The sequence below is a fragment of the Enterococcus haemoperoxidus ATCC BAA-382 genome, assembly GCF_000407165.1.
GTDB lineage: Bacteria > Bacillota > Bacilli > Lactobacillales > Enterococcaceae > Enterococcus_L > Enterococcus_L haemoperoxidus.
The window spans coordinates 2,215,834-2,331,176 of sequence record NZ_KE136479.1; the positions used below are offsets into that span (position 1 = coordinate 2,215,834).

At 35.5% G+C, this 115,343-nt stretch carries 105 protein-coding genes, 1 pseudogene and 1 riboswitch (2 of these 107 only partly in view); of the genes and pseudogenes, 14 read left to right on the top strand and 92 right to left on the bottom strand.

The features are described 5' to 3' along the window. Nucleotides 1–224, bottom strand: the 5' end (the start) of a protein-coding gene (locus I583_RS10210) for a chloride channel protein (protein ID WP_034683306.1). The gene continues 1,012 nt to the left of window position 1, outside the view; only the first 224 of its 1,236 coding nucleotides appear in the window; it begins with the start codon at nucleotides 222–224; the stop codon falls past the left edge of the window. 222 nt (nucleotides 225–446) lie between these two features. Between I583_RS10210 and I583_RS10215 the strand changes: the two genes are divergently transcribed. Further along, complete coding sequence (locus I583_RS10215; RefSeq protein WP_010760558.1) at nucleotides 447–1,205, top strand: exodeoxyribonuclease III; 759 nt, start codon at nucleotides 447–449, stop codon at nucleotides 1,203–1,205. Nucleotides 1,206–1,331: 126 nt separating this feature from the next. After that, nucleotides 1,332–1,865: a 3'-5' exonuclease gene (locus tag I583_RS10220; protein WP_010760557.1), complete on the top strand. Its 534-nt coding sequence runs from the start codon at nucleotides 1,332–1,334 to the stop codon at nucleotides 1,863–1,865. A 13-nt stretch (nucleotides 1,866–1,878) separates the two neighbouring features. Here I583_RS10220 and I583_RS10225 read toward each other — a convergent pair. The 22 genes and pseudogenes from I583_RS10225 to I583_RS10335 form a co-directional block, all read right to left on the bottom strand. Continuing rightward, nucleotides 1,879–3,229 (bottom strand): annotated as a pseudogene (locus tag I583_RS10225) (ISL3 family transposase). Nucleotides 3,230–3,419: 190 nt separating this feature from the next. Next, nucleotides 3,420–4,445 carry an acyltransferase family protein gene (locus I583_RS10235; protein WP_010760554.1) on the bottom strand — a complete coding sequence of 342 codons (1,026 nt, stop codon included), beginning with the start codon at nucleotides 4,443–4,445 and terminating at the stop codon, nucleotides 3,420–3,422. Nucleotides 4,446–4,659: 214 nt separating this feature from the next. Further along, entirely contained in the window at nucleotides 4,660–6,348 is a 1,689-nt protein-coding gene (locus I583_RS10240; protein ID WP_010760553.1) for an FAD-dependent oxidoreductase, read from the bottom strand. Nucleotides 6,349–6,443: 95 nt separating this feature from the next. Beyond that, complete coding sequence (gene ahpC, locus I583_RS10245) at nucleotides 6,444–7,007, bottom strand: alkyl hydroperoxide reductase subunit C (RefSeq protein ID WP_010760552.1); 564 nt, start codon at nucleotides 7,005–7,007, stop codon at nucleotides 6,444–6,446. 365 nt (nucleotides 7,008–7,372) lie between these two features. Next, nucleotides 7,373–8,218, bottom strand: a complete 846-nt coding sequence (locus tag I583_RS10250) for an alpha/beta hydrolase (RefSeq protein ID WP_010760551.1) — start codon at nucleotides 8,216–8,218, stop codon at nucleotides 7,373–7,375. An 83-nt stretch (nucleotides 8,219–8,301) separates the two neighbouring features. After that, complete coding sequence (locus I583_RS10255) at nucleotides 8,302–8,928, bottom strand: endonuclease III domain-containing protein (protein ID WP_010760550.1); 627 nt, start codon at nucleotides 8,926–8,928, stop codon at nucleotides 8,302–8,304. Between the two features lie 76 nt (nucleotides 8,929–9,004). Continuing rightward, nucleotides 9,005–9,685, bottom strand: coding sequence for an O-methyltransferase (locus tag I583_RS10260; RefSeq protein ID WP_010760549.1), 681 nt, complete (start codon nucleotides 9,683–9,685; stop codon nucleotides 9,005–9,007). An 86-nt stretch (nucleotides 9,686–9,771) separates the two neighbouring features. Continuing rightward, nucleotides 9,772–10,134 (bottom strand): DUF1048 domain-containing protein, encoded by a 363-nt coding sequence (locus tag I583_RS10265; RefSeq protein WP_010760548.1) that lies wholly within the window; start codon nucleotides 10,132–10,134, stop codon nucleotides 9,772–9,774. Continuing rightward, a complete protein-coding gene (locus I583_RS10270) occupies nucleotides 10,124–10,459 on the bottom strand; it encodes a PadR family transcriptional regulator (protein WP_010760547.1) in 336 nt (111 codons plus the stop codon). The genes I583_RS10265 and I583_RS10270 overlap by 11 nt, the downstream gene beginning before the upstream one ends. A gap of 206 nt (nucleotides 10,460–10,665) precedes the next feature. Beyond that, nucleotides 10,666–11,670, bottom strand: coding sequence for a lipoate--protein ligase (gene lplA, locus I583_RS10275; protein ID WP_010760546.1), 1,005 nt, complete (start codon nucleotides 11,668–11,670; stop codon nucleotides 10,666–10,668). A 13-nt stretch (nucleotides 11,671–11,683) separates the two neighbouring features. Continuing rightward, nucleotides 11,684–12,424, bottom strand: coding sequence for an MBL fold metallo-hydrolase (locus tag I583_RS10280; protein ID WP_034683318.1), 741 nt, complete (start codon nucleotides 12,422–12,424; stop codon nucleotides 11,684–11,686). A 162-nt stretch (nucleotides 12,425–12,586) separates the two neighbouring features. Beyond that, entirely contained in the window at nucleotides 12,587–15,226 is a 2,640-nt protein-coding gene (locus tag I583_RS10285; protein WP_016249901.1) for a MucBP domain-containing protein, read from the bottom strand. Between the two features lie 219 nt (nucleotides 15,227–15,445). After that, nucleotides 15,446–16,258 (bottom strand): DUF975 family protein, encoded by an 813-nt coding sequence (locus tag I583_RS10290; RefSeq protein WP_010760542.1) that lies wholly within the window; start codon nucleotides 16,256–16,258, stop codon nucleotides 15,446–15,448. Nucleotides 16,259–16,278: 20 nt separating this feature from the next. Next, the gene (locus tag I583_RS10295; protein ID WP_010760541.1) at nucleotides 16,279–17,361 is read right to left on the bottom strand and encodes a M42 family metallopeptidase; all 1,083 of its coding nucleotides are present in this window, start codon (nucleotides 17,359–17,361) and stop codon (nucleotides 16,279–16,281) included. A 330-nt stretch (nucleotides 17,362–17,691) separates the two neighbouring features. Further along, entirely contained in the window at nucleotides 17,692–21,753 is a 4,062-nt protein-coding gene (locus tag I583_RS10300) for a SpaA isopeptide-forming pilin-related protein (RefSeq protein ID WP_010760540.1), read from the bottom strand. A gap of 295 nt (nucleotides 21,754–22,048) precedes the next feature. Then, nucleotides 22,049–23,320: a D-alanyl-lipoteichoic acid biosynthesis protein DltD gene (gene dltD, locus I583_RS10305; protein ID WP_010760539.1), complete on the bottom strand. Its 1,272-nt coding sequence runs from the start codon at nucleotides 23,318–23,320 to the stop codon at nucleotides 22,049–22,051. After that, nucleotides 23,320–23,556: a D-alanine--poly(phosphoribitol) ligase subunit DltC gene (dltC, locus tag I583_RS10310; RefSeq protein ID WP_010760538.1), complete on the bottom strand. Its 237-nt coding sequence runs from the start codon at nucleotides 23,554–23,556 to the stop codon at nucleotides 23,320–23,322. Before dltC ends, dltD begins: the two co-directional genes overlap by 1 nt. A gap of 48 nt (nucleotides 23,557–23,604) precedes the next feature. Then, the gene (dltB, locus tag I583_RS10315) at nucleotides 23,605–24,810 is read right to left on the bottom strand and encodes a D-alanyl-lipoteichoic acid biosynthesis protein DltB (RefSeq protein WP_010760537.1); all 1,206 of its coding nucleotides are present in this window, start codon (nucleotides 24,808–24,810) and stop codon (nucleotides 23,605–23,607) included. Beyond that, nucleotides 24,807–26,324, bottom strand: a complete 1,518-nt coding sequence (dltA, locus tag I583_RS10320) for a D-alanine--poly(phosphoribitol) ligase subunit DltA (protein WP_010760536.1) — start codon at nucleotides 26,322–26,324, stop codon at nucleotides 24,807–24,809. Before dltA ends, dltB begins: the two co-directional genes overlap by 4 nt. A 14-nt stretch (nucleotides 26,325–26,338) precedes the next feature. After that, complete coding sequence (locus I583_RS10325; RefSeq protein WP_010760535.1) at nucleotides 26,339–26,488, bottom strand: teichoic acid D-Ala incorporation-associated protein DltX; 150 nt, start codon at nucleotides 26,486–26,488, stop codon at nucleotides 26,339–26,341. Between the two features lie 258 nt (nucleotides 26,489–26,746). Next, a complete protein-coding gene (locus I583_RS10330) occupies nucleotides 26,747–28,831 on the bottom strand; it encodes an ABC transporter permease (RefSeq protein ID WP_010760534.1) in 2,085 nt (694 codons plus the stop codon). Continuing rightward, nucleotides 28,821–29,588, bottom strand: coding sequence for an ABC transporter ATP-binding protein (locus tag I583_RS10335; protein ID WP_010760533.1), 768 nt, complete (start codon nucleotides 29,586–29,588; stop codon nucleotides 28,821–28,823). The genes I583_RS10330 and I583_RS10335 overlap by 11 nt, the downstream gene beginning before the upstream one ends. Nucleotides 29,589–29,898: 310 nt before the next feature. Between I583_RS10335 and nrdD the strand changes: the two genes are divergently transcribed. From nrdD to I583_RS10350, 3 genes are all read left to right on the top strand, one after another. Beyond that, nucleotides 29,899–32,091 (top strand): anaerobic ribonucleoside-triphosphate reductase, encoded by a 2,193-nt coding sequence (gene nrdD / locus I583_RS10340; protein WP_010760532.1) that lies wholly within the window; start codon nucleotides 29,899–29,901, stop codon nucleotides 32,089–32,091. A gap of 694 nt (nucleotides 32,092–32,785) precedes the next feature. Next, the gene (nrdG, locus tag I583_RS10345; RefSeq protein ID WP_010760531.1) at nucleotides 32,786–33,388 is read left to right on the top strand and encodes an anaerobic ribonucleoside-triphosphate reductase activating protein; all 603 of its coding nucleotides are present in this window, start codon (nucleotides 32,786–32,788) and stop codon (nucleotides 33,386–33,388) included. 180 nt (nucleotides 33,389–33,568) lie between these two features. Continuing rightward, nucleotides 33,569–34,357 (top strand): SDR family oxidoreductase, encoded by a 789-nt coding sequence (locus I583_RS10350; protein ID WP_010760530.1) that lies wholly within the window; start codon nucleotides 33,569–33,571, stop codon nucleotides 34,355–34,357. A gap of 120 nt (nucleotides 34,358–34,477) precedes the next feature. Here the strand turns inward: I583_RS10350 and I583_RS10355 are convergent, their stop codons facing one another. The 12 genes from I583_RS10355 to I583_RS10410 form a co-directional block, all read right to left on the bottom strand. After that, nucleotides 34,478–35,896, bottom strand: a complete 1,419-nt coding sequence (locus tag I583_RS10355) for a cryptochrome/photolyase family protein (RefSeq protein ID WP_010760529.1) — start codon at nucleotides 35,894–35,896, stop codon at nucleotides 34,478–34,480. A gap of 108 nt (nucleotides 35,897–36,004) precedes the next feature. Beyond that, entirely contained in the window at nucleotides 36,005–37,141 is a 1,137-nt protein-coding gene (dinB, locus tag I583_RS10360) for a DNA polymerase IV (protein WP_010760528.1), read from the bottom strand. Between the two features lie 43 nt (nucleotides 37,142–37,184). Next, entirely contained in the window at nucleotides 37,185–38,162 is a 978-nt protein-coding gene (locus I583_RS10365) for an HD domain-containing protein (RefSeq protein ID WP_010760527.1), read from the bottom strand. A 131-nt stretch (nucleotides 38,163–38,293) separates the two neighbouring features. Next, nucleotides 38,294–38,635: a P-II family nitrogen regulator gene (locus tag I583_RS10370; protein ID WP_010760526.1), complete on the bottom strand. Its 342-nt coding sequence runs from the start codon at nucleotides 38,633–38,635 to the stop codon at nucleotides 38,294–38,296. Between the two features lie 11 nt (nucleotides 38,636–38,646). Then, a complete protein-coding gene (locus I583_RS10375) occupies nucleotides 38,647–39,864 on the bottom strand; it encodes an ammonium transporter (RefSeq protein ID WP_010760525.1) in 1,218 nt (405 codons plus the stop codon). A 261-nt stretch (nucleotides 39,865–40,125) separates the two neighbouring features. After that, entirely contained in the window at nucleotides 40,126–40,992 is an 867-nt protein-coding gene (gene rsmI / locus I583_RS10380; protein ID WP_010760524.1) for a 16S rRNA (cytidine(1402)-2'-O)-methyltransferase, read from the bottom strand. A gap of 86 nt (nucleotides 40,993–41,078) precedes the next feature. Further along, entirely contained in the window at nucleotides 41,079–41,426 is a 348-nt protein-coding gene (locus I583_RS10385; RefSeq protein ID WP_010760523.1) for a DNA replication initiation control protein YabA, read from the bottom strand. Beyond that, nucleotides 41,419–42,258 (bottom strand): PSP1 domain-containing protein, encoded by an 840-nt coding sequence (locus I583_RS10390; RefSeq protein ID WP_010760522.1) that lies wholly within the window; start codon nucleotides 42,256–42,258, stop codon nucleotides 41,419–41,421. Before I583_RS10390 ends, I583_RS10385 begins: the two co-directional genes overlap by 8 nt. A 14-nt stretch (nucleotides 42,259–42,272) precedes the next feature. Then, nucleotides 42,273–43,223, bottom strand: coding sequence for a DNA polymerase III subunit delta' (holB, locus tag I583_RS10395; protein WP_010760521.1), 951 nt, complete (start codon nucleotides 43,221–43,223; stop codon nucleotides 42,273–42,275). A gap of 1 nt (nucleotide 43,224) precedes the next feature. Continuing rightward, nucleotides 43,225–43,554 (bottom strand): cyclic-di-AMP receptor, encoded by a 330-nt coding sequence (locus I583_RS10400; RefSeq protein ID WP_010760520.1) that lies wholly within the window; start codon nucleotides 43,552–43,554, stop codon nucleotides 43,225–43,227. Nucleotides 43,555–43,568: 14 nt separating this feature from the next. Further along, the gene (tmk, locus tag I583_RS10405) at nucleotides 43,569–44,213 is read right to left on the bottom strand and encodes a dTMP kinase (protein WP_010760519.1); all 645 of its coding nucleotides are present in this window, start codon (nucleotides 44,211–44,213) and stop codon (nucleotides 43,569–43,571) included. A 165-nt stretch (nucleotides 44,214–44,378) separates the two neighbouring features. After that, nucleotides 44,379–46,121, bottom strand: a complete 1,743-nt coding sequence (locus tag I583_RS10410) for an LPXTG cell wall anchor domain-containing protein (protein ID WP_010760518.1) — start codon at nucleotides 46,119–46,121, stop codon at nucleotides 44,379–44,381. A 263-nt stretch (nucleotides 46,122–46,384) separates the two neighbouring features. Here I583_RS10410 and I583_RS10415 point away from each other — a divergent pair, with 263 nt between their 5' ends. Further along, nucleotides 46,385–47,059 carry an O-methyltransferase gene (locus I583_RS10415; protein WP_244264869.1) on the top strand — a complete coding sequence of 225 codons (675 nt, stop codon included), beginning with the start codon at nucleotides 46,385–46,387 and terminating at the stop codon, nucleotides 47,057–47,059. 61 nt (nucleotides 47,060–47,120) lie between these two features. Here I583_RS10415 and recR read toward each other — a convergent pair whose 3' ends face one another. From recR to I583_RS10445, 5 genes are all read right to left on the bottom strand, one after another. Further along, nucleotides 47,121–47,717, bottom strand: a complete 597-nt coding sequence (gene recR / locus I583_RS10420) for a recombination mediator RecR (RefSeq protein ID WP_010760516.1) — start codon at nucleotides 47,715–47,717, stop codon at nucleotides 47,121–47,123. Nucleotides 47,718–49,111: 1,394 nt separating this feature from the next. Continuing rightward, the gene (locus tag I583_RS10430) at nucleotides 49,112–49,426 is read right to left on the bottom strand and encodes a YbaB/EbfC family nucleoid-associated protein (protein WP_010760514.1); all 315 of its coding nucleotides are present in this window, start codon (nucleotides 49,424–49,426) and stop codon (nucleotides 49,112–49,114) included. Between the two features lie 15 nt (nucleotides 49,427–49,441). Then, complete coding sequence (dnaX, locus tag I583_RS10435) at nucleotides 49,442–51,196, bottom strand: DNA polymerase III subunit gamma/tau (RefSeq protein WP_010760513.1); 1,755 nt, start codon at nucleotides 51,194–51,196, stop codon at nucleotides 49,442–49,444. A 134-nt stretch (nucleotides 51,197–51,330) separates the two neighbouring features. Further along, entirely contained in the window at nucleotides 51,331–51,609 is a 279-nt protein-coding gene (locus I583_RS10440) for a YiaA/YiaB family inner membrane protein (RefSeq protein ID WP_010760512.1), read from the bottom strand. 119 nt (nucleotides 51,610–51,728) lie between these two features. Beyond that, on the bottom strand, nucleotides 51,729–53,222 hold the full coding sequence (locus I583_RS10445; protein WP_010760511.1) for an AcpB/EbpR/MafR family transcriptional regulator: 1,494 nt from the start codon (nucleotides 53,220–53,222) through the stop codon (nucleotides 51,729–51,731). Nucleotides 53,223–53,462: 240 nt separating this feature from the next. Here I583_RS10445 and I583_RS10450 point away from each other — a divergent pair, with 240 nt between their 5' ends. After that, the gene (locus I583_RS10450) at nucleotides 53,463–54,488 is read left to right on the top strand and encodes an immunoglobulin-like domain-containing protein (RefSeq protein WP_010760510.1); all 1,026 of its coding nucleotides are present in this window, start codon (nucleotides 53,463–53,465) and stop codon (nucleotides 54,486–54,488) included. A gap of 23 nt (nucleotides 54,489–54,511) precedes the next feature. Here I583_RS10450 and I583_RS10455 read toward each other — a convergent pair whose 3' ends face one another. The 4 genes from I583_RS10455 to I583_RS10470 all read right to left on the bottom strand — a co-directional run bounded on the left by I583_RS10455 (nucleotide 54,512) and on the right by I583_RS10470 (nucleotide 59,448). Further along, the gene (locus tag I583_RS10455; protein ID WP_010760509.1) at nucleotides 54,512–55,498 is read right to left on the bottom strand and encodes a LacI family DNA-binding transcriptional regulator; all 987 of its coding nucleotides are present in this window, start codon (nucleotides 55,496–55,498) and stop codon (nucleotides 54,512–54,514) included. A gap of 18 nt (nucleotides 55,499–55,516) precedes the next feature. Further along, complete coding sequence (gene galT / locus I583_RS10460) at nucleotides 55,517–56,998, bottom strand: UDP-glucose--hexose-1-phosphate uridylyltransferase (protein WP_010760508.1); 1,482 nt, start codon at nucleotides 56,996–56,998, stop codon at nucleotides 55,517–55,519. Nucleotides 56,999–57,236: 238 nt separating this feature from the next. After that, the gene (gene galE / locus I583_RS10465) at nucleotides 57,237–58,223 is read right to left on the bottom strand and encodes a UDP-glucose 4-epimerase GalE (RefSeq protein ID WP_010760507.1); all 987 of its coding nucleotides are present in this window, start codon (nucleotides 58,221–58,223) and stop codon (nucleotides 57,237–57,239) included. Nucleotides 58,224–58,287: 64 nt separating this feature from the next. Then, entirely contained in the window at nucleotides 58,288–59,448 is a 1,161-nt protein-coding gene (locus I583_RS10470; protein ID WP_010760506.1) for a galactokinase, read from the bottom strand. A gap of 244 nt (nucleotides 59,449–59,692) precedes the next feature. Between I583_RS10470 and I583_RS16515 the strand changes: the two genes are divergently transcribed. Then, a complete protein-coding gene (locus I583_RS16515; RefSeq protein WP_010760505.1) occupies nucleotides 59,693–59,860 on the top strand; it encodes a DUF3042 family protein in 168 nt (55 codons plus the stop codon). Nucleotides 59,861–60,403: 543 nt separating this feature from the next. On the opposite strand, the gene I583_RS10475 is transcribed toward I583_RS16515, so the two are convergent. The 8 genes from I583_RS10475 to I583_RS10510 all read right to left on the bottom strand — a co-directional run bounded on the left by I583_RS10475 (nucleotide 60,404) and on the right by I583_RS10510 (nucleotide 66,881). Then, nucleotides 60,404–62,266: an FAD/NAD(P)-binding protein gene (locus tag I583_RS10475; protein ID WP_010760504.1), complete on the bottom strand. Its 1,863-nt coding sequence runs from the start codon at nucleotides 62,264–62,266 to the stop codon at nucleotides 60,404–60,406. Nucleotides 62,267–62,303: 37 nt separating this feature from the next. Continuing rightward, nucleotides 62,304–62,660, bottom strand: coding sequence for a DUF488 domain-containing protein (locus tag I583_RS10480; RefSeq protein WP_010760503.1), 357 nt, complete (start codon nucleotides 62,658–62,660; stop codon nucleotides 62,304–62,306). 136 nt (nucleotides 62,661–62,796) lie between these two features. After that, entirely contained in the window at nucleotides 62,797–63,195 is a 399-nt protein-coding gene (locus I583_RS10485) for a rhodanese-like domain-containing protein (protein WP_010760502.1), read from the bottom strand. A gap of 15 nt (nucleotides 63,196–63,210) precedes the next feature. After that, nucleotides 63,211–64,182, bottom strand: a complete 972-nt coding sequence (locus I583_RS10490; protein WP_010760501.1) for an ROK family glucokinase — start codon at nucleotides 64,180–64,182, stop codon at nucleotides 63,211–63,213. Further along, nucleotides 64,183–64,401, bottom strand: coding sequence for a YqgQ family protein (locus tag I583_RS10495; protein WP_010760500.1), 219 nt, complete (start codon nucleotides 64,399–64,401; stop codon nucleotides 64,183–64,185). A gap of 185 nt (nucleotides 64,402–64,586) precedes the next feature. Next, nucleotides 64,587–65,297, bottom strand: a complete 711-nt coding sequence (locus I583_RS10500; RefSeq protein WP_010760499.1) for a rhomboid family intramembrane serine protease — start codon at nucleotides 65,295–65,297, stop codon at nucleotides 64,587–64,589. Between the two features lie 9 nt (nucleotides 65,298–65,306). Next, entirely contained in the window at nucleotides 65,307–65,846 is a 540-nt protein-coding gene (locus tag I583_RS10505; protein ID WP_010760498.1) for a 5-formyltetrahydrofolate cyclo-ligase, read from the bottom strand. 102 nt (nucleotides 65,847–65,948) lie between these two features. Continuing rightward, the gene (locus I583_RS10510) at nucleotides 65,949–66,881 is read right to left on the bottom strand and encodes an alpha/beta fold hydrolase (protein ID WP_010760497.1); all 933 of its coding nucleotides are present in this window, start codon (nucleotides 66,879–66,881) and stop codon (nucleotides 65,949–65,951) included. Nucleotides 66,882–66,997: 116 nt separating this feature from the next. Between I583_RS10510 and I583_RS10515 the strand changes: the two genes are divergently transcribed. Further along, nucleotides 66,998–67,534, top strand: a complete 537-nt coding sequence (locus I583_RS10515) for an AAA family ATPase (protein WP_010760496.1) — start codon at nucleotides 66,998–67,000, stop codon at nucleotides 67,532–67,534. Nucleotides 67,535–67,588: 54 nt separating this feature from the next. Here I583_RS10515 and I583_RS10520 read toward each other — a convergent pair whose 3' ends face one another. From I583_RS10520 to I583_RS10550, 7 genes are all read right to left on the bottom strand, one after another. Then, nucleotides 67,589–69,322, bottom strand: coding sequence for a Na/Pi cotransporter family protein (locus I583_RS10520; RefSeq protein ID WP_010760495.1), 1,734 nt, complete (start codon nucleotides 69,320–69,322; stop codon nucleotides 67,589–67,591). A gap of 426 nt (nucleotides 69,323–69,748) precedes the next feature. Then, nucleotides 69,749–70,468, bottom strand: a complete 720-nt coding sequence (locus I583_RS10525) for an MIP/aquaporin family protein (protein WP_010760494.1) — start codon at nucleotides 70,466–70,468, stop codon at nucleotides 69,749–69,751. A 1-nt stretch (nucleotide 70,469) separates the two neighbouring features. Beyond that, entirely contained in the window at nucleotides 70,470–72,305 is a 1,836-nt protein-coding gene (glpO, locus tag I583_RS10530; protein WP_010760493.1) for a type 1 glycerol-3-phosphate oxidase, read from the bottom strand. Between the two features lie 17 nt (nucleotides 72,306–72,322). Further along, on the bottom strand, nucleotides 72,323–73,831 hold the full coding sequence (gene glpK / locus I583_RS10535) for a glycerol kinase GlpK (RefSeq protein WP_010760492.1): 1,509 nt from the start codon (nucleotides 73,829–73,831) through the stop codon (nucleotides 72,323–72,325). 194 nt (nucleotides 73,832–74,025) lie between these two features. Continuing rightward, the gene (locus tag I583_RS10540) at nucleotides 74,026–75,498 is read right to left on the bottom strand and encodes a helix-turn-helix domain-containing protein (RefSeq protein ID WP_010760491.1); all 1,473 of its coding nucleotides are present in this window, start codon (nucleotides 75,496–75,498) and stop codon (nucleotides 74,026–74,028) included. After that, nucleotides 75,488–76,822 (bottom strand): FAD-dependent oxidoreductase, encoded by a 1,335-nt coding sequence (locus I583_RS10545; RefSeq protein ID WP_010760490.1) that lies wholly within the window; start codon nucleotides 76,820–76,822, stop codon nucleotides 75,488–75,490. The genes I583_RS10540 and I583_RS10545 overlap by 11 nt, the downstream gene beginning before the upstream one ends. 165 nt (nucleotides 76,823–76,987) lie before the next feature. Next, the gene (locus tag I583_RS10550) at nucleotides 76,988–77,902 is read right to left on the bottom strand and encodes an LCP family protein (RefSeq protein WP_010760489.1); all 915 of its coding nucleotides are present in this window, start codon (nucleotides 77,900–77,902) and stop codon (nucleotides 76,988–76,990) included. Between the two features lie 176 nt (nucleotides 77,903–78,078). Beyond that, nucleotides 78,079–78,247: riboswitch (M-box (ykoK) riboswitch) on the bottom strand. Between the two features lie 265 nt (nucleotides 78,248–78,512). Between I583_RS10550 and I583_RS10555 the strand changes: the two genes are divergently transcribed. Continuing rightward, entirely contained in the window at nucleotides 78,513–79,010 is a 498-nt protein-coding gene (locus I583_RS10555; RefSeq protein WP_010760488.1) for a DUF4303 domain-containing protein, read from the top strand. A gap of 89 nt (nucleotides 79,011–79,099) precedes the next feature. On the opposite strand, the gene I583_RS10560 is transcribed toward I583_RS10555, so the two are convergent. From I583_RS10560 to I583_RS10575, 4 genes are all read right to left on the bottom strand, one after another. Further along, on the bottom strand, nucleotides 79,100–79,492 hold the full coding sequence (locus I583_RS10560) for a DUF4809 family protein (RefSeq protein ID WP_010760487.1): 393 nt from the start codon (nucleotides 79,490–79,492) through the stop codon (nucleotides 79,100–79,102). A 200-nt stretch (nucleotides 79,493–79,692) separates the two neighbouring features. Further along, nucleotides 79,693–80,742: a WxLIP family cell surface protein gene (locus tag I583_RS10565; RefSeq protein ID WP_010760486.1), complete on the bottom strand. Its 1,050-nt coding sequence runs from the start codon at nucleotides 80,740–80,742 to the stop codon at nucleotides 79,693–79,695. A gap of 80 nt (nucleotides 80,743–80,822) precedes the next feature. Next, on the bottom strand, nucleotides 80,823–81,425 hold the full coding sequence (locus tag I583_RS10570) for a WxL domain-containing protein (protein WP_010760485.1): 603 nt from the start codon (nucleotides 81,423–81,425) through the stop codon (nucleotides 80,823–80,825). Nucleotides 81,426–81,460: 35 nt separating this feature from the next. After that, the gene (locus tag I583_RS10575) at nucleotides 81,461–83,959 is read right to left on the bottom strand and encodes an adhesive domain-containing protein (protein ID WP_010760484.1); all 2,499 of its coding nucleotides are present in this window, start codon (nucleotides 83,957–83,959) and stop codon (nucleotides 81,461–81,463) included. A gap of 461 nt (nucleotides 83,960–84,420) precedes the next feature. Between I583_RS10575 and I583_RS10580 the strand changes: the two genes are divergently transcribed. Further along, nucleotides 84,421–84,960 carry a DUF924 family protein gene (locus I583_RS10580; protein WP_010760483.1) on the top strand — a complete coding sequence of 180 codons (540 nt, stop codon included), beginning with the start codon at nucleotides 84,421–84,423 and terminating at the stop codon, nucleotides 84,958–84,960. A 229-nt stretch (nucleotides 84,961–85,189) separates the two neighbouring features. On the opposite strand, the gene I583_RS10585 is transcribed toward I583_RS10580, so the two are convergent. The 5 genes from I583_RS10585 to I583_RS10605 all read right to left on the bottom strand — a co-directional run bounded on the left by I583_RS10585 (nucleotide 85,190) and on the right by I583_RS10605 (nucleotide 88,628). Further along, on the bottom strand, nucleotides 85,190–85,951 hold the full coding sequence (locus tag I583_RS10585; protein WP_010760481.1) for an alpha/beta fold hydrolase: 762 nt from the start codon (nucleotides 85,949–85,951) through the stop codon (nucleotides 85,190–85,192). Between the two features lie 109 nt (nucleotides 85,952–86,060). Further along, nucleotides 86,061–86,984, bottom strand: a complete 924-nt coding sequence (locus I583_RS10590; protein WP_010760480.1) for a hypothetical protein — start codon at nucleotides 86,982–86,984, stop codon at nucleotides 86,061–86,063. Nucleotides 86,985–87,454: 470 nt separating this feature from the next. Then, nucleotides 87,455–87,799 carry an arsenic metallochaperone ArsD family protein gene (locus tag I583_RS10595; RefSeq protein ID WP_010760479.1) on the bottom strand — a complete coding sequence of 115 codons (345 nt, stop codon included), beginning with the start codon at nucleotides 87,797–87,799 and terminating at the stop codon, nucleotides 87,455–87,457. Beyond that, the gene (locus I583_RS10600) at nucleotides 87,796–88,341 is read right to left on the bottom strand and encodes a hypothetical protein (RefSeq protein WP_010760478.1); all 546 of its coding nucleotides are present in this window, start codon (nucleotides 88,339–88,341) and stop codon (nucleotides 87,796–87,798) included. Before I583_RS10600 ends, I583_RS10595 begins: the two co-directional genes overlap by 4 nt. Nucleotides 88,342–88,445: 104 nt before the next feature. After that, a complete protein-coding gene (locus tag I583_RS10605; protein WP_010760477.1) occupies nucleotides 88,446–88,628 on the bottom strand; it encodes a hypothetical protein in 183 nt (60 codons plus the stop codon). Between the two features lie 162 nt (nucleotides 88,629–88,790). Here I583_RS10605 and I583_RS16985 point away from each other — a divergent pair, with 162 nt between their 5' ends. Beyond that, nucleotides 88,791–89,066, top strand: coding sequence for a tyrosine-type recombinase/integrase (locus I583_RS16985; protein WP_279625130.1), 276 nt, complete (start codon nucleotides 88,791–88,793; stop codon nucleotides 89,064–89,066). Between the two features lie 105 nt (nucleotides 89,067–89,171). On the opposite strand, the gene rpmG is transcribed toward I583_RS16985, so the two are convergent. From rpmG to I583_RS10645, 7 genes are all read right to left on the bottom strand, one after another. Then, on the bottom strand, nucleotides 89,172–89,321 hold the full coding sequence (gene rpmG / locus I583_RS10615) for a 50S ribosomal protein L33 (protein ID WP_002296119.1): 150 nt from the start codon (nucleotides 89,319–89,321) through the stop codon (nucleotides 89,172–89,174). Between the two features lie 128 nt (nucleotides 89,322–89,449). Further along, on the bottom strand, nucleotides 89,450–91,570 hold the full coding sequence (locus tag I583_RS10620) for a penicillin-binding transpeptidase domain-containing protein (RefSeq protein WP_010760475.1): 2,121 nt from the start codon (nucleotides 91,568–91,570) through the stop codon (nucleotides 89,450–89,452). A gap of 305 nt (nucleotides 91,571–91,875) precedes the next feature. After that, entirely contained in the window at nucleotides 91,876–93,816 is a 1,941-nt protein-coding gene (gene thrS, locus I583_RS10625) for a threonine--tRNA ligase (RefSeq protein WP_010760474.1), read from the bottom strand. A gap of 379 nt (nucleotides 93,817–94,195) precedes the next feature. Then, complete coding sequence (locus tag I583_RS10630) at nucleotides 94,196–94,375, bottom strand: 2-hydroxymuconate tautomerase (RefSeq protein ID WP_010760473.1); 180 nt, start codon at nucleotides 94,373–94,375, stop codon at nucleotides 94,196–94,198. Between the two features lie 65 nt (nucleotides 94,376–94,440). Further along, nucleotides 94,441–95,034, bottom strand: a complete 594-nt coding sequence (locus I583_RS10635) for a class I SAM-dependent methyltransferase (protein ID WP_010760472.1) — start codon at nucleotides 95,032–95,034, stop codon at nucleotides 94,441–94,443. 72 nt (nucleotides 95,035–95,106) lie between these two features. Then, the gene (locus I583_RS10640; RefSeq protein ID WP_010760471.1) at nucleotides 95,107–96,579 is read right to left on the bottom strand and encodes a L,D-transpeptidase family protein; all 1,473 of its coding nucleotides are present in this window, start codon (nucleotides 96,577–96,579) and stop codon (nucleotides 95,107–95,109) included. Nucleotides 96,580–97,075: 496 nt separating this feature from the next. Beyond that, a complete protein-coding gene (locus I583_RS10645; protein WP_010760470.1) occupies nucleotides 97,076–97,927 on the bottom strand; it encodes an aminoglycoside 6-adenylyltransferase in 852 nt (283 codons plus the stop codon). Between the two features lie 158 nt (nucleotides 97,928–98,085). On the opposite strand from I583_RS10645, the gene I583_RS10650 reads away from it, so the two are divergent. After that, nucleotides 98,086–98,667, top strand: a complete 582-nt coding sequence (locus I583_RS10650; RefSeq protein WP_010760469.1) for a YdcF family protein — start codon at nucleotides 98,086–98,088, stop codon at nucleotides 98,665–98,667. A 348-nt stretch (nucleotides 98,668–99,015) separates the two neighbouring features. Here the strand turns inward: I583_RS10650 and I583_RS10655 are convergent, their stop codons facing one another. The 14 genes from I583_RS10655 to I583_RS10715 all read right to left on the bottom strand — a co-directional run bounded on the left by I583_RS10655 (nucleotide 99,016) and on the right by I583_RS10715 (nucleotide 110,973). Then, nucleotides 99,016–100,083 (bottom strand): WxLIP family cell surface protein, encoded by a 1,068-nt coding sequence (locus I583_RS10655; protein WP_010760468.1) that lies wholly within the window; start codon nucleotides 100,081–100,083, stop codon nucleotides 99,016–99,018. Between the two features lie 128 nt (nucleotides 100,084–100,211). Next, nucleotides 100,212–100,355 carry a WxL domain-containing protein gene (locus I583_RS17160; RefSeq protein WP_244264871.1) on the bottom strand — a complete coding sequence of 48 codons (144 nt, stop codon included), beginning with the start codon at nucleotides 100,353–100,355 and terminating at the stop codon, nucleotides 100,212–100,214. A gap of 197 nt (nucleotides 100,356–100,552) precedes the next feature. Beyond that, on the bottom strand, nucleotides 100,553–100,816 hold the full coding sequence (locus I583_RS17165; RefSeq protein ID WP_010760467.1) for a WxL domain-containing protein: 264 nt from the start codon (nucleotides 100,814–100,816) through the stop codon (nucleotides 100,553–100,555). A gap of 84 nt (nucleotides 100,817–100,900) precedes the next feature. Then, nucleotides 100,901–103,084 (bottom strand): hypothetical protein, encoded by a 2,184-nt coding sequence (locus I583_RS10665; protein WP_010760466.1) that lies wholly within the window; start codon nucleotides 103,082–103,084, stop codon nucleotides 100,901–100,903. Nucleotides 103,085–103,538: 454 nt separating this feature from the next. Beyond that, nucleotides 103,539–104,258: a YebC/PmpR family DNA-binding transcriptional regulator gene (locus I583_RS10670; RefSeq protein WP_010760465.1), complete on the bottom strand. Its 720-nt coding sequence runs from the start codon at nucleotides 104,256–104,258 to the stop codon at nucleotides 103,539–103,541. Between the two features lie 93 nt (nucleotides 104,259–104,351). Continuing rightward, nucleotides 104,352–105,521 carry a nucleotidyltransferase gene (locus tag I583_RS10675; protein WP_010760464.1) on the bottom strand — a complete coding sequence of 390 codons (1,170 nt, stop codon included), beginning with the start codon at nucleotides 105,519–105,521 and terminating at the stop codon, nucleotides 104,352–104,354. A gap of 126 nt (nucleotides 105,522–105,647) precedes the next feature. Further along, nucleotides 105,648–106,385 (bottom strand): class I SAM-dependent DNA methyltransferase, encoded by a 738-nt coding sequence (locus I583_RS10680; protein WP_034682967.1) that lies wholly within the window; start codon nucleotides 106,383–106,385, stop codon nucleotides 105,648–105,650. A gap of 1 nt (nucleotide 106,386) precedes the next feature. Next, the gene (gene rsfS / locus I583_RS10685; RefSeq protein WP_034682970.1) at nucleotides 106,387–106,725 is read right to left on the bottom strand and encodes a ribosome silencing factor; all 339 of its coding nucleotides are present in this window, start codon (nucleotides 106,723–106,725) and stop codon (nucleotides 106,387–106,389) included. Between the two features lie 201 nt (nucleotides 106,726–106,926). After that, on the bottom strand, nucleotides 106,927–107,520 hold the full coding sequence (gene yqeK, locus I583_RS10690) for a bis(5'-nucleosyl)-tetraphosphatase (symmetrical) YqeK (RefSeq protein ID WP_010760461.1): 594 nt from the start codon (nucleotides 107,518–107,520) through the stop codon (nucleotides 106,927–106,929). Next, nucleotides 107,510–108,154, bottom strand: a complete 645-nt coding sequence (locus I583_RS10695; protein ID WP_010760460.1) for a nicotinate-nucleotide adenylyltransferase — start codon at nucleotides 108,152–108,154, stop codon at nucleotides 107,510–107,512. Before I583_RS10695 ends, yqeK begins: the two co-directional genes overlap by 11 nt. Before the next feature lie 18 nt (nucleotides 108,155–108,172). Further along, nucleotides 108,173–108,484 carry a ribosome assembly RNA-binding protein YhbY gene (gene yhbY / locus I583_RS10700; protein ID WP_010760459.1) on the bottom strand — a complete coding sequence of 104 codons (312 nt, stop codon included), beginning with the start codon at nucleotides 108,482–108,484 and terminating at the stop codon, nucleotides 108,173–108,175. Nucleotides 108,485–108,515: 31 nt separating this feature from the next. Beyond that, nucleotides 108,516–109,631: a ribosome biogenesis GTPase YqeH gene (gene yqeH / locus I583_RS10705; RefSeq protein ID WP_010760458.1), complete on the bottom strand. Its 1,116-nt coding sequence runs from the start codon at nucleotides 109,629–109,631 to the stop codon at nucleotides 108,516–108,518. Continuing rightward, nucleotides 109,628–110,155: a YqeG family HAD IIIA-type phosphatase gene (locus tag I583_RS10710; RefSeq protein WP_010760457.1), complete on the bottom strand. Its 528-nt coding sequence runs from the start codon at nucleotides 110,153–110,155 to the stop codon at nucleotides 109,628–109,630. The genes yqeH and I583_RS10710 overlap by 4 nt, the downstream gene beginning before the upstream one ends. A gap of 386 nt (nucleotides 110,156–110,541) precedes the next feature. Beyond that, the gene (locus I583_RS10715) at nucleotides 110,542–110,973 is read right to left on the bottom strand and encodes a hypothetical protein (RefSeq protein ID WP_010760456.1); all 432 of its coding nucleotides are present in this window, start codon (nucleotides 110,971–110,973) and stop codon (nucleotides 110,542–110,544) included. 410 nt (nucleotides 110,974–111,383) lie between these two features. Between I583_RS10715 and I583_RS10720 the strand changes: the two genes are divergently transcribed. Then, nucleotides 111,384–112,688 (top strand): ISL3 family transposase, encoded by a 1,305-nt coding sequence (locus I583_RS10720; RefSeq protein ID WP_016249902.1) that lies wholly within the window; start codon nucleotides 111,384–111,386, stop codon nucleotides 112,686–112,688. Between the two features lie 195 nt (nucleotides 112,689–112,883). On the opposite strand, the gene I583_RS10725 is transcribed toward I583_RS10720, so the two are convergent. The 3 genes in view from I583_RS10725 to I583_RS10735 are tightly spaced (at most 14 nt apart) and all read right to left on the bottom strand, a layout consistent with a single transcriptional unit that may run on beyond the window. Continuing rightward, nucleotides 112,884–113,669, bottom strand: a complete 786-nt coding sequence (locus I583_RS10725; protein ID WP_010760454.1) for an acetyl-CoA carboxylase carboxyl transferase subunit alpha — start codon at nucleotides 113,667–113,669, stop codon at nucleotides 112,884–112,886. 2 nt (nucleotides 113,670–113,671) lie between these two features. Then, the gene (accD, locus tag I583_RS10730) at nucleotides 113,672–114,538 is read right to left on the bottom strand and encodes an acetyl-CoA carboxylase, carboxyltransferase subunit beta (RefSeq protein ID WP_010760453.1); all 867 of its coding nucleotides are present in this window, start codon (nucleotides 114,536–114,538) and stop codon (nucleotides 113,672–113,674) included. A gap of 14 nt (nucleotides 114,539–114,552) precedes the next feature. After that, nucleotides 114,553–115,343: the 3' portion of an acetyl-CoA carboxylase biotin carboxylase subunit gene (locus I583_RS10735; protein ID WP_010760452.1), read on the bottom strand. 580 nt of this gene lie beyond the right edge of the window; 791 of the gene's 1,371 nt are visible here — the last part of the coding sequence; its start codon lies off the right edge, out of view; the stop codon is at nucleotides 114,553–114,555.

Consider the following 115,343-nt stretch of genomic DNA (forward strand, 5'->3'; position numbering starts at 1 on the left):
TGAGGTAAATTTCCCCATCTCTTTCGATAAAAACCTAGTAGAATACCACCTATTACAGTAATCCCCAGTATATATAACACTCGGAAACGATTGTCAGGTGAAACTAAATTCCAAAGCAATTCAGATCCTATTCCTTCTAATCTTAGAAAGATAAAGGATATAACACTAATAATACTACTTAGTACAATCCCATAAATCAATAAACCAATCTCTTTTGCGTTCAATTTGATAGATCCTTTCAGGTCAGAAAAATTAAAATACTTTTTCACATCTTTCTCTATAACTCTATCACAATTCTAATTACCTGAATACAAAAATGCTACTCATTGTTTTGAATCAGTATGCTGACAAAGAATACCAAAATCTAGATTATATATGTTAAACTATTCTAAAGTCTTGCTTGCAAGAATCAATAGCTATTGCCAAATTTGAAGGAGGTTCTCAAGGTGAAATGTATTTCATGGAATGTCAACGGCTTACGTGCTGTTGTTAAAAAGAATTTTATGGATGTTTTTAACGAATTAGATGCAGATTTTTTCTGCTTACAGGAAACAAAATTGCAAGAAGGTCAAATCGATTTAGAGCTACCTGGGTACCATCAATACTGGAATTACGCTGAGAAAAAAGGCTACTCTGGTACTGCGATTTTTGCTAAAGAAGAAGCGCTAAGCGTTCGATACGGCATGGATCTTGAAGAACATGATCAAGAAGGTCGCTTGATTACATTAGAATATGCTAACTTCTTTATGGTCACTTGTTATACACCCAATTCACAAAATGAATTGAAACGTTTAGACTATCGTATGACTTGGGAAGATGCTTTTCGTTCGTATTTAAATGAATTGAGTAAAGAAAAACCAGTGATTTTATGTGGTGACTTGAATGTAGCCCATCAAAATATTGATTTGAAAAACTGGAAAACCAATCAAAAAAATGCTGGTTTTACACCAGAAGAACGTGAGAAGTTTACAGAATTATTGGATAGTGGCTTTATTGATACTTACCGTTATTTCTATCCTGACCAAGAAGGCGTTTATTCTTGGTGGAGTTATCGCTTTAATGCTCGGAAAAATAATGCTGGATGGAGAATCGATTACTTTGTCGTTTCTGATGGATTGAAAGAAGCTTTGACTAGTGCGAAGATCCACACTGAAATTACTGGTAGCGATCATTGTCCAGTTGAAGTTGATTTAACAATTGCTTAACGAGAGAGTCTTTCTCTCGTTTTTTATTTAGTTTCTGTTAATATTTTTCAATTAGACTTACTTTGCGTCACTCATTTTGTTATACTACATGTATGAATTAATTTTGAACCGAAAGGGATAATGAACATGAATTTTTATTCCATAGACTTTGAAACAGCTAGTTATGCTAAGCATAGTGCCTGTTCTGTCGCACTAGTAAAAGTAGAAAATAATAAAATCGTTGATGAATACTATTCCTTGATTAAACCAGAAACAGATTTTTTCTGGAAAAATATCCAAATCCATGGTATCAAACCGGAAGATGTTGCGGATGCACCGAAGTTTCCTGACGTTTGGAATCAAATCCAAAATTGCTTTAAACCGAATAGTTTAGTGGTCGCTCATAATGCCCCGTTTGATTGTGGAGTTTTAGCTGGTTGTTTAGATTATTATGGTATTGACCAACCGAATTATCTTTCATTGTGCACAGTGAAAACTAGTCGTAAGTTATTTCCAGAATTACCAAATCACAAGTTAAATACGATTTGTGAGAATCTAGATATTCAATTGAATAATCACCACGATGCGTTGGAGGATAGCCGAGCCTGTGCCGAAATTTTGTTGTATCAAGAGAAGCATTTTGGTGTGGAGCCTTTGAAAAAACTTGTCACGATAAAATAGGGCTCTTTGTCAACTAATGTTGGTGAAGAAAATCAAAAAAATTAAATCGATTAGTATGATTCCTAGAGGAACTGTCCTCTAGTTTTTTTTCTTGAAAAAGAATGGTGCCAAAACACAAAGAAATTCTCAATTTGAAATTGTAAAAGTTACGAAACCCGTAAGCATTTCTCTTTAACACTTTAATATGATTATTTAAACATTCTAATGGCCCATTGGAATAAGGCAATTCTAGCACATTTTTAATTTCATTTTGATACTTCTTAAAAGTAGAAATAGTCGTTTGATAGCAGGTAGGAAGATGGTGGAAATTTTCGGTCTAATAGTGCATAAAACCGAGCAAAATTTCTTGTTTGTACGGCATAAAGAAAGTCCTGATAATAGGTCTAGCCACTTTTCAACTCGTTATCATACGTAAGTAATCGATCAACGACTTCTGTTTCAGTTAAATAGGTGCCAAAGGCGTTTTTCAAAATCAAGCTTCAATTGATTTTTTTGAAGAAGTTTCCAGTATTTCTTCAAGTGTCGATATTTTTTTGCTTCTGTATTTCCCTGATGAAGAAACGTATCCATTCTCTGAATACGGTGTTTTAAAAAGGTTCGACCGATGAGTTGGACAATATGAAGACGATCAAGAATAATCTGTGTCGTCGGAAATAACTTTTTGATGAGAGAAAAATAAGGTGCATACATATCACAAACAATATACTTTACCATTTTACGAACAGACAAAGGAAATCTTGAAAAGTAACGCTCTAGAAAAGGTAGTTGCCGGTTTTCAACGACATCACTTAACTGCTTTGTTTGACCGTCCATCATGATGAAACTCATAGAAGCCTCGACTTGCCTAACTGATTTAAATTCATCGAAGCAGAGGTCTTCAGGTAATGTGAGTCGATTAATTTTTTTGGTTCATAAAATCGTTTCAAGACACGATACACAGAGGAAACAGAGACCTTCTTTTGACGCGCAATTTCACTCATAGAGGTGACATTTCTGAGCCGATCGGCAATTGATAGCTTCACTTTAGTTAAAATCGAACACTATTTTCTCAACAAGACTCGTCTTAGCAACGAACGATCGATTGCAGGAGTGACAGAAGAAACGGCTTTTCTTCAAGCGTAAATATGTTTGATATTCAGAAACATCATTCAATAAAATTAGATAAAGGGTAAAGCCCCAACAATAATAGCCGCTTGATATTCCGATTCGCAATGAGGACAAGTGTGAGCTGAATAATCGAGCGTACCTGATAAGACCTGACAGATTCTTCCTTTGATTCGTTCCTTTTTTAAGAAATTTTCATTAAAAATGATGTTTAAGTCTAGAATATCTAAGGTTTCTTTGCTAAGTTTTGTATAGGACATCTTGATTTCCCCATTTGATTAGTTTTCTTCGACTTAATTCTAAAGGATATCAGGTTGTCTTTTCTATTATTTTGCACTAAAAAAGATGCTGGTGATTTCTCACCAACATCAGATTTTTCGAGGTCTTATTATATTCGATTAGATATCTTCATATTTTTTCTATTCATCTAATACATACTAATTTATTTTCTTATGCTCCAATGCGCAATAAAGCAAATAGCTGTTGTCTCAAAATATCGATTAGCGAGCAGACTATATAAACTAAAATAATAATTACAATAGAAGTCACAACTAAATTTACCCCATAATATGATGCTTTAAATGCCGTCAACTCTTTCCATAGAAAATGGCGAATATAATTATTATCATGAATTAGATAAACACCTAATGTTGCGGAACCCAATAAATTTACAAAAGGTATAGAACCGATATTCCAATTTTTAACACCACAAAAAAGCAAGATTGACAAAAGAAGATATAGAGGACTTTCAATGTCCATCATTAAACTTTTAGAAAGTGCATTTTCATTTTGGTGATTGTAAAAAGCAAGTAATGCAATTAAAAAAGCTATAATCATAAAAACAACAGCACTTTTTATAAAATAACTTTTAGCGCTTTTAGCAAATGACTCAGGGTATACCTTTATATAGGCAGCAATAAAATAAATAAACAAAAACCACATACCACTTTCGACCTCACCGTAATTAGCTACTAACAACGATATAACTGGTTTAATTGATAGAAACACAAAAAAAACTATTAAAAGGATTGCATGTTGCTTTCTGTTCATATTTTCCACCAAAATATTTAAGAACGGCGCCAAGCAGTATAATAGCACATAAGAACTAATAAACCAATATTGCTGAAACACAATTGGCAAACTTGCTACGATGCTATTTTTAACGTTCAATATAGAATGGTCTTTTCCAAAAAATGCAAAAATGAAGAAGATGGCAATTGAGTAAAAAAAGACTTGTAACCACAACTGTAATAATTTTTTTGGCTTAAATACCTTATCCACTAAAAAATATCCACTAATCAATAAAAAACAATTTACACCAAATTTCCCAGCCGATCCAATAATATCGAGAAAAATTGGCTTCATACGTAAAGTTTCTCCAAAATCCCATTCGGAATGAACAACATAATGGTGCATTACAATAACAAAGGCGCTTAATATCCGAAAAAACTCAAAATTTGATTTTCTAACATTCATGTATTATATACCTTACTTACCTATTTTTAAATTTTGTATCTTCTTTAACCTATTATACTAGATTTTATAAGTAATTAAAGTACTTTAGCGAAAATTAACTATCAAGTTAGCATTTTAAAATTCTTGACTCAGCTTTCAATAATCAGTTTGACTTAATAAAAATAAATAACCAAAAAAGACATCTGAATTAATTTTCAATACAGATGTCTTTACTCTATTTTTCTAAAATCTCAATGATTTCGTCCATGTTTTTAGAACCAAAAATAATGTCTTTATCATCAATGATCATCGCAGGGACACTCATGATTTTCTTTTCTGTTTTCAACTCTGGGAAAACACCGATATCGATCATTTCCGCTTCAACATTGTGATTGATCGAAGCAATTCTCTGACAAGCTGCTACAACATCTGGGCAGTAATGACAAGTCAATGAAACAAAAATCTGTACTTTCTTTTTAGGTAATTCTTTGATTTTATTGACCACAGGCTCTTCTATTGGCTGTCCAGCACTTCCTACATTATAGACAGCTAAAACAATTGAGTTCACTTCATGCCCGCTTGGAATACCACTAAATTTGATTCCGGTATATTCACCTTGATCATTTAAAATAACAACACTTGGTAATTTATCAATACCATATTTCGCTTCTATATCAGAATCAGCACCTTTTTGAACAGTTTCCAGCAAGATTTTGTCGCTTAATGAGGCAAATTCTGTTAGGAAAGAATTCAATTCAAGTGATTTATCTTCGCTGCTATCCATCACTTGTAATAAAGTTACATTTTTCGTTAATTTACCAAAAATACCACCCAATTGTTCTCTCATTGCATCAGGGAACCATGTATTATTAACACTTGTCGCCTTAGTAGGTTTCTTCTCTGCTTTTGGTTGAGTTTCTTTATTTTCAGCATGTTGCTTCGCTAAACGTTTTTCCATGCGTTCATTGACAATTGGCAAACCAGCTTTTGTTTTTTCTTCTGTGATATATTTTTGTGCATTTGTTGCAGCGATTGCGCCATCTGCAACAGCGGTAACGATTTGACGTAATTCTTTGATACGTAAATCTCCAGCTGCATAAACACCTGGTACATTGGTTTCCATATTTTCATTTGTCGGTACATAGCCGCGGTCTAATTCGACTTTCCCTTCAAAAATCTCTGTACTTGGTTTGTTCCCTGCAAAAACAAACATACCAAACGTGCTGTCTGCTGGTGCTTCATATGTTGTTTCTTCACCAGTTTCATTATTAACAAAAACAGCTTTACGAACAAAGTCATCTCCAGTAATTTCTTTGACTTCTGTATTGTAAATAATTTTGATATCTGGATGTTGTTTAGCTGCTTCTGCTGTTAATTTCGCACAAGTAAAATCAGGCTCACGAATGATCATTGTGACTGATTTACCATAACGAGTTAAATAGACTGCTTCTTCCGCTGCTGCATATCCGCCACCAAGTACAAAAATATCTAATCCTTGGAAAAATTCACCATCACATGTTGAACAATAGGCAATACCGCGTCCTGTAAATTCAACTTCACCTGGGAAACCAATTTTACGTGCTGAAGCGCCTGTTGCGATAATTACAGCATACGCTTGATAGGTTTTAGTCGCGGACTTGACTGTTTTAACTGTTTGGCTTAGATCAACATCGATGATTTCATCTGTTGTAAATTCAACACCAAAATCAAGGGCTTGTAAACGCATGTCTTCCATCAACTCAGGACCAGTTGTTGCTCTAATCGCTGGGTAATTCACGATTTCAGATGTTGTCGTTACTTGTCCGCCAATCTTGTCTTTTTCAATGATCAATGTATCTAACATCGCACGACCTGCATAAATCCCTGCTGATAAAGCAGCCGATCCGCCGCCGATTACGATTAAATCATAAATTTCTTGACTCATGTATGTTCTCCTTTATGTCGATTTCATTATTTTGCTCTATAAATTTTAAGAAAGACTTCCTAGAAAGGAAGTCTTAAGGTCATCTATTTGATCGTTTAGATTTTACCAACTAAGTCTAAACTTGGTGCGATTGTTTCTTCGCCTGGTTTCCAATTTGCTGGACAAACTTTATCGCCATGTTTTGCTACAAATTGAGATGCTTCTAATTTACGAACTAGCTCATCCGCATTACGGCCAATACCCATATCATTGATTTCGTATGATTTGATTTCGCCTTCTGGGCTAACGATAAATGTACCACGGTAAGCTTGACCTAGATCTTCGTTTAAAACACCGAAGAAACGAGCAATTTTACCATTTGGGTCAGCTAACATTGGGTATTTGATTTTACCGATCGTATCTGTCGCATCAGCCCATGCTTTATGAACAAAGTGGCTATCTTCTGATACTGAATATACTTCACAATTCAACTCTTTTAAGTGATCATAATGATCTTGCATGTCCCCTAATTCCGTTGGACAAACAAATGAAAAGTCTGCTGGATAGAAGAAGAAAATACTCCATTTACCTAATACATCTGCTGTTGATACTTTGATAAAATCTCCATCTTGGTAAGCGTCACATTCAAAGTCTAATAGTTTTGTGTTGATTAAATTCATATACATATTCCTCCTAAAATTTAAAAGCGTAACGGGTTGATTTAGTCACAATTGAAAACAGGAAAATATGAATGTGATGCTTTCTATTCTCAATCATATTTTAGCTTTTTTCCATGAAACTAGCCCGTGAAGCTAGGTATTTTTCTACACTCTTAGCGTATCAATTTAAAATTATTATGTCAATAGAATTATTACAGTTTAGTTATTTTATTTTTGCTATTTTCGTCTTTTCTTTGAGAAAATAGCTCTTTCATTCTCAATAAGATGAAAAAACAACGTTTATTGTTTGTCTGATCATATTTACACAATAAAATAAAAATAGAACAAAGGCAAGCACCTCTATCCTATTTCATCTTCACTTTATTCTACCAAAAAAAATCTTTCACTAATTGAACGACTCTCTGATTTTCAACTAACTCACTGTGACTGGTATTTTCTCCTTTAATCAATATTTCTTGATACTCGGCTACCTGATCCTGAAAAATATACCTTCCTGAAAAAACGCTTTGTACAGGAACGGTATTGTCAGATGCAGTATCATTAACTTCTCCAGCAATATTTAACATCTTGATCGTATCAGGGATGTTTTCTAAATTCGTTAAATAGCCTTTTAGCAGATCACTAGTTTCTTTTAGTTGTGTAAAGGAGGTCACAGCGTCATTATATTTTTTTAACGTATCATTATATGGTGTCCCAAGTGTTATCAGTTTGGCTAATTTAGGATCGTCAGATTGCTGAAATTCTTCCAGATAAGAAGTGATCACTAATCCGCCATTGGAATGTCCCAGATAATTGTATGTTTCAAATGAATACTTTTCTTGTATATAACGCAATGCTAATTGATACCATTTACCTTGAACAGATAATGTTTTGTTACTACTGTCTTCAAAAGCAATCACTATCATAGGGTGTTTTGTTGAACTCGTTAGTTTCCCCTTAGATGAAACAGTTCCATCCGTTGCCACAGTAACTTTTAGCACATCCGCTTTTAGATCTAATGTTTTGATTAAGCCATTGAATCGATTTACGGTTCCATTAGTCCCTGGAACAAAAATCGTTGGGATTTGAATTGCCACAGGTTCACTCGTTGGCGTAAATTTTTCGGCAAATGCAGTTATGCCTTTTTGAAGTAAAAGAAAGAGCATTAGAACAACACCTACAATCAAAAGTATTTTTGGAACCTTTCTTTTTATGTTTTTAGTATTATTCATGACGTTTCCCTCCTCTTATAGAGAAAGTGTACGCCTTGAAACTTAAACGAAGGTTAAACACAATCGAAAGAAGGAAACTAAGCTTAAGAGATTAAAAATGATTCATCCATATTCTTGTCTTTGCCAAAATGCTTACCATGAACATCAATCACTGCATGCCATTCTTTACATAAATCATGAGGGATTTCTTCGGTCAAATGAATAAAGTCTTTCCGCATTTCTTCATAAGTCTTATATGGACCAAACCCTAAACGATTAAACAAACGAATGGCATATTGATCTGCAATAAAAACATTTCGTTCAAAGATATAAAGGAGCATTGCATCCGCCGTTTCAGAACCAACACCTTTGATCGTCAATAGCTCTTTTCTAAGCGCCTCAGTGGAGTAAGTACGAAACTTCTCAAAATCACTACCATGAGAAATAAACCAACTGATTAATGCTTTGATATAGTTACTTTTTTGAGTGAAGAATCCTGCTGGACGAATCAATTCTTGCAGTATTTCTAATTCGATTTCATGGAGACTTTCCACAGTTAAATAAGGTTCCAAATTATTCAATGCTTTATGAGCATTTTTTTCAGTCGTCTGCTGGATCAAAATCATTGAGACCCAATCAGAAATACGATTGGTATCTTCCCACCAATACTGGAAACCGTAATGCGCAACTAAATTATTTAACACTTGGCGCTTCTCTTTATCTGATTTCATCTTTATCTACTCCTTTATTATCACATAAAAAAACTTAGGTCAAAATACTTAAATCCTGACCCAAGCCGTATAATTGTTATTCACTTATTTCTCTTTCTTTTGTGATCATGATCACGCCATCACCTAATGGCAATAAAGTTGAGGTCAAATCTGGGTGGGTCATGACTGTATCCAAAAATTGATTCAACTTTCTGTGGATCGTTCTTTGACTACGCGGAATGTCTTCGATCGGATCTAAAATTGTGCCTGATTGGAACACATCATCCACCATCAACACGCCACCAACGCGTAATAAACGTAAGCATTCAGGTAAAAATTCGATGTATTTTGATTTCGCACTATCCATAAAAATAAAGTCATAGGGACCCGTTAATGTGGGTAAAACTTCTGCTGCTTGTCCTTCTAATAAAGTCACTTTATCTGTTAACCCTAAGCGTTCATAGGTTACTTTCGCTTTTCTGATCATCACATCAAATCGATCAATTGTAGTGACATGTCCGTCTTCTCCAACATATTGGGCCATCAAGCTAGAGGAAAAACCGATTGCTGTACCAATTTCTAGAATATTTTTAGGTTTGATTTGATCTAAAAAAAATTGTAGAAACACTACTGTTTCATGAGGAATGATCGGCACTCCAGCAACGTGTGCTTCTTCTTCAATCACGCCAAGTTCTCCTTGGATTTTTTTTTGTTTATTTCGCATAAAATCAACAAGTTCTTGTTTCACAACTGGTCGATGCATCATTTCGTTTCGCATATTATCGCTCCTTTTCGCTTCTTTATTATACGAAGAGAAGGATATGATGTCAAAAAATAATTTTAATTTTTACTTACTAAATTTTTCTATTTTTTGTTGATTTTTTTAGTGATTCGTTCGTTCATTTTTCTTTTTAGTTCGTTGATTCGTGTTTTCGCTTGCATTTCATGTAGTGTATTTTCTGCGAAAGAGCCCACATCTTCACCAACCAATTGTAAGACTGGTATATTATTTGTGGCACCTTCTTCAAAAAAATCTAGTAGTTCCAACATTGGTGGCAGCATATCCATACCATCGCCTGCAGTAAATTCCCATAAAAACTTTTGAACTTCTTTGTACACGATTTGATAGTCAGAAGGAAGTTCCTTCAAGCGCGCCATTTGTTTATTGTATTCTACCTTGTCTGCATGAACCTGTTTAAAATAATTGATGACATTTTTATTTTTCATCATCTTTTCCCTCCTTTAATTTTTCGATCTGGCCTGAAATAAATGTCCAGCGTTGCCAAAATAGGTCGAGTTCTTTTTCTCCTGCTTCATTTAGGGAATAAAATTTACGCATTGGTCCAACAGTTGATTTCTTCTTTGTAACAGTGACTAAGTTCTTTTTTTCTAAACGTAAAAGAATAGTATAAACCGTTCCTTCAACGATATCTTCAAATCCATGTTCTTGTAAATTATTGGTTATTTCATAACCATATGTTTCATGTCGCTTGATAATTTCCAGAATAACTCCTTCTAGAACGCCCTTAAGCATTTCTGTGGTCCCGTTCATAATACTTCATCACCTATTCTTTCATATGATACTTGAGGTTCATATTATTTTCCCTCACTACTCAGTAATATTAGGTACAGGTATATAGTATAGCTTAGTAGTTAACTTGTCAACTACTTTGTTTTGCTAAGTAGTCTGCAATGGAATTAAAAGAACCTGTATTAAAACTATTTTCTAGTTTTAATACAGGTTCTTTGTTTTCTACTTTAATAAAGTAAACCGACCAAATCTTCTTTTTCAATATTACCGAAATACTTTTTAATATCGATTTGATCAACCGCTGCTTCAATTGCTGATTTTTCATATTTTGTGCCAGTCAAAATTTCTTCTACATCTTTGATTTCACCTAGACCAAAGAAATCGCCAAAGATTTTGATCTCTTTGATTTCTCCATCTTCTACATTCATTTGTGCATCGATGGATCCAATTGGAAAGCGTTGATGACGTTCTAAGTTAAAGGCTGGCGATTTACCATAATTCCAATCCCAATTACGATAGTATTCGTCAGAAATTTTATTGATTTTTTCCCAGTCTTCATCCGTTAGTTCGTATGTTTTTACTTGATCAACAGAGTCTACACCAAAGATCTTCAATAAAATATCTTCACGGAATTCTTCTGTCGTCATACCTTGTTTATCTGCCGGTAAGAATGGTTTGATATTGGTTACTCGTGAACGAACAGATTTGATTCCTTTTGATTCGATTTTATCTTTGCGAACTTTTAATGTGTTCACTACTTCATCAATGTCGCTATCAAACATCAACGTGCCATGAGCAAACATTCTTCCAGCAGTAGCATACATCGCATTCCCAGAAAATTTCATTCCATCAATGACTAAATCGTTTCGGCCTTTTAATTCGGCACCAGAAACCCCTAGCTCATGCAAAGCTTGAATGATTGGTTGTGTCACTTTTGCAAAATCACGGAAAGAATTACCATCATCAGGCATAATAAAGCTAAAATTCAAATTTCCATGATCGTGATAAACAGCACCACCGCCACTTAAACGACGAACGACATGAATGCCATGTTCATCTACATATTCTTTGTTGATTTCTTCGATTGTATTTTGATTACGACCAATAATAATTGAGGGGTCATTGATATAAAATAATAGAATGGGCTCATCTAGAGGTTTTTCTTTTAATAAATACGTCTCGATCGCTAAGTTGACTCTTGGGTCATTATTTTCATTTGGTACAAAAATCACAGTTCACCACTCCTTAAATTTCGATAACTAAATTTTTCTCTGCTAAACTAACGGATACTTGGTCGCCAGCGGCTTTTTTGGCTTGTCTCTTCAGTTCTTCTAGTGAGCCATGTTGTGGTAAATGGGTCAGAATCAGATTTTTAACTTGCGCTGCTTTTGCGATTTCCCCTGATTCTTTAGATGTAAAATGAGCATGGTGCTGCTCGTTTCCTTCAAATAGATACGTATCTGCTAAAAAGACATCAGCATCTTTCGCAAAATCGACAAAACTTTCCAAGTAGCCAGAATCACCGGTGAAAACAAATACTTTGCCTGTTTTTTCTTCTACAAAACGCATCGCATAACAGGGTACAGGATGGATCGTTTTCATAAATGTTACAAGAAAAGGACCTAGCTTTAATTCTTCTGCTTCAAAATAAGGAACGGCTACTGACACCCCAGGCATATTCAATGCTTCAAAGTGTACAGCATCGTCTGTATGACCATAAATCGGCAAAATAGGTGTTGGTTCCATCACTGGATATAATTGGCGATAATACTGTAGCACACCAAGATCTGCGATATGATCATAATGGTAATGAGACAAAATCACGGCATCTAATGTTAATGGATCAAGATGCTCTTCTAAATTGACTAAGGTTGTACTTCCAGCATCTAGTAACAACTTAAAACCATCTGATTCTAGTAGATAAGAACTGGTTCCTTCTCCTTTATAAGGATAAGCACCTAAACAGCCTAAAACGGTTATTTTCAACTTCATCGACCTCCTTGATTCGTTTTCACTTAATGGTAACATAAAAATGGAAATCATTGATAGAAACAGGCATGATTGTACAAAAAAAACTAAAAAATAACTATTTTAAGTTATCTTTTAGTTTTTTATTGCCTCTAAAGATAGTTTAATTAAAGAGTTAGGTCAGCTATGCTTTTGTTTTCTTTTATTAACAAAGTATAGAACGCCACTTAATAATATAATTCCTGTCCCCATCATCATTAATGATTGTTTATTAGTCTCACCAGCTAAAGGCAATTGTTTATTAGTATTAGTCGGCTTTTGGTTATTTTGGATTGTTTTATTCTGGCTGTATACATACGTTACTGTCTGATTTTGTTTTTCAAATGTACCTTTTGAATTTTTTGGTAATTTACTTTCATTTAGTGTATAGCCGTTTATCGTAAGCTTATATTTTGCTGTTGAAACATCATATTGGGTGTCGATATTACCACTAACGACTATAGAATCATGGATTTTTTTACCATTCTCATCTACATAGTTAATCGTGATAGTTGCCATTTTCAAAGTGTTCTTTGTATAGACATATTCCACTGCTTGCGGTTTATCACTCAATACTCCTGACATATGTTCAGGTAACTTGCTTTCATCAAGTGTATAACCGTCTATTGCAAGCTTATACTCTGGACTTGTTGCATCGTACGGTTCTCCAATATTTCCACCGATTGTTTGAGCAGTATGGATTTCTTCGCCCATTACATCTACATAAGTGACTCTCACATTGGCGGCTTTTACTGGGTCTTTTTTGTACTTATACACTACTGTTTGGGCATCAGCACTGAATGTACCTGATGCATTGTCTGGTAGATTCGATTCGTCTAATGTATAGCCATCTATTATAAGCTTATACTCTGGACTTGTTGCATCGTATGGTTCTCCAATCTTTCCACCGATTGTTTGAGCAGTATGGATTTCTTCGCCCATTACATCTACATAAGCGACTCTCACATTGGCGGCTTTTACTGGGTCTTTTTTGTACTTATACACTACTGTTTGGGCATCAGCACTGAATGTACCTGATGCATTGTCTGGTAGATTCGATTCGTCTAATTTATAACCCTCTATTGCAAGCTTATACTCTGGACTTGTTGCATCGTATGGTTCTCCAATCTTTCCACCGATTGTTTGAGCAGTATGGATTTCTTCGCCCATTTCATCTACATAAGTGACTCTCACATCGGCGGCTTTTACTGGGTCTTTTTTGTACTTATACACTACTGTTTGGGCATCAGCACTGAATGTACCTGATGCATTGTCTGGTAGATTCGATTCGTCTAATTTATAACCCTCTATTGCAAGCTTATACTCTGGACTTGTTGCATCGTATGGTTCTCCAATCTTTCCACCGATTGTTTGAGCAGTATGGATTTCTTCGCCCATTTCATCTACATAAGTGACTCTCACATCGGCGGCTTTTACTGGGTCTTTTTTGTACTTATACACTACTGTTTGGGCATCAGCACTGAATGTACCTGATGCATTGTCTGGTAGATTCGATTCGTCTAATTTATAACCCTCTATTGTAAGCTTATACTCTGGACTTGTTGCATCGTATAACTCTCCAATATTTCCGCCAATCGTTATGGGCGTGTAAATTTCTTCGTCCTTTTCATCTACATAGATTACTGTAACGTCAGCGGCTATTCTCTTAGCAGGCTGCCAAACATACGTATCATTTTTTGGAGTAAGATCAAAATTACTCATCAATTCTCTGCTCGTCCAACTATCTGTACCCTTAGGATTATCGATCGTCCCTTCACCAACATTTTGCCATATTCCAGTATAGTTATCATCTGCAGTAATCATGGGTAATTCAGGATTAGTATTAGTGTCACTGCCTATAAATCTAAAATTTGAACTCAGCTTTAATTCTTTTAAGGCACTAGTATTTTGGAAAAATCGTGATGTTGCATAAGGATTTGAACGATCTAAATTAGTCATGTTAAATCCAGACAAGTCTAATGATTCTAATGAACTATCTTCCATGAAAACCCCTTGTGCTGAATTAATTGGAGCAAGTTTCCAATTTGATAAGTCTAATACTTTTAATTTTGGCAGCCTCGCAAATGCATAGGTTATTGCAGTCATATTTTGTGTGTTCCAAGTCGAAACCTCTAAATTTTCCAAGTTCACACATCCGTTAAATAATGAAAAAATATCTTGAACTTTAGATGTATCCCAACTGGTCAAGTCTAATGAGACCAGATTCGTACAGTCAGCAAAAACGCGTTGCATATTGATTGTATTTGACGTGTCTAGATAGGAAATATTTTCAATTTCAGTTACATTAGGTAGACTTTCAAATAAACGTTCCATAATGGTTGAAGCTACAACAGGTCCTTCAAATACAATCTTGTTTATAGAATTTCTATACGCGTACCAAGGACTTTGATGATAAGTTCCCACCATCGGAGTATCATCAAACTCACCTTGCTGAATATGAAGTACACCTGCATTATCTATAAACCAATCACTAGTTCCAAAGCGACCTGTTGCAATATCAGTAGTAGATATGTCTGGCATGAAAACTTCTCTTTCTTTACTATCATTTGAAACTGTAGATTCAGTCGTTTCCTGGCTATTAGACAATTCATTCGTCTCGATTGTCGCACTAGATTCTAAAGAATCTAAATCTTCTACTGTTTCTTTTAACTCATTAGTAATTGTATGATTAGAGTTATTGATTGTTTCAGCCCAAATAATATTAGGTTGGCAAATACTAAATAATAAAGTAAACAGTAATGTAATACTAATTTTCTTCAAAAAAATTCTCCTATCAGATTTTCATTTTGAATAATACTAATCGAAAAATTTCGTTATGTACAGTAAAAAAGCTCTCAAAAACACATTATTTTTATATATTTTCAAAAAAATATCTTTTTTTAACATTAAATATTCAATCATTTAAAAAAAGCTCTCTTTTGTTTATTTTTAATAAAAAACAAAAGAGAGTTCTTATTTATAATAACATGTCATATAAGGTTAAAAGTTTGACTCATTATCTACGACAAGCGGTGCACCTTTTTCTTCACGAGCTGTATCATAAAAACTTGCCACAGCAACATCATGGTAAGGAATTACCCATAATAAACCAATCCCGAAAACTAGTGCCCCTATAATAAACCAGCCAATAAATGAAATTTGAAGAAGCAAATATTGACCAAAACGGCCTTTCATCAAGAACAATGCATATTTCAGGGCATCTCCTACTGATAATTCAGGATCATCAAGTTTTACCCAAACTGCAAATTGGAAGACACCACTAACAAAAATACCCACTAGAATCATTAAAAATCCGAAGATCAGTAATAATAAAGCTAGAAAGATATCTCCCCCCATTTCAGATTGAAATTGTTCAACTGAAACAGTATTAAACATCAATCCAAAGTACATAGTCACTCCAGATGATAGAAGAATTGGCAGTAATACAATTAAATTTAACAGTAATTCAACAACGTATTGGATAAGATTAATCACTAACATCGGAATATAAAACTTACCTTGAAAAATAGTTGTTAACATTCCTGCTTGAACTCTTTTACCACGTAAAACTTGCAACGCACAATAATAAGTACCATAAGTAATAGCAAAAAAGAGAAAGTTATTTAGTAAAAAGGACATAAAATTACTTCCTGCACTATCTTGTGGTAAATTGGCAATACTACCGATCACTGAGCCTATGATAAAACGGATAAATACAGCTAGAAATGTAATCCAAGCCATCGTTCCCCATTGATTTTTTAATGATATTCGAGCTTGTTCTCGATGCATGCCATTCGTTATTTGACTTTTCATATTATTCATCTCCTCTTTGATTAATAACTGCGAAGCTTATCTACTGTTTCTTTGTCTAATCGCTTCACTACTTCCGTTACTAATTTAACCGTATTAAAATAATCATCTTCATGAATCATGGATGTGTGGGAATGCAAATAACGAACTGGAACTGTGATTGCGAGTGATGGAACACCATTTCGAGTTAAATGCATTCTCCCCGCATCTGTGCCCCCTCCTGTAATCACTGTGTATTGGAACGGGATGTTATTTTCTTCCGCCACTTGAATCACAAAATCACGTAACTTTTTATGCGGAATCATTGAAGCATCAAAAATTAAGATTTGTGGCCCTTTTCCAAGCTCAGAGTCAGCTTCTTTTGGTGTCATACCAGGAGTATCTCCTGCGGTTCCTGTATCTAATGCAAAAGCAATATCTGGATCAACTAAATGCGTACTTGTTTGTGCACCGCGCAAGCCAACTTCTTCTTGTACATCACTTCCGGCAAATAAAATATTAGGATGACCTTCTTCTGCTAAGTTTTCTAACACTCTTAAAGACACCGCTGTGCCAATACGATTATCCCAAGCTTTGGCTAACATAAACTTTGTATCATTCATTCGACGGTATTCAATATAAGGTGTGATCATATCTCCGGGTTTGATGCCCCACTCAGCCACTTGCTTGTCACTAGAAGCGCCAATGTCAATAAACATATCTGCAACATCATAAGGTTGTTTTCTGGCTTCTGCTGTTAAAACATGAGGCGGTTTTGAGCCAATCACACCATGAAACAGCTCACCTTTTCCTGTCTTGATCTGCACTTGTTGAGCCAACATTACTTGTCCCCACCAACCGCCAAGTGTTTGGAATTTAATAAACCCTTTTTCTGTAATTTGTGTCACCATAAAACCGACTTCATCTAAATGTCCTGAGAAAAAAACTTTTGGACCTTCTTTATCACCAACACGCTTAGCAATAATACTACCTAAACCATCATACATGATTTTATCTGCAAAAGGCTCTGCATATTTTTTGAATACTTCTCTGACTTCCCCTTCATTTCCAGGTACTCCTTTAGCATTTGTTAAGTCTATTAATAAACGTTCTTCTTTTTGATCCAAAATATTCCCTCCTAAATTTAAAAACGTAGCGGACTCATTCAGCTTTGATTGAAAATAAAAAAATAAAAATGACGCGCTGAAATATCATTATTTTTTTCAAAAAAGCTAAACTTTGAGGCTACTTATTCATTATTAATCGTATTATATCACTTCTTAACATTCTTGAAAAATTAACTATATATATAAAAACGACTAGGATATGACTCTGCGAGTCATATCCCAGTCATGTAGAATCCGGATAAGTTGAAAAGCACAGTGATGTAATGAACTGATGTTCACAATACCTACTTAGTTCTCGGAATTAAACTCTTCTGTCCTTAGATAAAAAAATTATCTTTTATCTATTTGTTTTTTTCTATAGTTATACATAATGTAGTAAGCTAATAGGCTAATAATCAAGCTATTTCCTAATACATTACACCAGTAGTCTACCTGTTCATTTGTCCTTGGTAATTTCTTCTCAGCAACTGAGGTTGTTTTTGGTAGTTGATTGTTTTTAGTCTGCACTACAGTTTTTTCTGTAGGTACATCCGGATCAATGATCGGTGGTACTGATACTTTTTCATATACATAAACAATTTTTTGTGGTGCCTCTGTAAACATAACTTCGTCAGTTCCGACTAATTGCCCCACTCTATTTGTGAATTTAGCTATTGGTTGTTGGACTTCTTTAAATCGAAAACCTTTGATTTCTTTCGGTTGAAATTTTTGTTTTGTACCAACTATCCCTTTGGCTATCCCATCATCCCCAATTTTGATTCCATTGGTATCTACATGGCTGATTAAAATTTCCCCTATTATGAGCAATTTGTTCACTTTAATCCCTTTGGCTGCAGTTTCTGATTCGATCAAATCCTTCGTCAATAGCAATGAAACTGGTTCTTGATCTAATACGTAACCGATTGGTGCCTCGATTTCTGTAAAAACATATTCACCCTCAGTCAGATCATCAACAGTGATTATCCCATGTTCATTTGAGTTAAAAACGTGAGCTTCTTTTTGATCCGGTATCCAATTTACCTCACCATTTTTATCTATCTGGTAATATTCATTTGTTCCCAGATTATTGCGAGATAAATTAAATTTAGCTCCTGGTAAATCTATTTTATTTTGATCCACTTTTTTCAATTCTAAAGTCCCTGTTGTGATGATCGGTTGGTTTTTAATGATTGTTACATAATCTGGAGCGTTTATGTCATCATCTGATTTTGTTGATAACAGTATGCCTTTTTGAGACTCATCAGATACTTTATAACCATCCGGTGCGGTGATTTCTTTAATCAAATACTCACCTTCAGCGACTGATTGGAATGTTGCGTTTCCATCCTGATCAGACGTCACCTTTAATCCTAGTGATTGGCTACTTTTGTTGTCAAACAGTTCAAACACAGCTCCTTTTAGTGGTTCTTGTGTAAGAGCATCAACTTTTTTCAATGGAATTTGCCCTACGCCTTTTCCTGAACCAGAACCACTTGTAACAGTATGATTTACTGTTGACCAATCTGTTTTGATCGCTTTATCATTTGAAAAAACAGCAGTATTAAGTACATTTGCTGATTTTGTTGTAACTGTTTGATACTCAACAGAAACACCTCGAGTTTCCTTTTTAAACGTAATTTTGAAATAATTCGTGTTAAAATTTTTGAGCAACGCACCTGCTGGACTCTGATCTGCATCGTATGTGAATGTAATTTCGTAGTCTTCACCTAGCTTAAGAACTTTATTCGTCACTAATTCCCTGACAACAAATGCATCATTTCCTATCACAAAATTAGTGTTTTCGGCTTTTGAGGAATCACTCAGTGTGAAACTATCCTCTAAAACTAAGTTTTTATAGGGCTTGTTTTCGGGCATGATATTCGTTTGAACATACCAGCTGGCAAGCTTATTATCTACTGTAGAAACTCTACCAGTTTTATAAGTATTTATTCCTAAAGCAACCAGTTGTTCCGCTTTAAGGTCATGTTTGTAGCCTTGTTCATCACTGATTTTAGCTGTATTCGTAAAATTAGTGTAGTAATCAGAAACAGGTGCTGTGCTTGGTGCTGTTTTATATCTGATTGCTACTTTTTTATTTCCAATCGAAGAAAATTCTAGATGAATATGGTTGTCTTTGATTTCCATAACGGTTGGATAGCGGGCATCTCCAGGTTGGATTTTTTCACCTGTCATAACGACTTCCTTGCCGTCTTGATTGATAATTTTATCTAGTTCAAGAATCTCAATTGAGTCTTTATCTAATTTTTGAATTGACTCAATGTCATCATCTAAAATTAGATTTTTGTATTTATGACGTTCTTCATTGATTCCTATCGTCCAAGTAAATACTCCAGCGGTGCTTGCATAAACTACGTTTTTCTTGCCGCCTTCAACTAAAAAGTTTGGAATATTAAAGGTTGCCGAAGCTTCCATCGGAATAGAGCCATTTCCTGCAAGAGAGACTTTATTACTTAGTTCGTCTCCTACTTTAACGTCTGTATTGTCAAATTTGCTTGTATACGTTAAAACATATTTATTGGTTGTAACGTCTCTATGCCCACCTAACATATCCACTGTAAAACCCGAACTTGTTTTACTGATCGTATAATCTAGTCCAGCAACTAATGGATGTTTGGTTTTGTCATCACCTTTTGCATAATAGTAAAAATCAGCAGATCCGTCCACTAATTCTTTAACTCGCTCACCAAAGGTATCGATCATTTGATTAAACTGCATCCCCCAATGTTTACTATTGACAATAATGGACCAGTCCACTGTACCCTCTGTCAAATCTAGAGAATCTTCTTCCAATATTTTAGAAATATTGGATGGCGCTAGGTTGATTTTTGCTTCATCACTTCCTAAAGTATCTGAAGCTTTATTTTCTATCATACGTGGACTAGGATTTTGAACTGCCGTCTCATAGACAAAGCGATAAGCCTGTGCTGTTGGGCTTTGATTATTGGTATAAGTATACTCCGTTGTGTATTGACCAAAACCACTTGTATCCCAATGACTTGTTGGAGCAAAACCGCCTTGACTGATTGAATTGGTGCCATAAACATATAAATAGTAAATTTTCAAATTGGAAAAAGTTAAATCATTCGCAACCTCATCCTTGAGAATATCTGTAAATTTTGTGTCCTGATTCAGCTCTGTGCTATCTAAATTGTAATCAATCGTCCAGACAATTGTGTTCGTTTTTACATTGTATTCACCTTTTTTGGTTATATGAGGGTTATGATTATACTGGAAGTAAACATAACTTGAAAGTGATGTTCCATAGACAGTCGCCTCAGTTATCAGATTGTAAAGCTCTTCATTAACGATCGAGTCTTCATTGATGACCGATTCATACGTAAGAATCACAGCTTTATTTGTTTCTTTCGTTAAGATAACTTCTAAATTAGCATTGTTTTGTTGAATTGTGTAATCTCTGCCGCCTAACAAAACAGGTTCTCCAATCAAATTTCCACCCATGGAAACATCTTGTGAGAAGACTTTCACATCCCTGATATTGAGATAGGCTGATGCATCTTCACTTTGATTTGAGCCTTTTTTATTGATTGTATTTTTGACTATTATTTTTTGATTTGGCTGTATTGTTTGTCGATTGATATTGGTTTTTATCTCAGTAGAAACAATATCTGTATTGAAGTTTTTATTTTTATTCAGGCTAACGCTTCCCTCACCGGAAAGTTTGAATAAAAACTCGTATTGTTTTTCTTGATTATTTGCTAATTGAAAAACAATTGTTTTAAGTAAATCACTATCATCGCTATATGGAATAAAACTTGTTTCTACATCAATTTGATATTTTCCATTGATTACTGTTTCAGTAAAAATGATCGTAAGTTTTCCAGTCATATCGATAGTCCAGCTTCCGACTGTCTCTAATCTTCCAGAAATGTTGTTTGAAATTGCAATATCTGCTGGTAATTGATATTCATAGGTTCCAGCCTGAATCGTTTGATTATCTGTTCCAACTTGTAATATTAAAGTTAATGGTGCTTGTCTTTGCGGACGATTTGTTGTGGTGTTGTACTCTATACCTTTAGGATCAGTCAGCGTAGCATTGGTTACTAAGTTCTCAGTTTGTTGTATATCTGCTTGATTCGATTTAAGCAAGGTTTCAGTAGAGAAACTTGTTTCTGGCTGCTTGGGCGTTTCTACGTTTGTAGCGTTTCCATTTGATTCTGTTGGCTTATCTGTTGTGTCATCTGTTGAAGACTCACTTATAATAGCGCTTTCCGAACTGTCTGAAGAATCCCCTTTGTTCAATGTCTCACTTGTTAGCTCATGAATAGACGTTTCTTCGGTTGTTAATGTTTCAGCAAAACTAAATACAGGAATCAAAGAGTTAGCAATCATTAATAGTATCGCCATTACTATCCAAAATTTCTGTTTTTTCATCAATATCCTCTTTTCTTTTTATTAAAAAATATATAACTATCATTATTTTAACATATAAAAAGTTTTTTTATAGTCTAATTCACAATATATTTTAATTTATATTAAATAAAAAAGAGCATGAAACAAAACTAAAGAACAGTTTTGTTTCACGCTCTAAATCCGAATAAATGGCGAGAAAAAAGCAACTCCTTCGGAAATAAGCTGAAATTCACAAAAATTTGAAAAGCAATTTTCGTGAATTCCCACTTATTTCTCGGAGCTAAACGCTTTTGTCTCGGCCTATTTTTCGTTTTATCTACTTATTTATTTCATTTGGCTCTTTCTGCTGCCATTCTTTTGAATAAAATGACTCATCAAGTTTATAATTTGGGGCTTTGCCTGAATCACTTTCAAGAAATGGCTTAATCTTTTGATCTGCAGCCAACCAACCGCGCCAGCCTAAGTGAATCGTATCGGCCATAAAGTATTGTGTACCACTTTCTTTAGTAAAATCTGCAATATTATTAAAGCCTTGGGTCGTTAATTGATACTTGACCTTCTTTGCAAAGTCTTGCAACATCTCTTGAGAAAGTCCTGTGAAATCCGACCAATGCTTATTCACTGGTGGAATAATAAATAATACTTCCGCATTATCTTGAGCCAATTGGCTTAGGACTAGCTGTAAATCAGAAAACTCAGGAGAATAACGATAATCTAAATCTGTTTGAGAATTTTCTAAACGATTCAATTTCTTCTTTAGTCGTTTAGTATAAAATGAATTAGAGATCTCAAACGAGTTGTTGCTCGTTTCTTTTTGACCTATTTCTGCGGCTAATTGATCTAACTCATTTGCATTATATGCGTTAGGCAGTGGTTTCTTAGCCTTTTTAATTTCTTTGTCTTTGCTTACCATTCCGATTTTGCCAAATAATTCATCTTCACGAGAAAACATATTGATCATCCAATCGATATATTGCTTATTGGAAGAACTTGGTAATTTTCCTGAAATGATCTCTTTCAAAGCACTATCTAAACGTTTGTCTTCTTTTACTTTTGGAAAGTCCATTAAACGTGTTGCCAGATAAATATCATCAGCTGTCACTTGTTTTAAATCACTGACCCATTGATAGGTTTGCAGCTCAGAATAATAAGCATTGAAGTAATCATTGGTTACTCCATTTTTCACAAACCACTGTGGTGAAAGAATGAAAACGACTTTTTTATGAGAAAGATTTTTCCCCATCGATTGCATCATCAAAGCCTGTGTTAAGGATTGTGTGCCTGGCGCTCCTAATAAGAACGGTCGGTAACTCCGATCATATTTGTCTGCTAAAACAGAGGGGTGAAATGGACTGATTCGGCTCAACTCCGAAGAGCCAAAAAATGGAATGTATTCCTTTGAACCAATTGCTTTATTTTTTATTGCATTGCCTCTAAGCACATTGGTCGCCATAGAAGTTGAAGCCTCCGCTAATACACGTTTGCTATCCAAATCTATTTTAAACGGTGCAAAGAAGAATCCAACTAGTAGCACCGCGGAAATCAGGATCGGTCCAAAGATTCCAAAGATTTTTTTCTTCATGCTCATTATTGTAATGCTTTCACTTGTTCGATAACTTTATTTGGTGTGTTCCATAAATCGCGGTCAAATTCTGAAACTGGTACTTGTACACCTAATTGTCCATCGATTTCAACTAATAGCTGAACGGTTGCTAGTGAATCCATCAAGCCTTCTTCAAATAAATCAACGTCTCTATTTTCTTTGACTTCATCTGTACCAGCAATTTCTTCTAAAATATCTAAAACTGTTTCTTCTATATTCATGTGTCGTTCTCCTCTGTCGTACAGCTTTTAACTGTAAATTATTTGTTTTTATTTAAAGAATAATGTATCTAAAAATCCTGAGAAAATCAAGAAGCTAAAGCAAACTGCATTAAAAGTTAAGAAAATCGCAAAAGCATGTGTGAATTTATTAGATGGTATTTGCTCCTTATGTTTTTTCTTGAAACGCAACCAAGCATCGGTTAAACAAATCAGCGCAGCATGGTAAAACCCATAAGCCAAATAATACCATGTTAATCCATGCCATACTCCCATCAATAAGAATAAAGCAAAATAACCTACATTTGAAGCAACGATCCTACTCTTGAAAACTTTTTTCTTTATCAAAGTAAACATTAAACGCATATAAACATAATCACGAAACCAAAATGATAGCGTCATATGCCAACGATTCCAAAATTCTTTGATATTCCAACTTAAGAAAGGCTTGTTAAAGTTAACTGGTGTATCATAGCCCATCAAATAGCTAGTTCCAACAGCAAATAAGCTATAACCAGCAAAATCAAAGAATAAATACATACTATAAATATACATATAAGCAACTAGTTCCCAAGAAAAACCACCTGTTTTAACAGCCATCTTAGCTACAACTGGCATCAGTACCTGACCAAAATAATAGCCAATAATAAATTTGTATAAGAATCCTAGGAAAAAATTATGAATTCCTTTTCCTAGAAAGTCGACATATTTTTCGGGTGCTGGCGGATTTTCTACATCTTTTTCAAAACGGCGATAACGATCGATCGGTCCCGATGAAATCGTTGGAAAGAATAACAGAAATTCAATATAACGGAAAATATTGTATTCTTTGATCGAACCATCACGCATTTCCATGATGATCTGCACAGATTTAAAGGTCAAATAAGAAATACCAAGAAATCCTAACAATGAAGCATGTCCAGAAACAAAAGGCATTACCTTAACCAAAACTAAGGGCAAAATTGCTAAAAATACAGCTAGATAAAAGACCATACTTTCATTTTTCTTTTGACGATAATGAAAGTAAAACCAAACCAAGATCGTCTGCCAGATGACATAACCAATCAATGCCGCGCCTTGCTTCCAGTCTTCACCGCCAAAGCTCATATACAAGAATAACAGTGTAACTAAAACCTGATACCAAGCCCAACGTTTGCCTTTGATCAATAAAGTCAGAATCATCGGTAAAAGCGCTATTAGCAAATAAACAAAATAAATCGGATTCGCGTAAGGAATCATGTGAGGAAAGTCGATCACGTTGCATTCACCTCATTCATCAACCCTTTGCGGTCGATCTTTCCATTCGCTGTCAGTGGCAATTGTTCTACATAAATGAACTTTTGAGGAATCATATACTCCATCACTGACAAGCTTAACTCTTCTTTGATAGCCTTCGTTAATTTAAATTCTTTTTCAAAATCATGAGGATGAGCGACCACAAATGCTACTAGCTGCTGAACTTTATGATTTTGATATTTTGGAACTACGGCTGCCTGTTTTACATAAGAAACACTTGCTAAATGGTGATCGATATCTTCAAGTTCAATTCGATAGCCATGAAGTTTAACCTGGAAATCGATCCGTCCATCATAAATCAGCATACCATTTTTTAGTTTCCCAGCATCTCCCGTACGGTATGCTGCTTGACCTTTGTATTCAAAAAAAGCATCTGCTGTTTTTTCTGGATTATGCAGATAGCCTTTAGAAACGCTCGGACCTGCAATCACGATTTCACCAACGTCTCCAGCTGAGACTTCTTGATCACCATTCATGATATAAACATCCGTATCATTTTTAACACGGCCAATTGGCACACGACTATACTCATCTAGAATTTCTGGTGTAATCTCCACACCAGAAATAGCTACCGTAGCTTCTGTTGGACCATAGGTATTAAAAACATGTGCATTAGGAAAACGTTCCAATAATTTCTGAGCTGTTGCTTTAGGTAGTTCTTCTCCACAGAACAGAAAAATCTTCAAGCTATCAACATGTTCTCCATCAAATGTCGGTTCCATCAGACAAATATCCATAAATGACGGTGTTGAAACCCAAACTTCAATATCTAAAGTCGGCAATACAGTAAATAGTTGTTTAAAATCATTGATAACCTCTTTGCGCATTGGTGTTAAAGAACCACCAGAAGTCAAGGCAGGATAAACATCCATCACTGATAAATCAAAAGAATAAGGTGCCTGCGATAAAAAGCGCATCCCCTCTGTTATGCCAAAATCTGTCAATTCCCAATTAACAAAGCTTAAAAGATTTGTATGACTGATTTGAACCCCTTTAGGTACACCTGTCGTGCCCGAGGTAAAAATAATATAGTAGGTTTGTGATGCCTTAACTGGTTCAAGCGGCGTATCAACATTCCATGATGTAGCACAGATATCCTGAAGTTCCCCTAGCGAAACAATCTCAGCAGCTGTTTCGAGTTCTGGCCATTCCTTGATAGAAAATACCACTGCTGGATCAGCTACTTCTAAAATCATTTCAACTCTCTCTTTTGGTGTGTGTGCTTCAATAGGTATATATGCATGTCCGGCCTTTGATGCACCTAAAAAACAAGCCAGCATTTCAAATTCCAACTCTCCATAAACAACGAGCGGACGAGTCTTTTCTATGTTTTTATGCAAATAAGCAGCAATTGCATCGGAGTCTTTCTTCAGCTCTCCATAAGTATACGTTCGATTGGTTTCAATATAAACGGGACGGTTTGGTTCCTTCATCCCCCAACGGTCGATTGCTTCAATAATATTTAAAATCGTCATGAAGTATTCCCTCCCTAAAACTCATTATAAATAAATGAGCCGCCATCAATATTTTTATAATGATATAAATAAATCAACATTAGTAGTATCGCAAAATAAAAAACGGTTTTTCCAATGAATTTCCCCCAATATTGTACAGTGGGTTTATCAAAAAATTGTTTCATTTTATGCCTCCAAAATTACATATATTCACATTTTCGTACTGTTATTGTAATCAAAAGCAATAAAAAAAGAAACTTAATTCGTAAATTAAAGCCCCTTTTACACTAACAGTTTTGTCACTTCTGCATAAAAAGAAGGTGGGACAAAACATAAAACTGATTGTTCCACCCTATTTATAGTAAAAGAAATACAAAAAAATTTGTATTTTTAGTCAATTCTCCCATTCAAAGATGCCATAAAAGCCTTAAAAAAAATTTAAGCTATTTCTGATTTCTTCCATGGATAATCCGTGAATAAATCGCAGATGTCAAGAAGTAATACGCTAGGTAAATCAAAATCAATAGCCCACAAGAAAGATAAGCCAACCAGTAACCAGAACTTGAAATATATTTACTAAAAACATAGATTGCAAAGGTTGCATGTAAAACGCCTATGATCATTGGTGGGAAAAAGATAATACTATTTTGCTGATAGACTAGTTTTGTAATATCTTTTTTAGGAACACCGATTTTCTTTAATAAATCATAACTTTCCTTTTCTCGCTCTGCCTCAGAAAATTGCTGCAGCATCAAGATACTACCAGTGATGATCAAGGCTAAGATGCCTAAAAACATTGCCACATATATGAATAATCCCATCACTCTTCTCTGATATCTTAAATCTGAAAAACGACTAGTATAATTCAATTGCCAATATTCCTGCTCATCCTCTTCCGAAAATTGTTCACTTTTTTTCTCAGTTTGCCGGCTTGTTTTTGATATATAGCCTTCTACCTGATTGTTTTTCAACTCAAACTTATAGTAAACAGGTGTGTCCCATTTAGGTTTTACGCTTTCTGATAATTTATTTGCAAGTGCTTCTTCATCTTTTGTTTCAATATTAAACGCCCTCAGTTGATATACCATATCGGAATTTATCGCATTGAATTGCTCATCGGATACAATCACTGTTGGGAAACTGTATCTTAATAAATCTTGACCTAAGTAATCTGGTCTTACATCCGATACATGAAGATTTATTCCATTTGGTAAATTAAAGTTAGAATCATAACGAATAAATCCACTTAAAATATTTTGAATACTATCTAAAATGACAATATCTTGATTATTTTTCAATTCAATATTTTTTAAATAAGGGTTTATTTTTTGAAATTCTTGATAATTTGAGAGTGCCAATAAATTTATTAATCCCAGTGTATTTTGATCTTCTTCCTGTCCAATTTTAAGATGAAATTGGCTACCCGTCAACTTATAATTTAATGTGACTAGTGAATCAATTTTTGTATCCGGTTCCTTTTCAATTATTTGCGCTATTTTTTCAAAATCATTCTCAGCCACGATAAAGTCAGTCGGTGCTGTTGTGTTTACGGAATTCATCCCTATAGTATAAATAGAAGCCGCACCACCGATCATGCCTAAAGCAATGGCAATAAAAACAGTCACAGCAGATAATGTATTTCCGCCTCTTTTAATATGAAGTTTTGTATTTCCTAAAGCGAGCATATTTAAATTTCGATAGTAGTTGAATTTACTTTTCCCAAATAAAAATGCAATTAGGTACATTGTGTATTTAAAAAATAAATACGTTCCTACTATACAGATAAACATGATGACCAAAGGAGCAATCAAAAAACCAGAAAACCCCAATCTCGTATGCAGTAACAGTGTACCAAAATGAATAACATTATAGGATAAAAAATAGCCAGTACAGATAAGTATTACACCAAGGATACCTAAAAAAATCTTTGCGATAGATTGTTTGTTTGAATGGATCGTATTTTTTCCGACTGGTTTAAGCAAATTGGTTACTTGATAGCGGTAGATCAACCAACTGCTTCGAATAGAAACCATTACTAACATAAAAACAAACACTAAACTTGTTTGGATCATGGAAGGAACCGAAACAAAAAAGAGACTTTCTACTTGTAAAAACATCGCTTTTGCTAGAATCATCGAAAATAACTTAGAAAAAACAATCCCTAAGAGAATCCCAGTAACTAACGAAACTGCGCCTAAAATCAGCGTTTCTACAAAAAATAAAAAAGAAATCTGTCCTTTACGCATCCCAATTAAATGATATAAACCAATTTCTTTTCCCCTTTTTAATAAGAAGAAATGATTTGCCGCAAACATAAAGCCTAAAATCATGACTACAACCAGAATACCACCTAAGTTCATCGCACCATTGATATGAACCTCTTGTCCGACTCTGTTAGCCAGTGATCGATTATAAGTAATCGCACTAAAACAATAGTAAACAACCACGGCAAACGTCATACTGACAAAATAAACTAAATAATTAAGAAATTGTCCTTTGAAATTTTTCCAAGACAAATTAAAAATCATTGGCACGGCCACCTCCGCCAATCGTTGCCTGCATATCGATCACCCGATTAAAGAATTCTTTTCTTGAACCTTGACGAACAACTTCTGAAAAAATCACCCCATCTTTAATAAATAAGATGCGATTGCAATAACTTGCTGTATACGGATCATGAGTAACCATCATGATCGTTGCATCATCTTGTAAATTCATAGTTGTCATATATTGAAGTAACTCGGCAGCTGATTTTGAATCCAGTGATCCAGTAGGTTCATCTGCAAATATGATTTTAGGTTTGGTGATCAATGCTCGTGCTGCGGCCACACGTTGTTTTTGCCCAACAGAAATCATATTAGGGTAAGCAGTCAATAACTGATCGATTCCTAAAATGTTGGCAACATGAGTTAGACGTTGTTCCATTTCAACTAATGGCATTCGATCAACAGCCAACGGTAACAAGATATTATCTTTCACCGTCAACGTATCCATTAAATTAAAATTCTGAAAAATAAACCCTAACTTTTTACGACGAAAATCGCTAATTTGATGGTCCCGCATTTTCAAAATATCTTGACCATCGATTTGAACACTTCCAGTTGTTGGTAATGCGATTGTTGAAATAGTACTCAATAATGTTGATTTTCCTGCACCACTTGGACCCATGATTCCCACAAATTCACCTTGATCAACAGAAAAGGAAATATTATTTAAAACTTGTACTTTATTACTTCGATACCCATAAGATTTGCTTAAATGGTTCACTTCTAAAATTTTTTTCATCTATTTCTCTCCAGTTTAGTCATTGTCCTTATTCTACCAATATTTTGCACAACTGAACATCGTTTCCTCTTACAATTAAGTAATAATAAAAATTTTTTTAGTAATCATTTATTTTTCTAAGCAAGAATGTTGTGACAATTTCCACAAACCTTTCAGGGAGTTGTTTTCACTATATTTTCATTTCTCATAAACACTATATGTAGTTATTCAAAAGGAATAAAAATTAAATTTCACACTACATATAGTTGAAAGATTCAATAGATTGTTTTATGATAAGGAAGGAATAAATCTATGAGGAGATGGGTAGCAAATGATGGAAATAAAGCAAGCCAATAATGAAGTGAGTTCTACTGATTCAACCTTGAATACGATGAAAATCGTTAAAAGAGATGGACGTTTAGTTGATTTTGATGATCGAAAAATTTATGATGCTTTGATCAAAGCTGAACAAAAAATCCGAGGTTCTTTAGACCCGCTTGCTCATGAACGGATTCAAGAAATCGTAGAAAGAATTGATCAAGAAATTTCAGATCGTTTCGCTGAAGATGTAAAGATTTATGAGATTCAAAACATTGTCGAACATATTTTACTGGCAAAAAATGAATATGAACTAGCTGAAGAATATATCAACTACCGCACCCGTCGTGATTTTGAACGCAGTAAAGCGACTGACATCAATTTTACGATCAGTAAATTAATCAATAAGGATCAGTCAGTGGTAAACGAAAATGCGAATAAGGACAGTGATGTTTTCAACACTCAACGAGACTTAACTGCTGGAATCGTAGGTAAATCGATTGGCTTAAAAATGTTACCTCCCCATGTTGCAAATGCACACCAAAAAGGTGATATCCATTATCATGACTTAGATTATCATCCATATACACCGATGACTAACTGTTGTTTGATTGATTTTAAAGGAATGCTCAACGATGGTTTTAAAATTGGTAATGCTGAAGTTGAATCCCCTAAATCGATTCAAACGGCTACAGCCCAAATTTCTCAAATTATTGCAAATGTCGCTTCTAGTCAATACGGCGGCTGTTCAGCTGACCGCGTAGATGAATTATTAGCTCCATTTGCTGAACTAAATTATCAAAAACATTTAGCTGATGCAAAAGAATGGATCGATGGATCTGAACGTCAGAAGGAATATGCAAAAGCTAAAACTCAAAAAGATATTTACGATGCAATGCAAAGTTTAGAGTATGAAATCAATACATTATTTACATCTAACGGACAAACACCGTTTACTTCTTTAGGGTTTGGATTAGGACTAAGTTGGTTTGAAAGAGAAATTCAACGAGCAATCTTACAAATCAGAATCAATGGTTTAGGTAGTGAAAAGAGAACGGCAATTTTTCCTAAATTAATATTCACTTTGAAACGCGGGGTAAACTTAAATGAAACAGATCCAAACTACGATGTAAAACAACTAGCATTAGAGTGTGCCACGAAACGAATGTACCCTGATGTTTTAAATTACGATAAATTAGTCGATTTGACTGGCAGCTTTAAGGTCCCAATGGGATGTCGTTCTTTTTTACAAGGATGGAAAGATGAACAAGGCAAGGAAATCAATGTCGGCCGTATGAACTTGGGTGTTGTCACCTTGAATCTTCCTAGAATCGCAATAGAAGCTCATGGAGATGTGGATAAGTTCTGGACTCTTTTAGCCGAGCGTCTTGAAACGATGAAAGATGCTTTAGTCTATCGCGTTGAACGCTGCAAAGAAGCAACACCTGCAAATGCGCCGATTCTTTATATGTATGGTGCTTTTGGAAAACGATTATCTAAAAAAGAATCAGTCAATGAATTATTCAAAAATAAACGTGCTACTGTTTCACTCGGCTATATTGGGTTGTACGAAGTCGCTTCTGCTTTTTACGGTGGAGAATGGGAAACGAATCCTGAGGCAAAAGACTTTACCATTGCGATTTTAAAAGATTTAAAAGCTCATGCAGATAAATGGGGCGATACTTATGGTTATCACTTTAGCGTTTATTCTACACCAAGTGAGAGTTTAACTGATCGTTTCTGTCGTTTAGATACTGAAAAGTTTGGCGTGGTAGAGAATATCACCGATAAAGATTATTACACAAATAGTTTCCATTATGATGTTCGTAAAAATCCAACACCTTTTGAAAAATTAGATTTTGAGAAAGATTATCCACAATATTGTTCTGGCGGTTTTATCCACTATTGTGAATACCCAGTCCTACAACAAAATCCCAAAGCGTTAGAATCTGTTTGGGACTATGCTTATGATCGTGTTGGCTATCTCGGAACAAATACACCGATTGATCATTGCTATGAGTGTAACTTTGAAGGAGATTTCAATCCAACAGAACGCGGTTTTGAATGTCCACAGTGTGGCAACCACGATCCAAAATCATGTGATGTTGTCAAACGTACCTGTGGATATCTAGGCAATCCACAAGCTAGACCAATGGTTCACGGAAGGCACAAAGAAATATCTTCCCGTGTGAAACATATGAAATAAAAAGCGGATTGAACCGTTTAGATCTTGAACAAATTAGGAAAATGATGTAAAGATGCTTTTTATCTTTACAAGCGTTTTATCTATTTGTTGAAGGATCTGGTTCATGTAGCTAGATTCAATAAAAAGCGGGTTGAACCGTTTAGATCTTGAACAAATTAGGAAAATGATGTAAAGATGCTTTTTATCTTTACAAGCATTTTATCTATTTGTTGAAAGATCTGGTTCATGTAGCTAGATTCAATAAAAAGCGGATTGAACCGTTTAGATCTTGAACAAATTAGGAAAATGATGTAAAGATGCTTTTTATCTTTACAAGCATTTTATCTATTTGTTGAAAGATCTGGTTCATGTAGCTAGATTCAATAAAAAGCGGATTGAACCGTTTAGATCTTGAACAAATTAGGAAAATGATGTAAAGATGCTTTTTATCTTTACAAGCATTTTATCTATTTGTTGAAAGATCTGGTTCATGTAGCTAGATTCAATAAAAAGCGGATTGAACCGGTTAGATCTTGAACAAATTAGGAAAATGATGTAAAGATGCTTTTTATCTTTACAAGCATTTTATCTATTTGTTGAAAGATCTGGTTCATGTAGCTAGATTCGATAAAAAGTGGAATATGTTAATTCCAAAAAAACGGTATCCCCTGCAATTTTAGCAAGCATCGTTTTTATTTGAAAGGATGACTAAAAAATGAGAAATCCTAAACCGCAAGAATGGTTGGCTAAAGAACTTAGTCAAAACTATATTGCAGATTATAAATCATTTAACTTTGTGGATGGCGAAGGCGTGCGCAATAGTCTATATGTTAGTGGATGCCTTTTTGCTTGTGAAGGTTGTTTTAACCAAGCTGTGCAAAGTTTTCGCTATGGTAAACCGTTCACAAAAGAATTAGAAGATAAAATCATCGAAGATTTGTCTCACGATTATGTACAAGGGCTTACCTTATTGGGTGGAGAACCTTTTTTAAATACAGCTGTTTGCTTGACTGTTGTCGATCGAATACACAAAGAATTTGGATTAAATAAAGATATCTGGTCTTGGTCAGGATATACTTTTGAAGAACTGTTACTAGAATCTGAAGATAAACTTGAACTATTAAACAAAATTGATATCTTAGTAGATGGTCGTTTTGAATTAGCTAAGAAGAACTTAAACCTTCAATTCAGAGGCAGTAGTAACCAACGAATCATTGATGTCAAAAAATCATTAGCTACTGGAAAAGCTGTCATTTGGGATAAATGCCATGATGCTGAACAAACCTATGAACAAATAAAAAAAGGGAACTTAATTTAATCGATCACATCAATTCTTACCACTGCAGCTGTAGAATAATTTCTCATGGCTGTAGTGTTTTTTAGTTAAATCCACTACCTTATCGAATTATTGGCTCATCTTTTATATGTATATTACAATAAAAAAATAGAATAATTCGTTCTTGAATACACTCAAACAAAAAATAAGGAGGAAACTATTATGACAAAAAATCAGTCATCATCTGTAAAAAAAGCGATCATCACGGGGGCTGCTTCGGGAATTGGTTATGCTACAGCCAAATTATTTATCGAAAAAGGATTTATCGTAGGTTTAATTGACGCTGACAAAAAACGGTTAGAAACCATTTCTAAAGATTTTAAGCAAAGCGGTCATGAATGCTACTACAGAAGTGTGGATGTAACCGATGAAGTTAGCTTAAAAAAAGCAATTGACGAATTAACTGATAGTCTAGAAGGCTTGGATATCTTTTTCAGTAATGCAGGAATAAATGGAACTTGGGCTCCCATCGAAACCTTAACAATTGATGAATGGGATCGTACAATAAACACTAATTTGCGTAGTACTTTTTTATGCATAAAATTTGCGATTCCCCATATGAAAGAGAACGGTGGCTCAATTATTATCACAAGTTCTATCAACGGGACTAGAATTTTTAATAATTTTGGTGCATCAGCGTACAGTGCTTCAAAAGCTGGGCAAGTTGCCTTTACAAAGATGGCTGCCCTAGAACTTGCGCGTTATAACATTCGGGTCAATGCCATCTGTCCTGGTGCTATCGACACAGCCATCAATGAAAAAACAACCTATTCAGATGAATTAAAAGAAGTTGAAATCAAAGTGGAATTTCCTGAAGGCAATCGTCCTTTAAAAAATAAAACTGGAACTAGTAAACAAGTTGCGCAATCTGTTTTATTTTTGGCAACTGATGCATCGGCTAATATTTCTGGAACTGAGCTTTACGTAGATGGAGCAGAATCTTTACTTTAATATGGAAAAAAGTGTTTAGCTCCCGGAAATAAGGTGAAATTTATTTCTAGGAGCTACTTTTTCTCGCTGTTTAATCGAATTTAGTGCGCGCAACAAAACTAACTGACTTTTTCTTTCATCCTAAGATGAAGCTGTCTTGAAAAATGCAAGAATCTCTGAACGAATTTTGCTATGATCAACGATTGGATCAGGGTAATCTTCACCCATAGAAACATTTATGGCATTTTGGAGTTCCGCTGGCATCTTACTTGGCTCATGAATATATTTATTTGGCACATCTTTTAATTCTGGAATAAACTGACGGATAAACTCTCCATGAGGATCGAATTTTTCACTTTGTGTTGTGGGATTGAATATTCGAAAGTAAGGAACTGCATCTGTTCCTGTAGACGCTGCCCATTGCCAACCACCAATATTACTTGCAGCATCATAATCGATTAATTTTTGCTGGAAATATTCTTCTCCCATCCGCCAATCAATCATTAAATCTTTCGTCAGGAATGATGCCACGATCATTCGCAAACGGTTATGCATCCACCCCGTTTGATTGAGCTGTCTCATTCCAGCATCAACGATTGGAAAACCTGTCTTTCCTTCTTTCCATCGCTCAAACGATTCTCGATTATAACTCCATTGCAGTTGTCGATATTTCTCTTTGATCTCTTGTGTTTTTTGTTTAGGATTTTCAAAATAAATCATATTATAAAAATCACGCCAGCATAGTTCTGAGATAAATGTTTGACGACCATCCGAATCTGGTTCAGCATTTAGAGCATACCAAACTTTGCGAATGGATAATTCCCCTGTTCTTAAAAACCTTGATAGTTTACTTGTTTGATTTGAAAAAGGATAGTCTCTCCCTTTTTGATAATTATGTAAGTGACTTTTTATAAATTCTTTCAGATAAGCCTCAGCTGCAACTTCTCCACATTCATAATCAAAGGGTAATTCTATTTTTTCAACAATCTGGTTAAAGTGTTTTTTTCCCTCATCAAATAATGGGTGCTTCAGCTTTTTAAATGACCGATCATTCTTCGTTGTTCGTTGATACATTCGTTTAGGCATTGTTAGCCATTTTCTGAAATAAGGTGTAAAAACTTTGTAGCTTTCACCTGTTGGCTTTTTAATTTCTTCAACACCATGGATATGACTATCTTGAAATGAACACACTTGAATCTGGTTCTTTTCAAAAAAAGTAGTCATTATCTGATCCCGTTCTCTGCCGAAACCACGTTCATCTTTATTGAAATATACTGTATTCCAATCTTGAAAAGCATTCTTTAATTCTGCAAATTTTTCTTCCACATTCCCGTATAAAAAATGGAGCTCTATATTATTTGTTTTAGCATGTTCATAAAATGTTGATAACGTGTAGAAAAAAGCATCATGATTGTAACTATCTTCTAAAAATTGCAACGGATTCAATTGAAAAAGACAAATTAGTTCCTCTGTATCATGACTATCTTCTAGCATCTTATTAAATGCTGTATTATCATCTAAACGAAGGTCTTTACGAAACCACATAATTGTTTTGCTCATTGAATTTTTCCTTTCGTGTTTCTGAATAAATCGTAACATAGATATTGATTTATCACGAAAATTTAAAGCTGTTTGATTTAAAAATATCAGCATAAATTAGTCTTTAAGCTATTCGTCCTCTTCAGTCTGTATCTTTTCCCATAAAGGCAATACCATGTTTTCATAAGCCATCGGATCAAGATTAGTCAACGTTATCCCTAGTAACCGAATCCCTTGTTCGAGACCAAGTATTTCCTCCCAAATCAAGTTAGCTTGATAATATAATTCTTCTTTTTTTGAAATATATTCTGGCAGAGTCCGACGTTTCGTCACTGTTGTATAATCAGCATAACGAACTTTTAAAACGACTGTTTTTCCATGTTTTTGGACCCGCTCTAACGACTCTTCTACTCGTTGTGCTAGTTGTCTTAATTGAGCAGTTACTTGTGCTTCAGTCGTTAACGGTGTTCCATATGTATGCTCCTTGCCCACAGATTTACGGTCTCTTGTTATGTTTACCGGTGAATCATGGATTCCACGAACTTTCCGATAAAGAGAATACCCCATTTTACCAAAATTACGGATCAATTCCATCTCATCTTGTTTATAAAGATCTTCCCCAGTATAAATACCTAAATCATGCATTTTAGGAACTGTTTTTTTTCCTACTCCGTGAAATGCTTCAATCGGTAAAGCTTTTAAAAAAGTTTCTGCATCATCTGGCATCACAACCGTTAGACCTTTAGGTTTTTGAAAATCAGACGCTAATTTTGCTAAAAACTTGTTGTAGCTGACACCTGCTGAACAAGTTAAATGCAATTCGTTCCAGATATCATACTGAATCAATTTAGCAATCTTTATTGCTGATTTACTATCGATTTTATTTGTTGTGACATCTAAATACGCCTCGTCTATTGAAACGGGTTCGATAATATCTGTATAGCGATGAAAAATCTCTCGAATTTGCTTAGAAATTTCAGAATATTTTTCATAATTTCCTGGTTTAAAAATAGCATCTGGACATAATTCATACGCTTTTTGAGCGCTCATTGCAGAATGGATTCCGAATTTACGCGCTTCATAATTTGCAGTAGTCACAACACCTTTACCACCTGTATCACTTGGATGGCGTGCGATCACTAATGGGTGTCCGACTAATTCTGGATGGTCACGTTCTTCTACAGAAGCAAAAAAAGCATCCATGTCGATATGAATAATCTTACGAGAAGTATCCTTCTTTAAAGGAAAACGTAATTCACTTATCATACTCGCCAGCCTCCTTTCAACTAGGTCGGTGTACTTTTATTCCTTAATCAAATTTAATAAAAATTCCCTTTTTACTCTCATTAAGCATTTTATCAATCTTTACCTGAGCCGTTTTTGAAACCTTTGATACTGGAACAATCTTATCAGGCAATCTTACCAAGGGATCGACAAACCTTATTTTCTTTTGCTGCTGGATATCGTAATCATCCTCACTGGAACAAACCCGATATTCCGGTGGATGATCCATATTGCCCAATAATTGCAGGATTTCAGTTGAACCTGTTGATTTTAACTTCTTGAGAAAAGCTGAATCTGTCATCATCAAATCATCTAAGATAATTTCTTCATTTGCTAGTCCAAGCTGGATTGCCTTTGACATCCACTCATAGCTGCAACTGTTTTGAGGATCATAAAAAAAGTCGATTACTACTTTTCGATACTGCTCTATAAACCAATCAGCCCAATAAACTGACTCTAAAACAATTTGCTTCTTAATGATTTTGATTGAATTCAAAAAATACTGAATTTCTTGTAATGGAACGGAAAAATAGCGATAAACTTCACGTAAGGTATAATCAATCCGATCAAAACATAGTAACGGTGCTTTTTGTTCCAATAATCCCCATTGTTCGTCATCAAATAAAATCTGCCGATAATCAAATCCATATTGGTTTAATAAGGCAGGAATTGCAGAATCTTCAATCAATTGTGCTTTGATTTGCTCATGATAATCGTCTGTTTTATTAGATAAAACCAAATCGATCACATGTGAAAATGCGGTATGAGACACATCATGTAGCAGCCCTGCAATTTGTTCTTCTATTGTTCCACCAAATCTTTTGATTAACAACATAACACCAATAGAATGCTCATATCTGGTTTCATTCCAAGTTGGATTAATCAAAAATGCTGGTCCTGCCATATGAACATCTTTTAAACGTTGAATCTCTTCTGATAAAATCAATCTTGCTAGAACTTCTTCAACTTCATATGAACCATATAGAACATCCTCAACAATCATTTTTTTCTCCTTTAAAAATCAGCTATATTTTATACACATTATATACGAACGTTTGTTCATTTACAACTTATTTTATTTGAATAAAAAAAGGAATAGTGCCCTTTCAGCTCTACTCCTTAAGTAAAAATAATTTATATTGCTTGTGCGCCACGTTCACCCGTTCTAATCCGAATCGCTTCTTCTACATTGTAAACGAAGATTTTACCGTCTCCTACTTCTCCAGTCTGGCAAATAGCCAAAATCAAAGAAATAATCTCTTCCACTTCCTCGTCTAAAACAACAAAACTGACTTTCACTTTAGGCAACAGTGTTGTAATGATTTCTTGACCACGAACAAATTCTTTTAACCCTTTTTGGTTTCCAAATCCTAAAACTTGGCTTACGGTCATTCCTAGTGCTTCAAAACTATCAGCCATTTTAACTTTCAGCTCTTCTAGTTTTTCCTGCTGGATGATTGCTTCTACTTTTTTCATCTGTTTTCCTCCTATGAATCTAGTCCCATAAATGTCGGATAAGCTGTTTCGTCATGTTCGATTCGATCCAATCCCAGTGCTTCTTCTTTTGCAGAAACTCGAATCGGCATGAATAATTGAATCCCTTTGATAATAAGAAAACTAGCGACCCCAGCAAATACAATCGTAAAAGCAATGCTAGCGACTTGGGCCACAAATAGTTCCGTTCCACCATAGATCAATCCAGTTTTACCTCCAACAGCAGGATCTGCAAATAGTCCAGTCATGACCCCACCAAAAATTCCACCGACACCATGGCAACCGAATGCATCAAGTGCATCATCATACCCAAATTTATGTTTAACAAATGAAATAAAATAATAACAAAACGGACTGACTAATGCGCCTAGAACAAATGAACTCCAAAGAGAAACAAAACCAGCACCTGGCGTAATCGCAACTAGGCCCACGACAGCACCTGTACAAGCACCGACTACTGTAGGTTTTCCAATCGCCAATTTTTCAATCAGCATCCATGAAAGCATCCCGCTTGCGGCTGCTGTATTTGTCGTAAGCATTGCGTGGATCGCCAACCCGTCGGCTGCTAATGCAGACCCAGCATTAAACCCGAACCAGCCAAACCAAAGTAAACCAGCACCTAAAACAACAAACGGTATGTTATGTGGACGATACTCTGTTTGGCGATATTCACGACGTTGCCCTAAAACAATAGCTAGTACAAGCCCTGAAATCCCTGAACTAATATGAACCACATTTCCCCCCGCAAAATCGATCGATCCTATTTCATCTAAAAAGCCTCCGCCCCAAACCATATGGGCCATTGGGTAATACACAACGATCGACCAGATAGCAATAAATAGAAAAATCGCAGAAAAACGCATCCGCCCAACCACAGCACCTGTAATAATTGCTGTAGTAATCAACGCAAACATCATTTGAAAACCAGCAAATAATCCTTCTGGAATCTTATCCCCTTTCGTCATTGAAACTTGATTAAAAAATAGCTTATCAAAGTTACCAACAAATAAGTTATCCCCACTAAAAGACATCGAATAACCTAGTATGATCCAAAGAACTGAAGCCAATCCCATCACGCAAATCACCATCATCATTGTGTTGAGAATATTTTTTCTTCGTTCTAACCCGCCATAAAAAAATGCTAAAGCTGGTGTCATCAAAAAGACCATCGTAGAACAAATCATGATAAATGCAATATTTCCTGCTTCCATAACAAACCCCTCCAATTCAAAAATTAAGCCAACCTTCATTTTAGCTTTGTCGGTTATTTTAGCATCGTTTTTTAAATTATCCTAGTAAAAATCTCTTGATCAAGTAAAATAATTTCATTTTTCTGACAATTCGCGTTATAAAAAATAACATCTATACCAATATAACACTTTCAACATATTATCAAGCTCAAGCGAACAAACCAATTATGGGATAAAAAAATAAACTGATTTTTGACATCAGCTTATTTCCCAGTATTCAATTTAATCTACATGAAACTCTTTATAGACATCCTGTTTTTTCAATCCGCGAAGTTTAGCAACTTCTTTGATTGCTTCTTTAGAAGAACTTCCTGTATTCATCAATACTTCGATATGTTCCTTGATCGAAAGTTCTAAATCGACATTTTCTGCTGATTCCGCTCCGTCAGCCCCTTCGATTAAAATACAGCATTCTCCCTTTAATGTGTGTTCCGCCAAGTAATCCCTCAATTCAGCCAACGTACCACGAAGATATTCTTCATGGAGCTTCGTCAATTCACGGCAAATCACAGCCTTCCGTTCTTCACCAAAAACTTCTGAAAAATGCTTTATTGTTGTGGCAATTCGATGAGGTGATTCGTAAAAAATTTGCGTTGGTACTGCTGTTTTTAACTTATCTAAAACCTCAATTTGTTCTTTTTTCTTTCGAGGTAAAAAGCCATAAAATGTAAATGGCTGCGGTGACAGTCCTGAAGCAATCAGTGCTGTGATTCCTGCTGTCGGTCCAGGTAAAGCGATCACTTTGATTCCAGCTTCGATACATGCCTCAACCAATTCATGACCTGGATCACTAATGGAAGGCATCCCCGCATCACTGACTTGAGCAATCATTTCACCAGCCTCTAAACGTTCTATAAACTGTGGAATCCGTTCTTTATAATTATGCTCATGAAAACTAATTTGAGGAGTTGTGATCTCAAAGTGATTTAGTAATTTTTGCGTATTTCTGGTATCTTCACTCGCAATGATCGTTGCCTCTTTTAAGATATTAATACAGCGAAAGCTCATATCCTCTAGGTTTCCGATTGGTGTGGGCACCAAATATAGTTGCCCAATGCTAGATGAATCAAAACTTTTTTGTTTTTGCATAATTACTCCTTTTCAGCGCTTCGGTTAATCTCAAAAGAGGCTGAGACAGATTTTGTCACAGCCTCTAAATTTGATTTGTTTAACATTTATTTGTATCGTTCACCATAAATAACATCTAAACAAAATGCACATTCTTCATCATTCTCACGGCGTGAACCATATAAAATGTTGCAGACATGAAACCCCTCTTCGTAAAGTTTTTCCAAATTCATTCGAGATTTAGATAACTCCTGCTTAGCTGGATCATTTGAGTCGCTGGCTAGTTTAGTCAATTCCTGCAAATGTTCCCGTAAGCGTTGATTCTCGATTTCAAGTGTCGTATTTTTTTCAACTAACTCGTGAAGTGCTTCTTTAATTTCTGATAATTGTCCCAAAGTTCCTTGTAGATCCGTCTCTAAAGAACTCAGACCATCGTATAAAGAACGTTTATCCATTGTGATCACCTTTTTCGGCTTGAGCTTTTTGTGTTGCTTCTTTGATCTCTTCATAATCATATTCTACTGCTATTTCACGTCCAACTAAACGGACTTTGATGATACGGCTCAATAAATTCAAACCGACTACTCGGCCTTTTCCATCTGGTGTGATCACATCTTTACCGTAATCAGGTAACTCTTTTTTCGCTGCTTCATATTCATCATTTTCGTATTTTAAACAACACATCAAGCGCCCACATAAACCAGAAATTTTTACTGGATTCAACGATAAGCCTTGATCTTTTGCCATTTTGATCGATACTGGCATAAAGTCACCTAAAAAAGTCGAACAGCATAACTGTCTACCACACGGACCGATCCCACCTAAAATCTTCGCTTCGTCTCTGACACCGATTTGACGCAATTCAATCCTCGTACGGAAAATTGCTGCTAAATCTTTGACTAGCTCACGAAAGTCGATTCGACCATCTGCTGTAAAATAAAAAACCATCTTGCTGCGGTCAAACGTATATTCAACACGAATCAATTTCATTTCTAATTCATGTGCTCGGATTTTTTCTTTGGCCACACTTAATGCAGCTTTGGCATCATCTACATTCTTTTGTTCTTTTTCTAAATCTGTTTCTGATGCTTTATTTAAAATGGGTTTTAATTCCTCAGGTAAATCTTCCGGATCAATAGATTTTTTCGGTATCGCAACTGTGGCAAGCTGTTTAGACTGCTGTGATTCCACAAGTACTTTATCATTGTAAAAATACTCTGATTTTCCAGGAGCAAAATAATAGATATGACCTGCTTCACGGAAGCGAACTCCTACTACTTCTACCATTTTCATCCTCCTATTTATGTTTTAGGGTGAATCATTCGTATTACTAATTGCTCGCAAACACTTTGAAAGCTGACATTCGCTTCCCACTTTTGACGTGCTTTTAAAATCAGTTCCACTCGCTGTGCCTGTTGCTCTGTCACACGTTTGAGCTGACCAGTTGCTACACTTTCAGTGAGTTGTTTACGGTAATAGGCAAGTAATAAATCGAAACTCAACGCTTGTTGATCTTTTTCTTTAAAGACCTTAATCATCTTTTTTTGAACGTAGACAAAAGCTTGCAAATCATCTTTTGTCATGTAATCAAACCACTGTTGAGTAATTTCCCTAGCTTCATTAAACCATTCATCTTGAGAGATTTCAACTGCTTTGTCAAAACTATTGGTGAGTTCTGCCAAAAGAATCGCTGTATTTTTGTTGATTCCAGATCCTATCAAAGCATGAACTAGTTTTTCTTTAACTAAAGGTTGAAAATGAAGGACCTGACAACGTGATTGGATCGTTGGTAAAATTTTTGCTAACGACGTCGTCTCTAAAATCGCTAAGACTTTTCCTTCTGGTTCTTCCAGAAATTTTAATAAGCTGTTTGCTGCACCAATACTCATCTTATCTGCCTGTTCAATCAGAAAAACTTTCTGAGCCGTCTCTACACCGCTTTTGCTGAACTCTGCCTTCAATGCTCTGATTTGATCGACCTTGATCGTTTGGCCATCTGGAGCGACTCGTAATACGTCAGGATGCTCATTCTCATTGATCCTCAAGCAATTGTTGCATTGATTACAAGGATTGTTATCTATTCGATTGGTACAGAAAATGTGTTTTGCCATCCATAAACCAAATTCTTTTTTACCAGTTCCTGTATCGCCTTCAAAAAGATAAGCATGGGCAAGACGACCATGCTCAAAACTTTTTTGAAGTTGCTGGTAAAGCAACGGTTGTTGTTCCTTTAATACTTGTGCTTCATTCATCTTAATATTGATGGAATCCTTCTACTGGAAGAACAAAGACTGTTGCGCCTCCCACCTCAACCTCGACAGGATAAGGGACTTGTCCATCCATCGTAATATCTAGTGTTACAGGAGTTGACACGTATTGTTTACGAGACTGGCATGTTTTTTTGATTAATTCCAATGCTTCTTCCACACGATCATCATCGATTCCGACGATAAATGTGCTGTTTCCTGCTTTTAAAAAGCCACCTGTTGATGAAAGTTTGGTTGCACGAATATTGGCATCAATAAATTCATTGGCTAAACGGTTACTATCTTTGTCTTGGACAATCGCTAAAATAATTTTCATATTCGGTCACCTTCCTATTTTCTAAAGTATTCTGGATAACGGGTTACGATTGCTTGAAAGGTTGCCTCAACAACATCTTCCAAACTCATTCTGGCATCGATTTTGGTAATTCTTTCTGGATTTTCTTCTACTAATTTTAAATATTCGTGGCGAACTCGTTGATGGAATTCAAGCCCCTCTGAATCTAATCGGTCAATTTGTTGTTGGCGATGATTTTTGATTCGGTTCAATCCTGTATCTGAATCTACATCTAAATAGATCGTAAAGTCAGGTACGGTTCCTTCGATCGCAAATTCATTGATTGTAGCTATTGCTTCAACACCAATCCGTCGGCCTGCGCCTTGATAGGCTAAAGAACTGTCTACGAAGCGGTCACACAAAACGATTTTACCTTCTTCCAAAGCCGGCAAAACCTTTTCCATCAAATGCTGACGTCTAGCAGCCGCATAAAGCAACGCCTCTGTCCGCTCATCCATCTCTTGATTTTTCGGGTCTAGGATGATTTGACGAATTTTCTCAGCAATGGGAATTCCGCCAGGTTCTCTTGTTTTAATAATGCTTCTTTCTGCTGCCAGATCCAGCCTTGGATATAACTCATTCAATACACTTGTCTTTCCTGCGCCATCTGGTCCTTCGATCGTTATAAAAATACCTTGCACTTTACTAATCCCCTTACTTACTTTGATTCCTTTTATCTATTATACTTTATCTACTACAATGAGTCTAATTGAATTCCTTATTATTAAAAATTTCCTGATAAAATATAAAACTGAGCTAAATTTTAATAGACTTTAGCTCAGTTTTATATTTTCTATTTGCCTTACTTACATTCTTTTACTTTTTTTAAAAAGAATAACAACTATAGTACTCAAACAAAGGCTGCCAAGGAAGAATAAATAATTCATAGTGATTTCCCCAGCTTTAGGCAAGGTCTTGTCTTTTGGCACACTGTTATTATTTTTCTCTACAGGATTATTCTCACTGCTATCTTGTGGAGGTTTAGGTGTTTCTGCTTTTTTATTTTCGACGATGACTTCTAATGGTCCCGCTTGTTCCGACGTAATTTCAAAAGGAATTGGTTCTTTTGTTGAAATATAGCCTGTTAAAGCCTGTGTTTCAATAAATTGATATTTCCCAAGTGCTAGATCTTGAACGATCAGCTGACCATTTTTATCTGTCGTAAATCCAGTTTGAAGTGTATTTCCATTATGATCTTGAAGCTCAAATACAACACCTGCTAAGGCTTCTTTCGTCATTTGATCGATTTTTAGCAGTTGGACACTCCCTCGGACTGCTTCAGCTTTATTGATCACTTTTTTTAAAGCTATTTTATTTTGAAAATCACTTGAAGAAATATGAATCGGCGTGGTGTCTATTATAAAACCAATTGGTGCTTTCGTCTCTATCAAGGTATAGTCTTCCTGTAGTAAATTAGTGATTTCCCCCACACCTTGTTCATTCGTGATGATTTGACCAATTTGCTCGTTAGTTGAATCTTTATAGACATCAAATTCAGCACCTGCTAAAACAGCACCCTCCTCTGATATTTTCAATAGTTGAATAGTGAATACTTCACCTGTTCCAGTTCCACTTCCATCGGAATACTGTGTTTTAGACTCTTTTGAATCGATTGTTACTTGATTACTTTCTAAAGTAGCAAGATTAGAAAATTCTTCTTGATCTTGTACTTGATGATCGATCGTCGTATCGTAAGAAATAAGATAACCGATTCCTTTAGGCATATCACCAAAATCGACCGTAAAGCCACTTGACAGATACTTGATTGTTACTTGATCTGTAATATCTGTTTTATTCACTGGATTATCAAAAATGCCTTTATCAGCATCTGGAAATTCTGCTGACGTTACTTTAATCGATCCCGGAACTAACGTATAGTTATCCGTTTTAAATGTATCTGTAACTACAGCGTTAGGAAATTCCTGTCCACTAGCGTTTACTCGAACTTCCCAATACAGTGTACGCGAATCTGATGAGAACCAAGACCATTTATTGATGACTTCATTTGGATCATCGGTTGCTTCTTCCACTTCTATTTCAGTAGACACTTCAGTTGTTTTGTTGATAGGAAAAACAAGTTTGATCGTACCATATTCATCGATCATCTGTTTATCGAAACGGGTTAAAAATTGCAACGTTCCTTTAACATTGGAATGCGTTTCAACAAAATCAGTATAGGTTAATAAGACTGTTTTTGAGCCTTTGTCCGCAACAGCAGTGGCTACAACCGAGCCATTTTCATCCAGCACATCAAAAGACAAACTATTTACCAAATCTAATGCATCAGGCAGCTCGATCAATGTTGTATCCCCTGCTTTGGCACTTCCATTTGGAATACTCCAGTCCATATGAACCTGAATAATATCCCATGATTTAAATGAGGTTTGATCTTCTCCCTTTTCATTGGTGATTTTCACATTTTGAATCACATCATCCAGTTCTTTTCCTTGAGCGTTTGTTTCGAAAAACACAACTGAACTAATCAAAGCAAAAAATAAAGTGACAATAAAAATAAAAGTCATCCCTAGTTTATTATACTTTTTTCCCATTTTACATCTCCCTGTCATCTAGTTTTCTATCATTTTCATTCCAAAAATATATTTTCTTTCTTATTTTAAATCAAATGAAAACGAATTCCACTTATAACATTAATTATAAAACAATAAAAAGCATATAATGTATTTATTTTATTAAAAAAACAAATTATAAAAACATCTATAGTATATCTTCATTTAGTTTAGGCATAAAACATTGTATTCCTAGTATTTTAAACATGCTATAATCACTGTAGAAACACCAATAAAAACTGGGAGTGATTTATTTGGACAAATTATTTGCAGCAGTTGATGATTATTTTATTGAAAAACTGGTTGAGAATGATCCTATTTTTGATCAAATTTTGGCTAATAACCAAAAATACCAGTTACCTCCTCATGACGTATCCCCTTCTCAAGGGAAATTTTTGTATCTTCTTGCGAAAATCAAAGGAGCAAAGCGTATTTTAGAAATTGGCACACTTGGTGGGTACAGTACACTTTGGTTTGCGAAAGCGTTAAGTCACGATGGAGAAGTAATCTCACTTGAATTTGACACAAAACATGCTGAAGTGGCGAAAGAAAATTTAGCTCTTGCAGGTGTTTCTGATAAAACGAACATTTTAGTAGGTGCAGCTTCTGACAGCTTAGAAAAAATGGTACAAGCTCAGACACCTGCTTTCGATTTAATTTTTATTGATGCAGATAAAGAAAATAACTCCGTTTATTTGAAATATGCACTACAACTCGCACGTCCTGGTACTATTATCATTGGTGACAATGTTGTGCGGGATGGTGCTGTTATTGATACAACTAGTTCTGATGGAAGAGTGAATGGCGTCCGATCTTTTGTGGATGATTTGAGCAATTCTTCAAGATTGACTTCGACTGCTATAGAAACCGTTGGTGTAAAAGGTTACGATGGTTTTACTATTAGTATTGTTGAAAAATAAAGAATAAAAAAACAGCTTCAGTTATGCGTCGTCCACATAACTGAAGCTGTTTTCTATTCTTTTAAAGTTCACGACGTCCTTCTACGGCTTTAAGTAATGTCACTTCATCTGCGTATTCAATATCACTACCAACAGACAAGCCATGAGCCAACCTTGTGACAGTGATTCCAGCCGGTTTAATCAAACGAGAAAGATACATTGCTGTGGCTTCACCTTCTGTTGTAGCGTTGGTTGCGATGATTACTTCTTTGACTTCATCATCATGTAGCCTTTGGATCAATGAAGCAATATTGATATCTTCCGGACCAGTCCCTTCCATCGGTGATAATACACCGTGAAGAACATGATACAACCCATGATACTCACGCATTTTCTCCATTGCCATAACATCTTTAGGTTCTTCGACTACTAAAATAATACTACGATCCCTCGTTGTATCTTGGCAAATTTCACAAGGATCTTCCTCCGTAATGTTGCCGCAAATACTACAAAAGTGCAAATCACGTTTTACACTGATCAACGCTTTGGCAAATGCATTTACGTCTTCTTCTTTCATATCTAATGTATAAAAAGCTAAACGAACAGCCGTTTTTTGGCCGATTCCTGGCAATTTCATGTAGCTTTCAACTAGTTTGGCGATGGGTTCTGGATAATGCATAATTTCTAACAATTCCTTTCATAACAAGCATCCACAGAATGATTCTTTTGTTAAGGTAACAAACAGGGTAACAAAACAATGAATATAATTCAAGTCCATTCGTGTCATTTTCTTGTATTTTATCGAGATAGTAACGCATAGTTATTTTAGCATTCTCATGTCTAAGCTGATTGTCTTTCTCTTTTTCATTTTTTACGTAATTCTAAGTTACAACCTTTTTCTACCAATGTATATTCCTTTGCACTTCAGAAAATTCTTCTTGCTTGTGTTTAGTTAAAACCATAGCTCTCAATATCTTTTATAGTTATGGTTTTCATTTTACCACACCTTTCAGTTAAAAATAAAAAAGCTTCCTTTTTAAGATAGCTTTTCGTTCTATAAAAAGTAATTATTATCCTTATTCGATATAGTTGGTATTTTCAACACCATTAAAAATCATTAAGCATCACATTAATATATTACTAACTAAGGCAACAAATAATTTACTACTATAGACCATTTCAACTATTTTTTTCTTAATCAATCCTCCAAATTTCCATGAGCAATAATAAAAATAGCCTTTCCTTTTTTGAAAAGACTATCTAAATAATACTATTTACTCGAAAAAATTATCATGCTCAGTAGTGATAAACTCCGTTTTACTCCATCTTGTACCATAAGGAAGATATTCACTACTAAATTTATACTTCTGCTTTCCTTCACTTGTTTTATATACTAGAACAAGATTTCCATCACTAGGTATTGCCTTATCATAATACAACGTTTTTTTATCCCCAACTTTTAACTTAGGACAACTTACAAGAAGTGTATCATTTGAAGTAATTGTCAAGTTGGATTCAGATACTGTTAAACTTTGATATATCATTACATCTTTGATTTCATGTGACGACTCATTTATGATAATAAATTTATTATCAACTGGGAAGATTTCTGCATGAAAGAGACGTAGATACTTGTATAAAAATATTGAGAATACTATTACTATAACCATTACGAATAAATTTTTTTTGATTTAAATACCTTCATCCTATCACCTTTCTACTGATGATAAACGGTTCCCGTAAATCCTGCTCCTGTTGTTGCGATTAATCCTGTACGAGAACTATTCAATTTATACAAACGTCTGTTAAATATCATCTTTACAGTGCACTCAGCCATGTCTTTGGCTACAGGTCTTCTTCCTTACATACCTAATGCGTGAAGCTATTAAAACAACTGAAGACTATTTAATCCAACAAGCTGGGACAAACCGTTCAATAAATTAATCGATCATCTAAAGAAAATTTCTAACTATTTAAAAGAAGCTGATTAGTTTTTATTCTAAAGTCAAAAAAAAGCCGAGACAAATGCTTGAACAGCATTTATCTCAACTTCATTTATCGCTATTCCCTGTCCTAAAATCCAGGCATTCCTTTAGCATATTTCCCCATAGTTGCTTCAGTTTCTTTTTCTACTTTCGTCAATGCATCATTTACTGCCATGATCACAAGATCTTGCAGCATTTCTACATCTTCTGGGTCCACAACATCTTCTTTGATCGAGATGTCTTTCATTTTACGATCACCAGTAAAAGTGGCTGTTACTAATTGATTTGTTGCTTCACCAACAAATTCACGCACATTTAATTCCGCTTGTGCTTTTTCCATATCTTTTTGCATTTTTTGGACTTGTTTCATCATTCCTTGCATATTTCCCATGCCTCGCATCATAACTATCGTCTCCTCTTAATCGTTTATTACTTCAACAAGCGCTTCGCCAAACATCGCGATCGCTTCGTCTACTACTTGATTGTTTACTTGTGCTGCCGGTTCTTCTTCTGTCAGTAAATGATTTTCTTCATTACTAATAGGTCGATCTTCATTTGCTGGATCTCCCGGTGTTTCTTTATTTTGACTGATAAATGACTGGCGTAGCTTTGGCCAGCTTTCTTTTGTGATACAAACCATATCTGGTGCATAATTGTTCACCAAACGGCTTAAATTATTATGAACTGCTAACTGCATTTCCTCATCTTCCATGGCTCGGCCACAGACGATTTCATACTCAAATGCAATGACTATACCATTTGGACTAGCTGCAACTGGCTCACTTGCTTTGAGCATAGCTCTTTGGGTCACAGACATCATTTGCAATAAATCATCCCAAACATTTTTTACGTTCAATAAATGATCTTTTGTCGCTTCATTCAACACTTTGTACACAAGCTCAGTTGGAATCCGTAATGCATTTTTACTACTTGTAGCTCGTACTGCTTTAACAGGTTCCGCTTCTTTGGCCACAACACCAGTTTTCTTCAACTCTGTTAATTCTTTTTGCAACTGTTCGATTTGCTGCTGTAATCCGCTGATCTCAGCTGTTGAGATTGGTTGTACCTCATCCAATATTTCTACTGTTTTTTTTACATTTTTTGCCAGCTTAACAGTTGCTACTTCTAGATAAATATTCGCATTGTTCGTAAAGCGGATATCATTTTGAGTATCACTTAAAATTTGGATCAATTGGTAAATTTTCTCAGCTGCAGTTTGACCTGCTATTTCTTTGAATTTTTCTGTTAGATTTCCGACTTTTTCTGCTAAAAGATTTGGTGCTTGCTGAAACATAAGTAAATCACGACAATATAATAACAAATCTTCTAAAAATCTTCGTGCCTCTTTACCAGAGCTAAGAATAGTCTCTAATTGTTCTAATGCTTGTTCAACGTCACCTGTTACACAGCTTGAAATATAGTGATCCATCATTTCATACGTTAAACTACCAGTTACTTGCATCGCATCTTTTAATGTAACTTTTTCATCGCTAAATGAAATCGTCTGATCCAAAATACTTAAAGCATCCCGCATCCCGCCTTCAGCCGCTCGTCCGATTACATATAAAGCCTGCTCTTCAAAATCAACATCGATCTGTTTTAGAATATAGCCTAGATGATCCACAATATCTTGTGTACTGATTCGTTTAAAATCAAAACGTTGCGTTCTTGAAATAATCGTTAACGGAATCTTATGTGGCTCTGTTGTCGCTAAAATAAAAATAACATTTTGTGGTGGTTCTTCTAATGTCTTTAATAACGCATTAAACGCCCCTGTCGACAACATATGTACTTCATCGATGATATACACTTTGTATTCAGCTTGTGTCGGCGCGTATTTTGCTTTATCACGGATATCACGAATTTCTTCTACCCCGTTATTGCTCGCCGCATCGATCTCGATTACATCATTCAAACGTCCTTCTGTGATTGCAACACAGGTTTCACATTCATTACACGGTTCTCCATCTACGCTATGTTTACAGTTGATTGCTTTAGCAAAAATTTTCGCCGCACTTGTCTTTCCTGTTCCTCTTGGGCCGGTAAACAAATAGGCATGTGAGGTTTTCTTTTGGATGATCGCATTTTTTAACGTCTGCGTGATTGCTTTTTGTCCAACAACATCATCAAAACGCTGTGAACGCCAAACACGATACAAAGCTTGATAAGCCATAATTTACCCCTCCCTCGAAATTTCACTATATTCTATTATACGTGATTTTTATGGATAAGGCATTAAAAAAAGCGAACTCATTAAAAAATTCTTTCAAAAAAAGCCCCGACTCCTGTCAGGACTTTCTTTATTTATTAAATATGAGTATCTGTTTCTTCTTTTTTTATTACTCCATCGTTCGCTCGGAACATTTGATTGTAACGTTCTTCGTCTTCTTGATTGTCTCTGATCACTTTTGAAAGTGTAAAAGAGGAAGAAATCAATCCAACTGATCCCATCAAATAGTAGCCTTTAACCATTAACGGCTCTTTTAATGTGTATAACCCAATCAACATCAATGCCACGAAAAAGGCAAATGATCCCCAACTTAGAAAGACAAATGCAGGTGTGTTTCTGTATGCTTTCTTTTTCATAATTCTCTCCTTTAAATATAATAATACTTTTTTAGTATAACATTACTATTTATTAAATGACAATCATTATTTTAATTTCAAAAAAATAATTAAATTGGAGAATTAATTCAAATAACAGATCAAACATTTAAATAAGCAATATCTTTAGGCAAAACTAATCGTCTTTTATCGATATATTTTCGTAGGTCCGTAATATTTTTAAATGACGGGATGTCTTCTACAATCATGTTGACCTCTTCTGCTACCGTTTCAATTGCATAATTTGACACATACAAATCATAATTTTGACCAGATCCGACCACTAGCTGATCATAAAAATGACTCTCTTGGACAAAAAGATTAACCTTGTTTCGAAAGTTTTCTTTCAGAACAGAACTCAGTAACTGAGCATGCTCCTTCCCCAAATCGCTCAAAACCAAAACAGATAATTGATGCCTCATTTCATCTGTAAGTTTGCTAAGGTCTTGCCAACGGATTGCCATTTCATGAAGAATACTATCTAAATACATACTTTTCCATGGGAATTTCATTTTATCTTCCAACACACCTAATGCTTTTTTGACAACCTCTGTAAAAACAATAAAGTTCTGTTTGATTGCTCGGCTAGAATATAAGTAACGATCATAGACCATAAATTTTTTATAGGGAAACATCTTGTGTTTTGCATAGATGTACTCGATCAAACGAACAATACTTACTCTACTTTGTTCTGAAATAGAGATAGAAAGTGCTTCTTTAATTGTCGTTACCAAATTTTCCGCTTGATGAATAACATTTAACTTCTCCTGTTCATTATCCCAACCAAAATCCCACCAAAAAATAGAATAACAAAAATCTTCATACCAATTATCAGGAAGAACGACATTTAATGGTGCTGCAATCTCTTCTACATCAGCTTGATACTTCTTCACATCAATCGTCGTTTTTACAAAGCTATTGATTGGATCTTTTCTATTTTGAATCAAAAATCCTTGTCTTTCTCTAATAATAGTAACAGCAATTGAATACGCTAAATGGACGATTTGACTATCATTCAATTCTAGTTCGAATTTTTTATTGATCTTATTCGACAACCTAAAGACCTTCTCTCGATCTAGATGAAAGGGCCATTCTCGAATTCCATATACCTCAATAAAATAGCAAGTAAAAAAATAGCGAATCTGTCGTTCGTCTTTACCATGAACAAAATAAGGTGAACGACTCATTTGAATATTGCGATCTTTTAACGCTGAACTAATTATATTGGACAAACGATATAAACTAGAATTGCTTAAAAATAAATTTTTCTCCCAGAATGATGCAGGCTGCATGGGATCAAAAAAAATTGACTCTAATAAGGAAAAAGCATTTGACTCTTGCATAATTTCAATATAAATTTCATGAATTGAACGATGTGGCGAAGTGATCAAACGAATACCATGTTTTCTTGACGTTTCTATCGTCAGATAATCTGACCAGCGATCTTCTATGTACTGACAATCCAACATGATCGTTTTTTTTGAGCAATTGATACTTTCAGCTAAATAATCCGAGGTGACCCAGCTTTTTGGTCCATTTAACAAGTTCAACAACAAGACTCTTCGATGCATAGATGGTGATAATAATCTTTCCATTTTGTCTCCTCTTTTCACCTTTTTTTATTTTTCTTCAAATTTTTCCAGTAGTTAAGATTTTTTTGAAGAAATCCCTATCTAACAATAATTATAGCATCTTCCTACCCTTTTTTGAACTAAACCAAAGCGCAACTCAATTGGTTTATTTAAAAGTGGGTCTTATTATAAAAATATAAAAGCGCGGATTTAAAATTTATCGATAAATGGAAAATCTCACCACAATTTTTGGAGGGGTTCTACATGAAAAAAAACACAATTAAACACACCATTCTCATTGGCTTCATCAGCATTTTAGGCATTACTTTATTTATTGGCGGCTATATTTTCACTGACGCATCCAATAGAGCAAACAACAATAATAGTGCAACAAAAAAAGCGAACGTTACTTTAGTTAAAAACGTGCCAACAGACAAAGAATTAGTTAAACTAGCAACTCCTGTAAAGCAAAAACAAGCGAAAGAAAAAATTGTTGCCGTGAATGCCACTAAAGATACTGTTGCACCAACGATAAATGTACCTGAAGAAACTGTTGAACAAAATGCTCAAGTTAATATCTATGAAGAAGTCACTGCTACTGACAATAAAGATGGAGATGTCACAGAAAAAGTAACCGCAAATCAAACGCTAGATACCTCCGTTGTAGGTACACAAACTATACATTTTACAGCTACTGATACTAGCGGAAATACTGGTGCTGCAGATAGAACATTCCACATTGTTCCAAAGAGTGAACCAACAACTACGCCAATCGTGGAACAAACGCCTGTAGAAGAAGCTCCTACGCCTATTGAAACAGCTACAGATCAAGCTGCACCTATCAGTGCACCCGCCGCTCCAGCAGAGCCTTCATATAGCGCAATGACGCTTACTCTAAACGGTCAAACGATTCCTTATCAAAATGGCGGACAAGGGAGTGGCCAAAGTGTAATTGATTCAAATCCTGGGGGTGTTGCCTCAACATGGGGCGGTGCAGCTGTTCAATCTGGCGATGATGGACAAAACACACATTTTATCGGCCACAATCCAGGTGTATTCTCTACTGTTTTCTCACTAGGAGCAGGCAGTCAAATTGTTGTAACCGACGCAAATGGTGCACCTACAACTTACACAGTTCGTACATTGTTACAATTAGATGACTATGGAACTGAAGTAGGAACAGGAACCAACTATTGGGATCTTACAGTAGGCACCGGTGGAGGAGAACGTATCACCTTACAAAGTTGTGTTAATGATGATATCAACTTATTTGTGATTGCTTATAAATAGTTTAAAAGAGCATCAACGAGGACTTATCTCGTTGATGCTCTTTCTATAAGTTCTGTGGCAATCGTTATTTTTCTTGCTACAGGCGCTTGTTCATGAATGATTGAAAGAATCGTCTCAACAGCCAGTTCTCCCATCCATTCCGTATGAATTTTTATTGTTGTCAACGGGGGACTAACATATTTTGCTACACTGATATCGTTAAAACCAATCACTGAAATATCTTCTGGCACCCGTAAGCCTACTTCCTGAATCGCTTTTAGAGCACCTACTGCCAAAGCATCACTGGAAGCAAAAAAAGCACTTGGAAAATCATTTGGATGTTGGCTCAAAAATTGTTTCATCAATTCATAACCAGAAGAAACAGTAAACGGACTTTTTAAGATGTATGCTTCATTAAGCAACTTTTTTTGTGCCAACATCTCTTTAAAAATTAGTAACCGTTTATCTTCAAGTAACTCGTGACTTCCTCGAGTATATTCTTCCCCAGCAATTATACCGATTTCTTGATGGTCATGCTGGATAAGATAGTTTAAAACAGATGACATGCTTTGATAAAAATCAATGACTAAAGAATTATAGCCTAAATCCAATGCGTCAAAATCCACAAATAATAAATTGGCATTCATTTCAACTAAAGAATCAGCTTGCTCTTTAGTAAACTTCCCTAAAGCAAGAATACCATCTACTTGCTCATGATCTAGCTCTTCTAAAGAACGTTTAATCAGCTCGAGCCCCAATTCTTCTGCCTTCTTCTCAATACCTAAACGAATAGAGAGATAATAAATATCTTCTAACTCTTCGACTTCGTCGTACCATTGAACCAACATGATTTTACCCTTAGCAGTTTTTGTATTTTTTTTATGTTTCGTGTAATTTAACTCTTCTGCCGCTTCAAAGACTTTTTGCTTAGTTTCGATTCCGACAGATAAATCTGGATCATAGTTCAGTACTCTAGAAACGGTAGCTGGCGAAACTCCTGCTAATTTTGCGATATCTTTGATCGTTGCCATCTTTTCACCTGCCTTATTTTATAAACTGTCAATAAATCGTTTAAAGGCTGCTTGTCCTTCTGGTGTTCGCTTATAAACCCCAGCATCAGCTAAAACTTGAGCAAAAATTTGTCCTACTTCCTTTTGAATAAGTTCTTTTGCATTTTTTTTATTAAAAGAATAGATTTCTTTCATCTGATCTGCCCATTTTTTATGGTAATCTGCAATCTGATTTTCTTTTTCTAAAACATATTTTTCTACTTCTTCCAATTCACTACCTAGTCGTGGGGGCAATACTGCTAAGCCCATCACTTCGATCAAACCAATATTTTCCTTTTTAATATGCTGAACTGCTTTATGAGGATGAAAAATTCCGTCTGGGTATTCTGTAGAGACATTGTTATCACGTAAAACTAAATCCAGTTCAAATAACTGTCCTTTGCGACGAGCAATCGGCGTAATAGTATGATGAGGAGTTCCATCTTCTGAAAAAGCTCGAATTGATACGTCTTCATCAGAATAATTACGCCACTTTTCTAGAATCAACGATGCCGCTTCAACGAGGTCTTCTGAATTTGGGCTTTGCAAACGAATCACAGACATTGGCCACTTGACAATTCCTGCATTCATTAGAGGAAAATCGCTCAACTCAAAATATTGTTCGATTTCTGCTTTCTCCATTGGGAAAACATGTCGTCCAGCTTGATAATGATCATGGGTTAAAATCGAACCACCTACAATTGGTAGATCCGCATTAGAACCAACAAAATAGTGAGGTAATACTTCAACAATTCTAATCAAGCGACGAAATGTTTCTTTTGAAATAACCATTGGACAATGTTCTTCAGACAAAATAATCGAGTGTTCATTGTAGTAAGCATATGGTGAATACTGAAAGCCCCAGCTCTCTCCATCTAAGTTCATCCGAATAATTCGGTGATTGGTCCTAGCTGGATAATTAGTACGTCCTTTGTAGCCTTCGTTTTCCATGCACAAGACACATTTAGGATAATCCACCTGTGCTGCTTGACGTTCAGCAGCAATTTGTTTAGGATCTTTTTCGGGTCTTGATAAATTGATCGTAATCTCAAGCTGGCCATATTCTGTTTCTGCTGGGAAAACAATATTTTTAGCAATTGCTCGAGTTTTGATGTAATCATTTTCTTGACTTAATTTAAAGAAATAATCAGTCGCATCAGCTGGATCTTTTTCATAATGTTGCGCAAAAAGAGCGTTCACCACTGAAGGTGGAGGTGTGAGAAAATCCATCAACTGTGCTTCAAAAATCTCTAAATCCATTGCTTCTTCTTTAACCGTACCATTTGCTACTGCTTGAGCCACTAATTCATCCAACAATTCTAAGGATGTCTTTTTTACGACTGTTGGAGAAATGGACTCTAATGATTCTTCACCGATCATTGCAAGTACACGATTTTGTAAATAAAGACGATCCAACTCCATCCAACCACCAGCTTGAATCGCTAAGGTTACAAAATCAGTAATAGTTTGACTAATAGACACAACATTTCCTCCTAGTTTAAAAGCTGAACAGGCTCATTCGGAGCTAGCCTGCGAAGCTAGATAAGTTTAAAAGCTGAAAAAGCTCATTCAGCCTTGACAGGAAAAAGATAAAAAATAACTGAGACTCTCTTTGGCTCATTTATTTTTTATCTTTTCCCCAAAAGGCTAGCTCTTGAAGCTAGATAATGCGTGGTAACAACGTTCCGCTTTGCTTCACCTTATACTATAACAAAATTACTTATTCATATCCTTTTGGATGACTGACATGCCAATCCCAAGCCGTTTTGATAATCTGTTTGATATCTGTGACTTGAGGCTGCCAACCCAAAATTGTTTTGGCTTTTTCACTTGAGGCTACCAGTTTACTTGGATCGCCTAAACGACGAGGTAATACTTTGGCCGGAATTTCTTTTCCAGTCACTTCTCTAGCTGCTTCAAGCATTTCTTTAACCGAATAGCCAGTATTACTGCCTAGATTGAAAATATTGCTTTCGTTGCCTTTTTGTAAATACTCCAACGCCGCAATATGAGCCGCAATCAAGTCTTCAATATAAACATAGTCACGAATACAAGTGCCATCTGGTGTATCATAATCATCACCATAAATTCCTAAATACGCTCTTTGTCCTAAAGCTGTTTGCAAAATGATGGGGATCAAATGAGTTTCTGGATCATGATCTTCACCAATAGAGGCATCTGATTTAGCCCCAGCAACATTGAAATAACGTAATGCAACATAACGCATACCATAAGCTTCGTCACACCATTTCATCATTTTTTCCATCATTAATTTGCTTTCGCCATACGGATTTTCTGGATTTGTGGGCATCGTTTCTACGATTGGCATCTCTTTAGGCTCTCCGTAGGTAGCAGCCGTTGAAGAGAAGACAATATGTTTAACGCCGAACTCCTCCATTACTTCCAATAGGATTTGGGTTCCGTAGACATTGTTATTGAAATACATCAATGGTTTTTCTACCGATTCACCAACTAGTGAACTTGCAGAAAAATGAATCACACCATCGATCTTTTCATTTTTGAACACATCCTGCATAAACACTTTATCTCGAATATCACCTTGATAAAATTGAGCTTTTTTATGAATTGATTGTTTATGACCCGTCTGAAGATTATCAACAACAATTACCTCATACCCTTTATTGACTAATTGATCTACTGCATGAGATCCGATGTAGCCAGCTCCACCTAAAACTAAAATAGACATGTTACTGCCTCCTTATCTGAATGTATTAGAAATTAAAATCTATTTTTTTAACGTATTCTTTATTCTACAGCTTTCTTGCTCCATCATCAACATTTGCAATATAAAAATCTGCCGGATAGCCAATTTTTTCTTGATAGGTTTGTCCTACTTGTTTAATAAAATAATCCATCTCTGTTTCTTTGACTAAAGCAATTGCACAACCGCCAAATCCGGCGCCTGTCATTCGGGCCCCTAAGACACCTGGGAATTTCTGTGCTTCCTCTACTAATGTATCCAGTTCAATTCCAGTTACTTCATAATCATCTTTTAAAGAGGCATGTGAATCATTCAACAATTGACCAAAACTTGATAAATCATTTTCTGCAAGGAATTTTTTTGCTTTAATTGTTCGCTGATTTTCAGTGACAGCGTGTTTTGCTCGTTTAATCAAACATTCATCTGCAATGACTTCTTTATTTTGCTCAAATCGTTCTACTGTTAATTCTCCCAAAGATTCAACCGGTAAAACACTTTGTAAACGGCTCAAAGCCAATTCACATTCTGCTCGACGTTCGTTATATTTTGAATCCGCTAGTTCTCTACGTTTGTTTGTATTCATGATTGCAATCGCATACTCGCCAAATTCTGCTGGTACCAATTCGAAATCGAGTGTATTTGTATCTAATAAAATTGCATGATCTCGCTTCCCCATACCGATCGCAAACTGATCCATGATCCCTGAATTTACCCCAATAAATTGATTTTCTACACGCTTACCAGTGACCACCAAGTCTAGCATTTTAACGTTTAAAGCAAATTGATTATTTAAAATAACTCCAATTAATAATTCGATTGAAGCTGAGGAAGAAAGTCCTGCTCCATTTGGGATCGTGCCATAAAAAAGAATGTCCAACCCTTGATTGATTGCATAGCCCTGTTCGATCAGGTAATGGATCATACCTTTAGGATAATTCGCCCACGCATCTTCTTTTTTATATGCTAAATCATTTAAAGAAAGTTCAATAATTCCTAATTCTGAAAAATTTTCTGAATAAAGACGAAACGTTTGATCTTCACGTTTTCTAGCTACCCCGTACGTTCCAATCGTAATGGCTGCTGGAAAAACATGACCACCATTATAATCAGTGTGTTCTCCAATCAAATTGATTCTTCCAGGAGCAAAATAGATTTCTTTTGACTCTGTTCCAAATACGGAATGAAATCGTTCTTTCAATTCGTTTTCCACGTTTATCACCTCTTGCTTCATTTTAGTAAATTAATTATAAAACATTTACTAAAAATTTACAACTTTTTTTGTAAAACGATTACATTCCTTTATAACCTTTCCTGATAATATCTTAGAAAAAAGGAAAATTCTACTTTTCTGACATAACTAATTGAACTTGCTATACTTTTACTACAATCTATTGGATTTTTTTCTTACTTTAGTACATAATGGAAGTGTCTAAATAACTGAGAGGAGAATGTATATGAAAAAATTTATTTCAGGAATGCTTGTGGGAACAGCCGTAACTTGCGCTGCTGTTGTCGGATTTGCAGCTACTATCAAAAAAACTGTTCTTGATCCAATCGAAGAAAAAGAAGATATGATTGAGGAAAACCGTAAAAAAGCAATGCGTAAACGTATTTCTCGATAATACGAAAAGTGGAACAAACCCGCTTAACTCTAACAGAAAAATAGGAAATCCTGTTTGTGATGCTTTTTATCACGATCAGGATTTATCTTTTTTCCGAAGAGTTGGTTTGTATAGCTAGATCATACGAAAAGCGCAACAATCCCGCTTAACTCTGACAGAAAAATAGGAAATCCTGTTTGTGATGCTTTTTATCACGATCAGGATTTATCTTTTTTCCGAAGAGTTGGTTTGTGTAGCTAGATCATACGAAAAGCGGAACAAACCCGCTTAACTCTGACAGAAAAATAGGAAATCCTGTTTGTGATGCTTTTTATCACGATCAGGATTTATCTTTTTTCCGAAGAGTTGGTTTGTATAGCTAGATCATGAAAAGCGCAACAAACCCGCTTAACTCTGACAGAAAAATAGGAAATCCTGTTTGTGATGCTTTTTATCACGATCAGGATTTATCTTTTTTCCGAAGAGTTGGTTTGTGTAGCTAGATCATGAAAAGCGGCATAAACTCTCTAACTCTAATTAAAAAAACAAAAGAGAAACAACAGTTCATTTGTTGTTCTCTTTTGTTTTTAGTTTACCTTCAAAAATAGTTTGGGCAATCACATCTGCTTCCCTTAGATTCCATGGATCAGTTCCAGGTCGAGAAGTAGCTGCTGTTAACCAATGAATTCCTTCTGTTGGAATACCATAACAAAATAATCCACTAATAACTTCACCTGTTTTTGACTGTATTTGATTCGTTTGTCGTTCTACTAAAAGTGCACCCGTCTGATAGATTTCACCTGAGGCTAAGTTCAATTGATGTAAACAGGCCGTTTCATCTCTTAAAAGTTGCTGTACTAATGGATTTAAACTGAATTGATTTGCCGTTTTCGGTAATCTTGCTTCAATTAAAAAATGAGTTTTATATTTTTGAATCGGGTCTTTTCGAGAAGAACCAATAAACCAACCTGCATCTGTTGCTATTTCCATTTCAGGGCTAAGAAGCGTTACGATTCCGGCTTTAATCAACGCTTTCAACTCTGCTATTCTTTCTAAAGGAGGACCGATTGATAAAAAGGCATTCAGCGGAGTGAACCAATCCCACAGCCATTTTTTATACTCATCATTTGTAAATAATTCATGATCCATCATAAAACGAACTTCATCTCGCAAATCTTTCAAACTATCTAATGCCGCTGCAAAAGGTCCTAAGATTGTGCCTTTTTTTGCCTGTTCAAAATCCCAATGCAAATAATCGCTAATAAATTTCTGAAAAGAATCTACTGCTTCCACGCTCTGATCTGGATGTTGCAGCGCCGACCAGTCCCAAAAGTCTTTTTGAAGAATACCATATTTTGCCAAGACTGAGTCAGCACCTTTTGTTCGGATAAATTCCTCATTGAAACGAGTCTGATTTACTTTGGGATAATTAGTAGCGACCAGCGCTGAATAATAAGCAAATTCTACTTCTTTTTTTAATAGTTCAAAAAATTGCTCAGCCGAAAAATTGCCTTTTCTTTTAAACTTATTCAAACTTTTTTCTTTTAGAAAACGCGGCTGATATTCTTCGCCATACCCTTTCTGATTTACACCTCTAGCATGGTAAGGAATGCCTCTACCTGATCCTGCAATAATTTTAGGTTCTTTTCCAGAAGGATAGTAAATAAGTTCTCCGTTTTGCTCTTTAAATATGCCTCCGCGTTCGCTCGTTAGCAAGTTAAGATAGTCGAAAAAAACCAACCCTAATCCTCTGATTAAAACTGATGTATTCTCTGTGATTGCTTCAAGATAAGCATCTGCTGCATTTTTAGGAGAGGAGTAAAATAAGCGATGCTCACTAGCATAATGAGCTAACTCTTTTTCGTTTCCAGTTAGTTCATTTTCTTGATGCCCTAATGCTAAGATAACTTTATCCACCGTTGTCTCTACTGCTTTGGTATAAACTAAAAAATTTTCATCCTGCATTTTTACAGCTCGAACCGTATCTTTAAAGAATTTTACCGATGTCTGTTCAGTCATTCTCATCTGAATATATTCATAGAACCATTTTTGATATAACCCATAAAAGACTCGGGAACAGTGATCATTTGGCCCTAAGTTTTCGCACTCTTCCAACAATGCCACCCTATTTTCAAAATTGTGTTTCTTGATAAAAGCGATAGCTTCTCCTTGTGCCCATTCATATAAATTGGGCCCCTTTGCTATAGGACCTTTCGTACTTAACGTTTCATCTGTAAATAAAGTGACGTGGGAAGCAACTGAATTCATTAACAAAGATAATGGCTGGTCTTCTCGCCAGACTTTACCTCCTGGTCCATAAGGATCGAACATTGTAATTTGAATCACCTGTTCATCTCTTGACCACTCAACAATTCTCTCTAAAACAGAAAGCCCGCGAGGACCACCGCCAACAATCGCGATTTTCATTTTCTTCCCCCTTTTTACCTATTTTCTTGAGTTAATTTTACTCATTTTTTTCTAAAACTTCTTTTAATACTCTCGCATTATTATGCACTTCATCCTTTGCACTATAAATCAGCGTAATCACAGGATACTCTTTTATAATTTTTAAAAGTTCTTGAAATGCAACAAGTGTTTCACCCGATTGTAATTCAGTCAGATATTGTTCTTTGAATAGAGGAAATTTATCTGGTTCATGATTAAACCACTTTCTGAGCTCATTACTTGGCGCAATGTCTTTAAGCCATACATTCAACTGTTCTTTTTCTTTTGACATTCCTCTAGGCCATATGCGATCGACTAATACACGAAAACCATCATCAGGACTTACATTTTCATATGCTCTTTTAGTTTGAATCATGTTTGTCACCTCCTCTTTATTTTATCCTAATTGATAAAAAAAGAAACGATTTACGATTTTTATTCAGAAACAAAAAACACAGAGAAGTAAACGTTGTCCATCTTTCGAACCGTCGTTTCTCTCTGTGCTTTATTGATTAAGCATTTTTCTTTTTCGTTTTGCCAGTCCAGCCTTCATAGCCGCCCTTTAAAATATAAAGATCTTTATAGCCATTTTTACGCAATTGATTTGCTGTACGAATACTTAATGATTTTTTTTGATCATAAATATAGACAGGTTGATCCTTACGAATTGAATTCAACGTTGTTTTGATCGTTGTATAAGGCATGCTGCGCGCACCAAGAATATGGCCTGCATCGAATGAGTCTTTTTCACGAACATCAATGATTTGCGCTTTTCTCATACCTTCTTTAAATTCTTCTTCTGTAATCGTTTTGGCAGAGCGTTTTGCCATGATTCTAAGGTATAGCTCATTGATCCCCATTGCTAATAAAATTGTTAATAAAACACCGTTGATAATCCATAAAACGTTCATTCTAAAATCCCTTTCTTACTCTTTCTCCATGAATTGTAATGCAAGTGAGGCAGCACCGATAACGCCTGCTTCATTGCCTAACTCAGCAAGTTTGACTTGCGTGCTAGTACGAACTTCTGGGAAAGTAAATTCTTCAAAATAGGTTTGAACACGACTACGTAAAAACTCACCAGCAGCAGAAACTCCGCCGCCAATTACCACGCTAGACGGATTCAAAGTATTTCCTACATTACCGATTGCAAGTCCTAAGAAATAACACACGCGATCCACTACCATCAAAGCAAATGGATCATCTGCTTTGGCATAGTCAAAGACATCTTTACTTGAAACATCTTGGCCATCATCGATCGCTTGTTTTAGCTTAGAATCACCTGCATATTCTTCTGACATATGTCGAGCAACCCGAACAACTCCTGTTGCACTGGAAACAGTTTCTAGACACCCCCGTTTACCACAAGTACATTCAAATCCACCAGGATCAACTGTTACATGACCAATTTCACCAGCACAGCCGTTAACACCGTGTAATAAATTGCCCTCTGCAATAATACCACCGCCAACGCCTGTACCAAGTGTGATGAAAACAACATCTGGATTGTTTTCACCAGCGCCTTTCCAACGTTCACCTAAAGCGGCCACATTGGCATCATTATCTAAAACAAAAGGAATACCTGTTGCTTCTTCGATTTGCGCTTTTACATTTTGTTTTTTCGTCCAGTTAAGATTATAAGCCCCGACTACAGTCCCTTTTTTAATATCGACACTACCTGGAGTGCCCATGCCGATCCCGATAAAATCTTCATGTTTCATCTCATAAAGAGAGATTCGGTGATTGATTGATTCGATGATATCCGGTACGATATGACGGCCTTCATCCAGAATATTGGTTTCAATACTCCATTTTTGCTGAATATCTCCGTTAGTTGTTAAAATCGCAAACTTAATCGTTGTTCCGCCTAAATCAATCCCAATCAATTTCTTATCCATTTACTCGGTTCCTTTCTCAGTTGCTCTGCTTTCTTCAATTCGATGTTCTCGTTGCAAAACACTTCTCGCATGGAGGTAAGTGTCTCGATCAATTAAGTGACCTTCATAAATATTTTTCAATTCGATCATCATCAACTCGATATCATAAATTCTAGCACCTACATAAATGTAAATACCGAACTGTTTAAATAACTGCTGCACATCATATAGCGTTTCCATTAAATGCACTTCCTTATTATACGAGAGGCTGAGAAAAAAGCGTCTAACTCCGAGAAATAAGAAAAAATTCATAGAAATTGCTTTTCAAATTTTTATGAATTTCTTCTTATTTCCGAAGGAGTTGCATTTTTCTCACCGTTTATCCAGATTAGAGTGAGTGAAGCATTGCTTCACTCACTTCCTTATTATACAAGTAAACCGAATTTTTTAAAACCCAAGACTAGGCAAACACCTAACAAAAATACGAAAATGATTCCAGCTATGATTCGTTCGTGGATATTGAACTCTTCTGAACGATCCGGTACAGCTAAAGCAGATGCTACTAAAAGCCCTCCAATCAAGCCACCGATATGGCCCATGATATCAACTGAACTGCTAAATAAATTAAAAATCAAGTTGATACCAATAAACGTTGCATAACGCTGAACCATAAATGAGATCGCCGGATTATTTCTAAAATGACGACCTAAGATAATAAAGGCGCCAAATAAACCAAATAGAGATGTACTTGCACCCGCTGAAATACTGTTTGGGGAACCAAAAGTAAAACTAATAATATTTCCAGCTACACCACTCAGTAAATAGATAAGAAGATAACGCCAGTGACCATAAACACTCTCAACTTGTGATCCTACATAATACAATGTCACCATATTTACCACAAAATGCAACCAACCGATATGCAAAAACATCGGAGTAAAAAAGCGCCAATATTCATGTAAATAAAGAATCTCGCCTCGTGACATCGCTCCCCAGTTAACCAAAACCTGCCCGTTTTCTGACCCACCAGTCAGTTCCATCCCTAGAAACACAATCGTCGTGATTCCAAGTAACAGATATGTCACTAACGGTTGTTTCAATATTCTTTTTATTTTCATTTGTGTTTGATAATTCATACGGTCCTCCTAGCTGATAAATAATCGTTTTACAGGTAAATCGAAAGATTCTGGCTGCCAATTTTCCTGAATTTGTTCACTGAATACCAAACTGCACGTTTCACCATGATAATTTTGAAGAAAACGATCATAAAAACCTCCACCAAAACCAATTCGAAACCCTTCATGCGTAAACACAATCCCCGGTACAACTAATAAATCGATTTTTTCAGCAGCTACAACTGGTGCTGCCACCGGCTCAGCCACACCAAATGCGGTCTTTTCAAATTTAGTTTCAGACGTTACAGAGTGAAACGTCAGCTGCCGATCACTGCCAGTGATCGGCATCAACACTTGTTTTTCTTCCAACAAACCTTTATCAAGCAAAATATGCGTATCAAATTCAAAGTCTAGTGGTTTAGTGATTGCGATCGTTTTTGCCTTTTTCCAATAAGGATCATTGAACAAAGCTTGACTAATAGCTTGTTCTTTTTGCTTTTTTAATAGTGGATGCTCATAAAGCCATTTTAAGTTTGTTAAACCTAGTTTCCTTAACCGTGCTTTTTCCACATGCATCCCTCCACACAATAAATCGCTTTGATTTTCACTTAAATACCTTTTTAACCTTACCTTGTAGTTTATAGAAAAAACCACTAAATAGCAAACAGATTTCTAGTCTTTTGTATCAGAATCAAGTCTTTTTTGTAACCAAGCACCGATTGCTTTATAGACTTCTTTTTTTTCATTTTCCAATAAAATTTCATGGCGCAGTTCTGCAAATAAAACAAGTGAAACATCCTTGATTCCAGCCTCATCCAATTCTTTCGCGACCTTTCTAGGCCCTTTACCAAAATCTCCTACTGGATCTTGTTCACCGCTGATAACCAAGATTGGTAAATCCTGATCGATATTCTGTGCCCAACCATCGCGATTCGCTCCATCAACTAAACGGAATAACGTATAAAAACCATTATTCGTGAAAGTAAAACCAGTTAATGGATCCTCTTCATATTCCCTTACATTATCTTGATTTTTACTTAGCCAATTAAAACTACCTGTTTCTGGAAATTGTTTGCTAAAAGAACCAAAGGCCATATGATCCAGCCATTTATTTTGTTTTTCTGGCGCCGCTAAATTTAATCCTTTAGTTAAAGAAAGAGCTAATGGGAGCATTGCAGCATTTTTACCCGTTCCCATAAAAATAGCACCACTGATTTCCGATCTATATAATTGTAAATAATTACGTAAAGCAAATGAACCCATACTATGTCCCAACATAAAATGCGGTAAGTCTGGATAATTTTTCCCAATCCATTCTTTGACCTGATGAATATCTTCTAGTACAAAGCTAACTGACTCTCCTTTGCCGAAATACCCATGTTTTGGTTCATCTTCTGTAACAGATTCACCGTGCCCTAAATGATCATGACCTACAACAATAAAGCCTAAATCATTTAGATACTTGGCAAAATCATGATAACGTTCAATATATTCCGCCATTCCATGAATAATCTGGAAAGTTCCGATTGCCTTACGTTCAGGCTCCCAGCAGATAAAATGACTCGTTGTTTTTTGATCCGATGACAAAAAAGTATTGTGCTTCATATTCTTCCCTCTTCTCAATTGATAGTTTTTATTATAAAGTATTCTTACGTAAATGAAATAGTCAAATGTTCAATTTTTTATTATTGTTCCTTTTATGAAAGAACTGGAGGAGAAAAATGAAAATTCAAATTATCGGAGCATCTGGGACAGGGAAAAGTACCTTAGAAAATTATATAGCCGAAAAAGAAAAAGTGAAGTGGATCGATACTGATTGTTATATTTGGAAAGACGAGACCTTTTCAGAAAATTATCCAATCGATCAGCGACTAAAAATGTACGCCAACGATCGGGAAAAATACAATCGATTTGTTGTTTCTGGCTCTGTATTTGCATGGAATCCTACTGGCTTTAACGATCGAGATTTATTGGTTTTTCTCACTTTGGATGACAAACTACGATTCCAACGCCTAAGACAACGAGAGATAGAGAGGACTGGTGAATCTTCTTTGTGGTTAGACATGCACGGAAATCAAACTAATGACTTTTTAGATTGGTGTAAAACATATTATACTGCTAACGATCCATCCAAAATTGGAACATTTGCGGAACATACTTACCAAATGAACCATTCTAGTAGTCCTGTTTTAAAAGTAAACAGTGATCAGTCCTTAGAAGAACTTTACCAAACAATCATGCGGTTCGTAATAAAATAGCAAAAAAAGCCTTTTATGACACGTTTTTTAACAAAGGTCATAAAAAGCTCTTTCTTATTCTTGCGGCTGTACTGTAATAACAGGATTCACCGAGTTCTCCACTGTGATTTCTTCGGTTCCGTAACGTTTACCTAAAACATACTTCGCTATGTGGATTGTACGATCGCTCATCCGTTCTAAATTAGAGGCCGTATCAATAAACAATACTCCATCGGCAGCACGACCTTTGCCGCTATTCATAATCAAAATGTATTTTTTACGGAGTAATTTAACCATTTGATCGATTTTTTCTTCCCGAGCTAACATATGCTCTGCCATTTTTTTATCATCATGCTCAAAAACAATCAATGAATCACGGATATTCTTCAATACTTTTTCAAATAAATCTACCACATCTTCATCATATAAAATCAACGTGTCTCGATCTGAAACTTTACCAGCTTTTTTTTCTTTGGCTTTTTGTTTTTTTTCAAGATAGATCGCTTCATTAAGATTTTGAATAATATTACGACAATGATCGCCAATGCGCTCTAAATCTTTTGTCAATTCTAACATCATAGTTTGTTCATGACTTTCAGAAATCGTCAATTCTGTAGCTGAAAGCTGGACTAAGTATTCTGTCAAACGGTTGTCCATATCATTGATTGCCGTTTCATACTGATTGGCATTTTCCTTATCGATACTATCTTGTTTTTCATAATATGCTTTCGTTGCTTCAAAAGCTCCTAAAACATAATCCCCCATCTGTAATAACTCGATTTTAGCTTGATTCAACGCTAAGGTAGTCGAGCTTTGTATGATCGATTCATTTAAATTAGAGGGTTTAAAATCAATACTTTTGTCTTTTCCTGGAATGATTTTTCTTACAAGCAACTCTATTTTATCAATAAACCAAAATTGAATCAGCAAATTAGAGATATTGAATAACCCATGAGCAACGGCAATCTGCATTGCTGGTTTTAGCTGTAACACATCAGAAATACGGACCACAACTGCTGTAAACGGCGTTAAAAGTGTTGTGAAGATAATTGCTCCTACTAGATTGAAAATCACGTGAGACGCTGCTGTCCGCTTAGCAGCAACACTGACCCCCAAAGCAGCAATAACTGCTGTGATCGTAGTTCCTATATTATCCCCAAACAAAATCGGTAATACAGACTCAATTGCCAAACTACCTTGACTATAAAGCTGCTGTAAAATCCCAATTGTTGCACTAGAACTCTGTAAAACCATCGTAAGCAATGTGCCGATTCCAACACCTAGCACCGGATGATGCGAAACATCTACCATTAAATCAGCAAACTGTGGTAAATCACTCAATGGAGCCATCCCATCACCCATTAATTTTAGCCCGTAAAATAAACAACCAAATCCAAATAAAATTTGTCCGACATTATTCACTCGTTCTCTTTTTGAAAAGAAAAGTAGGATCGATCCAACACCAATAATCGGTAATGAATAGGAGCTTAGATTAAATCCAATAATAAAAGCTGTAACTGTTGTCCCTACATTTGCCCCCATGATGACACCGATTGCTTGGCGTAAAGACATGAAGCCCACACTAACCAATCCTACAGTCAATACAGTTGTACCTGAACTACTTTGAATAATAGCCGTAACGATTAACCCAGCCAAAACTGAGCGCAACGGTGTAGATGTAAACGTGTTTAAAATTTCCCTTAATGAATCACCTGCAGACTTTTGCAGACCATCCCCCATATACTTCATACCAAATAGAAAAATCCCTAATCCTCCGAGAAAAGGAAATAACATTTCTTGATAGGACACACTTTTTCCTCCTTATTAAAACCAATGCAGTTTACTACGATGCTCATTCTTAAAAATTGAATAAGAACTTCCTTTTAAGAGTACAAAAAAATAAGCACCTTGTAAATAAAATGTTGATATTTCTCACTATAATCTTTGATAATTCGTATATTCAAACAAACAACAATAACTGATTTAACTTGTTGAAAATAGTTCATTACTAACCATTTTTAAAAGCATTTATAAAATGTAAGCATTACTTTTTCAAAATAATAGAGAGCACGAAACAAAACTAAAAATCAGTTTTGTTTCGTGCTCTAAATCAGAATAAACGTTTTTTCTCAGTCTCTGTTCCACATTTCCCAAATGCATAATGGAGTCAAAAAGAAATCCTTCTTATTTTTCAAATTTAATGCTTTTATTTTCAACTGACATCCCAACTGTCAATCAAACCATCAACATATAAACACCTGATGCCACTAACGCACCAATGACAGGCCCAACAATTGGTACCCATGAATAACTCCAATCAGAGTCCCCTTTAGTCGAAATCGGTAATATTTGATGTGCTAAACGAGGACCAAAATCACGTGCTGGATTGATTGCATAGCCTGTAGGTCCCCCTAAAGACAAACCAATTGATAAGATTAACGCTCCGACAACTAACGGATTTAGACCATCTGTAAAACTATGTTGTGAAAACGAAAGTAAACCTAAAACTAAAACAAATGTCCCAATCACTTCCGTTACCATATTCGCTGGATAATTACGAATCGCAGGACCGGTAGCAAATGTCCCTAAAATAGCACCTTGATCTTCTGTTACTTGCCAGTGAGGCAAATAGGCTAACCAAACTAAAACCGCTCCGACAATTGCTCCCAGCACTTGTGCTAAAATAAACGGTACAACCAAACTCCATTCAAAACTTCCCGTCATTGCCATCGCGATTGTCACCGCTGGATTCAAATGAGCAGGTCCCATATAGCCTGCAACGTAAACTGCAATCGTTACAGCCATCGCCCAACCAAATGCAATCACGATCCACCCCGATGCTGCAGACTTACTTTTCTTTAAATTAACGCCTGCACAGACGCCGTCCCCCAAAAGAATCAAAATCATTGTCCCTAAAAACTCACTGAAAATCTGTGTCATATTTGAAGTATCCATTTTACTTCGTCCCTTCTTTCAATGTACTCAAGTCAGATTCTGCAATTAATTGATTTAGCTCGTTTGTATAGCGCTCTTTTTGTTCGTTGGACCAATCATGATAATGACTCATTTCTGAAATTACCCCTTGTTTGACTTCATCTAGCGTATCTCTCATAAAGAGCAGATGATTTGTTCTACGCACAAGATAATCTGCTGGTGTCAGTACCATCTCATTATCTAAAGCATAATGTAATGCTAATGTTTCAGCTAAACTTAAACCTGATACAGGTTCAGTTGTTTTGATTCTTTCAAAAAGTTCTGTCACATTTGAACCATATAAATGAACAAGATATTCTGCTTCTTCTTGGCTCAGCCCTTTTTCCACGCCTAATGTTGCAAGATTATTTAATTCTGTCTCCACATTTGCTGCATCCAGATTTCCACCTGAAACAGGATATGTTTTAGAATCAATCAACTCAAACGTACAATTAAATTCTTCTTTCAAAATACGTTGGATTTCTTTTAACGCACCTTCTGCCATCTTACGATAATCTGTAATTTTACCGCCAGATAATGTCAATAAGCCATCTTCTGAACGTTCTAGTAAACTACCACGTGAAACTGCTGAAGGATTTTCTTTGCTTTCTGCTAATGAATCTTCTAGATGATTCAAGACATTTTCTACATCGAAACGGGTTGCTTGCTGATTTCTATACTTATCAACGATATCAATGACTTGATTGAAACTATCATCAGACACTTTGCCGTTATTGCCGCCGTTATAATCTGATCCGCCATTTTCTGAAATCAATGGTCTAAGGCCGGCCCAGCTTGCTTCGATATCATCGATCGTCACATGTGCTTTAGGATAATGACTGTTGACGATTTCTAGCAAGTAATCGACATCTTCTTGAGTAACAGTAGGATGCTCATAATCTCCTGTATAATCCGTGTCTGTCGTACCAAAATAGGTTTTCTTTTCTCTAGGAACAACGAAAACCATCCGTCCATCATGTTTGCCTGTATCAAAATAAGTTGGTTGAGGTACATATAGTTTGCTGCTATCGACAACAAGATGGACTCCCTTTGTGGGGCGCATTTGCGGTACTAGATTTTCTTTCGTATCCAAACCACGAACTTTATCTGACCAGGGTCCCGTCGTATTGATAACGACTTTAGCTTTGATTTCAAATTGTTCACCTGTCAGTAAATCTTCTGCTTTTACACCAATGATTTTACCTTGTTTATTTTGTATGAAGCCCACAGCTTTAACTTTACTGAGCATCAACCCACCATCGAAAGCTGCTCTCTTAATATTTTCGATCACAAGTCGAGCATCATTATTTCTAAAATCTAGATAGACACCACCGCCTTGTAATCCTTCACTTTTCAATTGAGGTTCTCTTTCTAGCACTTCTTCTTTTGTCAGTGTATAATTCTCATATTTCGTGCCGATCACATTTGCTAAGCGGTCATAAAGATCCATTGCCACTTTGACCGAAAACATATTGAACGTTGCTTTTGGCTCATCATAAATTGGTAAAAGCATTGGATCAGGTTTTGGAATATGTGGTGCAATTGCTTGAACAACAGCACGTTCTTGGACTGTATCTGCGACGACTTCTACATCAAAATTTTTCAAATAACGAATTCCGCCGTGTACTAATTTAGTTGAACGAGATGATGTGCCTTCTGCAAAATCCTGCATTTCGATCAAACCCGTTTTCATACCAGCAGCACTAGCTTGTAAGGCAACACCTGCGCCTGTAATACCACCGCCAATGATCAATAAATCTAATTCTTCAGACTTCATCTTTTCAATAGACGCTTGTCTCGTTTTAATTGAAAATGACATACCACTCACTTCTTCCTTTATTTTGATTTATGTTTGAACATTTGTGTGGCAGCGACCGCTTGTTGCCAACCCTCGTATAAATCATCACGTTCTTCATCAGACATTTTTGCTTCAAACACTTGTCCATCTTCATAAAACTCTTTTAGTTCATCTAAATCTTTCCAAAAGCCAACTGCTAAACCTGCTAAAAAGGCTGCACCCAAGGCTGTTGTTTCTAAGTTTTGCGCTTTTTGAACAGAAGTATTTAAAATATCTGCTTGGAATTGCATCAATAAATCATTGTTAGCAGCTCCTCCGTCTACTTTTAAGATTGGAATAGCGATACCAGTATCTTTTTGCATGGTGTCAATAATGTCTCGTACTTGATAAGCTACTGATTGCAATGTCGCTTTTACAAAATCTTCTCTCGTTGTTCCTCTCGTTAAACCAAACACGGCGCCTCTTGCATCTGAATCCCAATATGGTGCACCAAGTCCTGTAAATGCTGGTACGACATAGACTTCGTTTTTATTGTGGGATTCATTTGCTACAGTTTCTGATTCCGCAGCTGTTTGAATCATCTTCAAGCCATCACGTAACCATTGGATGGCTGAACCAGCAACGAAAATACTTCCTTCCAAAGCGTAATAGACTTTTCCATTGATGCCATACCCTATCGTAGTTAGTAGATTATTGTCAGAAAGTTGAGGTTTTTCACCTGTATTCATCACGATAAATGAACCTGTACCATACGTATTTTTGACCATCCCAGGTTCAAAAGCCATTTGCCCAAACAATGCAGCTTGTTGGTCACCTGCCATACCTGAGATCGGAATTTCGCTTCCATAGAAATGATAGTTTTTCGTCAACCCATAAACTTCAGAGTTCGATGTCGCTTTTGGCAGCATCACACGAGGAATGTTTAAAATATCCAAAATATCTTGATCCCAATCTAAGTCATGAATGTTGAATAGCATCGTACGACTTGCATTGGAATAATCTGTTACATGGGTTTCTCCACCCGTTAATTTCCAAACTAGCCAAGAATCAATTGTTCCAAATAATAAATCTCCTTTTTCAGCTCTCGCTTGTGCCCCTTCAACATGATCTAAAATCCAACGAATCTTTGTTGCTGAAAAATAAGCATCTACGATCAAGCCTGTTTTTTCGTGAATCATGTCTCCATGTCCGTCTTCTTTTAATTGATCAGCGATTGGTGAAGACTGACGAGACTGCCACACGATCGCATTATAAATCGGTAGTCCTGTTTGTTTGTCCCACACAACAGTTGTCTCACGTTGGTTGGTAATACCGATCCCTGCAATATCAGAAGGTTTAACCCCTGATTCGATCAAAGCCCCTGCGATTACAGATTGAACAGAGTTCCAAATTTCATTAGCATTGTGCTCTACCCAACCTGCTTTAGGAAAAATTTGTGTAAATTCTTTTTGAGAACTACCGATATTATTGCCTTTCTTATCAAAAATAATTGCTCTTGAACTTGTTGTTCCTTGGTCGATCGCCATAATGTATTTTTGTTCTGTCATTAGAATTCTCTCCCTTTCATGAAAACGCTTTATATTTCATGTATTTATAATAGTCGGAAACCGTTTCATAAAAACGTCATCTTTTTTTTTATTTCAAAAATAAATGAAAGTTTTTCAATATAACCTTGTCTTATCAATAAAAAAGACCAAAAATAAAATAGTACATCTTTTTATCTTTGGACTTTCTATTCAATTTATCTTTTATTATGCAACGCCCGAATTTTCATTCTGATTTGGTTGATATCATAAGTTGAGCCAAGTTCCGATAATACATAAACTTCTTTGGCAGAGCGATACGTATTGGGCTTCATAACATTTGTAATCATCAAATCATAAGTTCTTTTTGAGTCAAATGGTTCAATCGTTAAACCATTTAAATTTTTCAAACTCAAAACCAAGACCTGAGTCATTACTTCTTTATATAAATGATCCATCTTTAAATCAATCCCAATCCGAGTTTCACCAACAATTTCAAAATCAATGATTGCTAATACACTAAGATACTTCACCAATGACCATTCATACAAACTATTCCCCTTTTCATACTTTTCCCCAAAACACTCTAAACTTTTATCTAAAAGAACACGAGAAAAATCTGCCAGTCGATGGCTGGAAAGGCTCTGCTCTTTTTGCCAAATGTTCTCTCGGTCAAATAACTCCAGTTCTCCTTTAAAAAAATATAACCGACTATGAATTTGAGAGAAATAATAAAAGATCTTTTTTTCTAATTCAGGGAAAAATTTTTGCGGGCGATAATACAAAATTACATGTTCTAAGACAAACGTATCTGCTAGTGATGTTGGTGTCCGGCGACCACGAATCAAACTATACGCGGCAAAATCTGACTCCTCTAAAACCGACATACTCGTCAAAAAAATAAAATGTAGTAAACTTTCTTCTTCATCGATTTCAAGTGGATATCGACTAAAAAAGCGTATAACAAAAGAGCGCAATGTTTTAAAAAAAGGATCCTGTTCATAGGCTTGGCTTTTACCATACAATTCTTTAAAATTTTTTGGCTGTACTACGATTCTTTTTTTACTGATGGTCAACCATAAGCTGAGCTTCAGCTTGCCATGTTCTTCAAAAGAAAGAGACAATGCTTTCTCTAAAGCCTCAATGATCCTAGAATTTTGAATGGTCAGTGTTTTTTCTTGATGGATGTCATAAGGTGTCAAAAACCAATAAATTTGAAAGTAAAAGTAGCGAATTTGCAGTTCCTCACCTTTTAATTGACCGTTGCGGATTTTAAGATCAAATTCTTTTAACAACGAATTAAGCTCTTTGATTTTTCTAAATAAAGAAGACTCACTGATCATAAATTTTGTCGTAAGCTGAGCAATAGTAAATTCACGATAATGAAATAAATAATCAATCAGTTGAAACTTGATTGACGCCCGAACATAATCATCTAAAATTTTACTAATAGAAAATTGGTCTGACATATGGATGACTACCCATTGTCCATCATAAAATAGCGAACAGTCTTTTTCATATGGTTTTAAGTAATAGCCTAGTTCCTTTAAATCACTTTCAAAAGAAGCCTTTGAAACTCCTAAATAATCTAGCAACTCGGTATCCTTGACTCGACCACCAGCCAAAATTACTTTTTTTAAAATACCGACTTCCCTTGCTTCTTTTTTATCTAACAATTCTTCAATTTTCATCTGCTTCACTCCACAAACCTTCAAAACCTAATTGGTTCGTGATATCTATCACGCTAGAATAATAAGGATGGTACAAAAAATCTTTCTGATAAAATTCTTCTAAAGTCTGACCCATTTGAATGCCAAGTGCTAATGTGTTGATTTTTTCTAGAATATTAGCTTTTGAGACTAATTGTGCCCCTAAAATTTTATGACTGTCTTTTTCAAAAATAATTTTCCCACTAACTTTTTCATTTCCAGAAAATAAAGAACTTCTTTGGTGAACATGGGTAACAGAAATCGGCTGCTCATGAAACAAACCTTCTGCCTCCGTTAATCCAGTACTGGCTACATAATAATCGACCAATTTTGTACCGATCGTGCGGATCGAGCCAACGAATGGCGTCGTAGGCTCTACAAGATTTTGAGCCACAACTAATCCCGTCCTTACTGCATTATTCACCAGCGGGATATAAAATGACTCTTTAGATAAACTATAAGGCACTTGAATACAATCACCGATTGCAAAAATATCCTCTTGAGAAGTTTGCAAATACTCATTTACAAAAACAGTTTGATCCGTATGCTTTTGGATCTGTTCGTCTAAATAGCGTAAATCTGGACGGACATTCATTGCAAAAATAGCACTATCACATAACAATTGAGACTTCTTCGTTTCAATCAAAAGTGCTTTACCGGTATCTGTTACTTTTTCAACAGTCTCATTAAAATGGAAAATGACCCCTCGAGCGCTCATTTCTGCTTGTACGGGCCGGATCATTTCTTCATCAAAATACTTGAATAATAAATAATCCATCCGTTCAAACAGATGCACTTCTTTGCCTTTTTTCAGCAAAGTATCAGCCGCTTCCCCACCTATTTGGCCACCGCCGATCAATGCGACTGTATTACTATTTTCCAAACGTTCGATTGCGTTTACTACTCCTTGTAAAAATTTATATTTTAAAACCTTTTCTGAATCACTACCGAGAATTTTCTGGGACCACTGACTAGAACCTGTTGCTAAAATCAGTTTGTCAAATGACATAAAAAAGTCAGATTCTTGTTTTTCATACTTAATGATACGCTGTTTTGAATCCATACTGACGACTTCTGCGTTTAACAACAAAGAAATACCGTTATCTACTAGCTGTTCTTCTGAAATGAACTGAGCTGTTTCAATAGGACCGATCGTTTCATTGAAATACAGATTGATTCCTCCAGGCAAATAACCTATTGTTTGTTGCTTATCAATTAAATGGATTTCAGCCTTGGGATGTTTTTTTCTAATCGCTAAAGCAGCAGATACTCCCGCAAATGAAGCCCCTATAATCACGACTTTCATAGTAGAATCCTTCTTTCTAAAATAGTAAACCGTTTTCTTAAAGAATAGCATACGCAAGCTATTATCGCATAGGAAAAAGCTAATTTGTTTGAGTATTATACAAAAAAACTCGTCTACTCACTCTGTAAGAGAGCAAACGAATTTTTTAATTGTACAATTGTATTTTTAATTATCCTTCATGAACTCCTGAATCGCTTCAGCATTCTTCTGTTCATCAAGCTCGATCACGCTTCCAGATTCAGTATAATCATTAAAGTTCCATGTTCCCTCTACAGGAACTGATAATGATTTTAACGGCTTCACTTTTCCAGAAAGAAAATCTTTCGCCAAATCGATCAATAAACTTGTTGGTACATTTGTATCAATTTTCCCAACCATTTTTCCAGCAACTTGAGGTAGTTCCCATACTGGAATCAAATCTTTAGACTGCTCAACTAAAGCATCCATCACTTGTTGTTGACGTCTAATCCGACCAAAGTCACCTTCTTCATCCATCCTAAAACGAGCATACTGCAATAAACTATTCCCATGCAAAGTTTGCTTTCCTTTAAGAATGTCTACACCGTCTAAATTAATATCTTTTTCAGCATCGATTGTGACCCCTTTTGGATAAAGTTCATCAATGATGTCACTAAACTCTTTAAAATCCATTACCACATAGTAATTGATTGGTAAATCAAAGTTGGTTTTCAACACATCTTTAGTCATTTGTGCGCCGCCATATGCGTATGCTGCATTTATTTTATCTTGTCCACCATCAGGAAATGTTACATAACTATCTCTCATGATTGAAATCAATTTAGGCTGTTTCGTTTTTCCATCATAGTGAGCCACCATCAACGTATCTGAACGACCTTGATCCTCGTCATCATCTCTCGAATCATTCCCAACGACCATAACAGTTATTTGTTTATCGCTCGTTTGTTCATCTCCAGTAAAATTTTCATTTTTATTGGAAAGTTTTGATTCACTCTTTTCTTTGGCTGTTTGGAATGAAATCGCCGCATAACAGCCTACACTCACAACTACAAGTAGAATTGATAATAATGTAATCGTCACTATTTTTACAGATTTTTTCATTGTTTATTCCTTTCTAAACATAAAAATTGAATCGATTTGTTTAATCTTGACTAAAATTAGATAATTGCATTTTTTCTTAGCTAAAAGAAAAAATCCCTCACCAAGAATACTCAGCGAAGGGATCAGAATACGACGACTTAAACACATGGCATTCGCCATGAATTTGCAATTTATCTAGATCTTCTCTTCGTTGAGTTTTAGCACTATATAACGTAAAAAGCATTGCCTTTAGCTACTTTGAAAAACGCCTTAATTCGACGAATCTTGTCCTACCCGTACCTGTCTTTCGACATTTCTGAGCAGTAGCCTGTGTTTATATAGGAGCCTCACCTAACAAGTATTTAATTCATTTTAAACTATAAGCGTATCGAATCACAAAGTCAAATTAAATTTTATAAATGCTGTTCAATTTAAAACTAAGTTATTAAAATATAACTATTCTGTACCTAACACTGCAGTGAAAGTAAATTATGACAACACCTATTTTAAATGAAAAAATCTTTACATTTTCTTAAAAAATACCTATTTCGCTTTAAAAAGCAACTTTAGATAGACATTCCTCCCTTTATCTGTTTCAATGTTTAAAAGACAGAACACTTGGAGGATACGCATGGAACACTTTTTAGAAAAACAACAAGAGTACTTTTTTAATTTTTTAACCGATAGCATCGACAACTTTTTATTAGATCATTCCGACGAAACCTTTTATGCATTTGCATTAGACTGTAATATTTATGAAGAAGGTGAAATAAACCTTTGTTTTAATACTGTAGATCTTTGGCAAGAAACAACAAATTATTATGCAAGTAGAGGTCACAGCAACATACAATTAGAAGAAATGAAATACAATTCCAGTGACTGGGATGAAAATCAACGTTTTGCCTCCCTTCACCTATTTGATGATTGGGTGGAAGATGAGCAAGATATTGAAATGGTTCTTGAATGGCTTTGTCAGCAAATAATCCTCTTGACTGACAGCGAAACGTTCGAACGAATCCCAAAAACAGAAGATTTTAAGCTATTGGTTTACGATCATGACGAAACACCTTCTGACTCACAAGAAAGATTTGAAAAAATCGGAATGTCAGAACTTTTTCAAATAGAATAACAAAAAAATGCTTGTTTTTAAGGTTAAAAACAAGCATTTTTTTGTATCTAGTTTCTAAATAAAGCTATGATATCATTCGTTAAAGTAGTTTAAAAACAAAACGCCAATTCTTCCACATTAAAAAAAGCTACTAATATTTCATTCACCTTTTCCACTAATTTCTTCTCGTCCGTAATTTGATCCCTTGTTTCAATTGCCACTGCCCCATTTGTATACGTCAGAAAATCATATTCTTCTTTGAGCGTAACTTGATGATCCTCTTTTTTATATAACGTATAATCATCGATAACATCTATCTCGTATTCACGTTTGTAGCCATTTTTTAACGCTATTGCAGTTATCAAAGAATTGACTGTCAATGCTTCTAAAGGAATAACTTGTTCGTCTATCGTCAATGTATAATTTTCATCCTCAATAATTCCACAAGCATTGCAACCACCATCTAATAAATTCACTGTTTTACTAATTAATGCTTTTTTCATTCTTACAGATCCTTTCTTACGCCTCTAACTATTTCCTTATCTATTATATCAAAAATGAAGAGACAATAAAGCAACTAATTGCTATTAAACATTATGAATAACCACTACAAAAAGGACCAGTTGACGACAAGACGCAAGTTAAATTCAAACTAAAATAGACATCTCCATCCTCTACTCATGCAGAAAACAGAGATGTTTATTTATTCCACTCGTTTCTTCCTTCGCCACAAAATATACGTTTGTATCATTACCAATAAAACCAACAGTATAATCACAAAAATCAACCAAATCGGAACTTGACTGACAACCTTAGTTTCTTTATTTTCTTCATTGATTATCTTCGCTTGTTCCCTAGTAATCTCAAATTCATTCTCAAATTCCCATTTTTTCCCATCTTGATTGATTAGCGTTTTACTGATATATTTTCCAGGTTCTAACTGTCTTTTGATTGGTACTGGAAAATCCATCACAGAATCCGGTGCCATTTCCAGCGCTTCTTTTTCTAACTTGATCAAAGGAGTTTTTTTCCCTTTTTTTTGAATCGCAAATTTTAGATCCATTTTCTTTGAAATTGCTGCATTTTTATTGCGAATCGAATGAATCACTGCTATTTTTTTCCCTTGTTTGGATCTCGCTACGTTTACTGTATCCATTTCATAATCAGGTAAAACAGATGTACCCGTCTCATTCAAGACAACACCTACCACATAATGAAAGCGTTGTTTAATGGTCACATCTTTATTTTTGGTTTCACTTTCAGCTAAATTTTTAGTAAAACGCAATCCTCCTACAATAACACCATCATATCTTTCCTTTGGCATCTTCACCTGAAAACGAGCAATTTTTGTTTCATACGGCTGCAATGAAATATTCGTTTCTAAAACCTTGATCAGCGATTCAAAAGGATAAACCAACGTTTTATCTTTGATTCCTTTTACTGTATAGTCGATCATTCCCTCTTCCGTTGTCGATGCATTTATTGCATTAATTGAAACAGAAATAGGAGCATCCTCTGGATTAACCAATCTAACTTGTAACTCTTGTTCTTCTTGTGGCAACATCACTAAATCAAAATATGATTTAGTGCTATCAACTTGATTCTGCGGAATAACTGCTTGTACATAGAAACTGTTTGTTTCTTCACTTTTTTCTTGTGCAAAAGCAGTTTTTACATTCAATAAACTAACAAAAAAAATAAGTCCGGTAAAAAATAATACATGAATCCCATTTAACTTAGAACAACCACTCATCTAAATCACTCCTTAACTTAATCAGAAAAAAGAGTGGAATAAATACTACTCATCCCACTCTCTTAAATCATCCTTTGGTTCTATGGGGCATCCGCCAATGTCCAGTCAATCGTAGAGGTATGTTTACCAAGTGTTGCCATTGCAGCTGGCACATCTAGTGTCACACCTTTGCTTTCAGCATCTGGCCACGTAAACGTCCATGTTCCGGCACCTGCTCCTGCTGCTGCCGTTGCAAATGGTGTTGCAGTTGCAGCACCGCTCGTTAACTTGACTGTATTAACTGGTATTGGTGCATCCGCATCACTGTTTGTTCCTGCTTGTGTATTTTTAAAATTCAAGCTGGCGTTTGGTAAAGATGCGGTAGCAGAACTATCTTTGAACCCATTTAATTTTCCGCTAAGCTTCCAGCCTGCATTTGTTCCTCTGGCATCTGATACAACAACATTGATCGCATCAGGATTAGTGGGAATATATGAGGCATCATTGACTGAAATCGTTTGTGACGCATAGCTAATCGTAGAAACAGCTTCTAACGTTAACGCACCTGGTGTAAAAGTGACATCCAAATCAGTTGCCTTATTAATATCAGCAGCTGACGCAGATTGACCTAAAAATAATGGAGCAAAAACAACCGATAATAATAAAACTTTTGAACTAGTAATAACAAACGTTGAACTCTTCATTTTATACACCCTCTCTTTATTAGTAAAGCTTATCGTTATTTGGCACCGACAGAAACAATAATTCTACCGCTCGCTGCTGTCTCAGTACCAAGTGTTGCCGCTGTATTAAAGGTAATCGACGTACCCGCCATTAACTGACGACTAGAAATATCTAGTGAAAAAGTACCATCTGCATTAACTGGTGCTTCTTCATAAACATTTCCTGGGAATCTCACTCTAACTTTAAATTGAGTTCCTTCTGGAGGATTTGTGATTTTAACTGATCCTTTGATTAGCCCATCGCCAACAAAGATTGGCGCTACAACTGGTGTAGGGACTACATAACCTTCTAAAGACGGAACCTTGCCAACTGCAAAAACCACACTGTCACTTTCTTTCCCTTTCAACGATTGAGCATGTTCTGCAATGGTTACTAATCTTAGTGGATCACCTTCTTTTAAATTTTTATCCGCTACAGGAATCGTAAAAGTGCCATCATTTCCAATCGCTACTTTTCTCACAGACCCATCAGGAAATTGAACTTGCATAAATAATTTAGCTTCTGTTGGAACGTTCGTTAACGTAATTGAACCTGTGATAAACTTGCTTCCTTCATTTACAGTTTTAAACTGTGGTTTTGGAACCTGATAGTTCTTTAACGGATCGACAATCACTTGTTTGACTTCCGGCTCACTGACATTGGTTCGCGTACCATCACTCGCCTCAACTATTACTTTCAGTATGTCGTTTCCTTGAGGTTGATATTTACCAAATGGAACCGTAAAACTACCATCTTCATTGATTGAACCAGTTAAATTCGTGCCATCAGGTAATGTCACTTTAGCGATAAAAGTGACACCTTTTGGAACCGGCTGAGTTACATCAACACTACCACTAAGACTAGATGAACCTTCTAAAACATCACTAATCACTGGTTTTGTAACCACATAGTGTAAAAATGGATCTGCTAAGACCAGTTTGATTTCCGGTTCACTGACTTTGATCTGTTTTCCATTACTTGCTTCGACTACCACTTTTAATTGATCATTGCTTTGTGGTTCATAGTTACCAAATGGAATCGTAAAATCACCATTTTCATCAACGAAACTTGTCAGGCTTGTTCCATCAGGTAACTCAACTTTTGCTTTAAATATCACGCCATCTGGTGCTGGCTGAACGATTGCTACATTTCCAGTAAGGCTTGCTCCGCCTTCTATAACGTCTCCAACAACTGGTTTTGCGATCGTGTATTGAACAAATGGATCTGCTATTACTTGTTTGAATGTCGGATCACTGACTTTCGTGTACTTATCTACACTGGCTTCGATCACTATTTTTAGCTGGTCATTCCCTTGAGGCTTGTAGTCACCAAACGGAATCGAAAAAGTGCCATCTTCATTGACTGTTTCAGCTAAAGTTTTCCCATTAGGCAATTCGACTTTCGCTTTAAATGTCACACCTTCTGGCACTGGCTGTGTAACCACTACGCTTCCATTAAGACTCGTCACACCTTCTAAAATGTCTTCAACAACTGGTTTTGCAACTGAATAATTGACTAATGGATCTTCTTCTATTTTATCGAAATAGAGATTGATTGCATCCCCATTTGCATGAATCGTATTCAGTAATTCTAAATCAATAACAGGTTTATTGACCGCCATCGCAGTCACTTTTGCTTTTTCAGCAGTTATATCAGAAACTTTAGTGGAAAAATTAAAATCAACATCACCAAGTACATTGGCTTGCAACGCTTGTGTTAACACATCAGATGTTCCATTGGCAATTTTTCCTACTAGATCAAGCAAACCATTAACAGCTGGTTTCAATAGATCAAGAACAGGATTCAATATAGCAAGAAGTCCGGTAAATTTTAATCCAGCAACTGCTTCTTTCAGCGGATCGAACAACTTTGCGTAGGTCGTACGAACATATTGTCCTAATCCGTCCGTAAAATCGACCATCACATATTTACCATCTGGTGATAATTTGCCTTCAACTGTTGCTTGATAGCTACCTAAATCTTGAAGCGAGTTAAGCCCTTCAAAAGCCTTTTCCAACGAATCTAGTTGTAATCCTAATGGTTTCGCCAACCCAAGGAGTCTTGTTACAAGTCCCCCTACTTTTAAGACCAAATCTTTGACCACTGGAACATCTCCTGGCACGATTGGAAGTAACTTAGCGCTGGCATTAATCAAAATCGGTCCATCGATTTTCCCTCGTAATTCATCTGGAATCGCAAAAACAATAACTTTTGGTGACACTAAACCAACATCTGCAACCGCGGTTCCTTTAAATGAAAGATCTAAATCATATGTAGAATCTGCATTTTTTTCCAACTTGACGCCATCATTGATAACGGTTCCATTATTGGAAGATAACTGTGTTCCTTTTAAAATACTGACATCTGCTAAATCCGCAGCATTTACTGATTCAGTAGCATCCGCTTCATACTGACGATTGTCCCCAAAAAATAGTAGCGAATTTGGAATAACTGCAGCTGATAATAAGACTGTAGTTCCCACTAACGTAATGATAGAACGATAATTCTTTTTCATGATTGCCTCCTTTTGCTTCTAGGTTAACTCAGGTAAATACATCCGTAATACATGATTGCAATGTAAAGAATACTATCTATATAATTTTATTTCAAATAATTGGATTGTAATTTGTGTTGAAAAATATATTTAAATGGTTAAAATTACACGACGTTTTTATTCATTAAAAATGTTGTGTAAAAGGCTTGTTGTTTATTTCCAAAATTAAGAATTATTTTGATGATTTTCATTTGGAAATCCCAGTATTTTTTTCAGTTAGTTAAGTGAGAGACAACAAATCCAACTTTATTTATAGACAGGTAAATCACTTTTTGAATAAATAAAATAACAATGATTTTCTAAATAAAAATTTCATTATTTTAAATTATATATTGGAAAATAAAATGCCCTACTTAGCTTGTATACCCGTTCTTATGATAGAATAAGGCTATAGTAGCTTACTAAAAAATGGAGGGCACATTATGGACTATCAAGAAATACTTGCATTCTGGTTTGAGGAATGTGAACCTAGCCAGTGGTTTAAAAAGGACTTGGCTTTTGATGATCTTATCAAGGAAAGATTTTCAATGATCCATACCCAAGTAGCTCAAGGAGAAAAATCTATTTGGCGTAAAACCATTGAAGGACGATTGGCTGAAATTATTGTATTAGATCAATTTTCTCGAAATTTATTTAGAGGTGATCCAGAATCTTTTGCCTATGATGGCATGGCTTTGGTTTTAACACAAGAAGCGATCGCTACAGACGACTTGGACCAATTGACATCTCAGCAACGATCCTTTCTATTTATGCCGTTAATGCATTCTGAATCTTTAATTATTCACGAAGAAGCATTAAAACGCTTTGCTGAAAAAGGCATGGAGCACAATCTTGAGTTTGAAAACAAACACCGTGATATTTTAGTTCGTTTTGGCCGTTATCCACATCGCAATACACTATTGGGTAGATGTTCAACAGAAGAAGAAATCACCTTTTTAAAAGAACCAGGCTCTTCATTTTAATAAAAATAAAAAGTGAGCCTGAAACAAAACTAAAAACAGTTTTGTTTCAGGCTCCAAATCCGAAAAAACAGATTATAGATATTTTTCACATTTTAATCAAATTTATCCAAATCCAAACATTTAATTTTGAAGTTATTTATTTGACATCCTCCATCATTTAAATAACCAAGAACAGAATAATTCACTCTAAAAATATCATTCGTTTTATCTGAGCTTTTTTTTGATAACATCATCTAAACAATTCTTTTTCAAAAAATGCTGCCACAACATCCATCATTTCACCTTTGACTAAGTGCCCTTCACCTTCGCCTGTAATGAACTGACTATTCTCAGCATAAGACTCACCTTCGATCATTTGATAAAATTCCGCCATATCTTCATAAGGAATTTTAGGATCTTTTGTTCCATGCCAAAATAAAACCGGACGCTGCGCTAACTTTTCTGGCGCTTCTGAAAGATCATACTTAGCTACCCAGCTAAGTAATAAAGGTAAATCACGTGGCACAAAAAAGTCCATTTCCGCTGATCGTTCCATCACTCGTTCAATATAGCGCTGTGGGGCTGGTGTTCCCATCATGCACGCTGCTGTTTTGATTTCTGGATGTTGGGTTAGTAAAGCGCATGTCGTGATACCTCCCATTGAAACACCGCCAACACCGATTTTTCCTGAATCAATCAACTCTTGTTTCTCAAAGTGACGCACCAACTGTGTAAACTCAATAATATTATATTGAATACTCGACCAAAATGTCACTGAAGGTATCGGCGATATCGGGCCTGTTTTTCGTTCCCCATGATTCATTGCATCAGGTAAAATCACACGTATTCCTTTTTTCGCTAATTTCCTAGCCTGAGTCAGTGATAATTCCTTCGCCGATTGCCAGCCATGATAATAAATAACTAAGGGTAACGTGCTATTTTTATGTTTTTCTGGAACAACTTCCAAAACTGGAATTTTCTTTATATATCGATGTCTAATACTAATTTTCATGTTGCTCACTCCTAAAAGACAATTATTCTTTGTTTAAGTATACACCCTAAACAAAAATTCACTGCTGTTTTAGCCTTAGCTATTAAATAGAATAAAAAAACAAAACACGTTATTGTCTATTTCTTTTCAAAACTCTTCTTCTTTTTCGTCTCTTTAAAAGGACTCTTAATCGTAATAATGTTAGCAGTATCACGATGATACCTAACATTCGACTAAAAATAACTACAACTAATTTAGGAAGATCGTTTTCATTTTTGTTGACCTGATAACTTTCTTCAATTGCCTTCAGATCATCCGGTTTAACAGGATAACGTGTACTTCCTAGTTTTTCAATATCACTTGCATCTGCATAATTTCCTAAGCCATCACTTGCCCTAAGATACATTTCTCCTTGGATACCTTCTCGATTTAAATCAATACTAAATAAGCCATTTTTATCCGCCGAAGTTTCCTGATAGTGGTACTCCTTATTATCTGTATAAAAAAGTTCGATTTGATAAGTATTTTTTGATGCAGGCATTTTAATTTCACCAGATATCGTTTTATTTTCTTTATTAAAATTGATTTCTGAAAAGAAGGTTGTTGGCTTATCACTACTAACTAGATATGGAACATTTTTGTAATGATAAATAACACCATCTTCAGAAGTAAAGCATAAGTCGGTTGAATAAATCCCTATTTTATCTGTTTGGACTGGATCGTTTTCATAGTACATATCTTTGATCTTGATCTTATCTCGATAAAAAATCGTTGCGATAAACCCACCATACTCATTCGTTGGACCATTCAATACAAAACTTGCAAAACTTACATAGGGCCTATTTTTGAAGGGAAACTCCAAATAAACCTCTTCTTTTTCCTTTTTAATACTTGTTGTTTTACCATTTAAAACTTGTTTTCGAGCATAGTGACGCGACAATTCATTTGAAGCATCATAACTTGATTCAGTAGAAGACTCCCCAATATCTTCTCCATAGCAACTCGTAGGTAAAAATAAAAACAACAAGTTAACAACCAACACCATTTTTTTCATAAAAAACTCCTCTAACAACTTCATAACATAAATGACATATTGCACACGTCATTTAGAGATTTTTAAATTATTCTTAACTATTAGCTATTAAATAAATCAGTTATCTTTTATAAAGTATAAAGAATACAAGTTAAAAAGAAAAGTTTTTTTTATATTCCGGATTGATTTTACTATAAAAGTAACAAAAAAACTCTGAATCCATGTATGAACTGGGCTCAGAGTTTCGAGTTAAAACCTTATTTTGTTTCACGGTGTTCTGTGTTTAGCGAACCACCACGCAACATAAAGCACCAAATAGAAAAGTTTCTTCCATTATATGGTATTTTTGAACCATTAAAAAGCACTATAAAAAATATTTCCGTATTCAAAATCGGATTCAACAAAAAACTCAATTACCACGGGCAAGTTACATTTTTACAAAAAAACTAGCGAAAACAAATAAATGTTTCACTAGTTCTGAATACTACATATTATTCATTCTCAAGTTCGGGATTCTGCTGTGTTGATAAACCAATATCTAAAATATCCGCCAACTCACCAGAACTCAAAAACCTTCCTCGGCTAATTATTTCATCGTTTAAAAGCACTAAAGGAAAAACACTCACATCATTTTCATCATAATACTTCTGAACTTTTCTATTATTCACTAACGATTTCTTATCTTCATCAAGGAAAATAATATGTGTTTCTAAACTTTCACCTTTTATTAAAAAATAGTTTTCTTTAAAGACATTGTTATTTATGCTTTCAAAAATTTCAAAATCAATATTACTACTAAAATTTTCACTTAGAATAAAACATTCTAATTTTATCATTTTCCTATTGTCATCCCACCAGCAGAACAAGACGTTGAACCAGAACCCCATGTAGTAGTATATTGTGCTTGCAATCTATACCCCTGATACCCTCTTTTTCCTGAATAGAAAGAATAAATCCCACCAGAATAACCATAAGTTCCCTTATATGGAGTAACATTTGAAGTAAAAGATTTCACTGATCCAACATTAAGCTTCATGTTAATCTTTGTAAATGGTGCTTGTGTGGCAGTAATTATATACGACGTATACCCCGTTGTATTATCAACTTTCTTTGTACCAGCAGTTAAAGTTATAACGTTCACTGCCCGAGCTTGAACACCGTTCGATTTCGGCGGAGTTTGAATGATCGTTTCCGTATAATATTCATCATTTTCACTAAAACCCTCCGACTCAAAATGTTCGATAGCTTCATCTGATAAAGAATTCAAATCAACAGACTGTACAGACGACAACGGCGCAACCTCATCAGCATTCACCACAGTAGAACCCACAAATAACAACCCTAAACTCAATGCAACGAAAAGAACATATTTTTTCATATAATTCGCCTCCTAATATTTTGTTAATCATATTATAATTTAAAACTCATTAAATGTAAATATTTCAATACAAATAAATATATTATTTTTATTTTTAGATCATTTTATTTATCACCCTTTAAAATTAACATATCACCTTTTATGTTTATACCTTCTAAACTTTGAGAACGTCCATCTTCATATCTAAAATCCCTCATTGCATCCACTTTATATTCCTGAACAGATACACGCACTTCAATATCATCATCTAATGACGATAACAAATTTCTTAGTTGTTCTAGTTTCATTACATTCTCCTTATTTTAAAAATTTATTACATCTCTACCACTAAAACTGAAAAATCAAATCGTACTATCACAATAGACGAAAAAACCATTTTTACCTTAAAAAAATGGCGCTTAAAACAGCGTGAACTACTCCTAGCAAACGGCGTAACATAAACAAATTTCATTTTTACTGACATTAACGGAAAAATGATTTATCGTACCGATATATACCAGCGTTCAAAAAGGTTAGCTGAAAAAGCCAATTTACCTAATATAGGTTGTCACGGATTTCGTCATACTCATGCTACCTTATTATTTGAAGCCAAAGTAACTGCTAAAGAAATACAAGAAAGATTGGGACATTCTGAAATATCCATGACATTAGATATTTACACACACATCACAAAAGAAGTAGAAAAAGAAACTGTAAAAAAACTTACCAATCACATATCATTCTAGTTTTTTTCTTAAACGTATTCAATTTAGGATTCAAATTTCAGCAAACTAAATAAAAAGAAGCTAGAATCCTTATGCAACAAGGATTCTAGCTCATTATTAAAATTCTTATTTTGTTTCACGGTGTAAAGTAACTTTTCTTTCACGTGGACAATATTTTTGTTTTTCCAAACGATCAGGATTGTTACGTTTATTTTTGCTTGTTAGGTAGTTACGTTCTTTACAAGAAGTACATTCTAAAGTAATGTTTACGCGCATGTGTTTTCCCTCCTATATCTAATTTCGTATTCCTAAGATATTTCTTAGCCTCAAATATCATATCATGTTTATTCAAGAATTTCTACCCTTTTGACGAAATTTGTAAAGGAAAACTACTTTACAAATTTTTATTGTTGTTTATAATCTGCATACGCATCTACAATGGCTTTAGCCATCAATTGATTTGGTCTGGTACTTTCACTTGTTAAATGAGGTAAAATCACGCTGACAGCAATCTCAGGGTCATTGTACGGTGCATATGCAACCACATTACTGTTGTATGTAGCATGCTCCCCTACATTTGTCTCAGCAGTACCCGTTTTCGCAGCCATGTCTAATTTTGCCCCTTGCATATATTGTCCTGTAGTAAATGCACCTGAACCATGAACAACATCATAAAATCCTTGCTGAATGATATTCATTTGAGCTGGTGTAATATCAACTTTGTTTAATTCTTTTGGTGCAATTTCTTTTTTTAGATCACCGATTGCACCATCTGGATTATTATTGTAAATTCCCTGAACCAGATGCGGAGCAAATCGAGTGCCGCCATTTGCAACAGTTGAAGCATATTGAGCTAGTTGCATTGCTGTATACGTATCATATTGACCGAAAGACAAATCAAGTAAATGACCCGGCATTGGCGCTAATTTAGGATCATCAAATGCAGTATTCGAAATCCCTGTAGATTCTCCTGGTAAATCGATCCCAGTCGAAACACCCATCCCATACTCACCAAATGTTTTGCGTAAAACATCAAATAAAGTACGATCTCCAGTTTGATAAGGGAGTTTCATATTATATTGATAGTCTGTTTTCATCATTTTTAATACCAGTTTCATCATATACGCATTCGATGAGTACTCCAATGCTTGTTCTGCGTTAAGCTGTATTTGATTTCCTGGAATCCTATTGAAAACAGAAGATTTCTGTTCACTTCCATATATTTGCAATGGTTCATCTATCAGAACATCGTTCCCAGTGATCACACCTTGTTCGTATCCTGCTGAAATCGTGGCTCCCTTAACGACAGAACCAGGTTCAAACGCTTTATTAATGGTTGCTAAAGGATTGGATGTTAATTCATTGGTTGCTAGATCTCGATCTAAAGCGACCATAGCCATGACAGCACCCGTTTTAGGATTCATAACCACTACATAAGCACCATCTGAATAATTAGCGTTTCCTGTGCCTAATAATTGTTGATACTGCGACCGAACAACTTCTTCAATTTTTGTTTGAAAGCCTAAATCGATGGTTAATTTTAAATTATCCCCTTTTTCCCCTTCAGATAAAGGCTTTTGTGTAACGATTTTTCCGTTACTATCTAACGTTACTTCTGATTCAGCTTTTTTCCCTTGAAGAACATCTTCGTATTGTTTTTCCAAATAGCTTGTTCCTACACGGTCATTTCTTTCGTATCCTTTAGCTAAATACTCATCTGCTTCTTCTGCAGGTAATCCAGCTTTTTCTGAAGAAACTTTCCCTAAGATGCTTTTTAAAGCCATATCTTGCGGATAATCACGATCCCAATCCATCCCTGTAGAAACACCAGCGATTTCTGAGGTGTGCTCACCAATTATGGCGATTTCGTCTTGCGTTACACCTTCATTTTTGATAAAAGCAGTATTCAGCTCAGACACAGCATTCATCCGTTTAAATATCGTCGCCGCTTTCATCGTATGCTCATCAAAATTTATTTCCTCGGGGGTTACTTTATCTACTGTTAATACGTATAAAGTACCCTGATCAGTGATTTTATTTCCTTTTTCATCTTGCTTATCTTGATCTGTTAAACGATCTTGAGCAACTTTTAGGTTGTCAGGATTGGCTAACCAAAAATCTTTTTTGTCTCGTTCAGTTAATTCATCTGCCGGAACATCAATCAGATCATTTACTTTATTTGCAACGGCCAATAGTTCTTCAGTCTTAACTTTCTTACCTCGTGTATATGTGATTGCCAGATTTGATTTATTTCCGACTAATACATTCCCAGAAGCGTCATAAATTTGTCCTCTTGGTGCGCTGCTTTTGATTTTCAACGTAGAATTGGCATCCGCTTTTTCAGAAAATTGCTGTCCTTCCGCAATCTGCAAGTAGCCCAAGCGAACAATCAATGCCACAAACAAACCAAAAATCACAAAAAACAATAAGTTCAAGCGGAACGGTATATGTGATTTTTTACTCTTTTGCGTCATTGGTTCTTCATTATCTTTTTTTAATTTATCTAAAAAGCTCATTTTTTTCATTTATCATTAATCCTCCATATGAGAAAAGTCTCGCTTCTCTATTGTAACGAAAAAATACAAAAAAAAATAGAGGGAATCCTCTTACTAAGAAAATATTTAATTTTTAATAAATTAAAAGTGATTGGGACATAACTCTACGAGTTACAACCCAATCACTTGGAATCCGAATAAACGGTTGAAACAGAAACAAGCCTTTCGGAAATAAGCTAAAAATTGTTGTAAAACACCACGAGGTACGAACTTGTGTAGAACAGTACCTACTTAGTTCTGGGGGTTAAACACTTCTCCCCATACTCTTTCTCTCATTATCTTCTACTATAATTCGCTACATCAGCGACCATACTATCTACAAAGATATTTAAATCGATAACTTCTGTTTCTTTACTGCCGTAACGGCGGATATTAACTGTTGCATCATCCATTTCTTTATCGCCAACAACGATTTGATATGGAATTTTTTGTGTTTGAGATGCGCGGATCTTATAGCCCATTTTCTCATTACGATCATCTACTTCGATACGTAAGCCTTGTTCTTGCAGACGTTTTTTTACTTCATAAGCATAATCTGAATGTGCCTCAACGGATACAGGGATAATGGTTGCTTGAATCGGTGCCAACCAAGTTGGGAAAGCGCCTTTGTACACTTCAGTCAAGTAAGCCACAAAACGTTCCATAGTCGAAACGATCCCTCTGTGGATAACCAACGGACGATGTGTATTTTCGCCATCTTCTCCTACATAAGTCAAATCAAAACGTTCTGGTAAAAGGGCATCGATTTGAATTGTAGAGAGTGTTTCTTCCATCCCTAATGCCGTTTTCACTTGAACATCAAGCTTAGGACCATAAAAGGCTGCTTCACCTTCTGCTTCAAAATAATCAATTCCGGCTTCATCAGCGGCTTCTTTGATCATTGTTTGAGATCTTTCCCACATTGCATCATCATCAAAATATTTTTCTTTGTTATTAGGATCTCTTAAGCTTAAACGGAAACGATAATCTGTCACATCAAAATCAGCGTAAACTTCTACCATTAATTTCAATGTACGTAAGAATTCTTCTTTGATTTGATCTGGACGAACAAAAGTATGCCCATCATTCAATGTCATTTCACGTACACGTTGTAATCCGGACAATGCTCCAGATTTTTCATAACGGTGCATCATACCAAGTTCTGCAATTCTAATCGGCAGTTCACGGTAGCTGTGGATATCATTTTTATAAACCATCATGTGATGTGGACAGTTCATTGGACGAAGAACTAACATTTCGCCATCCCCCATATCCATTGGTGGGAACATATCTTCATGATAGTGATCCCAGTGACCAGATCGCTTATAAAACTCAACATTCGCCATGATAGGTGTATACACATGTTGATAACCTAAGCTAATTTCTTTATCTGTGATATAACGTTCAATAGTGCGGCGGATTGTTGCGCCTTTTGGCAACCAAAATGGTAAACCAGAACCAACATCTGGATTAAGCATAAATAAGTCAAGCTCTTTCCCTAGTTTACGGTGATCACGTTCTTTGGCTTCTTCACGCATTTTGATAAATTCTTTTAAATCTTTTTTGTCGAAGAACGCAGTTCCGTAAATACGTTGCATCATTTGATTGTTCGAATTTCCTCTCCAATAAGCGCCCGCTACTGATAATAACTGGAATACTTGGATGCGGCCAGTAGATGGCACATGGACACCACGACATAAATCAACAAAGTCACCTTGATCATAAACTGTGATAACTTCATCTTCTGGAAGTTCTGAAATCAATTCAACTTTGTAAGGATCATCTGCAAATAAGTCTAATGCTTCATTCTTAGAAACAACTTTACGGACAATTGGATTGTTTTCTTTGACGATTTTCATCATTTCAGCTTCAATTGCTGGTAAATCTTCTGCTGTTATCGGATTTTCACCATTATCAGTATCGTAGTAAAAACCAGAATCAATAGCTGGACCTACACCGAATTTGATTTTTGGGAATAAACGACGTAATGCATTCGCCATTAAGTGAGCAGATGAATGACGTAAAATTTGTAGAGCATCCTCATGATCTGGTGTTACGATTTCGATTTTTCCATCCTCCTCGATTGGACGATCTAAATCTATTAATGTACCATTGAATTTCCCTGCTAATGCTTTTTTAGCTAAACTGTTACTAATACTTTTAGCGATGTCTAACGTTGACGAACCAGTCTCAAATTCTTTGACTGCACCATCTGGAAAAGTAATCTTGATTGACATTTTTGTTTCCTCCTTTAGTAGATTATGATTGAAAAAGATTGTTTATTCACTTTATTTTAGTCAACTTTTGTATTTTACAAAAAATGCAAAAAGTCCTAGTATCCGAATTAAATCAGATACTAGGACGAAAAGTTCGTGGTTCCACCTATTTTTAAACACAGCAAACAGCCATGTTCCTCAAGCGTGCTAACGGTACGACCGCCTCTGCTTCAACAAAGGTTGGAAAAAGTGGTCATTCCTTGCGCGGGTCTGGAAAATTTTCAGCCAAGATTTCCCTCTCTAAAAGACTGCTTACAAGTTCAGTTGTCTTTCTCATCAATCATTTATGTGTTAATTTAAACACTTCTTCAAATAAAAAGCAAGTATTTCTTAAAAATGATTATTTTTTCCATTGGCCACCTTGTGCATAACGGTCTTTTTTCATCTCGTTTACAATAACATGAATATTCTCTTGAGGTGCTCCTGTATTTCTGGATACCACTTCCGTGATTTCTTTTACCATGTTCGTTAGTTGCTCTTCGCTTCGTCCTTCAATTAATTCAACATGAATAAATGGCATAATTTCTCCTCCGTTTACTTTTTCTAATTTATAATTTAATGATACCACGTTCTTTAACAATCTATTTATTTTTTCGCATCCAAACTAAATATTGAAGCATCTTGATTCATAAATATGTTTTGACCATGATAAAACGTTCTACTAGAGACTGATTTAAACCCAGCTTTTTCTACCTGTTTTCTAAGTTCAATCTGAGAAAAGCCATTATGTACTTTTTCATGATTGATTTTTTCATTTTTATCAAAATCAACAACAACTAATTGTCCCTCTGCATTCAGTGCTTGATATAATGATTTCAGCAAATCGTGTGGATCAGGAACATGCAAAAAAACTAGAGAAACAACTATCAAATCTGCTTTTAAATTCATGGTGTTTCCATTTGAAAAACTACCTACTATCGTTTTAGCATTTGTTTGATTCATTTGCTCGATTTTTTGATCGACGACATGAATCATTGCTTTAGATGAATCTACAAATAAAATTTTCTCAAAAGCATCTGCGATTTGTAAGCCAATCAGTCCCGTACCACAGCCATAATCAAGTGCGATTTTGCCCGTAGTATCTTCTAGTTTTGTTTTGATTTCTTTTGTGATAACATCTGCTAACTCTAATTGTTTAAGAGAATCGTAATGTTGCGCGATCTGATCAAAAACAGTCATAGTTTACTTCCTCTCTTTGAATACTCTTCTCTAATAAAAAAGAAGCCCATTCGGACTTCTTTTTTATTATTTTTAAGCTGGTTCACCATAATCAACTGGTTTATCGAATTCTCCAGGTGCATCGTCATAGATATGTCCATAAACGATTACTGGCATTCCTGCATAAGAACCATTGAAGATTTGAGCAGCAGCTGCTCCAGGTGTATTAATACAACCATTACTACCAAAGTTTGTTTTATACGCTTCTTTGTTTCCGAAATATTCTGCTTTATAATCAGCATCATGAATTCCGATTTGTGTCACCACACCGCCGAAACTCTTCAATGGCATCCAATATTTTACTGGTACACTATATTTTGAGCCATCAAGCATTTCGCCTTCTAATTTTGTATCTGTATCTTTGTACAAAATCGTGTGGAAACCAGGAACAGTTGCTGTACCTTTATTGTAACGGCCAGTTATTACATCTGTTTCAACGACTTTTACGCCGCCTTTAAAGAAGTACATTTTTTGGTCGTTTAAGTCGATTTCTACATAATCTTTATCAACTGTTGAGGATTGGTTTACATCGCCATCGATCGGTACTGTGATTGTTTCAGTATCTTTATCACTATTGATTGCTTGAACAAGTAAGTCTCTTGTTTGAGGCATGTTGATATCCCAACCGTAACTGCCATTATTTTTATACTTTGTTGTTACACCATGAACATTTTTGAAGATGATTGGTTTAAAAATTGAACCATATTTTTGATTTGTTTGTTCTACCCAAGCATAGACTTTATTGGGATCAACATTTCCACTTTCATCAATAAAGGATTGTATTTCTTCTTTAGTAAGGGCTAATTTCTCACCATTGATATCAAGTGTGATTGCTTTATTTTCTTTTTTCGACAACACGGTTAGTTTTTCTTGCAGCCCTTTGTCGTCTTTGGTGATCGCAGGTTTTTGATAAAACTGTTTTACATCATATACATAGTTGCCTTTATTAGCGTCAACATCTTTTAGTACTTGATTCATTAAAGCTTCCTTGTCAACTGTTGTTCCAGTTTGTTCCGGTACAATCTGATAATTACCATCAACTTTTTCGATTCGAGCATCTTGACTTGGCGTCCCCTCTTCAAAAGTCAATGCATTTAATTTATTTTTCAATTCTGTTTTGTAGTCTTCATTGATTGGTAATTCGATTGAACGATCTCCAATATTTTGTTTTAAATACTCTTCTGTGATTTCATATTTTTCAGGTAATTCAATTTTTTCTTCTTTATCATTCACTTTGATCACAACAGATTCAGCTTTATTCAGTTCTGCCAGTTTCTTTTTCGCGTCTTTCGCATTTAATAAACTGATATCAACACCATTTGCCTTAGCTGTGATAAAGAAATGTGATTGAAAATAGACAAGTCCACCAGTAAACACTAATGCTAAACAAATCAGCACGCCGACTACTGGGACTAACCATTTTTTCTTTTTATTATTTGAGTGATTTTTATGTTGAGGTGCCCTTGTATTTTTTTCTGAGCGGCTAACTGATTCTTCGTTTTCCATTGAGCTATCTTCCTTTTTTTATGATTTATATGCTTACTTTGATTTAATGCTTTTCCCTGTTTTAGAAATAGAATTAAAAGGTTGATTCGGAAACCTTTATTTCTGAAGACCTTCAACTCTTAGAAGCTACCGTAATTTACTCCCACCGTTTATACGGATTCCATCTGATTGTTTTAAAATTTTTCTATTAGTTCTTACTTAGAACGTTTATTTTAAAGCTAGTTTAGTTAAATTTCCCTCAATCTTCAATAAATCTGCCTACATATGAGAAAAAATTCATATTTTTTATGTATAAATACTTAAATTTTAAACTTTTCTGATAAACAGGAAACAATGACCATCAAAGTTTGATACAGTGCACTTATCATTCTACCACACATCATGGAGAGGAAAAAAGACTATTTGACAATATCTTTGACAAAATTCTAATTTATTTACAATAAATTTTAAAATCACGTCCAAAGCTCACTCGTTTTGTCAAAAAGATGGAATTCATTTAATGACCTATCTTAGAATCCATCGTATACTTCATGACTTTTTCAGCCGTTCTTTGTTCATAGACAAAGTGATTCTTTTGTGAAACTATCCTAGCATAATAATCAAACTGCTTTTGTAATGAAAGCAACGCAGACCACGCTAATGGAATACTAGATACATCCATCGTTTTTAAGAGCTCTTTATATTGTTTATCCGCCAAATAATCAGGCAAATATTTGTAATTTTTCCCAACACTGAAATGATACCCCTGATCTGCTGCAACTTGCCAAGAAAGTAAACGTAAAAGTTCTTTCCGACAGTTTTCATTTAAATGATCTACGGCATAAAACATTTCATTACGGCATAAGCCTTTAACAACATACGTACTGACCCACCAAAATTCATTACAACAATCTGAAAATTCTGCTTGGCTAGGACGTTTGATCCAATAATCTTGATCGGTCGATTCTATTAATTTAGGTAGTAATTGTTCTTTATCTAATAAAATATCAGCTAAACAATCCCCTTCATTCCAAGTATTTGCCTGCTCCTTTGGACAAAGTGTCAGATCGATTCGATTGCCATCTTCAAATAACATTAAATAAGTAAATCTTCCGTTTCCTGTTGGTGGAAACAAAACCATCTCTTCTGGTGTCTGCATAATCAAACGAGGACCAAATCTATCGATCCATGATGGGTCATTGATAAATGATTGTACTGACTCCACTATATAAACAATATCATAATCCTGAAACAAATCTTTTGGCACTTTTTTATTGGTCCGTGAACCATTCATCCCCACGGCCAATACTCTAGGATCATTTTTTGCTGTATCTAAAATCACTTGGAACATCTCTTCTTCTGTTCTCATGCTGCACCTCTAATTTTTTCTCTTAGATAGAGTATAAGATAAATTAGACTACTATGTTATACTTTCTCTTAAAAACGTTAAAAAAACTTTAAAAAAGAAGCCACGATCACTATTCAATTTGTTTATCTACTACACTTGATAAGAAAGGTTGTGGTGTTATGAAATGGGTGAAACGAATTATGTTGATTATTATAGGTTTAGGAATTATTTACGTAGGTCTCGTTCTTTTCCTGATTTTAAGCGGAACAAAAGATCAACCAACAGCAACACCTGATACTGTACTGATTTTAGGTGCTCAAGTAAAAGGCACCTCAAAAGACAATGCTTATCCAAGTACCGTATTAAAAGAAAGACTAGATGCAGCAATTCCTTATTTAAAAGAGCATCCAACAGCCATAGCTATTGTTTGCGGAGGTAAAGGATCTGATGAACCTGATAGCGAGGCTAATGTAATGGCAGAATATCTAAGAGCTAATGGGATTTCACAAAAGCAAATTTTGACTGAAGATACATCTACACGTACGAAAGAAAATATTCAAAATGCACAAGAGAAACAAACCCTAGGAAATACCGTTATTGTTACAAGTGACTTTCATATGTACCGCTCAAAGTTGTTAGCAAAACGGCTAGGAATTACTGAAATAAGTGGACTCCCCGCAGTTTCTAAATCTTCAGCTAGATTTAAAACATATGTGAGGGAAGTTGTTGCTTTAGGATATGGTTTACTTTTTGACCATTGATTTTGCAGGTAAGTATAAGTCTCAATAACATAGATTGTTTATTTGACTCTCTGAAACAGCATATTTCAGTTCTTTTCCTATCCTTTTGAGAAAGCCGGGAAAAAAGCTAAAGATGTTATTCACCTAGAGGTTGGAAAGAAGTGTTTAACACCGAGGAACAAATAGGTATTGTGCACTATCGGTTCATTATATTCACTGTGTTTTACAACAATTCCAGCTTATTTCCGAAGCCTTCAAAATTTAGTATTTTAGCACTTAGAATTTGATGTGACCGAAGCGAAGCGTAGTAGTTGCTTCTGCTTCAACCGTTGTTTTAGATTCCTAGAGGCTGAGATATGACTTATCGCGTTATTTCTTAGCCTCTAGGTTCTTTTTTAGTTCCTCATATTTTTCCTGTTCTTTTTTTATTTTTTGATTAAAATAGAAAATGGTTCCTAAAATCACTGATAGGATCACCGCTCCTATTCCAACAACAACTGTCAAAGAAAACTGATTCTTGTAATCTGGAGGTAAGTTGGTAGCAGTCGCATTATATTTTTTAGCTTCTTTTTCCTTTATTTCGAACTTTCTTTCCCATGACCAATCTTTATATCCATCATTCACTTTAACCTTAACTATATAATTCCCCGCAACAAAAGGTTGTTCCTTTAAATCGATTTTATAATTGAAATTTGTATTCGGCGCCATCGTTAAGGATTCTTGATGATTTTCATAGCGAGGTTTTGTTTCATCTTCATAGTAAAGTTTTGCATCCACTTGTAGTTTTTTGATCATTGCAGCTTTTTTATTTTGAATATTCATAGTAACTGCATTATTACCATTTAGTTGTGTCACTTTTACTTCATTTAACGCTAATTCCGGCCTAACTTCCATATTTGTCTCACTTAGTAAAACACCCACAACATAAGAAAAACGATTACCAACCGCCAAAGCCCCCTCACTCTTTGCTTCTTTTTTTTCTTTTTGCTCGAAATAAAGCCCCCCTAGGACATATCCATCAAAAGAAGCTTTTGGAATATTTATGACGCATTCAACTATTTTATTAGATTTTTTTGGCAGAACAATCTCTTTAGGAATCGAGGCGATTTCATTGAATGTAAAAACTGCTGACGAATCCTTTTTTGCATCACTATAAGAGTAATCAACAATACCATTATCATTTGTGATCGCTGTATTAGCGGAAGCATAAACGATAATATCTTCGGCTGTATCATTTGTTAGCTCCACATTTAGCGTTTGGGTCTCACCAGGCATTACTCTTAAATCGTAATAACTAATTTCCTTACTACGTTGGTTGTCCGGTAAAATGGCTTTAACACTAAAATCGATTTCACTAGCATGACCGACTGACCCAACAATCAATGATAGCAATGAAAAAATAATAGTAACCAAAATTTCAGATAACTTTTTATTCATCGGCAAAACTCCTTTAAGACTCCTTAGAATTATACTGAAAAGAACACTATTCATAAAAAACAGGTTCTTCTCAGCATATCAACCTTATAATCACGCAATGTAAATCACAAAATCAGGTAACTTATCTATTACAAGGGACTATCGTTCAATGTCCAAGTAAGTGTAGTCTTGTATTGATTATTTGCAACTTTTGTTGTTGCATTAGGCACGGTCAATTTAGCACCTTGAGCCGCTCCAGCTCCTGATCCAAATGCAAGTGTCCAAGTTCCCATACCTGTAGAAAGCGCTACCGTAGCTACAGGAGAAGAAGCGGTGCCAGTGCGATCAATTCAGTAGAGTTTGGTGTTGCAGCTACTAAACTCATTTAAGCATTCGTTAACATAGCTTGTGTGCTATCCGCTGTTTGACATTGACCATTTTGCTTAACCGTTAGTTTCCATCCAAGGTTTAACCCACACTTGTCTGTTACTTAAGCATAGTTAGGAACATTAATCAACGTAGAAAGTGAATTTTCAACTTGATCCAGCTGAGCATAATAAGTAGCATCTGTCGTTTGAATCACTTTCGTACCAAAATGAAAATTAGATACATAATCCAAACTCAATGGTCCAACTGTTCCCGGTTGATGAGGGTCATTTGGATTAGGAGTAACAGGCGAAGTAGTATCCGTTGGATTGATGGGCGGTGTTATGGTTGTATCTTGTGAGAAACTAATATCTGCATTTGGTGTCAAAGAACCTACGATCTCTTTTATGTTTACGTCCTTCTTTCAATGTTTTATTTTAACTTCTTATTTTTGTAAGAAGTTAAAGCTAAATTATAAAGGAGCATCTGATAATATCCATTGCAGTTGTGCTGTATATGATTCATTTACATTGATATTTACGCTAGGAGTAAGATTTAAAAACACACCATTTTGCTGATTCCACGAGATAACGACATTGTTATTATCAGGAGAAGTATATGCAAAAGCTTCTGAAGCAATGCTCGTTATTGGCGCATTTTGTCCATTTTTCCGATAAATAAACGCTTGATTGATTGTTTTATTTGTTGTTGTGGATTTCATCGGCTGGTTTTCTCTGACAAGTAAGTGCCACTGACTTTTGGCTACTCGACCGTCTGCCACAATCAAAGAAGTATCCACTATACTTGGACTATAAGTTGTTGTTTTCGTTGGCACAGGAATGCTTTTAAACGAAATTTGTTGTGGCGATTGAACAAAGCGTAAAGTCCCGTCCCCTACTGATATCGAGTTAGCAGTATTTTTAGGCGTAAATCCTACGTTACCACCGTCGGATCCACCAACAATACTGAAAAAAGGCAACGATTGTCCAGTCATATTTTGAGCGACAACTCCTGTATACTGCAGTTTAAAACTGGTATTCGGCTGCGTAAAATTATTTACAGGAAGAGTATTTTGATAATACCAATACTGCATATTTAAATTAGAGTCTGTTAAAAGCTGTGTTCCTAAGACTGGTGTTTGTACGCCCGTATTTGAGGTTCTAATCAATGTTACTGGACTTAGTTGCGTTATTCCATTTGGAACGTAAGCTTTTAGCATCTGCTGACTCCAAGTTGCGGGCTGATTTGTCAACGTTGTGATTAATGTATAACGAATAGTTTGCCCTGTAACAACAGATGGAGCTGCTTCCCAATTTCCTTGTGCATTTAGTCTTTCAATTGTCTGTACAACTGCAATAGCTGGAGTTAGATAGGGAATTGTTTGATTGTAATTTGTGCTTGTCACTAAAACTGAACCAGTTCGGTTACTTAATCCTTGAACTGATAAACTGACAGTTTCTCCACCAGTAAACATCGGTAAATTAGAAAACTGAAAACTACCGTTTGCATTCAATGGTGTAGTGTAAATAGTTCCAGTATTTATTTGCAGTGCTACTTGATAAGTTCCTGCATTCGTTTGTACTGCAGTACCCGAAAGCTGAGTCGCACCTGCTGTTGCTATGATAGATGTCACTGGCTTGATTGGCCAACTAACAGCTTGAATAGCAGAAGATGGACTTTGGATATAATTACTTGTTGTCTTTGATTGCGCAATAATAAGTGCTGAAATACTATCACCATATTGTAAAGCTGACGCTAAAACTGTGCTGAATTTTCCAGCCGCATCAACTGGTATACTGTTAATAATTATTGGTGCAGAGGTTCCATCAGAACGTGTAATCGTCAATTGAACAGTATAAGTATACGCACTATTTTGTGTTTGTTGGATACTACCACTCACAGTCGATTGTAAATTTAGGAGTGGACTATTTAAAATAGGGGCTGTAACGTTTGGAACACCTGTCCCTATCGACATTGAAGGCAGTGCAATGACGCCTGACTGCGAAACATTTCCTAAAACTAAATTTATAATGTTCAAGCCATCCGTTGATGAACCAAATACCCCTTTAATAGGATAGTTTATGCCATTGCTTGCTGGGGGAATCGTAATGCCATTTTGATACAATGCTGCTACGTCAAAACTAAAACTAACTGCCCAGCGACTGAGACCTAATAAACTTACAACATTAGTAGGAAATGTTACATATACTGAATTATAAGTACTACTATACGCCAAAGAAAACCCCCGCGTAGTATCATGAATATCATACGATCTACTTCCAACTAGTGCAGCTGGAAGTGTCACAGTTCCTGTGAGTAATGATAAAAAACTCTGTTGCTTTGCTGTACTGCCATTGATTTGATTCGCTATTTCAGCAGGTAACTGGAGTATGATTAGAGGTTGTCCACCTAATGATAAATCTAGCGTAGGCGTATAAGTATATGTCATTGTGATAACAGATTGTCCATTACTTCCAGTAGCGTATGTTCCACTAAGGGCACCTGACCCTACTGTAACCAAACGTTCTTGGATGTCCCTCGTCATTTCGGACTGTCCATTATCAATTTCTTCTTCTGAAAAAACTTGATATCCATCGATTGGTAGTATGCCAAGCATCAATCCTACCAAAAATAGAAATAACCATTTACGTTTCACATTAGCGCCCCCCATTGACTAGCGATTATTTAATAGATTCAGCTTTCAATACTATAAATAATAAAAAAATATAATTTAAAAATTATTTTATGTAAAAAAAAGGAACAAAAAAACTTATTTCGTTACATTGATTCTATACTCCGACCTAAATAAAGTAAAATATTTGCGATTGCTGTTTTATAGCAATTCGTTTAAAAATAGTGAGAGGTAAATATAAAACCTTAATCAAGTATTTGTCGAACATTTCATTTCCATTTTTCTATTGTCTTATCAAGGTTAAATTCTCAAATATTTCGTTAAAGATCGAAATATTTGAGAATTCAAAACAAAAGTGCTATTATATTATTGTTCTTAGTTTTTTCATATTGTGTTTCCCTTCATATAGTGTGTGTATGAAGGGTTTTTTTATGCAGAAATAAAAAAGAACCCTTAATAACTAAGGATTCTCTCTTTCTTACTCACCTAAATCAACGTTATGATAAACCTTTTGAACATCATCAAGATCTTCTAAAACATCAATCATTCGTTCGAATTGCTCTAAATCTTCTCCAGTTAATTCTACGTCATTTTGTGCAATCATTTCTAATTCTGCTACTGAAAATTCTTCGATTCCTTTTTCTTTTAGCACTTCTTGCACTGCATGTAAGTCTTCTGGCTCTGTATAGACAATGATTTGGCCTTCTTCTTCTGTAACATCACGAACATCAATGTCTTTTTCCATCAGATATTCAAGAATTTCATCAGCGTCATCCCCTGCAAATCCAATCACACCTGTATGGTCGAACATATAAGCTACAGCACCGCTGACCCCCATATTTCCGCCATTTTTACCAAATGCCGCACGTACATCCGAAGCTGTACGGTTTACATTATTTGTCAATGCATCCACGATGACCATTGAACCGTTTGGACCGAATCCTTCATAACGTAATTCAGAATATTGTTCATCACCAGAACCTTTGGCTTTTTCGATTGCTCGATCAATGATATGTTTTGGAACATTATATGTTTTTGCGCGCTCGATAACAAACCGTAATTTCTGATTTGCTTGAGGGTCAGGATCACCCGATTTCGCTGCTACGTAAATCTCAATTCCGAATTTTGCATAAACTCGGCTGTTATTTGCGTCTTTGGCAGCTTTTTTCTCTTTAATATTTGCCCACTTACGACCCATATTCTCACTTCGCTTTCATTCATTATTATTTTTGATTGTAGTGCCTTTCTCATTATACTTGGCAAACGGACTTTTGTTAAGTGTTTTTTGCTTTTAAGAGATACGAATTGGAAAACGACCAAAACTTTGTTCTAAAATATTAGGGTCGCCTAACTGATAAAGCTGATTGCTGCGAATATCTAATGCTAATTGAGAATTCAAACTCTTGGACACTTTTGTGATTAGAGGCAATACCAGATTCTTTTTTTCTTCTCGTAAAAACCGTTGTCCTTGCTCAGTAAATCCCAGAACTTGTAAATGACTATGATTCCAAGAATTTTCTATTTCCTGTTGTTTCACATTATTTAAAACGTATGTCGCAAGGCGCTGCAAACGAGTCCATGTATAGCGTTTTGTTTTTGCCTGTTCCATAAAAGTTTGAAAAGAGTCAGAGGTTTTAGCCGCTTCTTGTAGGCGATATTCGATGCCTTCTTTCATTTGATAAATCGTTTGTAGTTCTTTAATTGAGCTACTGATCAATTTATACTTTAATAATGGCCAATAATCTTCCCAAGAAACGTTCGGTGATTCCACCAAATCGATTGCTACTTGCTCTGGTAGTACTTGTTTGATCTGATCTAATTTTTCTGAGAACACCGCTTTTCTAATTGCAGTGGCACTAGCAAAATCTTGATATATGTTTGTGTCATGATAGCCTGCTTGTTCCCGTTTTAAAGGATATAACGTCATTGGGTTTTCATACGTAGCATTTTCTTTAGCATAACTTAATCCTAAAATATGATTAGGTGAAGAAAAATCCAAGCCACTTTTAGGATACAGTTTACGAAAAACCTCTGTCATTTGTTGCGGATAACTCATACCGTTGTTTTTAATTTGTTGATACGTTTGATCGATCTCTGTCTTGTTCATATTCACAAACTTCCCAAACAGTTCATAATCCATCTCTGTTTGATGATCAGTGCCAAAACACACTGCATCACAATGTAACGTCTGAAGTAGCTTGATGCCACCTGCAGCAAAGTAATCTGCTGATTGTACAGCATACGCAAACGGCAATTCAATAACTAAATCGACACCATGACTCAAGGCTTCTTTGGCTCGTGTCCATTTGTCGATAATAGCAGGTTCACCTCGTTGTAAAAAATTTCCACTCATCACAGCAATTATAACATCTGCTCCACTCATTTCTCTCGCCATTTTTGCATGGTACTGATGTCCGTTATGAAAAGGATTGTATTCAACTATAATACCGCAACTTTTCATCTTTATTCTCCTTTGTCCAGATCGTTTCTATTAGAGCTCCATCATACCATGTTTATTTTATTACTGAAACAAAAGAAAAATAAGCGGGCAAAACGTTGAAAAGTTCTGCTCCACTCATTTTTTAAATTATTTTTTACAAACAAAAAACCAACGTTTGCTTTCTTCTGTAGGTGCAACATCCTCGAAATCCGCATAGACTTCGACATTCATGAAACCTGCACTTTCAAGCATCATCAGATAGTTTTCCATTGTATAAGTACGTTCTTGATGTAATTCATCTTGACGGATAAATACTTCATCACTTTCATGCTCTTTTACAAAGAATGTTAGAAAGTGTTCAATACTATGCTCTTTTTCACCAGGATAACTATCCCACAAAAAGGCAAATTCTTCTGTTTGGTAATGATAACTGTATTCTGGAAACACTTTGTCTACTTGGTAAACCGAATGAACATCAAAAATAAAGACGCCTTCTTCTTCTAACGCTTGGTAGACATCGTCAAATACTTGTTGGACTTCCTGACGATTTGCCATGTAACACAGCGAATCGGAAAAACAAGTAATCGCATGGTATTGCCCCATTTCAGATAAGTCCATCATGTTCCCTTGTACAAACTGAACATGAACTTCTTCTTCAGCAGCTCGTTTACTGGCCATCATCAACATTTCTTCTGACAAATCCAATGCTGTTACTGTAAACCCAGCTTTTGCAAAATTCACAGCTAGCGCTCCAGTCCCACAAGCCATTTCCAAAACATCCATTTTTCCTTCTGGTAAATGACGTTTTGAAAATTCTAGCCACTGATCATACAAGCTATCATCCATTACTTCGTCGTAAACAAAAGCAAATGTTTCATATGCCATATTACTCGACCCAAGCGTGAAGATCAACCATTGGCGCATCTGACCAAAGTTTTTCTAAATTGTAAAATCCACGTTCTGCGGATTGGAAGACATGAACAATGATATCACCTAGGTCGATCAATACCCATTTACCGCCATCTTTTCCTTCAATACGTTTCACTTCTACATCTGCTTCTTCTTCTTTTTCAATAATTTCTTCCACAATGGCATTGATTTGACGTTCACTTGTAGCTTGGCAAATCATAAAGTAATCTGCTAAAAGTGAAATTTCATGCACATCTAAAGCGACAATTTCCTCTGCTCTTTTTGAATCTGCTGCTTTTACAGCGATTTCTAAAATCTGTTGACTATCTATGATGGTTTCCTCCCATTAGTTAATTAAAATTTTTGATTTTGTTTCTCATTCGATACTGAACAAGCTCAGTCAGCTTTTCCTTGCTCTAGCTTCTTGAGCTAGCATCTTGGAAAAAAGATGAATTCTGTTTGTGACAAATAGAGTCACTTACAGTATTCCCTATTTTTCTGTCAATGCTAACCGAGCTCAGTCAGCTTTTCTTACTACCCAATAATTATATGTTTCAATCGTCTTCGGATAAATTTTTCGTTCCTGTTCAATAAGATGCAACAATGTGTGTTTTGTTTCATATGCAACTGCTTCATCTAAATCAACCAAAGCCAATTCCCGTGCTTCTTTTACACCTGGAAAGTTTCGACCTGGTTCAATATAATCAGCGACATAAATGATTTTATCCAACAGACTCATTTTAGCCGCACCTGTCGTATGCAGACGGACTGCTTCTAAAATCTCTTCGTCATTGATTCCTAGCTCTCTTTGAACCATACTAGCACCAACAAGACCGTGCCAAATTGCATTGCCATAATTCAACAGATCTTGATCATAACCATCCCGTTGGATAATCATTTCAAACTCTTCATCTGGACGTTCTTTCGCATAATCATGAGTCAAGGCAGCAATACTTGCCTTTTCTTTAGAAGCACCATATTTAGCTGCTAAAGCTATGGCCATTTCCTCTACACCTAAAACATGTTGAAACCGCCGTTCACTCATATGCATCTGAACTTCTTGCATCAATTCTTCGCGTTTAAACGATGTATATTGTCCGCTAAAATCCATCTACATACAGCCCCTTCTCTTCTATATAGTGTATCACACTATCAGGCAATAAGTAGCGCGTAGAACAACCATTTTTGATCTTTTCCCGAATCATTGTTGAACTAATATCCATTTGAGGAACATCCACCCAAATAATCGGATACGGTGTGACAGTTCCATAATTTGGACGACGAATTCCTACGAAATTAGTCAATGTTAGCAATTCATCGATTTTATACCACTTTGGTAAATATTCTACCATGTCTCCGCCAATGATAAAATAGTAATCCGTATCTGGATTATTTTGTGTTAAAGCTTTCATCGTATCATAGGTATAACTTTTTCCCTTACGGAATAACTCGATGGGCTCAACAGCCAAATTATGATTGTCAGCAATCGCAAGTTCCAACATGGCTAATCGGTGTTGGCTATCGATCGTCTTTTTTTCATCCACATGAGGCGGTAAATAAGTAGGCATCAAATAGACTTTGTCCAACCCAAGCTGTTGTTGCACTTGGTCAGCCATCACTAAATGTGCCAAATGAACCGGATTAAAATTCCCGCCTAAAATTCCTACCTGTTTACGCTTTTGAAAAAGCTCAGCTTCTTCCACAATTACTTCTGCTTTTAATGCTGCATTCGTATTTGTCCCCATTTTTCTTACCTCCAAGTTTTAAATTGCTTTAACTTCTTTAGAGATTTTTTGGTATTTTTCGTTAGATGATGGTTTAAATAAAACTAATACACGACCAATGATTTGAACGATATCACAATGGATATCTGCTTTTAACGCAACTGCCACATCTTCAGCAATCTCATCGGTATTTTGTAGTAATGTGACTTTGATCAGTTCACGTTTTTCCAAAGCTTCATTGATTTGTACAACCATCGCAGAATTCAAGCCGCCTTTACCAATTTGAAAAATCGGTTGTAAATGATGTGCTTGACTACGTAAAAAACGCTTTTGTTTTCCTCTTAATTCCACTAATTTTCCTTCTCTCTGTTCTCACTTATGATTAAATCAACGCTTTTCTTCTTAAAACATCCACGCCTTTAGGTGCCCATCCGGCAACTACACATGGTTCTGTTACCGTGATCCAACCAAGTCCAGCAAATACGATATCTGTTTTTTCTTTGATTGAAAATTCAAAACGAACTAACTCTGGAAATTCTGCTACTTCATCTGGACGCGGCGGTTGTAATAATCCGCCAACATGTTTTTCATAAAAGGCATCTGCTGTAGCTAATTTAGTGCGATGAATCGATAAATCATTTGAAACATAAGCAATAAATGAACTACGTTCCCCTTGAATAAAGTCAAATCGAGCTAAACCACCTAAAAATAATGTTTGTTCAGCGTTCAACTGATATACTTTTGGTTTGATCTCTTTTTGCGGCGCAATGATTTTTAAGTCTTTTTTACCTAAGTAATGCGCCATTTGATGGCGATGAATGATCCCTGGTGTGTCGATCAAGAAATGTCCGTCATCCAAAGGAATTTCAATTTTATCTAATGTTGTTCCTGGAAATTGAGACGTTGTAATAACATCTTGAACACCTGCAGTCTGCTTAATGATTTGATTGATTAGCGTTGATTTTCCAACATTGGTCACCCCAACCACATAAACATCCTTACCTTCACGATATTTTTCGATCGTTTCAAGTAAGTTTTCCATTTCCTGAGGTTTCTTGGCACTAGTCAACAAAACATCAACAGGACGTAAGCCTTCTTCATGCGCACGCTCCCTCATCCATTGAATCATCTTAGGTTTCTTTAATGATTTTGGTAAAATATCGACTTTATTTCCTACCATCAAAACTTGATTATCCCCAATAAATCGGTGTAAGCCAGGAATCAACGACCCATTAAAGTCAAAAATATCGACAACGTTCACGATCAAAGCATCTTCTTTGCCCAATTCATTTAACAAACGTAAAAAATCATCATCCGTCAGTTGAACATCTTGAATGTCATTGTAATGTCTTAAACGAAAACAGCGTTGGCAATAAACCTCCCCTGTCTCCATGCCCTTCTCAAACGCAGCCTTTGGCGTATAACCTAGCTCATCTGGCTGTTCTGTTTGAATGATTGCACCGCAACCGATGCAATGAATTGCTTCTTGCTCGCTCATTCTAGTCCGCCTTTCCATATCATATCTGGATGTTTTTTTGCTAAATGTTTCATGATTTTCCGTTCAAAAAATCGATTGATTCTTGTATTCCATCCATCCGTATCAACAATAGGACGAACTAAAATATTTCTGATTCCTGCAGCATTTGCTCCTCTAATATCAGTCATGATCTGATCACCGACCATTACTAATTCTTCTGGTTTCATATTTAGCTTCTTTTGTGCCTCTTTAAACCCTCTAGTTGATGGCTTTAATGCTCTAGATACATAATCTAATTCAAACTTCTCAACTGCTCGTTTAATTCGGCTAGACTTATTATTTGATACTACCACAACTGGAATTCCAGCATTTTTCATTTCTAAGATCCACGTCAATAGCTCTTCTGTTCCATCAGGATTATCCCAAGCAATCAAGGTATTATCTAAATCAGTCAGAACAGCATTGATTCCTAATTTTTTTAGTTGGTTGGGTGTGATTTTGTAAATCGCATCAACCATCCATGTTGGTTTATATTTTGAAAACATATTATCTCCTTAATAGTAAAAGAGGAGCAACATATAGGCTCCCCATTTTGTTATTCGCTTCTTGATTATACGCTATTTTTAATAAAATTTCATCTTTTTATTCTTCTGATACTCATAATCATAACTAAAAACTTTCTCTGCCGAATTAAAGTTTAAAAAAGGGTATGAGATATAACTATAAAAGTTATGTCTCATACCCCTAAAATCCAATAAACGTTACAACTAAAGAAGATACTACACTCTGATTCAACCTTATCAACTTCTATACTCTAAAGCACTATGAGTTGACAATCTCGGAAATATGCTGACGTCCAATTTTCGTAGGCCCTAGCTTATTTTTCAGATTTTAATATTTCGTCTCAGTTGTTTCTTATTTAATTATCTGATTATATTTCATTGACGAAGAAATAATCCACTGTAACATTAGGATTTGATTTTTCTACGTAAAACATGATAAACATACTTTCTTTTAGCGTTTTTGAAACATTAATCAAAGAAAGTTGAGGATCAATCTTATTCAATTTTACAGGCTGTACATTGTAAAAACCAGTCCCATTAGTATCAATTTCACCAATTTTCAATTCATATTTTGGATTTGGATTGATTGACGTCAGGATGATTGTATCCCCTTTAAAAGTTTTTAAAGCATTTGTCTGTTGAATCTCTTCTTTCGTAAATTCAGGGGTGCCAGACTTAAGAAAAGCCATTTCACTTTTTACCGGTTGACTTACAGTTGTTGCTTCTACAGATGTTCCTTGAGTGAATGCACCAAATAATAATACACCCATTACACTTCCTAAAATTGCTAATTTTTTCATCACTTATCTTCTCCTTCTCTAATAAATTATTAACGTTTGGTCAGCTGTACCAAACTCACTCTATATTATCAAAGATATCTACAAAAAAAAGGAGAAATCGTTCTTTGTAACAGTAACTTAAACGTTTAGAAATGTATGAAATTTATAACTAAATTCTCTTTTTATTTTATTACCTTTCTAAATTTAGTACGTTTGTTATATTTTAAAAAATATAGATTTTTTCTAATTTATACATAATTATTTAGTACAAATAATAACAAATAAAAACAGGGTTCAAGATATAACGGCTCTATACTTTCTGATGTTGGTGAGAAATCACTGGCATCTTTTTAATGCAAAATAATAGAAAAGACACCCTGATATCCTTTAGAATTAAGTCGACTAAAACCAATCAAAAGGAGGAAATCAAGATGTCCTATACAAATCTTATCAAAAATACCTTAGATATTCTAGACTTAAATATTACTTTTAATGAAAATTCTTTAAAAAAGGAACGAATCAAAGGACGAATCTGCCACGTATTTTCTGGTACATTGGACTATTTCGCTCACTCCTGTCATCATTGTGGTGCCAAAGAAAACGGATCGATTATTCTTTGGAGCTTTACAACGTGTCTGATTTTACTGAATGATGTCTCTGAATACCAAACATACTTACGCTTGAAGAAACGTCGTTTCTTCTGTCATTCTTGTGATAGAACTTTTGTCGCTGAAACAAGTCTTATCGAAAAGTGTTGCTCGATCTCGAAGAAAGTCAAGCTTTCGATTGCCGAGCGTCTACGAAACACTTCGTCTATGAGCGAAATTGCCCGTCAAAAGAAGGTCTCTGTTTCCTCTGTTTATCGCGTATTGAAACAGTTTTACGAACCAAAAAAAATCAATCGACTCATCTTGCCAGAAGTTCTTTGTTTTGATGAATTTAAATCAGTGAAACAAGTCGCTGCCTCTATGAGTTTCATTATGATGGATGGACAAACAAAGCAATTACTCGATGTCGTTGAAAACCGCCAGTTGCCTTTTTTAGAACGCTATTTCTCACGATTTTCTTTAGCTGTTCGTGAAGGTGTAAAATACATTGTTTGCGATATATATGCGCCTTATTTTTCTTTAATTAAGAAACTATTTCCCAAGGCTCAGATTGTTCTTGATCGCTTTCATATTGTGCAACACATCGGGCGAACGTTCTTACAACACCGTATTCAACGAATGAATACCTTTCTCCATCAAGGATCTGTAGAAGCAAAAAAATATCGTCACTTGAAGAAATACTGGAAACTACTTCAAAAGAATCAATCGAAGCTCAATTTTGAAAAACGCCAATGGCGTCCTTCCTTCCGTGCTTATTTAACAGAAACCGAACTCGTGGATCGGTTACTCGCCTATGATGAAGAATTAAAAGCGGGCTATACCTGTTATCAGGATTTTCTCTATGCCATACAAACAAGAGATTACACACGGTTTCATGCGTTATTAGAACAAGATTATTCTAGGCTTCCAGCTTATTATCAAACAACCATTACTACCTTTAAAAAAGTTCAAACGGGCATTAAAAATGCGTTGGATTTGCCTTATTCCAACGGACCGTTAGAATGCTTGAATAACCATATCAAAGTATTAAAGAGAAATGCCTACGGCTTCCGTAACTTCTATAATTTTAAATTGAGGATTACTTTATGCTTTGGTACTGTTCTTTTTCAACCAAATAGAAAAACCTAGAGGAATTTCCCTCTAGGCTTCATCATTGATTTAATTCTTTAGATTTTCTTCACCAACATTAGTTGACAAAGAGCCGATATAACTATAAAAGTTATATCTTGAACCCTTAAAAATCGAATAAACGGTGGGAGCAGCAACATATTCTGTCCCAACCTCATACTTTTACTTATTCTAATAAGAAATTTTCGATTTACTTTAAAATTTTCGGAATCTTTGATAACGCTTTTCCAATAGAATTTCGGTCTCCCATTTTGAAAGCTCAGAAAACTTACTAATAAGTGCCTTTTGGATCATTCGATTGATCTTAGGTTGCTCCAAGGATTCACCATTCATTTCTTCTGGAATCACTCGATCAATGATTGTTAATTCTTTTAATTCAGTAGCAGTAATTTTCATTAATTCTGCTGCTTCTTTCGCACGGCTACCATCTTTCCAAAGAATCGAGGCAAATCCTTCAGGGGACAATACCGCATAGATGGTATGTTCCAACATCCAAACTTCATCAGCTACAGCTAAGGCTAAGGCCCCACCACTGCCACCTTCACCAATGATGATCGCAATGATCGGCACACTTAAATCAGCCATTTCTATCAAATTTTTAGCGATTGCTTCCCCTTCGCCGCGTTCTTCTGCCTCAATACCACAATATGCTCCTGCGGTATTGATAAACGTAACGACTGGACGTCCAAATTTTTCTGCTTGCTTCATTAAACGCAAGGCTTTACGATATCCTTCTGGATGTGGTGCACCAAAATTTCGTTCAATATTTTCAGGTAAGTTGCGCCCTTTTTGGATCCCAACGACCGTCACTGGTTTATCCTCTAACGTTGCGATACCACCGACAACAGCTAAATCATCGCCAAAGTAGCGATCTCCATGAAACTCCATAAAATTATCAAAAATTGCTGCAATATACTCTAAAGTAGTATAACGATCCTGTGCCCGAGCTAAGGTGACAATATCATTGGCAGTTTTTTCCATCGTTATTTCCACCCTTTCATCGTATGAATCTTGATTAATTTACTAAGTTCTTCTTGTAGCTGATTTCTAGGAACGATTTTGTCAACAAAACCGTGATCTAATAAAAACTCGGCTTTTTGGAAATCATCTGGTAACTCTTGACGGATTGTTTGTTCGATCACTCGACGTCCAGCAAATCCGATCAAACTTTGAGGCTCGGCTATTATAACGTCACCATCCATCGCAAAACTAGCAGTAACACCGCCAGTTGTTGGATCCGTCAATACAGTAATGTAAAGTAATCCTGCATTACTATGACGTTTAAGTGCACCAGAGATTTTTGCCATCTGCATCAGAGAGAAAATCCCTTCTTGCATCCGTGCTCCTCCTGAAGCAGTAAAGATGATCACTGACAAGCGTTGTTCTGTTGCACGTTCAAATAAACGTGTGATTTTCTCTCCGACAACGGTTCCCATGCTTCCCATAATAAAATTAGCATCCATTACTCCTATACCGATTTCTTGACCATCAATTTTAGCTTTCCCTGTCAAAACTGCTTCATGTAGTTCTGTTTTTTCCTGCATCATAGCAATTTTATCCAAATAACCAGGAAAGTCTAACGGATCCTTTGTTACTAACTCTGTATCCCACTCTTCAAAACTTTTCTCATCTACCGTCAATGCTAGTCGTTCCCAAGCACCGATTCTAAAGCTATAACCGCAATAAGGGCAGACTTTTTCTGCCCCCATATCTTTTGTATATAGCGTACGTTTGCAACAAGGGCATTTCGCCCACATGTTATCAGGAACTGCAGGTTTTTTTACAGAAGACTGGTCCCCTGCGCGATTCGGATTGATTCGAATGTAGTTTTTCTTTTTAAATAAAGCCATACACCTGCTCCTTTTTAATTATCGCTTTCTGGTTCCCAATTTGGTAAAAATGTTTCTTGTAAAAAACTCGTATCATAATCGCCAGCTAAGACATTTTTATGCGTAATCAAATCTAGCTGAAATTCTGAATTTGTGATGATCCCATCCGTTACGATCTCGTGAAGGGCCCGCTGCATTTTCATCAAAGCATCCATGCGGTCATCTCCATGAACGATCACTTTAGCAATCATAGAATCATAAAAAGGTGGAATCGTATAACCAGAATACATTGCACTATCCACTCTTAATCCCATTCCACCACTCGGAAGCAACAAATTGTTGATTTTACCAGGAGACGGAGCAAAATTAAAGGCAGGATTTTCAGCATTGATCCGGCATTCGATTGCATGTCCTGTGATTTTAATATCTTCTTGTGCATATGGCAATTCTTCACCTGAAGCAACTTTCAACTGTGCTTTAACAAGATCGATTCCCGTAACCATTTCTGTAACAGGATGTTCAACTTGAATCCGTGTATTCATTTCCATAAAATAAAATTCACCCGATTTATCCATCAAAAATTCGATTGTTCCAGCGTTTTCATAATGAACAGCTTCAGCTGCACGTACGGCCGTTTCACCTATTAACTGACGTTTCTCAGGAGAAATCGCGATTGATGGCGATTCTTCAAGAACTTTTTGATTATTTCTTTGTAAAGAACAATCACGTTCACCTAAATGGATCACATGCCCATACTGATCACCTAAAATTTGAACTTCGATATGACGAGCTGGATAAATAATTTTTTCTAGATACATATCATCAT

What these genes read in the sequence shown, in the direction of transcription:
- I583_RS10220 (WP_010760557.1), top strand. Translation starts at nt 1,332, where the DNA reads ATGAATTTTTATTCCATAGACTTTGAAACAGCTAGTTATGCTAAGCAT.
- I583_RS10235 (WP_010760554.1), bottom strand. Translation starts at nt 4,445, where the DNA reads ATGAATGTTAGAAAATCAAATTTTGAGTTTTTTCGGATATTAAGCGCC.
- I583_RS10240 (WP_010760553.1), bottom strand. Translation starts at nt 6,348, where the DNA reads ATGAGTCAAGAAATTTATGATTTAATCGTAATCGGCGGCGGATCGGCT.
- ahpC (WP_010760552.1), bottom strand. Translation starts at nt 7,007, where the DNA reads ATGAATTTAATCAACACAAAACTATTAGACTTTGAATGTGACGCTTAC.
- I583_RS10250 (WP_010760551.1), bottom strand. Translation starts at nt 8,218, where the DNA reads ATGAATAATACTAAAAACATAAAAAGAAAGGTTCCAAAAATACTTTTG.
- I583_RS10255 (WP_010760550.1), bottom strand. Translation starts at nt 8,928, where the DNA reads ATGAAATCAGATAAAGAGAAGCGCCAAGTGTTAAATAATTTAGTTGCG.
- I583_RS10260 (WP_010760549.1), bottom strand. Translation starts at nt 9,685, where the DNA reads ATGCGAAACGAAATGATGCATCGACCAGTTGTGAAACAAGAACTTGTT.
- I583_RS10265 (WP_010760548.1), bottom strand. Translation starts at nt 10,134, where the DNA reads ATGAAAAATAAAAATGTCATCAATTATTTTAAACAGGTTCATGCAGAC.
- I583_RS10270 (WP_010760547.1), bottom strand. Translation starts at nt 10,459, where the DNA reads ATGAACGGGACCACAGAAATGCTTAAGGGCGTTCTAGAAGGAGTTATT.
- I583_RS10290 (WP_010760542.1), bottom strand. Translation starts at nt 16,258, where the DNA reads ATGAAAAGTCAAATAACGAATGGCATGCATCGAGAACAAGCTCGAATA.
- I583_RS10300 (WP_010760540.1), bottom strand. Translation starts at nt 21,753, where the DNA reads ATGAAAAAACAGAAATTTTGGATAGTAATGGCGATACTATTAATGATT.
- dltD (WP_010760539.1), bottom strand. Translation starts at nt 23,320, where the DNA reads ATGAGCATGAAGAAAAAAATCTTTGGAATCTTTGGACCGATCCTGATT.
- dltC (WP_010760538.1), bottom strand. Translation starts at nt 23,556, where the DNA reads ATGAATATAGAAGAAACAGTTTTAGATATTTTAGAAGAAATTGCTGGT.
- dltA (WP_010760536.1), bottom strand. Translation starts at nt 26,324, where the DNA reads ATGACGATTTTAAATATTATTGAAGCAATCGACCGTTGGGGGATGAAG.
- I583_RS10325 (WP_010760535.1), bottom strand. Translation starts at nt 26,488, where the DNA reads ATGAAACAATTTTTTGATAAACCCACTGTACAATATTGGGGGAAATTC.
- I583_RS10330 (WP_010760534.1), bottom strand. Translation starts at nt 28,831, where the DNA reads ATGATTTTTAATTTGTCTTGGAAAAATTTCAAAGGACAATTTCTTAAT.
- I583_RS10335 (WP_010760533.1), bottom strand. Translation starts at nt 29,588, where the DNA reads ATGAAAAAAATTTTAGAAGTGAACCATTTAAGCAAATCTTATGGGTAT.
- nrdD (WP_010760532.1), top strand. Translation starts at nt 29,899, where the DNA reads ATGATGGAAATAAAGCAAGCCAATAATGAAGTGAGTTCTACTGATTCA.
- nrdG (WP_010760531.1), top strand. Translation starts at nt 32,786, where the DNA reads ATGAGAAATCCTAAACCGCAAGAATGGTTGGCTAAAGAACTTAGTCAA.
- I583_RS10350 (WP_010760530.1), top strand. Translation starts at nt 33,569, where the DNA reads ATGACAAAAAATCAGTCATCATCTGTAAAAAAAGCGATCATCACGGGG.
- I583_RS10355 (WP_010760529.1), bottom strand. Translation starts at nt 35,896, where the DNA reads ATGAGCAAAACAATTATGTGGTTTCGTAAAGACCTTCGTTTAGATGAT.
- dinB (WP_010760528.1), bottom strand. Translation starts at nt 37,141, where the DNA reads ATGATAAGTGAATTACGTTTTCCTTTAAAGAAGGATACTTCTCGTAAG.
- I583_RS10365 (WP_010760527.1), bottom strand. Translation starts at nt 38,162, where the DNA reads ATGATTGTTGAGGATGTTCTATATGGTTCATATGAAGTTGAAGAAGTT.
- I583_RS10370 (WP_010760526.1), bottom strand. Translation starts at nt 38,635, where the DNA reads ATGAAAAAAGTAGAAGCAATCATCCAGCAGGAAAAACTAGAAGAGCTG.
- I583_RS10375 (WP_010760525.1), bottom strand. Translation starts at nt 39,864, where the DNA reads ATGGAAGCAGGAAATATTGCATTTATCATGATTTGTTCTACGATGGTC.
- rsmI (WP_010760524.1), bottom strand. Translation starts at nt 40,992, where the DNA reads ATGCAAAAACAAAAAAGTTTTGATTCATCTAGCATTGGGCAACTATAT.
- I583_RS10385 (WP_010760523.1), bottom strand. Translation starts at nt 41,426, where the DNA reads ATGGATAAACGTTCTTTATACGATGGTCTGAGTTCTTTAGAGACGGAT.
- I583_RS10390 (WP_010760522.1), bottom strand. Translation starts at nt 42,258, where the DNA reads ATGGTAGAAGTAGTAGGAGTTCGCTTCCGTGAAGCAGGTCATATCTAT.
- holB (WP_010760521.1), bottom strand. Translation starts at nt 43,223, where the DNA reads ATGAATGAAGCACAAGTATTAAAGGAACAACAACCGTTGCTTTACCAG.
- I583_RS10400 (WP_010760520.1), bottom strand. Translation starts at nt 43,554, where the DNA reads ATGAAAATTATTTTAGCGATTGTCCAAGACAAAGATAGTAACCGTTTA.
- I583_RS10410 (WP_010760518.1), bottom strand. Translation starts at nt 46,121, where the DNA reads ATGGGAAAAAAGTATAATAAACTAGGGATGACTTTTATTTTTATTGTC.
- recR (WP_010760516.1), bottom strand. Translation starts at nt 47,717, where the DNA reads ATGCATTATCCAGAACCCATCGCCAAACTAGTTGAAAGCTACATGAAA.
- I583_RS10430 (WP_010760514.1), bottom strand. Translation starts at nt 49,426, where the DNA reads ATGATGCGAGGCATGGGAAATATGCAAGGAATGATGAAACAAGTCCAA.
- dnaX (WP_010760513.1), bottom strand. Translation starts at nt 51,196, where the DNA reads ATGGCTTATCAAGCTTTGTATCGTGTTTGGCGTTCACAGCGTTTTGAT.
- I583_RS10440 (WP_010760512.1), bottom strand. Translation starts at nt 51,609, where the DNA reads ATGAAAAAGAAAGCATACAGAAACACACCTGCATTTGTCTTTCTAAGT.
- I583_RS10445 (WP_010760511.1), bottom strand. Translation starts at nt 53,222, where the DNA reads ATGGAAAGATTATTATCACCATCTATGCATCGAAGAGTCTTGTTGTTG.
- I583_RS10450 (WP_010760510.1), top strand. Translation starts at nt 53,463, where the DNA reads ATGAAAAAAAACACAATTAAACACACCATTCTCATTGGCTTCATCAGC.
- I583_RS10455 (WP_010760509.1), bottom strand. Translation starts at nt 55,498, where the DNA reads ATGGCAACGATCAAAGATATCGCAAAATTAGCAGGAGTTTCGCCAGCT.
- galE (WP_010760507.1), bottom strand. Translation starts at nt 58,223, where the DNA reads ATGTCTATTTTAGTTTTAGGTGGAGCTGGCTACATCGGATCTCATGCA.
- I583_RS16515 (WP_010760505.1), top strand. Translation starts at nt 59,693, where the DNA reads ATGAAAAAATTTATTTCAGGAATGCTTGTGGGAACAGCCGTAACTTGC.
- I583_RS10475 (WP_010760504.1), bottom strand. Translation starts at nt 62,266, where the DNA reads ATGAAAATCGCGATTGTTGGCGGTGGTCCTCGCGGGCTTTCTGTTTTA.
- I583_RS10480 (WP_010760503.1), bottom strand. Translation starts at nt 62,660, where the DNA reads ATGATTCAAACTAAAAGAGCATATGAAAATGTAAGTCCTGATGATGGT.
- I583_RS10485 (WP_010760502.1), bottom strand. Translation starts at nt 63,195, where the DNA reads ATGAACGTTTTATGGATTATCAACGGTGTTTTATTAACAATTTTATTA.
- I583_RS10490 (WP_010760501.1), bottom strand. Translation starts at nt 64,182, where the DNA reads ATGGATAAGAAATTGATTGGGATTGATTTAGGCGGAACAACGATTAAG.
- I583_RS10495 (WP_010760500.1), bottom strand. Translation starts at nt 64,401, where the DNA reads ATGGAAACGCTATATGATGTGCAGCAGTTATTTAAACAGTTCGGTATT.
- I583_RS10500 (WP_010760499.1), bottom strand. Translation starts at nt 65,297, where the DNA reads ATGAATTATCAAACACAAATGAAAATAAAAAGAATATTGAAACAACCG.
- I583_RS10510 (WP_010760497.1), bottom strand. Translation starts at nt 66,881, where the DNA reads ATGAAGCACAATACTTTTTTGTCATCGGATCAAAAAACAACGAGTCAT.
- I583_RS10515 (WP_010760496.1), top strand. Translation starts at nt 66,998, where the DNA reads ATGAAAATTCAAATTATCGGAGCATCTGGGACAGGGAAAAGTACCTTA.
- I583_RS10525 (WP_010760494.1), bottom strand. Translation starts at nt 70,468, where the DNA reads ATGGATACTTCAAATATGACACAGATTTTCAGTGAGTTTTTAGGGACA.
- glpO (WP_010760493.1), bottom strand. Translation starts at nt 72,305, where the DNA reads ATGTCATTTTCAATTAAAACGAGACAAGCGTCTATTGAAAAGATGAAG.
- glpK (WP_010760492.1), bottom strand. Translation starts at nt 73,831, where the DNA reads ATGACAGAACAAAAATACATTATGGCGATCGACCAAGGAACAACAAGT.
- I583_RS10540 (WP_010760491.1), bottom strand. Translation starts at nt 75,498, where the DNA reads ATGAAAATTGAAGAATTGTTAGATAAAAAAGAAGCAAGGGAAGTCGGT.
- I583_RS10545 (WP_010760490.1), bottom strand. Translation starts at nt 76,822, where the DNA reads ATGAAAGTCGTGATTATAGGGGCTTCATTTGCGGGAGTATCTGCTGCT.
- I583_RS10550 (WP_010760489.1), bottom strand. Translation starts at nt 77,902, where the DNA reads ATGAAAAAATCTGTAAAAATAGTGACGATTACATTATTATCAATTCTA.
- I583_RS10555 (WP_010760488.1), top strand. Translation starts at nt 78,513, where the DNA reads ATGGAACACTTTTTAGAAAAACAACAAGAGTACTTTTTTAATTTTTTA.
- I583_RS10560 (WP_010760487.1), bottom strand. Translation starts at nt 79,492, where the DNA reads ATGAAAAAAGCATTAATTAGTAAAACAGTGAATTTATTAGATGGTGGT.
- I583_RS10565 (WP_010760486.1), bottom strand. Translation starts at nt 80,742, where the DNA reads ATGAGTGGTTGTTCTAAGTTAAATGGGATTCATGTATTATTTTTTACC.
- I583_RS10570 (WP_010760485.1), bottom strand. Translation starts at nt 81,425, where the DNA reads ATGAAGAGTTCAACGTTTGTTATTACTAGTTCAAAAGTTTTATTATTA.
- I583_RS10575 (WP_010760484.1), bottom strand. Translation starts at nt 83,959, where the DNA reads ATGAAAAAGAATTATCGTTCTATCATTACGTTAGTGGGAACTACAGTC.
- I583_RS10580 (WP_010760483.1), top strand. Translation starts at nt 84,421, where the DNA reads ATGGACTATCAAGAAATACTTGCATTCTGGTTTGAGGAATGTGAACCT.
- I583_RS10585 (WP_010760481.1), bottom strand. Translation starts at nt 85,951, where the DNA reads ATGAAAATTAGTATTAGACATCGATATATAAAGAAAATTCCAGTTTTG.
- I583_RS10590 (WP_010760480.1), bottom strand. Translation starts at nt 86,984, where the DNA reads ATGAAAAAAATGGTGTTGGTTGTTAACTTGTTGTTTTTATTTTTACCT.
- I583_RS10595 (WP_010760479.1), bottom strand. Translation starts at nt 87,799, where the DNA reads ATGATAAAATTAGAATGTTTTATTCTAAGTGAAAATTTTAGTAGTAAT.
- I583_RS10600 (WP_010760478.1), bottom strand. Translation starts at nt 88,341, where the DNA reads ATGAAAAAATATGTTCTTTTCGTTGCATTGAGTTTAGGGTTGTTATTT.
- I583_RS10605 (WP_010760477.1), bottom strand. Translation starts at nt 88,628, where the DNA reads ATGAAACTAGAACAACTAAGAAATTTGTTATCGTCATTAGATGATGAT.
- rpmG (WP_002296119.1), bottom strand. Translation starts at nt 89,321, where the DNA reads ATGCGCGTAAACATTACTTTAGAATGTACTTCTTGTAAAGAACGTAAC.
- I583_RS10620 (WP_010760475.1), bottom strand. Translation starts at nt 91,570, where the DNA reads ATGAAAAAAATGAGCTTTTTAGATAAATTAAAAAAAGATAATGAAGAA.
- thrS (WP_010760474.1), bottom strand. Translation starts at nt 93,816, where the DNA reads ATGTCAATCAAGATTACTTTTCCAGATGGTGCAGTCAAAGAATTTGAG.
- I583_RS10630 (WP_010760473.1), bottom strand. Translation starts at nt 94,375, where the DNA reads ATGCCATTTATTCATGTTGAATTAATTGAAGGACGAAGCGAAGAGCAA.
- I583_RS10635 (WP_010760472.1), bottom strand. Translation starts at nt 95,034, where the DNA reads ATGACTGTTTTTGATCAGATCGCGCAACATTACGATTCTCTTAAACAA.
- I583_RS10640 (WP_010760471.1), bottom strand. Translation starts at nt 96,579, where the DNA reads ATGGAAAACGAAGAATCAGTTAGCCGCTCAGAAAAAAATACAAGGGCA.
- I583_RS10645 (WP_010760470.1), bottom strand. Translation starts at nt 97,927, where the DNA reads ATGAGAACAGAAGAAGAGATGTTCCAAGTGATTTTAGATACAGCAAAA.
- I583_RS10650 (WP_010760469.1), top strand. Translation starts at nt 98,086, where the DNA reads ATGAAATGGGTGAAACGAATTATGTTGATTATTATAGGTTTAGGAATT.
- I583_RS10655 (WP_010760468.1), bottom strand. Translation starts at nt 100,083, where the DNA reads ATGAATAAAAAGTTATCTGAAATTTTGGTTACTATTATTTTTTCATTG.
- I583_RS17160 (WP_244264871.1), bottom strand. Translation starts at nt 100,355, where the DNA reads ATGGGAACTTGGACACTTGCATTTGGATCAGGAGCTGGAGCGGCTCAA.
- I583_RS10670 (WP_010760465.1), bottom strand. Translation starts at nt 104,258, where the DNA reads ATGGGTCGTAAGTGGGCAAATATTAAAGAGAAAAAAGCTGCCAAAGAC.
- I583_RS10675 (WP_010760464.1), bottom strand. Translation starts at nt 105,521, where the DNA reads ATGAAAAGTTGCGGTATTATAGTTGAATACAATCCTTTTCATAACGGA.
- I583_RS10680 (WP_034682967.1), bottom strand. Translation starts at nt 106,385, where the DNA reads ATGGCATATGAAACATTTGCTTTTGTTTACGACGAAGTAATGGATGAT.
- yqeK (WP_010760461.1), bottom strand. Translation starts at nt 107,520, where the DNA reads ATGGATTTTAGCGGACAATATACATCGTTTAAACGCGAAGAATTGATG.
- I583_RS10695 (WP_010760460.1), bottom strand. Translation starts at nt 108,154, where the DNA reads ATGGGGACAAATACGAATGCAGCATTAAAAGCAGAAGTAATTGTGGAA.
- yqeH (WP_010760458.1), bottom strand. Translation starts at nt 109,631, where the DNA reads ATGAGCGAGCAAGAAGCAATTCATTGCATCGGTTGCGGTGCAATCATT.
- I583_RS10710 (WP_010760457.1), bottom strand. Translation starts at nt 110,155, where the DNA reads ATGTTTTCAAAATATAAACCAACATGGATGGTTGATGCGATTTACAAA.
- I583_RS10715 (WP_010760456.1), bottom strand. Translation starts at nt 110,973, where the DNA reads ATGAAAAAATTAGCAATTTTAGGAAGTGTAATGGGTGTATTATTATTT.
- I583_RS10720 (WP_016249902.1), top strand. Translation starts at nt 111,384, where the DNA reads ATGTCCTATACAAATCTTATCAAAAATACCTTAGATATTCTAGACTTA.
- I583_RS10725 (WP_010760454.1), bottom strand. Translation starts at nt 113,669, where the DNA reads ATGGAAAAAACTGCCAATGATATTGTCACCTTAGCTCGGGCACAGGAT.
- accD (WP_010760453.1), bottom strand. Translation starts at nt 114,538, where the DNA reads ATGGCTTTATTTAAAAAGAAAAACTACATTCGAATCAATCCGAATCGC.